Raw genomic sequence first — 99829 nt, 5'->3', positions numbered from 1 at the left:
CAGCTAGGGATCGTCGCCTTGGTGAGCCATTACCTCACCAACTAGCTAATCCCACTTGGGCTAATCTTATGGCGTGAGGCCCGAAGGTCCCCCACTTTGGTCCGTAGACATCATGCGGTATTAGCAGTCGTTTCCAACTGTTGTCCCCCACCATAAGGCATATTCCCAAGCATTACTCACCCGTCCGCCGCTCGTCAGCAGAGTAGCAAGCTACTCTCTGTTACCGCTCGACTTGCATGTGTTAGGCCTGCCGCCAGCGTTCAATCTGAGCCATGATCAAACTCTTCAATTAAAAGTTTTTTGAAACCGAAGTTTCGTGCTCAATGAATTCTGAATTTTGATTCTTTCGAATCGAATTGACTGTGCTGAAACAAGTAAACTTGTTTCCGTTGGTCACTCAGTTCAATTGAGACTCTAAATTTGTTTGCGTCATCTAGCGAATGTACGAGTGCCCACACAGATGATTGCTTTATATTGTTAAAGAACGTTTGAGATACTTTTGCGTCTCAAGGGCTGTGCATTCTACGCAAGCCGTTATTTTTGTCAACACTTAATTTTGATAAAAGTTTATTTTTTCAAAACTCAGTTTTACTTGACACCCTGAGTTGCTCTTGCCTCGCTAAGCGTTGCTGTCTGCCGTCTCAGTGGGGTCGCATTATAGGGATGCAGCGAATTAACGCAAGTACTTTTTTGAGAAAACTTTAAAAAAACTGCCTTTTGTATCCTTTTTAGTCTAAACACCACAAAAGAGAAACTTTATTAACGCTTCAGTAACTTTTTAACCGTATTTAAGGCCATAAAAGTACAATACTCTAAAAACAAAAAAGCCCAGCAATATAGCTGAGCCTTTAAATAGTTCGCGTTTTTAGGTGTTAAGCAATGCCGTATTGATCACGGTATGCTTTTACTGCAGCTAAATGCTCATCCATTGTGCCTTTAGCTTCTAAGTAACTAATTAAGTCAGCTAGTTTTACAATAGAGATAACTTTAGTGCCAAAGTCACGCTCGACTTCTTGAATAGCAGATAACTCAGCTTTACCTTTCTCTTGGCGGTCAAGTGCAATTAAAACACCACTTAAGTCTGCACCATTATCTGCAATGATTTCCATAGACTCACGAATAGCTGTGCCTGCAGTGATCACGTCATCAACTAACATGATCTTACCTTTAAGTTCAGAGCCTACTAATGTGCCACCTTCACCGTGTGCTTTTTTCTCTTTACGGTTAAAACAATAAGGTACATCTTTGTCGTGATGATCAGCTAAAGCAACCGCTGTAGTCGTTGCGATTGGAATACCTTTATAAGCAGGGCCGAATAATACATCGTAATCAATGCCCGCATCTTCAAGTGCTGCAGCGTAAAAGCGACCCAAGCGTGCAAGGTCACGACCGGTATTGAATAAACCAGCGTTGAAGAAATAAGGGCTAGTGCGGCCAGACTTTAAAGTAAACTCACCAAATTTAAGCACCTGCTTTTCAAGTGCGAATTCAATAAACTCTTTTTGATAATCTTTCATAACTAATAAACCTACTTCTTTATTAAGCTAATGCTTGCTTTTGAACGTCGATAATTTCACGAATTGAGTGCTTAGCTAATGTAAGTAGCTCATCAAGTTCGTCGAATGAGAAAGGTTCGCCTTCAGCTGTACCTTGAATTTCGATGATTTTGCCGGTTTCGGTCAAGATCACGTTCATATCTGTTTCGGCTTCAGAATCTTCTAGGTACTCAAGGTCACTAATTGGTTGACCTTTATATACACCAACTGAAATTGCCGCAATCATATGCTTAAGTGGGTTTGAATTAATCATACCTTTACTACGCATGTAAGTAAGCGCATCAACTAATGCAACGCACGCGCCACTGATTGATGCTGTACGTGTACCGCCATCAGCTTGAATAACATCACAATCGATAGTAATGGTGTTTTCACCTAACGCCTTTAAATCAACCGCAGCACGAAGTGCACGTGCGATTAAGCGTTGAATTTCCATAGTACGACCGCCCTGCTTACCGCGCGATGCTTCACGGCCATTACGAGTATGTGTTGAACGAGGTAACATACCGTATTCAGCCGTAACCCAACCTTTACCTTGGCCTTTCATAAAGCGTGGTACACCAGCTTCAACAGTTGCTGTACACAAAACTTTAGTATTTCCAAACTCTACTAATACTGAACCTTCAGCATGCATAGTGTAATTACGTGTGAATGTAACCGGTCTAATTTGGTTAGGTGTTCTTTCGCTTGGACGCATTAACGATCCCCTTAATTCTGAATTTGCCACATTATAAGTCGATGTGGTGCCAGATGCCATGTTCATTTACATAATTAACTGCATCAGAAAAGCACATTTCAGAAAATTTACGCTAGAGGTTAAAAGCTGATTCGGTATAATCAGTCAACTTTGTAAATTTAATAACACTAGGAAATCATCCATGATCCACAGCATGACAGCTTATGCGCGCCGCGAAATTAAAGGCGAATGGGGCACTGGCACTTGGGAAATTCGTTCAGTAAACCAACGTTACCTTGAAACTTTTATCCGCGCACCTGAGCAATTTCGTGGCATGGAACCAGTTATTCGTGAGCGTTTACGTAAACATTTACAACGCGGGAAGGTTGAAGTTTTCTTAAAGTTTGCTGCAAATCCAGCGCATGTTGGTGAGTTAACGATTAATGAATCACTCGCTGAGCAATTAATTAAAAGCGCACAATGGGTGCAAAACCAAAGCAATGGTGACATTAACCCTGTTGATATTTTACGTTGGCCTGGCGTTATGGAAGCCGAAGAGCTCGATATGGATAGTGTAAACACTGCGCTAATTGCAGGGTTTGACCAAGTAATTGAAGATTTTAAACAAGCTCGCGGCGATGAAGGCGCAAACTTACAAGAAATGATTGCAACTCGCCTTGATGCTATTTTAGAGCAAGTAACCATTGTTGAAGGCCACTTGCCAGAAATTGCTAAATGGCAGCGCGAAAAACTAAACCAAAAGCTAGAAGAACTAAAAACAGACATCGATGAGTCTCGCCTTGAGCAAGAACTTATTTATCTTGCGCAAAAACAAGATGTTGCTGAAGAACTTGACCGCTTAAAGTCGCATGTTAAAGAAACCAAAAAAATCTTAACTAAAGGCGGCGCATGTGGCCGACGCCTAGACTTTATGATGCAAGAGTTTAACCGTGAAGCAAACACATTAGCATCAAAGTCTATCAACAGTGATATCACAAACGCTGCTGTAGAACTAAAAGTGTTAATCGAGCAAATGCGCGAACAAATTCAAAACATCGAGTAAACGAGATTTATAGCATTTTTATAAGACCCAGCACCTGCTGGGTCTTTTGTTTTAAAAAGTCTAAAAGCAGGCAAACTTGAGCACTTTTAGCGAAATAAAGTACAATAGTTCAATTAAAGGCTTGGATTAGCGATAGTCCGAGCCTGTTTATTTTTTATTAGAGACAGATCATGGCGCAAACTCGCGGAAATTTATTTATCTTGTCAGCTCCATCAGGGGCTGGTAAATCAAGCTTAATTGGTGCTTTACTAAAGAAACACAGCGATATGAAAGTATCGGTTTCGCACACCACTCGCTCACCTCGTCCGGGTGAAGAAAACGGTGTGCACTATCACTTTGTTTCTGTGGATGAGTTCAAAGCGCTAATTGAGAAAAATGACTTTTTTGAATGGGCGCAAGTGTTCGATAACTACTATGGTACGTCTAAGCAAGCAATCGAAAGCCAACTTGCAGCAGGTATTGACGTATTTTTAGATATCGATTGGCAAGGTGCTCAGCAAATCCGCAAATTAGTTGATGATGTTGAGACTATCTTTATTCTTCCACCATCAAAAGAAGAACTTGAATCACGCTTAAATAACCGTGGTCAAGACTCTGCTGAGGTAATCGCAGGAAGAATGGCAAAAGCACAATCAGAAACATCACACTATAATGAGTATGATTATGTTGTTGTTAACGATGACTTTGATACTGCACTTACAGAAATCGAAACTATCGTTATGGCTAAACGTTTATCGTTAAAAAGCCAAACTGTGCGCCATCAGGCGTTATTAGAGAACTTACTTAAGTAATACTTTTTTAAGAATAAGATAAAAATTAACCACAAGCTATTGGCGAATTTAACTTGGTACAGTAAACTACGCCTTTGCTTAAGAATTTATTTGGAGTGCTAAGATGGCTCGCGTAACTGTTGAAGATGCAGTAGATGCAATTGGTAATCGTTTTGACTTAATTTTAGTTGCGGCTCGTCGTGCCCGCCAAATCGCGGTTGGTGGTAAAGATCCACTCGTTGATGCTGAAAATGACAAACCAACGGTTATTGCTTTACGTGAAATTGAGAAAGGGTTAGTAGATAGCTCTTCTATGGACTTAATTGATCGTGAAGAACAACAACATCAAGAAGCAGCAGAAATGGCTGCTGTGGCTGCTATCGTAGGTGGCAACCAGTAATCAAGCTCCCCGCTTTGATTTAGCTATACGGCTAGTATTTCTACACTAGCCGTTGGCAAGCCCCTCTTTTCATCGTATATTCTATTCATACCGTTACCGATTTACTTCATTTGCGCATTGGAGTGTGACTTTGTATCTATTCGAAGGCCTCAAAAAGAAAATATCCGAATACTTACCACCTGCTGATATTGAGCTGGTACAAAAAGCATACGTGGTCGCTCGCGAAGCCCACGAAGGCCAAACACGCTCAAGTGGCGAGCCTTATATCACCCACCCTGTCGAAGTGACACAAATACTTGCCGGCATGCACTTAGATCACGAAACGCTGATGGCTGCCCTGATGCATGACGTGATTGAAGACACCGACTTTAGCCAACAAGACTTAGCTGAAATTTTTGGCGACACCGTTGCCGAACTTGTTGAAGGGGTGAGTAAGCTAGATAAGCTCAGCTTTAAAGATAAAAAAGAATTCCAAGCCGAAAACTACCGCAAAATGATCATGGCGATGACTCAAGATATTCGCGTGATCTTAATTAAACTGGCTGACCGTACTCACAACATGCGTACCTTGGGCGCACTGCGTCCTGACAAACGCCGTCGTATTGCCCGTGAAACATTAGAGATTTATGCACCAATTGCGAACCGCCTTGGTATTCATGATATTAAAAATGAATTAGAAGATTTAGGCTTTCAAGCGTTATACCCGATGCGTCATCGCGCATTAAGATCAGAAGTAGTCAAAGCACGTGGTAACCGTAAAGAAGTTATCAGCAATATTAAGACTGAAATTGAAGCGCGTTTAGAAGAGTCTGGCATCGAAGCAACTATATCTGGCCGCGAAAAACACCTTTATAGCATTTACAAAAAAATGCTTAATAAAGAGCTGTCGTTTAACGAAGTGATGGATATCTACGCATTCCGTATCAATGTTGATAATATGGATACCTGTTATCGTGTATTAGGTGTTGCTCATAACCTTTACAAACCAATCGAAACACGTTTTAAAGATTATATTGCTGTACCAAAAACCAATGGTTATCAGTCGCTTCATACCTCATTAGTTGGCCCTCATGGTATTCCTGTTGAGATTCAAATTCGTACCCACGACATGGATCATATGGCAGATAAAGGGGTGGCTGCTCACTGGATGTATAAAAAAGCCGGTGATAGCGCAGGCCACACAGCACAGCAGCGTGCTCGCCAATGGATGCAAAGCTTACTGGAGCTTCAGCAAAGTGCGGGCTCATCATTTGAGTTTGTTGAAAACGTTAAAACAGAGCTATTCCCTGAAGAGATCTATGTTTTCACGCCAGATGGTCGTATCGTTGAACTACCTATGGGTGCAACAGCAGTCGACTTTGCTTATGCAGTTCACACTGATGTAGGTAATACCTGTGTAGGTGCACGCGTTAATCGTAAACCTCACCCACTAAGCAAGGCACTTGATACAGGGCAAACGGTCGAAGTCATTACCAGCTCTGGAGCACACCCTAATGCAACTTGGTTAAACTTTGTTGTAACAGGTAAAGCACGTTTAGGCATTCGCAATTACCTGAAGAGCCAACAGCATGAAGAAGCTATGCTGCTCGGTCGACGTTTACTAGACTCAGCACTTGGTGAAACCAAACTCGATGATATTCCAGATGAAAACATTCGCCGTGTACTTCAAGAGCATGAACTAAATACCGTACTTGAGCTATTAGTCGAAATAGGCTCAGGTAATCTAATGAGTGTGCTTATTGCAAAACGCTTGATGCAAGTTGATGCAGACGACCTAGACGACCTAGCACAAAAAGCAAAAGCGACCATCATCGGTACTGAAGGCATGTTAGTTAATTACTCTAAATGCTGCCGACCAGTCCCTGGCGATGCTATTACTGCTTATATTAGCCAAGGTAAAGGCCTTACTGTTCACCGCCAAGAATGTAAAAACATTCGAGGTTGGGAAAAAGAGCGCTCAAAATACTTAGTTGTAAAATGGGACGATAACCCAGAGAAAGAATATATTGCAGCCCTTCGTATTGAGATTATCAATCACCAAGGTGCACTGGCTAAATTAACCAATGTTGTTGCCTCAACCCAAGCCAACATTGTTGAAATAGCGACTGACGAAAAAGAAAGTAATTTATACATGATAGATTTAGGCATCACGGTTAAAAACCGCGTTCATGTTGCTAACATTATGCGCCGCATTCGCGTTATGCCTGATGTGCAAAGAGTCTATCGTAAAAAGTAACAAGGATAATCATGAACAAATCTTTTATTTCTACTGATAATGCGCCTGCAGCAATCGGTACTTACAGCCAAGCAGTTAAAGTAGGCACGGCTGTTTATTTATCAGGTCAAATCCCACTTGTACCAGAGACGATGGAAGTGATCTCTGAAGACTTTACTGAGCAAACTCACCAAGTATTCAAAAACCTAACAGCTGTTTGCCAAGCTGCGGGTGGTCAAATTCAAGACATGGTGAAAGTGAATATCTTTTTAACTGACCTATCTAACTTTGCGATTGTTAACGAAGTGATGAGCCAGTACTTTAAGCAACCATACCCTGCACGTGCCGCAATTGGCGTACGTGCGCTACCAAAAGGCGTGCAAGTTGAAATTGACGGTATCATGGAGCTACCTTCAACAAACTAATCAGCCCTGCCAGCAACGCAAAGTTGCTGGCACTTTTTTAGAAAAAGTTCTTACTTCCCTCACCCGAAATTCTTGACTCATTAGCAAATCTCTAGCACTCTGTTGTTATAACAAGTAAAACCTTTAGCTAATGTAGTAAAAAAGGATCTCCAGGTGTTTAAGCTCGCTCACAACGGCAACGTTTTATTAGATGTTCATGAAAACTCACCTCCTAGTGCTGCGTTTATTATCGAAGCATTAGAAAAGTCACCATTTTGCGAATGCAGAGTGGATCATGAAGCTATCAATAATTTCTTTAAAAGCGATTCAAATGAGCGCATGCTTGTTGTTGCCTCTAAACATGATGCGAGCCTAGTTGTTACCCTGAGTGATGACAAAATGCTGGCTACAGGCGAGCTGACTTTAGCTGAAGGCGGCAAAGTCATGACGCTTGACGATGCTAAAAAAGAGCTTATCAAAGCAGGTGTTGCCCGCGGTTATAAGCAAGCTTTCTTAGAAAAGTTATTACAACAACAGTTTGAGCTACCTGCAGGTGAAGTTGCTAAAGGAGTGCTCGCAAAAGGCCGTTTACCGATTGATGGCCAACCATCTAAGTTTGTACCACAGGTTGAGACCTTAAAAGACCGCTTAAAAACACCTAAGCTACGTGAAGACGGCACAGCCGATATGCGTGACTTTGGCAAGCTCGCCAGTGTCGAACCTGGTGTATTACTTATAAAACAAATTCCTGCTACTCCTGGCAAAGAAGGCTTTACTGTTACTGGTGATGTACTTCCTGCAAAACCGGGGGAAAACACCAAACTAGTCGCAGGTGAAGGCACCGAAATATCAAAAAACAACCCGCTTGAGCTAATTTCTGTGATCGCTGGTGTACCAGTGGATATTGCCAACGGTATGCGTGTCGATGATATTTTTACTATTGCCGATGTAAACGTAAAAAGTGGTCACGTAGATTTTGAAGGTAGCGTTATTGTGACTCATAACGTTGAACCAGGCATGCGTATTAATGCCAAAGGCGATATCACAGTTATGGGTACTGTGGAATCAGGCCATTTATCAGCGGCTGGCGATATCACTATAAAACAAGGTGTAATTGGTCACCAGCTCGAAGATAAAAAGCTGTCTTGTAATATTATCAGCCAAGGTGACATTCACTTATCACATGGTCAATACTGCTACCTTGAAGCCAATAATATTCTTATTGAACGTCAAGCCAGCCATTGTACGATGAAAGCCACTAAGCTATTGCAAATAGGCCAAGAAGATAACCCGCAAGGCAAGCTATTCGGCGGAGAGATCTTAGACGCACAAATGTTAATTGCCGGCGAAATTGGCAATGAATCAGGCGCTAAAATGGTTATTCACTTAGCTGCTTCGGGTGCTGATGTCACCGCGCAAACAGATCAGTGTTTAAAAGATTTAGCACAAACAGATGCGCAACTTGATACATTACAATCAGCTATCGAAAAAGCAGATCAAGTAAAAGACGCCGAAAAGAAAAAACAATTACTCGCAAAGATTGGTGCCACACAAATGCACTATTGTGAACAAGCTGAAATACTTGAGAAAAAGCTATCAAGCTTAGAGCATCACCTTCATGATTTGCTGGAAGATGCGCAATTGGTCGTTAATAAAAAACTGCATTCAGGGGTCGAAATTCATATTTTCGAAAAAGTTCTACTCACTAACCGCCAATACCCACCGTGTAAGGTAAAGCTTGAAGAAAACAAGGTTGAGGTAGAGTTTAAAACCAGTTAATAAAAAAGAGGCTTAAAGCCTCTTTTTACCAGGGTCATTACTCTTTAAAGAATTCCTTCCACTTGCTGTTTTAGCTGTTCAGGCCAAACACCTACTTGTACTTGCCCGATATGCTGTTTTTGTAACAGCAACATAGCGAGTCGTGATTGACCAATTCCGCCACCTATTGTTTGCGGAAACTTTTTCGCGAGTAGCTGTTTATGCCAATCAAACTCTAAACGAGCTTGGTCGCCTGTAATCGCTAATTGTGTAGCTAAAGCATCAGGGCTTACACGAATGCCCATTGAAGAGATTTCAAATGCATCTTCAAGCACAGGGTTCCAAACTAAAATATCACCGTTTAAGCCTGCAAATTTACTACAGGTTTGTGTTGACCAATCGTCATAATCTGGCGCTCGTACGTCATGAATTTTACCATCGGCAAGTGTGCCGCCTATACCAATTAAAAATACCGCACCGTATTCTTGTGCTACCGCTTTTTCACGCTGTTTCGCTGTAAAGTCAGGATACATCTGACGTAGCTGTTCACTGTGTACAAAAGTGATTTGCTCGGGCAAAAACGGCGTTAAATCAAACTCGCTTGCGACAAAGCGTTCGGTTGCTTTAATCGCCTGATAAAGTGATGTCACGGTTTCTTTTAGCTTGTCTAAGGTACGTTCAGTGCTCTCGCAAATCACTTTTTCCCAGTCCCATTGGTCAACATACACCGAGTGAATTGGGCTTAAAGATTCTTCATCAGGACGAAGCGCCTTCATGTGCGTATAGAGTCCTTCACCTACCGAAAAATCGTAATCAGCCAAGGTTTTGCGTTTCCACTTAGCTAATGAGTGGACTACTTCAAATTGGCTGCCCGGAATTGTTTTCACTGCTACCGATACAGCATTTTCAGTACCGCTTAAGTTATCTTGAATACCATCGCCTACTTTAGCCAAGATCGGCGCTTGTACTTCAACTAACCCTAATTGTTGTTCTAATTGGCTTGAAAAAAACTGTTTTACTTTACTAATTTGCTGCTGTTGCTGCAGGTAGTGTGAACTCATAATAATTGGCCTCATTCCCAGTTATTGTTACTTGCTTAATTAGAGAAACCCGCTGCTTGGCCCCTCCTGTTAAAACAATCCTCAACTAAACAAAGGTAACTTTCAATAACCCGCAATAAAAAGAACTTAACATTGAAATTTTCATAAAAATAATGCTATAAAATTTATTGATTCAATAATTAACACTAATAAATACCATGGAAAATTATCAAATCGATAATCTCGATAAAAACATCCTTAATGCTTTAATGGAAAATGCGCGAACAGCGTATGCAGAACTCGCTAAACGCTTTGCAGTAAGTGCCGGGACTATTCATGTACGGGTCGAAAAGATGAAACAAGCGGGAATTATTACAGGCACCCAAGTCAGTATTGATGCCAAACAGCTTGGTTACGATGTTTGCTGTTTTATTGGTATTAACCTCAACAATGCCCGTGATTACCCACAAACTTTACTGCATTTAAAAGAGCTAGAAGAAGTCGTAGAAGCCTATTACACCACAGGTAATTACAGTATATTTATCAAAGTGATGGCACGCTCAATTGATCATCTACAAGATGTGTTAATTAACAAAATACAAGCCATCGAAGCTATTCAATCAACAGAAACGCTGATCTCATTACAAAACCCTATTAGCCGTGCTGTTGTTCCCTAGGGTATAATCAGCGCCAATTAGAATCCGTCAACGAGCACACAACTATGGATACAACTCGCTTTGAGCGTGTTAAGCGCGTGTTAGACCGCCGCCAAACGGACCTAACGGTTTGTTTAGAAGAAGTGCATAAGCATCATAATTTATCAGCCATTGCCCGCACAGCTGACGCGACAGGCTGCCATCATGTTCATGCTGTATGGCCAGAGAATCAAAAATGGTTAACTAACAATACCTCAGGTGGTAGTAAAAACTGGCTAGAAACTCACTTGCATCGCAATATCGATGAAGCCGTTGCTATGATGCGTGCACAAAATCCGGAAGTACAAATTTTAGCAACTCACCTCAGCGACGATGCAGTCGACTTTCGTGAAATAGATTACACCAAACCGACGGCTGTTATTGTTGGCCAAGAACGTGATGGTATTTCACCGCGCGCACTCGCTCACGCTGATAAAAATATCATTATCCCAATGCAAGGAATGGTGCAATCTCTTAATGTATCTGTTGCAGCAGCACTTATTTTATTTGAAGCACAGCGCCAACGTGAAGAAGCCGGACTTTACAACCGCGATATGCTTGATGCGAAAATTAAGCACCGCATCTTGTTTGAAGGCTGCCACCCTATCATTGCTGAACAATGCCGTGAAAAAGAGCTACCGTACCCTGAGCTTGATGAAAATGGTGAAATTGTTGCTGATGAAACGTTCTGGAACATTTTAAAACACACGCAACCGCTTGAAGCCACTAACGAGTGCAAGTAAACTGAAAAACAGTCTACTAATTAATAATTTGAGTCACCTTTGAGTCATCCTAGCTTAGCGTTATACCCAATTACAGAATTAAAAGGCGTCGGCCCGAAAATGGCCGAGCGTCTTGCTAAGCTAAATATTCATACGGTGCAAGACATGCTGTTTCATTTGCCTCACCGCTATGAAGACCGTACCCGCATTCACCCAATTTGCGAACTCCAACCGCATAGCCATGTTAGTGTTGAAGCCACCATTGAAACCAGCCAAATTACCTTTGGAAAAAGACGCATGCTGGTTTGCCAAGTAAATGATGGAACGGGCCGATTGACGCTGAGGTTTTTTAACTTTAGCGCGGCTCAAAAAAATGCCTTAAGTACAGGTAAAATCATTCGTTGCTTTGGTGAGATCCGCCGTGGCAGAGTTGGCTTTGAAATAACACATCCGGAATACAGCTTATCGGATACCCCTTCTGAGCAACCAACTAATACCACGCTTACGCCGGTTTATCCTGTTACCGAAGGGCTAAAACAGTTATCTATTCGTGCACTAAGCGATCAAGCACTTGCACTACTAACTAAATACCCTGTCGAAGAGTTACTGCCAGAACAGTTTCAGCCAACCGGAATGCGTTTAGCCGATGCACTTATGACCTTACATCGCCCACAAAACGATGTTGATTTAACTGCCCTTGAACAAGGTATGCACCCTGCCCAGCAACGGCTAGTTTTTGAAGAGTTGCTTGCGCAAAACTTAAGCCTTTTAAAGCTGCGCCAAAAAGGGCAAACGGTAAAAGCGGTTGCTTTAAAGCCTCATAACCAACTTGAGCAACAGTTTTTAGCTAATTTAGCCTTTAGCCCAACTAACGCGCAAAGTCGTGTGGTGGCAGAAATCAAAGGTGACTTACAACACCCGTTTCCGATGATGCGCCTAGTACAAGGCGATGTTGGCTCAGGTAAAACACTCGTCGCAGCACTCAGTGCGCTCACCGCTATCAGCGAAGGCTACCAAGTCGCTTTAATGGCACCAACAGAGATTTTATCAGAGCAACATGGCATCAACTTTAGCCAATGGTTTAATCAACTCGGTGTTGAAGTCGCTTGGTTAGGTGGCAAAAGTAAAGGTAAAGAGCGCGCTGTTACTCTCGAAAAAATAGCCTCTGGGGAAGCGCAAATGATTGTTGGCACCCATGCGTTATTTCAAGAACAGGTTGAGTTTAACAATCTCGTTTTAATTATTATTGATGAGCAACACCGCTTTGGTGTTCATCAGCGCTTATCACTGCGTGAAAAAGGCCGCTTTGGTGACTGTTACCCGCATCAATTAGTGATGACAGCAACACCTATCCCGCGAACGCTAGCAATGACAGCCTACGCTGACTTAGAAACCTCAGTGATTGATGAGTTACCACCCGGTAGAACGCCTATCACAACGGTGGCGATTCCAGATGCACGCCGAGACGAAATCATTCAACGTGTGAGAACAGCGTGCACAGAGCAAGGTCGTCAAGTGTATTGGGTTTGCACTCTGATTGATGAATCTGAAGTACTGCAATGCCAAGCCGCCGAAGATAGCGCTGAGCAATTGAAAGCAGCATTGCCAGAATTAAACGTTGGCTTAGTGCATGGCCGGATGAAAGCCGCCGAAAAACAAGCTATTATGAGTGAGTTTAAAGCGGGCAATATTCATGTACTTGTTGCCACAACGGTGATTGAAGTAGGTGTTGATGTGCCAAATGCCAGCCTTATCATTATTGAAAACCCTGAGCGGTTAGGGCTTGCACAACTCCACCAGCTGCGCGGCCGTGTTGGTCGTGGGGCTACGGCATCACACTGTGTTTTACTCTATCACGCGCCATTATCAGCTACAGCGCAAAAACGCTTAGGTGTGCTGCGTGAAAGTAATGATGGCTTTGTTATTGCTGAGCGAGATCTCGAAATCCGTGGCCCTGGTGAAGTACTTGGTACCAAACAAACAGGCCTAGCCGAATTTAAAATCGCCGACTTAAACCGCGATAAACAAACACTCGACCATGTAAGACCCATTGCCTTCAAAATTTTGAACGACTATCCAGAGCTTACCGATAAATTGATTCAACGTTGGCTTGCTGGCAAATCAAACTACGCACAAGCTTAATCGCAAGTCTAACTAGGCTACAAATTCTCGGCTAGAACAAAAAAGCCCAGCTAATTAGCTGGGCTGACAAGTTAGGGAGTTATCCAAAGGTTGGATTAGAACTTGTATTCAATACCAACACCTAGGTAGTCTTGGTCAACTTGATTGTCTGTATCAAACGTTGAGTAGAAACCAAATACTTTGGTGTTTTTGCTAAGCTTGTGATCAACACCTGCAGAAATAGCTGTTTTCTTGTCGCCTTCGTCAAAGTCAATTACTTGGTACTGTACTTTGAAAGTGTTGCTATTCATTTGGTAAGCAGCATTTACTAAGTAACCATCAGCTTCTGCACTACCATCCACTTTTTCTTGTGTTTGGTACATAGCACCTAGTTTGAAGTCGCCTAGTTTACCTTGAACTGTTGCACGAACAATGTCGTAACCTTTTACTTCGCTATCAGCTGCAACTGATGCATAAAGTTTGCTTTCTTTAAGTTTAGCATCGCCGTAAGTTAACGCTACTGAGTAACCGTTATCAGCGTCTACATCATCTTCAGCTACATAAGTTGCTAATACTTTGAAGCCACTGAAGTCTTTAGAAGCATAAGAAATTGTGTCGCCTAAACGGTTTTCACCTTTAAATGCGTTCTTGATATCACCTTCAAGGTCATTGAATAAATCAACTTTACCTTGAGACTGCTTCATTGCTGTATCGTTACGACCGATAACAACTTGACCAAAGCTACCTTTAACACCTACGTATTGGTTACGTGCAGTGATGTTATCGTCATTGTCGCCTTTTGAATCAGCGTCTGATACGTCTACACCAAACTCAAATTTATAAACCGCTTCTAAGCCTTCAGAAATTTTTTCTGAACCTTTTAAGCCAAAACGTGAGTTATTGCTTTTAATTTCAGTGAAAGACCCTTCGCCATCATCTGATGATTGAACAGTCACGTTTGCTTTACCATATACATCTACATCAGCTAATGCAGAAAAAGATAAACCACCAAATAAAGCTAGGAATAAGCTAGACTTTGCAAATTTCATGTCGTTTCCTCAATAATCGCAACAAAAAACACATGTTGTGTTTCAATGCGCGCAGTGTGACAGCGAAAAATGACAGAAAGATGACAATTGAAACAAAAGCGTCAATTTAGCTTCATAAAATGTAATTATTTTTGAAATAAAAACGTAACCTGTTGTTACAGCATTAATTTTTTATGAAAGCTAAATTAAATTAATTTTAAGCTTTTATTTGTAGTTCAGTTAATAAGGTCACTAACTTCTCTAATAAAGGGGTTTGCTCATTATCTCTGTGATAAGCAACAAACACATCACGCGAAGTATGCGCAACATCTTCAACATGATAAAGCTCACCAGATTCAAGCTGCTCTTCAACTAATAACTGAGGAATAAACGCGCTACCGCCGCATTTCAAAATTAAATCAAGCGCAATACGACCTGTACTGGTTCTGAAATAAGGAGGAGCGTGACCGTTAAACTCACGAGCATGCCATAAAGAAAAGGTGGTACCCCAGTCGACATAAACATATTGGTTATCGAAAAAGTTTTCACTATTTGCAGTTTCAAAGGCGCTCACTGGAATAATGGGTAGCTCACAAATTCGCTGTACAACCAGTTCATCTACTTTAGGGGGATCGAACAACACAGCTAAATCTAGAGTACGTTCCAATAATAAGCGAGTACTCTCTTGTTGTGCTTTAACTTCAGCAACTAACGACACACCCGGCATAGCAGAAACAATATTAGTAATACCAAACTGTAAAAATGCATCCCAAATATTAGGTGTTCCCGCTAAGCTAATTTGCTTGTGCATATTATCTGCAAGTGCCACATCAACTTTTGCGCGCTGCATACCTGTAATGATCATTTGTGCGTGTGGCAGTAGTCGCTCACCTGGCGCCGTTAACTGTATGTTGTTTCGTTGACGAATAAATAAGTTAACACCTAAACCTTGCTCTAATTGTCGGATCCGAAAACTCACTGCAGACTGTGTAATATATAAATTTTCAGCTGCTTTACCGAAATGGCGCGTACGAACCACTTCAACAAAAGTCTTCAATAAATCGATATCCATTTTTTACCCTTACGATAAAAATAATTTGTTTAATAAAATCGACAACTTGATCCATACTCCAGCAAGAAATTAGGGCATGAGGATAAAGCCATGAGCAATGACATTTCATCACTTCGTCAGGCATTTGCAAGCCAACGTCAATTCTATGATGATCAAAATTTCCCACGCGGTTTTGGTCGTAGTGGTCACTTCACTTTGCTAGAAGCCGACATTCTCGAGCAGCATGGTGTTGTTCTAAAGGGTTTATACAACAAAACCCTAGAACCACAAAATGAATTTCAAACTCAATTTGTACAAGTTGTTACCGGTAACCTTGAAGCGACTAATCCGATTGAGCGCGCTTGGATCAAATACCTTAAGCAAACAACCTGTAAAACCAAGTTTCACACATTATTTGGGCGCTCTCGCATTGCGACCTCAACACCACAAAGTGTTGAATATTATTCTGAGTCAGACAGCCTATAACAATTTGCTTTTTTACCCTTTTAGGGTTAAAACTTGTAATAACTTTTGTTTCGCCAATAAGTTATTACAAGGCAAGCTGTGACTCGAAGAATATTAATAATTGAAGATACGCCAACCATTGCGCGGGTGCAAAAGCACATCGCGCAAAAAGTTGGCTATGAAGCGGACATAGCCGGTAGCTTAGCTGAGGCAAAAGAGCTTATTAGCAAGCACAATTACTTTTGTGCCGTAGTAGATTTTATTCTGCCTGATGCGCCAACCGGTGAAGCAGTTCCTTGCACCATCGAAGCCGACATTCCTACCATTGTAATGACAGGTAATCTTGACGAAACAACACGTAATATCGTTGAAAAACACCCCATCATTGATTACATCACCAAAGAAAATAAACAAGCCTATCAATATCTAGAAAAACAACTGGCTCGCTTGCCTCGTAATGAGCAAATATTAGTACTAGTAGTCGATGATTCAGCAGCAACGCGCCACCATATTTGCAACTTATTAACCCGTCATAAATACCAAACACTCGAAGCTGTTGATGGTGTTGATGCTTTAAAAGTACTGGCTGAAAACCCAAAAATATCGGTGATCATTACCGATAACGAAATGCCGAATATGAATGGGGATGAGCTCTGTGTTGAAATTCGCCGTTTATACTCCAACGATGAAAAGGCCATAATCGGCATTTCTGCACTCGATACTCTGCACCTTTCGACGCGCTTTTTGAAATCTGGCGCAGACGATTACCTTCGCAAGCCATTTAACAATGAAGAGTTTTATTGTCGACTTAGCCAAAACGTCGACATGCTTGAAAACATTAAAACGATTCGTTTACAAGCAAACACTGATTACCTCACAAAACTCCCTAATCGCCGCTATTTCTTTGGTGAAGCAAACAGCCATCTGAAAGCTGCAAAAGTGTCAGATACCTCAGTCTCTTTAGCCATGATTGATATTGACCACTTTAAGTCAATTAACGATAACTACGGTCATGATGCCGGCGATGACGTATTAAAGGGCCTATCGCAATGTATGGCAAAGTATTTTGAAGATAACTTAGTAGGCCGCTTTGGTGGTGAAGAGTTTGCAGTCTATTTTGCTGATCAAGACCCACAAGAATCGTTGCAACGTTTAGAGAAATTCCGCTTGTTTGTTGAAAAGCACAGCCCTGAGTTCAGTAAAGACCGAATCAAGTTTACGCTGTCGATTGGTTTTCATAATGGGCCTGTTTATAGTTTGGATGAACTAATAAAACAGGCCGATTTAAAGCTTTATCAAGCTAAAGACACTGGCCGCAACAAGCTAGTAAGCTAAGCCTACACAGGCTTAGTCACAGCCTCTAATTGCGCTTTGCGTTGCTTACGGCTCTGACGATACGAATCCCAGCTAAATAATGCCAAAGCGCTCCAAATACATGCAAATGTCACCACACGCTCAGCATCAAATACCTCACCGTAAAATGCCACGGCAAGCATAAACATTAAGCTTGGGCCAATGTACTGAAAAAAGCCAAGTGTACTGTATTGCAGACGCTTTGCTGCACCAGTAAAACATAACAGCGGTAAGGTTGTCACCACACCAGCACTAATGAGTAACACGTTAATGTGCCAATCATTCGCAGTTAAATCAGAGCTTGCTGATGGCGCCATCAACCACCAGTAAATAAGTGCAAGTGGCAATAATATAAGTGCTTCGAGCAATAACCCTGGCAATGATTCGATTGGTAACTTTTTACGTAATAGACCATAAATAGCAAACGATCCTGCTAATGAGAAAGCAACCACAGGGAATGAACCAAAACTTACAAGCTGTAGCAACACACCACAAAGCGCTAGACCTACCGCAACGCCTTGCCACTTGCGTAATCGCTCACCTAAAAACAACATACCAAGCAACACGTTTAGTAGTGGGTTGATGTAATAACCTAAACTGGCATCGAGCATGTGATTATTGTTCACTGCCCAAATAAATAACCCCCAGTTAAAGCCAAGTAAACTTGCTGTTATTACCAACATCAAAAGTAATTTAGGTTGTCCAAGCACCACACGAATACGCTGCCATTGATGACGAGCTGCAATAATAAGAAGTAAAAATAACACCGACCAAATAACACGGTGCATTAAGATTTCAAACGCAGAAATTTGCTGTAAAAACTTAAAGTAAATGGGCGCAAGACCCCACATAAAAAAGGCTAAACAAGCGAAAATAACGCCTTTTCGCTGCTCAATGTTGGTAGGCATAAGTTTGGCTTTATAGTTTAAAAACGCTATTTTACGCCCCCTCTGCAGTGACGCAACCAAAACGCGCTAAATAAAGCCATGTATTTACTTCTTAAAAGTGACTGCCAGCCTTGATATTAAGCACCTGTGAAACGCTGAATTCTGCATCTTGAGGTCGTTTGGGTATATTTCTACAGACATCGCCATAAAAAACCACTAAAATGCTCGGCGATGAATACCAATACCGCAACGTCCAACACACCCGTTCGATCACCACAAGCCGTACTCAAACAAGTGTTTGGTTACAAGGACTTTCGTGATGGCCAAGAAGCGATTATAGCCGCAGCGCTAGACGGACAAGACTCGCTTGTACTCCTACCAACGGGTGGAGGCAAATCATTATGCTATCAAGTACCCGCTTTAATCCTTGATGGTGTGACTGTGGTTATCTCGCCGCTTATTTCCTTGATGCAAGACCAAGTTGCCCAACTAAGAGCACTCGGCGTGCAAGCGGCCTACATCAATAACAGCCTGCCTTTTGAAGAGCAACAAGCTGTCTATCAGCAATTGCACTATGGGCAAATTAAGCTGTTATATGTTGCACCAGAAAAAGTACTGCAACACGAATTTTTAGAGCGCTTGAGTCATCTAAAACTCGCACTTTTTGCAATTGATGAAGCTCACTGTGTGTCGCATTGGGGTCATGACTTTAGGCCGCATTACTGTCGGCTCAACGAGTTAAAGCAACGCTTTATGCATGTGCCCATGATGGCGCTTACAGCAACGGCAGATAAAGCAACTCGTTACGATATTATTGAACAGCTTCAGCTTAACCACCCTTACGTGCACACTGGTAGCTTCGATAGACCTAACATTCGTTACACCATAGAAGAAAAATTTAAACCTATGGTACAGCTGCTTCGATATTTAAAAGAGCAGCAAAACCAGAGTGGCATTATTTACTGCACCAGCCGCAAACGGGTTGATGATGTAGCCGAAAAACTTGCTGACGCAGGATTTAATGCCGCGGCCTACCATGCAGGAATGAGTAACGAGCAACGCCAATTTGTGCAATCTGGCTTTGCCCGTGACGATATTCAAATTGTGGTTGCGACTGTTGCCTTTGGCATGGGGATAAATAAACCAAACGTACGTTTTGTGGTGCATTACGATATTCCAAAAAGCATCGAGGCTTACTACCAAGAAACCGGTCGTGCAGGTCGTGATGGCCTGGCTGCAGAAGCGATTATGTATTTTGATCCGGCAGACATAGGCCGCGTACGCCGCTTTTTTGAAGATATTGAAGACGAGCAACGTCGTCGTGTTGAAGAGCAGCGCTTTAATGCCATGGCAAGCTTCGCCGAAGCACAAACATGCCGCAGACAAATCTTGCTCAATTATTTTAGTGAATATAAACGCGAAACCTGTGGTAACTGTGATATTTGCTTAAACCCACCTACTAGCTTTGATGGCACCCTTGTCGCGCAACAAGCCTTATCGTGTGTGTATCGTGCTGAGCAACGTTTTGGTATTGGCTATATCGTTGAGTTACTTCGCGGTGCAAACACTAGCCGCATTCGAGATAACAATCACCACCAATTAAGCACCTATGGCATCGGTAAAGAGCACAGTGTGGAGTTTTGGCTAAGTATTTTAAGGCAGCTTATCCATCAAGGGTTATTAAGCCAAGATATTACCCAAGGTTCGTCATTACGCTTAACCGAAGCCGCCCGTGCAGTTCTTAAAAGTGAATATGCACTGCAACTTGCTGAACCTCGCTTACAAGCTAAGCACGTTTACCAAGATAAACTCGCTCAGTTTAATTACGATAAAAAGCTATTTGCGAAATTACGCGCTTTACGTAAAGAGTTGGCAGATGCCGATGATGTTCCACCTTATGTGGTATTCAATGATAAAACCCTCGCTGAAATGGCGCAGTTAATGCCAACCAACGACAGTGAGTTTTTGAAGGTGTCAGGTGTTGGTTTCACTAAACTCAACAAGTACGGCGCACCGTTTTTAAATACTATTCGCGACTATCTTGCCACCAATTAGGACTGCTATGACTGAACTAACCTATGATGCCGAGCATGAGATTATTCTTGTAACGTCGAGTGAGCTTCCAAACGATGAAGACTTTGAGCTTTGGGCAACCCTTTTCTTACACGCGCCAGCTATAACAACTGCCGACTTTGATGCCGGTGCTGATCGTCACCAATTACGCTTTCACTTTACAGATCATAGTTTTAATCTAAACTTTGAACATTACAGTGAAAGTATTTGGATCAATGCTGAGGGCATAGAAGCCAGTGCTGCATTACCACAACTTCATCAGTATTTAGTAGCGCAATTACAATAATAAGCTAGACATTTTCCCACGCTTAGTATGTAGTAGTTGCACAGGAGATACTCAACTAAGGGTGTAAATGGGATTTAAGCAGTCGCACTTTGTTGCTAGGTTAATAACACTATTACCAATCTGCATAGCAGCCAATGTTCATGCAGAGCAGTTATTTACTGACGATAATAATTATTGTCAAAACCAACGTACGCTTAAATCACAAGATAATAACTTACGCCGCCAGCTCGATGCCGATAATCCACTACCCGATGCCGCTAATAACCGTAAAATAGTCTCTATTGAACTTGAACAGCTGAACGTATTTAACACTGAGCTTGAAGAAGAAAATAACTTTTTATTTCGCTTTGCCAATCGCGCTCACATGACTACAGAGCCAGAGGTAATACACAGCGTTTTATTGTTTCAAGAAGGTGATGTTTACAATCCACGTAAACTGCTAGAGTCAGAGCGATTACTGCGTAAACAAGGCTACTTATACGATGCGCGTATCAACGCAAAGCTCGATTGTGATGGCAACGTACATGTAAAAGTAATTACGCGCGATCTGTGGACCTTATTACCTGAAATAAGCTTTAGCCGCAGTGGTGGTAAGAATGAGTCGAGCATTGGCTTTCGCGAATCTAACTTTTTAGGCTGGGGTAAGCGAGTGTCATTTAGTCGCACCCGTGATGCTGACCGTACTGGTTACCTGTTTGTGTATGATGATCCGCATATATTCTCTAGCCGTTATCAAGGCCGCTTAGAATATTCAGATAACGATGACGGTAAACGTCATTACCTCGATGTAAGCTATCCTTTTTTCTCGATTGATACGCCCTACAGCTACGGTGTTACAAGTTACTCAGATCAGCGCCGAGAATCACTTTATTACCGCGGCGATATAGTTAGCGAATTTGAGCAAAAAACCTTATTAAACCGCGCTTACTTTGGTCATTCATCACAACTTGGTAACAGTTGGACCCAGCGTATTAAGCTTGGCATCGAAAACCGAGAAGAAACCTTTAAAGAAACGCCATTTACGCGCTTTCCTATCGCTGAAGATAGAACGCTGAGTTACCCTTACGTTAGTGGCCAATGGTTTGAAGATCACTACGTTAAGGTTAGAAACTTCGATAGCATCTATCGTACTGAAGATTTAAACCTCGGTTGGAATATCCACGCCTTACTCGGTTATTCGAGTGATGATTTTAGCGACGATGCCAGCCGTACTATTTATTCGTTATCTTTATCAAAAGCACATTACTCTGGGGACAACCAGTTATGGCGCTTTAAAGCAGACCTTGATGGCTACTGGAATGAAGAAACCGATGACGTTGAAAACCTGTTTGCCAGCACGCAGCTACAGTATTATCTCAATACCACACTAAGACAAAGCTGGTACGCCAAAGTACGCTTACAATATGCTGAAAACCTCACTGCTGATAAACAACTTACTATTGGTGGTGAAAATGGCCTACGTGGTTACCCGCTTGACTACCAAGTAGGCGACCGCAGCTTTTTAGTGACTCTAGAAAAACGCTACTACTGGGAATATGACTTACTGCAATTGTTTAAAGTCGGTGGTGCCGCATTTTATGATATTGGTAGAGCCTGGTATAACGACAAAGATAATGGTGCCAATGGTAACGTGCTACAAAATGTGGGTGTGGGCCTGCGTTTAGCGCCAAGCCGTGCCAATGCAGGTACGGTTATCCACCTAGATATTGCCGCCCCCATTAACAAACAAGATGACGATATTGACTCAGTGCAATGGCTAGTAACGGTTAAAAATACCTTTTAAAGTAGTGGTATTGTTAAGCTAAAAAGCTAAAATCAAAACGTAAAATATTAACTTAGGAACCCTTTTGGACTTCGTCGAATTCTTTAACGAGCAATATCATTTAATCGTGACTGTTATCGCGGTTTTGCTCTATCCGCTACTGCGTAAAACCACCAAAAAGCTGCTGTTAAAAGCAATTAAAGGCAAGGCTGATCCGCATCGCGAATACCGTGCTGAGCTGTTGCTCAATATCATTCTTGCCATTGTTATGCTGTGCTTAGTGTTAGTTTTTTGGGGTATAGAGCTACGGGGCTTATTAGTACTTGGCTCATCAATTTTTGCCATGCTAGGTGTCGCGCTTTTTGCCGCCTGGTCTTTACTAAGTAACCTAACAGCTTTCTTGTTGATGTTTATTCAAAACGACTGCCGTGTTGGCTTTTGGGTAAGAGTAATTGACGGTGCAAACTTCTTAGAAGGCCGCATTATCGAAATGGGCTTAATGAATGTTGTACTCGAGCATGTTGATGGTCACAAAGTGATTTACCCAAACAACATCTTTGTCACCCGCCCTGTAATGGTGTTAAAGAACCCGCCAACAGCGACTAAAGCGCCAACCATAAAACGTATTTTAGGCCCAAAAAAGTAACGGCTTAAAGTTAACGAGATGCTTGCTAAAAAGGTGTTCTTTTTCTGCTTCCATAGGCGATTAATATAAAACTAAATAAAATGACTAAAGGGTGAAATAACACGATATGAGCAACACTTAGCTCTGTAAAAAAGCCGTGCGTAAGTGAAATAGCAAGCGTGAATAAGCCTGTATAAAATAGCAATATTTTCATCTTTGATCCTTTAGTCATTCTTACGACAATTAAGTAAGTAAAAAAACTATAAACCTTGCACTGGCTCTAAGGTCAAGTAATAGATGGGGACAGGCAGATACAAAAAAGCCAAACATATAGTTTGGCTTTTTGAATTACAGAATAGGGTATTAGTTATTTAAATCTGCGGTTTTTAACTCGTCTTCAATATCACTTATTTCATCAATAAAGTTTTCGAGCTGTTGTTCAACTAGGCTGTTTGCATGAGCAAAGTAAGCAAGATGAAATACGGCATCCCCCTCGTTTACCAGCGGCATAGTCTGCTGACCAATGACAATACCACTTCGCGGCGCGAGTAGTTCAAGTTCAGCATCACCAAGAGGGCTACTTATATAAGCGAGGACCTGCCCTTTCATTACTCGCTCACCCAGTGATACTTGTGCACGAACAATACCGTCAACTTCAGCACGTATCCAACTCGTCGAGCTTGCAATAATCGGCTCTGGTAGCTTTTTAGCACGTTTGCCGCGCACCATTTTTAAATGGCGCATCACATAGTCAACACCTTGCACACCTGCTGCAATGGCAATTGGGTCAAAGCGCAGCGCTTCGCCGGCTTCGTAGGTAATAACGGGTATTCCTAAATTGGCCGCTTCACTGCGTAATGAGCCATTGCGAAGTGACGCATCAATCACCGCAGGAGTACCAAACGCTTTTGCCATGGCTGCTGTTGCAGGGTCGCTCAAATTAGCGCGAATTTGCGGCAAGTTAGTTCGGTGAATTGCCCCTGTGTGTAAATCAATAATATGCGTACAATGCATCGCCACTTGAGTAAAAAACGCATTCGCCATTCGCCCAGCTAACGAGCCACGCGTTGAGCCTGGAAAACTGCGGTTCATGTCACGACGGTCTGGTAAGTAGCGTGACTTATGAATAAAACCAAACACATTCACAATCGGTACCGCAATAATAGTACCGCGCAATTGCTCAGGATCGATTTTAGCAAGCAACTGCCTAACAACCTCAACACCATTGAGCTCATCACCGTGAATTGCAGCACACACCATTAATACAGGTCCTTGCTGCACACCATTGACAACTTCAATTGGAATATTTAACGGCGAGTGGGTGTAAAGCTTGGCAGCTTCAATTGCAAATGTTTTACGTTCGCCAACACCCACCGTATCGCCTAAAATTGAAAACGGTGTATTTTTCTTAACCTTAGCCACGCACTTTTCCTTTTAATAGAGCGCTTATTTTCCTATGGGTAAAGGTTTAACCTTTACCACGAGTTGCAGTTTTCTTTGATGCCGCTGTTTTTTCAATAAACTCGACAATCATGCCTGCAATGTCTTTACCGGTTGCAACTTCAATACCTTCAAGACCAGGTGATGAGTTAACCTCCATCACCAATGGACCACGTGCAGAGCGAAGTAAATCAACACCCGCAACGTTTAAGCCCATCGCTTTAGCTGCAGCAACAGCTGTTTTTCTTTCTTCTGGAGTAATACGAACCAAAGTCGCACTACCACCACGGTGTAAGTTAGAACGGAATTCACCTTCTTGCGCTTGACGCTTCATCGCGGCAATTACTTTATCGCCTAATACAAAGCAGCGAATATCAGCACCGCCCGCTTCTTTGATATACTCTTGCACCATGATGTTGGCTTTTAAGCCCATAAACGCTTCGATTACACTTTCTGCGGCTTTGCGTGTTTCCGCTAATACCACACCGATACCTTGGGTACCTTCAAGTAGCTTAATAACGACTGGCGTGCCACCCACCATGCTTAATAAGTCTTTTACATCATCTGGTTTACTTGCAAAGCCTGTCACTGGCATACCTACACCTTTACGCGAAAGTAGCTGTAGTGAACGTAACTTGTCGCGCGAGCGAGTGATCGCCACAGATTCATTGACAGGGTATACACCCATCATTTCAAACTGACGCAATACCGCACAGCCATAGAAAGTTACTGACGAACCAATACGCGGCACGATAGCGTCAAAATCCTTTAAATTTTCACCACGGTAATGGATTTCTGGCTGCTCTGAATTGATGTTCATATAACAACGAAGTGCATCAATCACTTTCACTTCGTGGCCACGCTGCTCTGCGGCTTCAATTAAGCGACGTGTTGAATACAAATTTTGGTTGCGAGATAAAATACCAAGTTTCATAAGTTAAAAACCTTAACTGATAAACTCATACACGTAGCAACGTGTGATAAGTCCTTTTCCTATAATAAATGAGATAAAGCCGGATCAACGACTATGCGATTTTCCATTGCTGTACGCCCTAACAACATTCTAAACTTCATTGTTGAACGGTTACTTAAAGTCACCCTTACAGGCCAGCTTTGGGTTCCTGCGACTAATTTTGTTTCAATAAAGTAGCGTAGCTCACGCTGACCGCTTGAACTGGTCACATACTTACGCTCAACTACTTTGGCGCGACACTCTACCGTTGTTTCTACATCGTCTTGTAGAGGATGGGTAGTAAATTTCACCCATGCTTCGCCATTTTCTGAAAATTCCTCAATGTCAAAAGCATGAATACATGAAGTTCTCGCTCCGGTATCAACTTTTGCTTTGATTTTTTCTATTCCCAGTTCAGGCAGGCCAAGCCATTCTCGCCAGCCAACAATAATTTTTGCGCTCATTAATGTGCCCTCTATAAAAAAGTGTCTTATACGCTACAGAGCTAGAAACACCAACGAAATATATTTATCCACTCGATAAGTCGATTTCATTAATGTAGTCTTGACTATATTAATGTATTTACTCAACCATATAGCACTATTTGTAAAACGAGAGTTCAATATGATCAATGGGTTACTTCATGTCTTAATTTTAGACGAACAAGGCGGTGCACGTGCTATTGAAAATAGTACTGAGCTGCAAAATTGGCAACCCGAACACGGAAAACTTTGGGTGCACATGGACTACAGCCAAGCTGAAGCCGTTGACTGGCTTGAGCAAAGTAATTTATTAACTGATTACGAGCTTGAGTCCCTTATTGCCGATGAAACACGTCCGCGTTTAAGCAAAGTCACTAATGGTAATATGCTGTTTTTGCGTGGCGTTAATCTAAACCCTGCGCAAAGCCCAGAAGACATGGTCTCGTTACGCTTATTTATTAACGAAAATATTGTGATCACAACCCGTAAGCGCCGTTTATTATCGGTGCAAGATGTTGTTGAATCGTTCGATGGCAGCAATGGTCCTTGCTCAATCTCTGAGTTAGTTTGCCAATTGGCGCAAAACTTAACATCGCGTATGCAAGCTGTTATCGACAGTTTAGATGACACACTCGATGGCTTTGAAGATGAAATTGATGAACCAAACAAGGGCTTTGATCATCAATCATTAGCACAAATTCGCCGCCAAACAATCGCGTTAAAACGTTATTTAAGGCCACAAAAAGAAGCGCTTATTACTTTGTTAAACAACAAATATAAGTGGTTAGATGAAGACGATAAGGCGCGCTTAAACGAAACAACCAATATGTTGATCCGTTACTTAGAAGAGCTAGATAGCTCAATTGAACGCGCGCAAATTATTCAACAAGCGATTACTAGCCAAGTGTCTGAGCAACTAAACCAACGCATGTATGTGATGTCGGTAGTTGCAGCACTGTTTTTACCACTTGGCTTTTTAACTGGCTTACTAGGTGTAAACGTAGGCGGTATTCCGGGCACTGAAAGCCCTTACGCATTTAGCTTATTTATTATTTTCTTAGTGGTGCTAACCGTTGGGATTGGTATTTACTTTAAAAATAAGAAGTGGTTATAACGCAACAACCTTTTTAATTAAATCAAGGCGGGCGGCATGTTCGCCTTTTTTTGTTGCCAAAATCAGGTGCTCACCATCGGAGTTGAGTATTTTAAGGGTCTCTGCTTTTCCTTCTAACTGCTCACCAGATACTAAGGTAATGCGTAATAAGGATTTATGCATGCACCATAATTCATATTTATCGTAGTCGCCACATGCGATAGGTTGATAAGTCATTAGCTTTTTGAGATTGCTGAAGGAATAAATCGAGCTTAGAAGATATTAAAGTGAAGAGCAAATGGCGCTCTCGGCAGGGATCGAACCTGCAACTTAGCCTCCGGAGGGCCACGTGATATCCATTTCACCACGAGAGCACATTTGTCGTCGTCAATACTGACTCGCGATATCAGCATGACAACCCGGCAATGATAATGGCATCTTGTGCTAAATGCTAGCATCGAGGCCTTTATATGCGCATAAATTCAGCAATTTGCATTAAAACACTTCACTTTCGTGCAGAACCAAGGTATTAACGTATACTTAATAAAATTAATAACAAGGTGGCAGTATTGCCATGTAAGGGGAATTTGATCATGAGTTTAATGTCTACAGAGCAAGTCGCGGAGTTTTTAGGTGTAAAAGTCGAACGCGTAAAACGTCTTGCTCGCGAGCATTTACTGATCTCGAAATCACAAGATGACAAAGGTGAACCTTTGTTTGATCCAGAAGACGTAAAAAAATATAAAGAACTTGCCGAGCGAATTGGCGGTCTTTAATTTTTAGCTTTTTCTATGAAGTGGTTAAGCTGTGTTAGCAGTGGCGCCACTTTATCCATCGCACCACGTTGTTCGTACCAACAAATACATAAAAGCAAAAAAAGCGCATGAAATGCCGCGAGCTTTTCAACTGATAAGTAAAACTCATGATGTTCGCACACTAACGCTTGATATCCTTTAAGTAACGCCAGTTGCTGCTCATCATTTAACGCAAAGCTCACCACCAGCGCAGCTAAGTCAAAGTAAACATCGTTGCTTTTGGCATATTCAAAGTCGATTAAAAACATACCAGTCTCATTCACAATGATATTTTCTTTCACTAAATCATTATGACAAAAGCCCATATCTTTAGGTGCTGTAGCAATATAAGCCAGTGACTGTTTAATTAGCTCAGCATGTTGCTGATAACGCGCTGTTTGCTGGTAGTAGTTAATTTCGTAGGCAATATCCATCGGCTCGGTTAGCACAGGGTAACGATGTAAATTAACTAAGTCGGGCAATAAGCTACTACAAAACTCACCGCTGGCAATGCTGCCTGCCACGTATTCGAAAATAGCCGTATCGGTTGCTTGTTCTAACCAAAGTGGGGATGGACAGCAGCTTTGCTTTGCAAAATGCGCTTGCGCCGCAAGGCCAATCGCCGGCCAGTGGTCGCGATAGTGCTTAACCAAAAAATCTTTGCTTGCTGTTTTAACTAGGTAGTTATCATTGCTTAGCCCCTCAACCAGCGGGCTGATTGAGGTGATAACTAAACGTGAGTTGAAGCGCGTAAAAAGCGCGTGTATTTGTTGCTCAGTTTTCATCTATAGCTGTGCAAGCGGCTTAGCCTGATGCTGCTCGTATTCTTCATACCAGGTTTTAAAGCCCCACGCTGCCATAATGGTGTAAAACACGAAAAGTACTAAGGTTGGGTAATACCCTTTTTCAAAGTATAGGTACATAGATGCCGCATCAATCACAATCCAATACAACCAGTTTTCCAGTACCTTCTTGGCAACAAGGTAGGTTGTCACCACTGCAAAACAGGTGGTAAAGCTGTCTAAATAAGCAAAATCAGCGTGCGTGTAATTGGTCATCACAAAACCAATGGCAACTGAAGCCAGTGAGGTGGCAAGCAAAATCACCGCATGACGCTTTAACGACCATGAAATAATGGGCAGATGATCTTTATTATTCACGCCCCTGCGCCAAACCACCCAACCATATACCGCCATATACATGTAGTAAAAATTAAGTAGCGACTCCATCAACAGTGCGCCATTCCAGTACATTACGGTATAAATAAAGGTGCTCACAAACGCGGCTGGCCAACACCATAAGCTTTCTTTGATCGCTAACAGTAAATACGCCATCGATAAGGCAACGGCAATATATTCCCAATGCGACATGGCAGTAAAGCCTGAGAAGGTTTCGCTCAAAAATTCCATAACACGCGCTACTTTAGGGTTTAGTCTTCGCTAGGCGACAAGTCACCATGTAAGAATTTACAGACGAAAATAGCTTTACCAAACTCTTCATAAGAACGTTTGATTTCAGTATTAAGTACAGACATCACTAAATCATAGTCACCAAAAATCTGAGTAGATAAGGTGTTGGTGATCACTTTAAGCCCTTCATAACTGTTTACACGGTCAATAAAACCTTTGATAAACGGAATGTAGTCTTGATGTAGTGGGTACTTACTGATCTCTACTGAAAGTTTCATTATGATTTACCGAGTCTTTGAAAAGTATTGCATTGTAACCCGCTTATACTAACAAGTCATGGCTATGGTTATTTTTTAGTGTAAAATCAGCCCCGATAAACATTGAGGATTCATTATGGCACGCCGCATCACTTACAAATTTAAAAACCAGCCTCGCGAAATCAATTTTGCAAAAGATAAATACCGCGATATGTATCATGCTATTGCTGCGGCTGAAGGCATTGATTTAACCAATTATTTAAAAATGGAACAGCAAGTCGAAATGACTTCAAAAGGCTCTGCAGCAGTACGTAACTTTCGTGACCAAGAGTTTGCACGAATGGGATTCAGTGACGTGTATTTTATTAAAGAGTAACAAAGTTACTCTTGATACTCGTAGCTTACACGTGGGGTGATATTACACAGTAACTCGTAAGGAATGGTTGTTGCGCATTGGGCAATCTCTTCAACGGGTAGCTCAGGCCCCCACATAATCACCTCATCACCAACTTTGATGTTGTCGCGGTTATCACCAATATCCACCGTGATCATATCCATCGCTACACTGCCAACAATACCATAGCGTTGTGATTTGATAACCACAGGTGTGCCCTGCTCGGCATGGCGTGGATAACCATCCCCATAGCCCATCGCAACCACCGCAAGCTTAGTCGGTTTATCGCTGTGCCAGCGTCCACCATAGCCAACACACTGATCGGCATCGACATCGCGTATCGCGATAACTCGCGTTGTTAAACGCATAACAGGCTCTAGTCCGTGCTGTTGCCCTACGCCATTGAGCATTGGCGATACGCCATAAAGCATCAAGCCAGGGCGCACCCACTCACCATGGCCTTTTGGCCAAGCAATAATGCCAGCAGAATTTGCAAGGCAATGCTGTTCACTTTTGCCATCTGCCAGTGAGTCAAATAAGGCAATTTGCTGAGCAGTCTTTTCATCATTGATGTCGTCGGCGCACGAGAAATGCGTCATTAACTTAATGTCATCACGGGCATTTGGGCTTGCTTTTAAGCGACTGTAGAAAGACTCAAATTGCGATGGCGCAATACCCAGTCGATGCATCCCCGTATTCACCTTTAACCAGCATGCAATTGGTGCATCAAGGCTGGTTTTTTCAAGCGTTGCGAGCTGATTTTCATCGTGAATAATGGTTTGAAAGTTATTGGCAAGCAAGATAGGTAAATCATCTTTATGAAAAAAACCTTCAAGTAATACAATCGGTTTTGTCAGCCCACCTGCTCGTAGCGCTAACGCTTCGTCTATTCGCGCAACCGCAAATGCATCCGCATCATTTAAGTATTGAGCAATTTTAACTAAGCCATGGCCATAAGCATTGGCTTTAAGCACCGCCATTACTTTGCAACCAGGCGCAAAGCGCTTCACTTGCGCTAAATTATGAGCAAGTGCTTGTAGGTTGATTTCGGCAATGGCTAAGCGCATTAGTATTCGTCGTCCATGGCTGGACCCGCGTAGTTATCAAAACGCGAGAATTGACCTTGGAAGGTTAAACGTACTTTACCGATTGGGCCGTTACGTTGTTTACCTATGATGATTTCGGCCACGCCTTTTTCGGTACTGTCTTCGTTATAGACTTCATCACGGTAAATAAACATGATTAAGTCGGCATCCTGCTCGATTGAGCCTGATTCACGTAAGTCGGAGTTGATCGGGCGTTTATCGGCACGTTGCTCTAGGGTACGGTTAAGCTGCGATAGTGCAATAACCGGACATTGCAGCTCTTTTGCTAGTGCTTTTAATGAACGAGAGATTTCAGCGATCTCTAAGGTACGGTTGTCCGACAAGCTTGGCACACGCATTAACTGCAAGTAGTCGACCATGATCATACTAATACCGCCATGGTCACGGGCAATACGACGTGCACGCGAACGCACATCTGTTGGTGTTAGGCCCGATGCATCATCAACATACATCTTACCTTTTTCCATCAACAAGCCCATGGTTGACGACAGACGCGCCCAATCGTCATCATCTAGCTGACCGGTACGAACCTTAGTTTGGTTAATACGACCTAGCGATGCCAGCATCCTCATCATGATTTGCTCTGAAGGCATCTCTAGTGAGTAAATAAGTACAGGCTTATCTTGTGTCATGGCTGCGTGTTCGGCTAAGTTCATCGCAAAGGTTGTTTTACCCATCGATGGACGTGCCGCCACAATGATAAGGTCAGAAGGCTGCATACCCGCCGTCATTTTATCTAGGTCAGCATAGCCGGTACTTACACCTGTCACACCATCTTGTGGCGACTGATAAAGCTCTTCAATCTTATCAACGGTTTTTTCTAAGATACTGTGTAAGTTTTGTGGGCCTTCGGTGCTTTTACTACGCTGCTCAGCAATTTTGAATACTTTACTTTCAGCAAAATCGAGCAGGTCATGACTGGTACGCCCTTCTGGGCTAAAACCAGCTTCTGCAATTTCGTTCGCAACACCGATCATTTCACGAATAACAGCACGCTCTCGCACGATATTCGCGTAGGCATCAATGTTCGCCGCACTTGGCGTGTTCTTAGCAATTTCAGCGAGGTAGGCGAAACCACCAACACTACTTAACTGATTGTTTTTCTCTAAGCTCTCAGAAATAGTGATCAAATCGATTGGATCACCGCCTTCAGCAAGACTAACCATAGCCTCAAAAATCAGCTTATGGGTTCGGGTATAAAAATCCTGCGCAACCACTAACTCAGCAACTCGGTCAAACGCTTGATTATCAAGCATTAAACCACCTAAAACAGATTGCTCAGCTTCTATTGAATGGGGAGGGACTTTTAACGTATCGACTTGCTTATCTGGTTTGGCCATAACATCACAAAACTAAAATTGAATGGCTCTATTCTATCTACTTGCTAAGGCTGTGCAAATAGTTAATACCAATCGACTTAAATATTTGGTCATTCTAGCGTGCTAAATAAAGCGCTAAATGCGTTAGAAATGTCTAAAGTAGAGTAACTACATGTCAAAATTTCTGCCTTGTTATCACTTCATTTATCTGTCGCTATTTAAGACCAACAACTTAACACAATTGGTATAAGCGGGAAGTCCTCCCGCTTTATTGTAATTGAGTGAAATATTGTAATTGAGTGAACTCTAATCGTTATTTCTGTTTACGAAGTTCAATACGTCCGCTAATCGTATCCATTTCTATATCAGCATCCCCACCGTTAATACTAAATTCTAAGTCGCTAGATGGGCCGTATTTCGCCTTCGTTGCTCTGTCATCACTAAGCTCATTAACGATTTTACCGTTAGCGTGAGCTTCAATTTCAAACTTTGCCGATACATCTGCAGGGAAGTAAAACTCTGCATCACCACTGACTGATTCAAAACGAATATTGGCATCTGCTAGTAACTTGTTGATGTGAACTTCTGCTTCACCATTTACGGTATTGATGCGCAGCTTTTTAATTGCATCAAATGCAAAGTCGATATCACCGTTTACGTTTTCAAGACGCACATCTTGTGCTTTGGTTTTTGACTTAATATCGCCATTCACCGCGGTAAAGCGTAAAGCACCTTGCGAGTTTTTATCGTTAATTTCACCATTAACGGTTTCAAAGCGAATATCACCGTTTAAATCATGAGCATTCACATCACCATTAACCGTTTCAAAGCTCATGTTGCCGCGAATATCTTGCACTGTGATATCACCATTGACGGTATCAATCTCTGCGCCTGCTTCAAGCTCTTTAGCACTAACTGTGACATTCACCCCAGCAAATTCAAGCTCACTGCTTTTTGGCATGTAAATGGTTAATCGAGAGCCGTCACCACTATTCCAGCCACCTAAATTTCGCGGCATTTTTACGATAAATTCAACACGGCTGCCTTCAACCTCTAAACGATAACCTTGTGCTTTATCGTCAAGCTCACCTTCGATTTTAAGTTGTGGTTTATCCCACCCTTCAATGCGTACATCACCACGTTGGTTTTCAATAAAAATGCGTTTATTGGCAGGTACATCAATTTGTTCATTAATGGTTTGTCCTGCCATTGCCATCAGTGGCAGTAATCCTAAAGTTAAGGCTAGTAATTTCATAATTGTCACTCCTAAATCGTTTGCCACTTCGGTGCATGCACCTTGTTAATTAAGTCCAGTTGTTGCTGATAAACCTGCGACAGCATTTGTAATAAAGCTGGGTTTTCAGGTTCATTCTCAAGTGCTTGCTTAATGGCACTTTCGGCTTCTTCTAACTCTTTTAATTGTTGCTGCCAGTTATCGGTTAATGCAGGTTGATTTTGATACTGCACCAACAAACCTTGCTTTTGCTTGGTAAAATAATCGCTCATTGCCATCATGCTATTTGGCTCACCTTGGCCAACAAAAAGCTGTACGGTCAATAGTGCGGCAATACAACAAGCGGCAACTGCAGCGAGTTTATTCCAGCCATGGGTTGGCTTATCAGCTTGCTCTGATTGCCCTGTTGCAATTGCTCGCTCAACACCGGGCCAGAGATCTTTGTCTGGGCTAATATCTTGCTTATGGTTAAGCGAGTCATTTAAAAATTGTTCAAATTCTGGCTTACTCATTTTCATACCACTCTTTTAATAACTGCCTTGCACGGTGAAATTGCGATTTACTTGAACCGACCGCCATATCAAGCATGCTTGCTATCTCTTCATGGCGATAACCTTCAATTGCATGGAGTACAAACACCATACGTGCTCGCTCAGGTAGTCTCAGTACTAATTTGTCGAGGCCGTTAAAGCCATCGCAATCTGCTGCGCTTTGCTCATCCATACCGCTTTGTTCAAAACTCACTACTTTTTGAAGCCAGCTTTTATGTTTGCGAATGTAGCTAATCGCAATATTGCTGGTAACACTATGTAACCAAGTCGAAAATTGTGAGCGTCCATCAAAGTTAGCGATTTTATGCCACAACTGTACAAACACTTCTTGTGTTGCATCTTCGGCGTGCTCTTTGTCTGCAAGCAATCTTAAACAAAGGCTATAAACCCGCTTCACATGCAACTCATAAAGTGTTGCATAGGCAGCTTGATCACCGCTTTTTACGCGCTCTATCAAGGCATGCTCACTTTGCTGGGCGAACGCTTGTTCTGCATCTATCAACATCCTGGATGTTGTCCTTTATGATTATTGTTGTGAATTTAGTGTATTAGACGTAAGGAGGGATTCAAAAGGTTTAAATGAAATTAATTTTTTTTGTGTAAGCTACAAATAATTGAGCTTACACAATTTTATTTGGGGCTTTGCGTTATTCGGCAGGGGGTGCTTCGCTTTCTTCTTCAGTTGTTTCTGCGGTTTTGTAGCTCCAACCTAAAAATACGATGCGTGCCGAAGAAGCAGGCGTGCCGCCATTTTGTACTTGTAATAAACCTGCATCATAGTGAGCGCCACTGCCCCCTGATGCAGTAATTGTTGAGCCACGTACACTACCAAATAGCTCGCCACTGCCCGATAGCTTCACTGTTGTCAAAGGGGCATAAATAGCCGCATATAAATTCGCAGCACCACTAAATTGCACGCCATTTACACCATTAAATGATGAATAAAATGATAACGACGGATGGCCACTGGTGGTTAATCCTTCCTGCTCAGTAATGACTTTTGCGCCTGCACCAATATTTACTTTTCCGGTTAATAACACTGTTAAGCTACTGTCTTTTTTGATTGTTAAGCTGGTATCCCCTTCCATCGAAAAGTCGCCATCAATCAGTAAAATAACATCACCACCAGAAACTTCCATTTTGCCGTCACTGGTCATTTTGAGCCTATCAAGTGCAAAGATATACTCTTTACTGTTACTGCCATTAGCTTGGTTTTGCGCTTTAGAGTTAAACAAGAAAACATCGGCAAGGCTTGGCAAAATAACTTGGCTACCACCGCTACTAAAAAAGCCCTTTTCAGTATTAAGTTTAAATTGTTGCGTAGGACCAATCGAAAGAGAACTATAACTGCTCACTTGGTCTGTGATGTCTGTCATTTTCTCTGGCAAAATTAACGGGTCGCAGCTGGTGTCTGGATTAGTTGGGTCATAATCAGGGGCTGTTGGGTCAGCAACAGTTATCGGCTCAACATGCGGGTTTACATTAAACTTGCTATCACTGTAGTGCACACCATCTTGTTGATTATTGTAGGTGTCTTTAAAATCGCCTGAGCCGCCATACATAATATCCAGCGCTTCGTCTTGGCTATTAGTGATGAATGTTGACCACTGCATTTTTGCATCACCATTCGCTCGCACAACCCCCGAAACAGTTCCGCCACGATGGGTATAATAACCTCGGGTATAAACATTACCGTCAACACGTAAACCACTGCCAGGAGAAATATAAACACCGGTATTTGAATGGATATTACCAATAATTGGTGATGAACCATTTAAGTAGATAACCCCGGTCGCTTTTACATCGCCCTTTATCGGTGAATGACCCGATAGCACCACATCTGAATCACCAGCAATCGTTGAAACATCACCATCATTCGACTTGGTTTCTTCGTAGGTGCCTTTGCTCGAATCATAGCTGTCGATACTACCACTACCCGACAAGTTAACCCCTTTACAGCCCACCATCGCATTAGTGAAAATAGAGCTGCCTTTCGCGCCTTGTACTGCAAAACGGGCGACTAAGCTACTTTGTGCGTCACCATCAAATCGTTGCCCTAAGCTTGCAATTTCAAGCTCACCGGCAGCATTTTGACTTAAACTGGCATTAAAAATGGCATCATCAGCGATAACACCAGAGCCCGATGCATTACTGGTTTTACTGATCAAATCTTCAACCGCTAATACACCTTCATCATTCAAGGTTTGTTGCAATAACTTAGCTTGTTCAAACACACCTTTTTCAGCCATTAAACGACTGTTTAATTTCTTTTGAAAGTTACCACTTAAGCGTTCTTGAACAACGTTTTCACGTAGCGAGCTAAGCACCACGATGCTGGCCATACTGGTTAAGATCAACACTGTAATTAAGGTGAAACCATTTTGCTTGTTATACACTGCCAGCTCCGTATGCTTTGACTAATATTGCATTAGTTAACGCAATATCAATGTTAATACCATTACCGAACTGAGCAGGTAAATCATTTGGCTTTACAGTAACGGTTACAAGCTCCCCGGCGATATCAAATGACAAAGCTTCGATTCCTGTCAGTAATCGCTCTGAGTCAGCACCATCGAGCGAACACATTAAGTTACTGCCATTTAAGCTATAGACCTCAACCACCTGCGCTGTTGTCGCAGAGCCATTACAAGCAATGACACCACTTGGCTGAGTAATAGTAATCGTGCTTTTATCTGCACTGATGGTGGGTGTTAGTTGTGTTTGCTTTATGCTGCGATTGAATACTTTACTGGTATAGCGAATTACTTCTTGAGCGTTTTCAAGCTCTTTACTCACCTCAATCGTGCTTTTAATCGCCGAGTAAGACAAGCTCACCCCAGCTAATAAAAAAGCACCTGCTGCCAATGCCACCATCAGTTCTACTAAGGTAAAACCCTGAACGCGTTTATTCATGAGCAAACCGCCGTTAAATCAGGGAAACTGGCATTTAGACTAATTTGATTTTCTGCATTGTCTGTCATGCGCTTATCAACCCAAGCCACATTAACTTGCATATCATCACTGTAAGTAGCTGGGATTGTCAGTTGATAATCACTCACTTGTGGCGCGAGGGAAGCTCTAAATGTCGCGTCTTGAAAAAGTGCGGTATTGGTTTTTTGAATTTCACAAATGCGCGGCCACAAACGCTCTATGGTGTTTTGTCCTTGAATAAGTGACACGGTGTAATTAAAGCTATTGGTTGCATATTGTAGCGATTTTAGCTGCGCTGCCGCCAAGCCTAATAATGCGATGCCAGCGATCACCACTGAAATCATCACTTCTAATAATGAAAAGCCTGCCTGCTTATTCATGCACATCCTCGCTGTGAATTTTCTACTAACCAGTTTTGGCCACTTTTAAGCACACACATCACGTAATCTGTGGTATTTGTGTGCTCATCTTTCACTATAATTTCAGCTTGTTTATCAACTTCGCCACTGGCACTAATGGCCAATGCGACTAAACTGACGGTAACACCGCTTTTTGTGACCGAAAATTCTTTTAAAACCGTGTCTACCCCGCCCTCGTTGAGGGTCACTTGCCAACTATTATTACTGACAACTAGGTTAATAGGTTTGTCGCGTTTGACCGCTTCACTGCGTGCAAATTTATAAGCACTATTTAATTGATTTGCAGTAGTTACCACGCGATCTTGCAAAATTTGTTGGCTAAAAGACGGAAAAGCAAGGGCTGCCATAATGCCAATAACACTCAGCACAACCATTAACTCAATTAAGGTAAACCCTGCAATTCGACGCAATTGTGTTACTCCCAGCAATCACTAAATGAAGCGCTATAACTTCCATCATGTTTAACGGTTAACTCACCACAGCGATCACTTGCTTGCGCCGAACCCGATTTAGGAGCTGCTTTTAAACTGTAGCCACGATTTTTAAAATCGCTTACAGCACCTGATACTTTATCTGTCGCTGTGTAGGTAAAGGTGTAATAGTCGGTATTTTGGGTTACGAATGCATTAGGATAGCCGCCATTTCGTGAATAAATACGTTCGAGACTGGCGCTGTATTGCAGTAACTCTTGTTGAATATCAGCACGGCGACTACGTTGCATGTGCTCAGTGTAAGCAGGCAATGCTACGCTATACAGAATCCCTAAAATAGCGATCACGATAAGAATTTCTACTAATGTAAATCCTGTTTGTTTACCCATTCCATGTGGTACTAATGCACTTTTCAACCTCAACCCCTTAATACTTTTTAACCAGCACAATATAAATGACAGCGTTGTCAGTGTCAATTTTAACCAATTTACTTTTACTCATTCGATTATACTAATAAGAACAAGAAAATTAAGAAAAAAGAACGTATGTTTTTAAAATAGGTAAGATTATAGGGTTGGTATTTGTATATTTAAAATATAGAAACCAATACTATTGGATGGCAAATGAAGAAGCAACAGCGGTACAAAATGCTACAATTCATAAATTTCAGGCACAAAAAAGCCGCACCTAAGTGCGGCTTTTTTTACTTAATATTGCTATTAAGCTTCAGCGATAACGATTACTTTGATAGTAGCCGATACGTCTGAGTGTACTGCGATTGCTACGTCAAATTCGCCAGTCTCACGGATAGTACCTAGAGGTAAACGAACTTCTGATTTAGCAACTTCAACGCCAACAGCTGAAATAGCTTCAGCGATGTCGCGAGTACCGATAGAACCGAATAACTTGCCTTCGTCACCAGCTTTAGAAACTAGTGTAACTTCAGCTAATGCTTCTAACTTGTCAGCGCGAGCTTGAGCAGCAGCTAGATCTTCAGCGATCTTAGCTTCTAAATCAGCACGACGTGCTTCGAAAGTTTCGATGTTAGCTTTAGTTGCAGGAACTGCCTTACCTTGTGGGAAAAGGAAGTTACGTGCGAAGCCAGATTTAACTACAACCTGGTCACCTAGGCCACCTAGGTTTGCGATCTTGTCTAGTAGAATAACTTGCATGTCTCTACACCTTTTAAAAACTGTTAATCCGCTGCTTACTTATGTAAGTCAGTGTATGGAAGAAGGGCTAAGTAGCGAGCACGCTTGATAGCAGTTGCTAGCTGACGCTGATATTTAGCGCTAGTACCTGTGATACGGCTAGGTACGATTTTGCCACTTTCTGTAACATAGTTTCTAAGAGTAGCTAGATCTTTATAATCGATTTGTTGTACGCCTTCCGCTTTGAAGCGGCAGAACTTACGACGTCTGAAATAACGTGCCATGAGTAAAATTCCTCAAAAAATTCTTTCTATATGTTGAGCATGCAAGACCAATTGGCTTAAGCCGTTTCGGCCTTCGTGACGGTTTAAAAACCCCGTCACTTGCACTTGTTGCCCAACGTGCAATTGTTGAGTTTGTTGTTGCATTGGCGTGCCGCTGGCAACAACTTGAAGCCTGACATAACTATTACGGTTAAGGTCTGCTTCAACTTGCATCGATTTATGTTCAAGAACAAAAATACAATGCGGTATACCAGCAGGGCTTTGACTATATTTAGGTGTTTTACAAACAACCCCAGATAGTGTCAGCTGATTCATATAAGGATTAAGCGGTTGGCTCATCTTTTTGTCTCAACTGCAAGCGCCATGCTTGAACTCAAAACGATTAAGCAGCTGGTGCTTCTTTCTTCTCTTCTTTCGCAAGAGGAGATGCTTCAGTTACAGCGTCTTTAGTACGCATAACTAAGTTACGAAGCACTGCATCGTTGTAGCGGAAAGTAGTTTCTAGCTCGCTGATTACTTCAGTAGGTGCTTCAACGTTCATAAGAACATAATGAGCTTTGTGAAGCTTGTCGATTGGGTAAGCCAATTGACGACGGCCCCAGTCTTCAAGACGGTGGATAGTACCACCAGCTTCAGTGATAGAACCAGTATAACGTTCGATCATACCAGGTACTTGCTCACTCTGATCAGGGTGAACCATGAATACGATTTCGTAATGACGCATGGATATTCCTTACGGTTAATAGAGCCTTCTACCGTTTCGGCCAGTCGGTTTAAGGCAAGGAATTAAATTTAATAAGCCGAAATGAGCGCGCATTTTACGCTTAGAATGATAATTAAGCAAGATAAAACAGCAAGCCAAGCTAGATTATTGTGCCCTATTAAGATTTTCTAAACGCTAAAAACAAAAAACCCAGCCGAGGCTGGGTTTTTGATATTCTGAAAACTAAAATTACTTGATTTTAGCTTCTTTGAAAATCACGTGTTTACGAGCTTTAGGATCGTATTTTTTGATTTCCATTTTTTCAGGCATGTTACGCTTGTTCTTGTCGGTAGTGTAGAAAAAACCAGTACCAGCAGTTGAAACTAAACGGATCTTATCGCGCATGATTCAGTTCCTTAAACTTTTTCGCCACGAGCACGGATTTCTGTAAGAACCGCGTCGATGCCTTTTTTATCGATAATACGCATACCTTTAGTAGTAGTGCGTAGTGTTACAAAACGTTTTTCACTTTCAACCCAAAAACGGTGAGTTTGTAGGTTAGGTAGGAAACGACGTTTAGTCGCGTTTCTCGCGTGTGAACGGTGGTTACCAACCGCTGGACGCTTACCTGTAACTTGACATACTTTAGACATGTCTATATATCTCCAATAACTTCGCTCGAGCTTAATTTTCCCTTAGGCCAGTATTTGTGCCCCGGGATAAATCGAAGGGCGCTCTTTATACAGCTTATACAGGCAAAGATCAAGTAACAGATCTTATCCAATCAGCTCATGTGTAAATTTGATAGCGGCTAATTATAAAGATCGAATGCCCTTAGGGAAAGTAAAAACTGCATTTAAATTAAACTAATTTCTAAAATCGCCCTAAACTGCTCATTTTTAACACACTCTCTAATACAGTTGGCTCTATATAAGCCCTCTTTCAGCAAACGAAACACAATTTTCACCACCCACTATGATGTGATCCAGCACATTTATGTCAATTAAGGCTAAGGCTTGCTGTAATTTTGTGGTGATTAATTTATCGGCCTGACTAGGTTCAGCAACCCCACTTGGGTGGTTATGAGCAAGTATTAGAGCCGCCGCATTATTACGCAGTGCAGCTTTAACAACTTCGCGTGGGTACACAGAAGCGGCATTAATAGTGCCGTAAAAAAGTACTTCGTCTTTAATTAGCTGGTTTTGACTATCTAAGTACAGCACCATAAATACTTCTTGCTGTAAGCCACGTAATTGAATAGTTAAATAGTCATACACAGCTTGCGGCGAATTAAATAGTGCCTCGCGCTTACATTGCTCAAGCATATAGCGCCGGCTTAGCTCAAGTACCGCTTGAAGCTGCACATACTTAGCAGCTCCTAAACCCTTTTGGGCACAAAACTCTTGTTCAGATGCATTAAATAAGTCGTGCAAAGTGCTGTTTATATCGAGCAGGTGCTCAGCCAGCTCAATGGCATTCATACCCGGTACACCGGTACGTAAGAAGATTGCTAATAACTCTGCATCTGAGAGTGCTTTGGCGCCTTGGGCAAGTAACTTCTCCCGCGGCCTTGCTGATAAAGGTAAATCGGTTAATGGCATTGCTTCATCCTTAAAACAACTATTCCACTTATTAAACTGTACTATAAAATCCAATTTTTTCCTGTCTGTATAAAAGAAAACTTCATGCTATCGGTAAAGATTTGCTATCGTTAGCCCATATCGACAAAGGTTAAATTTCACGTAATGACAAAATCAGTAAATAAAAAAATCCTGCTAGGTATGAGTGGTGGTATTGCAGCCTATAAATGCGCAGAACTTGTTCGCCGTTTAAAAGATCAAGGCTGTGAAGTAAAAGTCGTCATGACCGACTCAGCCAAACACTTTATTACTCCTTTAACTATGCAAGCGGTAAGCGGTGAGATTGTTTCTGATTCATTACTCGACCCAGCAGCAGAAGCCGCGATGGGTCATATCGAATTTGCCAAATGGGCAGACCTTATTTTAGTCGCCCCTGCAACCAGTAATATTTTAGCCAAAATGGCCATGGGTATTGCAGATGACTTACTAACAACCCTACTACTGGCTACCCCTGCAAAGGTAGCAGTTGCGCCTGCAATGAACCAACAAATGTATGCCCACCCTGCTACACAAGCAAATCTTGCCACACTAAGTGAGCGCGGCGTGGCTATTTGGGGCCCAGGTAAAGGCGAGCAAGCTTGTGGTGATGTAGGCGCAGGCCGTATGTTAGAGCCTCATGAGTTAGTCGCACTTTGTACACAACCTGAAGTAGAGCCATTACTTAAAGGCAAAACCATCACGATTACTGCAGGACCAACCCGAGAAGCCCTCGACCCAGTTCGTTATATCTCTAACCACAGCTCAGGCAAAATGGGTTATGCCCTTGCAGAAGCTGCACTTGCGCTAGGTGCAAAGGTAAATCTGATTTCAGGCCCCGTAACAATTAAAGCACCTGCTAATGCCCTGCTTACTAATATAGAAAGTGCTGAGCAATTACTTACCGCCTCAATGAAGCTTGCCGCGCAATCGGATGCTTTTATCGGCTGTGCAGCAGTGGCTGATTACCGTGCAGCAGCAATTCATGAGCAAAAGATGAAAAAGCAAGGCGATGAACTAACCCTTACTTTAGTTAAGAACCCAGATGTTATCGCTAATGTCGCAGCACTTAGCGAAAACCGCCCTTATACCGTTGGCTTTGCGGCAGAGACTCAAGATGTTGCAAGCTATGCGCAAGGTAAGTTAAAGAACAAAAATCTCGATATGATCTGCGCAAATGACGTATCAAAAGAAGGCCTTGGCTTTAATTCTGATCATAATGCTTTAACACTCTTCTGGCACAATGAGCAGCTAGATTTAGCAATGGGAAGTAAAAAAGATTTAGCCATGAGCGTAATGACTGAGCTTGCCAAGCGTTTGTAAAAATGCTGGAAAGAAACTGAATAAAACATTAACATAAGCCACTCATTTGCACAAAAAATGGCTTGTCTGACTCCCAACAGCGCAAGTAATAAATTATAAGAAAGGAATGGTCATGCCTGCGACAAAAAGAAGTAATCGCAAAGAGCAGATTCTGCAAGCACTCGCACAAATGTTAGAAACCAGCCCAGGTCAACGTATCACCACCGCAAAGCTCGCGGCTGAGGTAGGTGTGTCTGAAGCTGCGTTATATCGTCATTTTCCGAGTAAAGCACGGATGTTTGAGGGCCTAATCGAGTTTATTGAAGATACCCTGTTATCACGCATTAACCTCATTTTAGAAAATGAGAAAGAAAGCCAAACACGTGTATACAATATTTTGCTGTTATTATTAGCCTTCGCCGAGAAAAACCCGGGCATTACCCGCATTTTGACCGGTGATGCCTTACAAGGTGAACAAGAGCGTTTACGTGAACGTGTACAGGGCTTATTTGAAAAGCTAGAAACTCAGTTCAAGCAAGTGCTACGCGAACGCAAACTTCGCGAAGGTAAAGCATTCCAGTCAGACGAAAGCACCCTAGCCAACTTCCTACTCGCCTATGTAGAAGGTAAGATGAATCAATTCGTGCGCAGCGACTTTAAAGCAAAACCAAGTGCACAATTTGAAAAACAATGGCCAGAACTACAGAAAATTTGGTTGTAGTGAGTTGCTAGGGGAAAGAGTAAAGTTCGAGCTGTCAGCCTTCAGCCGTCAGCTATCAGATTGAATTCCGAACAGTTAGCGAGCTTCTAGGGGAAAGAGTAAAGTTAGCAAGCTGCTTTCTAACTTTCCTCATTCTTTTCTCATTCACTTCTCTTTGTGCAATTTTTTCGCGTGAAATAAATTTCACGCCTACAAGCTTTAATCTCGCTAACTTTCCCCTCGTAACTTCCCCTTCCACCTTCCCAAACACGCCACTTATCGTATCTACTCGAATTGTTTATTAAAAACGCTACACTAGGTGCATCAATTAAAAAACAACGAGAAAGATGAATGAAAGCGCAATTATCACTTTTGAGCTTAGCCTTGGTGACAAGCCTTGGTAGTGCACAGGTTAGTGCGAAAGAAGCTCTGCAATTTAAAGACGTGTTTGATTTTAAATACGCAAAAGGCACCCAACTTTCTGAAGATGGCCAAATTCTTAGCTTTAGTGCCGACCCTTATCGCGGTAATGCACAAGGTCAGGTTTATACATTAAACAACAACACCCTGCTAACTAGCGTTGAGCGCGGTACTCGCCCAACTATTAATAAAGCAGCAAACTGGGTAGCTTTTACTCAGGTACCGACCCTACTTGAAAAAGAAACCACCAAGAAAAAAGATGAGCTAAAAAACAACCTTGTTTTAGTGAATACTAAAAATGGTGAGCAACAAACCTTTAACGATGTAAAAGACTATGCACTATCGGATGATGGTGTATGGCTTGCTTATCGACTAGATAAGAAAGCTGATAAAAAAGACAGCGAAGAAAAAGACGAAAACAGCAGCGAAATCAAGCCAGACAAAAAAGATAAAAGCTTTGATTTAGTGCTTGTTAACCTTCAAGACAAAACCACTCACACTCTAAACAACGTATTCAGCTATGCGATTAGCAGCACCGGTGAGCAATTATTAGCAAGCCAAAGCTACAGTGATGGTGCCGACAACCAAGTTGTATTAGTTGCGCTTAATAATGACTTCGCAACGAGTGTACTGATTGATGAGCCGGGCGTTGTGGCAAATAAAATAGCTTGGCAACCAAACAGCAATACCGCAGCGCTATTAATTGGTAATTACGTTAATGATGATACACGCCGTCGTGATCACAGCTTACAGCTTTTACAAAACGGGGCGCTTTCAACCATTCACTCTGCAGATAGTAGCTGGACTATTGGCAAAACAGCATCGCTAAAATGGTCTGAAGATGGTGCTCGTTTATACTTTGAAAACCACCCTAAACTCGCTGCAAAAGTTATCGCAAAAGAATACAAAGATGAAGCCTCTTTATATGATTTCGATACCATTCGCGACCAAAAAGGCCTTAACGTTTGGCATAACAAAGACGCTGAAATTAAGCCTCGCGAAGAGCAGCAATGGAACAAAGCGAATAAGCTTCGCCACTACCAAGCGGTATATCATGTAAATGGTCAGCAAGTTGTGCAGTTAAGCACGCCGAACATGCCTGAGGTCTCGCTTAATACTCATCGCGAAGCGCTATTAGGCTATTCAGACCGACCGTACCTAGAACGTATTATGTATGGCGGCTTTTACGCAGATTACTTTAGTGTTGATGTTAAAACTGGTAAACAAACCGCTATTGTCAGCGACTATCCGTTTAGACCAAGCCTTGCGCCTAATGGTCAATTTGCGGCATTTTTCCAAGACAGCCAAGTACAGCTTAAAGATTTAGGTAACAACAAGGTTTCGACCTTATCTAAAGCAATTAACGCTATTTTTGCTGATGATAAACATGACTACCCATCACCTCAGCCGGGTTATGGTTTTGCAGGCTGGTTAAACGACAGCAGCCAAGTACTGGTTTACAGTAAATTTGATATTTGGGCTTTTGATGTCGCAACTAAAAAAGCAACCCGTTTAACTCAAGGTAAAGAAACCAATACCCAATATCGTGTTATTAAACTTGATAAAGACCAAGTGGGCTTTGCCAAAGACGAAACATTATTGCTAAGTGCAAAGAACCTGCAAGATAAGCAAACTGAAATTGCCAAACTTGACTTATCAAGCAATAAATTAAGCAAAGTACTTTCAGGTAAAAAGCGCTATGATGTAGTGAAAAAGGCAAAAAATGCCGATAAATACCTATTTACTGCACAAACATATCAGCAATTCCCTGATTACTACCAAACTGACTTTAGCTTCAAAAAGCCACAGCGTGTTACCAACCTTAACCCACAAATTAGCAACTTTGCATGGGGTGAAAAACCTGAGCTTATTAGCTACAAAGGGTTTGATGGGGAAGATTTACAAGGCGTATTGATCAAACCTGCGGGCTACAAAAAAGGTGATAAGGTTCCGGTGGTTGTGTACTTCTACCGCTATATGAGCCAACGCATGTATGACTTCCCGAAAATGGAATTAAATCATCGCCCTAACTTCCCGATGTTTACTTCAAATGGCTATGCGATTTTCTTACCTGATATCCGTTTTGAAATTGGCCATCCGGGTAAATCATCAACCCAAACGATGATCAACGCCACTCAAAAGTTGATTGATTTAGGCATTGCTGATCCAGATAAAATTGGTTTACAAGGTCACTCATGGGCAGGCTACCAAAGTGCCTTTATGATCACTCAAACAGATATGTTTAAGGCGGTTGTATCGGGTGCGCCAGTATCTAACATGACCAGTGCATACAGCGGTATTCGCTTAAAATCAGGCCTTGCGCGTCAGTTCCAATACGAAACAGGGCAAAGCCGCATTGGTAAAACGTTATTCGAAGCCCCAGAGCTATACATCGAAAACTCACCGGTGTTCTTCGCCGATAAAGTGAATACCCCAATTCTGATTATGTTTGGCGACAAAGATGATGCTGTGCCGTGGCACGAAGGGGTTCAATACTACCTCGCGCTTCGTCGTGCGGGTAAAGATGCCACCTTCTTACAATACGAAGGTGAACCACATCACCTGAAGAAATTCCCTAACCAAGTGGATTTCTCAGTACGCATGATGGAATATTTTGATCACTACTTAAAAGGCAAACCAGCTGCTGAGTGGATCAAAAACGGTGTACCCTTTATTGAAGAATAAGCAATAAGCTAAATTTAAGCTTACTGCACACCTCCCCCAGAGCCAGCATTTTTGCTGGCTTTGTTCTATAAAATCAATCACACCATCTATTTTTTCGATTTTATCAATCGATTTAAACCCCAGTTTGTAAGTGGAAAGTTAATCAGAACAAATCTATATTTCACCCAACTTCTAACTGGAGACAACACAATGTTTAAGAAATCAACGTCAGCTTTGTCTAAAGTAGCTGTTGCGGTATCACTGTTGGTGGCAACAGGCGTACAAGCTACAAACGACATCAAATCAAACCAATTCTGGTGGCCAGAGCAATTAGATCTTAGCCAACTTCGTGCCCATGGCGCAGAGTCTGATCCTATGGGTCCTTACTTTGATTACAAAAAAGAATTCTTAAAGTTAGACCTAAACGCAGTGAAAGCTGATATTGAGAAAGTATTGACTGATTCTCAAGATTGGTGGCCTGCTGACTACGGTCACTATGGTCCGTTCTTCATCCGTATGGCATGGCACGCATCAGGTACGTACCGTACTTTTGATGGTCGTGGTGGCGCAGGCGGTGGTCAACAACGTTTCGACCCATTAAACAGCTGGCCTGATAACGCGAACCTTGATAAAGCGCGTCGTTTACTTTGGCCTATTAAACAAAAATACGGTCGCAGCATTTCTTGGGCTGACTTAATGGCGTTAACAGGTAACGTTGCGCTTGAATCAATGGGCTTCAAAACCTTCGGTTATGCAGGTGGTCGTGAAGACGATTGGGAACCAGATTACGTATACTGGGGTCCTGAAGGCAAAATGTTAACTGACGAACGTCGTGACAAAAAAGGCAAACTTAAAGGTCCATTAGCGGCAGTTGAGATGGGCTTGATTTATGTAAACCCAGAAGGCCCGCACGGTAACCCTGATCCACTTCTAGCAGCAGAAGACATTCGTTTATCATTCGGCCGCATGGCAATGAACGATGAAGAAATCGTTGCGCTAATCGCCGGTGGTCACAGCTTTGGTAAAGCACACGGTGCGAAAAAAGCAACGTGTTTAGACAAAGAGCCAGCAGCAGCAGGTATCGAAGAGCAAGGCTTAGGTTGGAAAAACAAATGTGGTAAAGGTCACTCAGAAGATACCATCACGTCAGGTCTTGAAGGTGCATGGACAGTGACACCAACACGTTGGTCAATCAACTACCTACAAAACTTATTCAGCTTTGAGTGGGTTAAAACTAAGAGCCCTGCAGGTGCGACTCAGTGGATCCCTGAAAATGGTCAAGCGTCTAACCTAGTGCCAGATGCGCACATTAAAGGTAAGCGCCATGCACCTATCATGTTCACAACTGATATCGCGTTAAAAGCAGATCCTGAGTTCCGTAAGATTTCAGAGCGTTTCTTAAACGACCCGAAAGAGTTCGAACTGGCATTTGCTAAAGCATGGTTCAAACTAAACCACCGCGATATGGGCCCACGTGCTCGTTACCTAGGTGACTTAGTGCCAGAAGAAGTATTAATTTGGCAAGACTACATCCCTGCGGTTGACCACAAACTAGTTGATAGCAAAGATATCGCGACACTTAAAGCTAGCATCTTAGATTCAGGTTTATCTGTATCTGAACTAGTGCGTGTTGCTTGGGCATCAGCAGCAAGCTACCGCGACACAGATATGCGTGGTGGTGCAAACGGTGCGCGTATTCGCTTTGCTCCGCAAAAAGATTGGCCGGTAAACAACCCGAAAGAAGTGGCTAAAGTACTTAGCAAACTTGAGAAAATCCAAACTAAGTTCAACAAAAAAGCATCTGGCGGTAAAGAAATTTCACTAGCAGATATGATTGTTCTTGGTGGTGCGGCTGCAATCGAAAAAGCAGCAAGCGACGCGGGTTTCTCTATCGCAGTACCATTCAAGCCTGGCCGTATGGACGCGTCATTAGAAATGACTGACGTTGAATCATTCGAAGTACTTGAGCCTACGGCAGATGCGTTCCGTAACTACTACAGCTCAGCATGGAAATCACCGGCTGAAATGTTAGTTGAACGCGCTGATTTACTAAGCTTATCAGTACCTGAAATGACAGCACTACTAGGTGGTATGCGTGCCCTTAACGCGAATACTGACCAAACTAAACACGGTGTATTCACGAAAAAACCTGGCACATTAAGCAACGATTTCTTCGTTAACCTATTAGATATGTCAACGAAGTGGTCTAAGTCTTCTGAAGAAGGTGTTTACGAAGGCCGTGACCGTAAGTCAGGCAAACTTAAGTGGACTGCAACACCAGTAGATTTAATCTTCGGTTCAAACTCAGAGCTACGTTCAATTGCTGAAGTGTATGCCTCTGACGATGCTAAACAAAAGTTCGTTGATGACTTCGTAGCAGCATGGACTAAAGTGATGACGCTAGATCGTTTCGACCTACGTTAATTCTTATTTTCGCAACCAACAAAGCCGTTAAATTAGCGGCTTTTTTTATTTTCGTTGATATTTTACTCGACAAGGCAGCGGATTACGTTAAAAATAAAACTTTATCATTATATTTATTTGGACACAGGCATTAGGGATGATTGCGCGCTTTTTACTGCTTCTTGTTTTCTACTCATTATGCCTAAGCATAACTAGCCAAAGCCGTGCCGATAATTCCCCGATTGTTAATATCGAACAACGTAGCGTTGACCTCACTCAATTTGCTATGAGCTATTTTATTGATAGCACAGGCACTATGCCTCTTTCACAAGTTCAGCAGCAAAATTTTATCAACAGTCAAAACGAGCTTACTTTAGGCACCAACGCTAAAACGACGTGGTCAAAAATAGTTATAAAAAATAGCTACAGCGATACCCTACGCTTATTTGTGCATAACCCAGATGCCTATCATTTAGAAGAAGTCAGCTTTTACGAAACACAATCAGGACAACTGATAAACCAATCGGTTATTCAACTTGATAAAACAGGGCCTAAAGCCAACATGTTTGGTGGCAGTGCCGTGTTTTCGTTTTATATTGCTCCTAACCAGCAAAAAACAATTTATATAAAAAGCGTCACCTTTTCACATCAGTGGTTTGCATTAGCTATTTTTGATGAAGAGCATTCAAAGCGGGCCCTTGTCGGGAATGGTAATTACATTGCGCTACTTGTCGGGATGATGTTAGCGCTGATGATTTATAACTTCTTCTTATATTTATCGGCACGTAAAATCGAGAACATTGTTTACGCGCTGTATCTTATCTCTGGCACGGTGTGGGTGGCGCTATCTTATGGCGTTGCTGCTAACTTCTTTGGTATTTTTAGTGCCGAGCTACTACAACTCAATTCTAACTTACTGAGCATGCCAAGCTTTTTAGTGATTTTTGTAATGCTCATTTTCGAAACCAAAAAGCATTACCCTAAAGAGCATATCGCGCTGTCGATTATTTTGTTCTTACTGGTTGCTGATTTTATCTATAGCTTGTTCGATATTGTAGGTGCCTTAAAACCTGCCAGCAGCTTAGCAGCTTTAATGATGACGGTGACATTTGGAGTATCTATTTCGCTGTGGCGCAAAGGTAATACGCTGGCAAAATACTTTTTGCTCGGCCACTCTATGTTCGTTATTTTTAATATGCTGGCGGTGCTTTATTACAAAGGGATCAGCGACGCAAACGTGATTAATAGCCACGGTGTAGGCATAGGTATTTTGCTCGAAGCGTTAATGATGGCGTTTATTCTTTCTTATCGAATTAAGAGCCTCGAAAAAATCAAAGCACAACAAACTGAGCTCAACCGCCTAGTCGATACAGATCCTATGACTGGCCTTTACAACCGCCGTTACTTTGACAGAAAAAGTGAAGAACTCATTGCTGCTATGGCAAGCAATCAGCAAGAGTTAACCCTCCTAATTGCTGATCTCGACCACTTCAAAAACATTAACGACACATATGGTCACGATGTTGGCGATAAAGTCATTATCGCATTTGCCAACATACTCACCTCAGAGCAAGGCCTTGCTGATATAGCCTGCCGTTACGGCGGCGAAGAGTTTGTGTTATTACTCAATTGTAACCTACTTGATGCCAAGCAAGTTGCCGAGCGAATTCGCCAAAAAGCCCTAGAAACTTACATCACAATTAATGAGGTGCAAACCGTGCAGTTTACCGTGAGTATTGGTGTACATAGCGTTGGCCATGCTTCAACAACTGTGAAAGAAACCCTCACCATTGCCGACAAAGCATTGTATAAAGCAAAAAATAACGGCCGTAATTGTGTTGAAGTGGCTGCTTGAGGGGAAAAGTTTCAAGTTTCAAGTTTCAAAGTAACTAAACCTTAGCTAAAGTGAATGATGGTTGTTCCGGGTTGCTTTTTAGCTTGGTACATAGCCGCATCCGCTTCTTCAATTAATTGGTTTGCTGCATACACACCATCGCCGAGAAAATGCGCTGTCACGCCAATACTCGCAGTGACTTCAATTGACTTACCTTTACAACTAAAAGGGGCTGAAAATTGCTCCGCAATTTTATGTGCTAAGCGATTCAAGATCGTCGTATTAGTTACGCCTGAAATAGTCACTAAAAACTCATCTCCCCCCATTCTTATCACATAATCGGTACTTCTGACGGCAGCTTTAAGTTGCTTTGCAACCCATACCAAAACTTCATCGCCTAGTGCGTGACCATTCTGATCGTTGATTTGTTTAAAATCATCTAAGTCGATATAAATAAAGCCCATTCCCTCAGCCACATCACCATTTTCACTAAATACATCATTTAATAATTGCTCTAGATAACGACGGTTCGGTAATTGAGTAAGCGGGTCAAGGTTCGCAAGCTCAATCAAAGCCTGCTCTTTATTTTTCCGAGCTGAAATGTCACGAACAATCGCAAGAAGATAGCTTTTCCCTTGGTGGTCGATATGACAAACACTCACTTCAGTTGGAAAAACCTGGCCATCCTTTTGTTTTAAGCTCGACTCAAAAATAGTGGTTTCTTGAGCTTTTACGCGCGCCACCCTTTCTTGCCATTTAGCCTTGGTATCGTAGTCAGGGTTTATGTCTGGAATGGTTAGTTTTAATAACTCTTCCTTTTCATAACCTAAGCACTTATAAGCAAATTGATTACAGTTAAGGATTTGACCAAACTGAGGGTTTGCAACAAAGATGGCATCATTCGATTTATCAACCAAATGGGTCAGCAAAATATCCGCGGCCGCCTCTTTATTGACTGTTGTTAAGTCAATAATTTGCGAAATATAACGCACAACATTACCGTCATTATCCATCTCAGCAACAATATTCAGCTGACAATAAATAGCATGACCCAACTTATGCATGTAACGCTTTTCAATTTGTAATGGCTGCTCAGGAAACTGATTAAGCTTGGCACGAATAGTTTTATTTAACTCTCTGTCATCAGCATGAGTTATAACAACATCATCTGCGTATACTTCATCGCCTTCGTAACCTAATAGTTGTTTTAGTGCCGGGTTTGCATATTCGAGTTTACCGCTAGGCGAGGAAACAATGACAGGGATCGGTGTAATTTCTATTAACCTATAAATAGGATTAACAAACATCTGTACGTCATTAAGTTTCATGGGCAACTCGAGTCCAATACATTATTACTACTCAGTAAAATGAAATAATAGACTATAAATTAGCTATCAGCTATCAGCTATCAGCTATCAGCTATCAGCTATCAGCTATNNNNAGCTATCAGCTATCAGCTATCAGCTATCAGCTATCAAAATTATGTAGGGCGTCATTTGTGGTGGCAAGAATTGATTCTAGGTTTTAGGTGCTAGGTGCTAGGTGCTAGGTGCTAGGTGCTATTAGCATAGTTTGACTTTTTATGAATGCGATAGATTTTATTCAGCGCACTTATCATCACTGACTCGTATGAAGCTAAGCTCTTCCTTAATCTGCTGCTTTAGAGAATCATTGGAGACTTTTTGCATATTAGTTCTAAGCATTTCTAGCGCGTAATCACCTTCAACAAGCAAAAGAGAGCTTAATGCAGAAGAGCCAACAAAGGTATTTTGATTGTTAATCAATAGCTCAATCAACATATCAACATCTTCACGTTCGCCTAATAACCCGAGCCCACTGATTGCAGAATCCTTTAAAACATTCTCATCCGAGGTAATCATTTCAATGATGTACTTACGAGCACGGTTTTTATTCACGTTAGCATCAAAGCATCTATTCTTAAGGTTTAACCTCCACGTTAAAGAAGATAAGCGAATTAAGTTGTCATTTAGCAAGTGCTTTTGACTAGTATTATTCCAAATATCATTCAAAACCGTATTGTATATTTCTGGATTAAACCCTCTACTAGACCAACCGATTGATATTGAGTTTGCAACTGAAAATACAGCAGCCCTATAACGTGTATCCCAGTAAGAACCAAGCTCTATATTTTGCACTGAGGTATCGGCTTTCAATATCGCTTTTTCCAAATCTGATTGCCACTGCCAACTAACATCATCAGCATACGTATGACATGTAACCACCAGTAGAAAACAAAGTAATAAGTAAGCTTTAAAGCTATTCATAGAATAATAACCGAATAAAAACAATAAATTAAAGTAACTTAAATTTAAGCCCAGTTATTTCAAACTCTTTTATTTTTTTTACTAAATAGCCTGACATTAATGGATAGTGACCTTTCATATTAGTTATTAGAAAAATAGGATTTTCAGACTCATTAAAGTATTTGAAGCTATAACACTTAATATCGAGTTTGAAACCATTCAGCTCTACAAAGTCAGAATCATCTTCATTTAGTACATTGATTTCTTTTGTCACAGAAAACAAATATAGAGCTTCACCATCTAGCATTAATTCCGACCAAAACCCGCAACCACTCAATAAATCGTTTAATTTATTATATGCAACTAGGTCACAAACTAAACATTGAGGATGAAGCCAATAGAAGGAGTTTTGCGAAAAGCCTCTTCTTCCTTGAAGCTTAACCTGTAACACCTTCCCACATGGTAGTGGATTTTGAACTGATAGAGCCGTCGAAAATAATAAACTCGTTTCAGAGGTATCAACCGGAGTAATAAATTCATCTTCATATTCTGGATAAAATTTATATACTTTATTCATCTATTACTCCATTAATAACAGCCTCGCGCTAAGGCACGACCTACAAGCAAGTGCTAACCTAGCACCTAGTTCCTAGAGCCTAGCTCCTATGACCTGACCACTAACATCTTTCCCCTAGCAACTAGCAACCCAAATCAACAATACTGCCCTGCTGCAAAGCCGCAGCTCCAAGCGTATTGGAAGTTGTAGCCGCCTAGCCAACCGGTGACGTCGGTGACTTCGCCGATGAAATAAAGGCCCGGTGACTTTTTCGCTTCGAAGGTTTTTGAACTTAACTCGTCAGTGTCTACACCACCAAGCGTTACTTCGGCGGTTCTGTAACCCTCGGTGCCGTTGGGTTTAATTTGCCAATTGTGAATGTAGTCATGTAACGCGTCGATTTGCGCATGGTTTAGTTGGTTTACATTACAATCAGGGATCGCTTTCGTGTCGTGCAGCATTTCAACAAAGCGTTTTGGTAAAATTGTCGCAAGGGTATTTTTTAGTGACTTTTGCCCTTGGCTTTGACGCCACTGCTCAAGCTGCTGTTTTAAATCGAGCTCGGGTAACAAGTTGATGTACACAGTTTGCCCTGCACGCCAAAAAGAGCTGATTTGCAGAATCGCTGGGCCCGAAAGGCCGCGGTGAGTAAACAAGATGTTTTCTTTAAACTGGGTGCCATCTTCACTGGTAACCAGACAAGGAATACTGATCCCCGATAACCCATCAAAGCGATCTTTATCATGCTGGTGCAACGTAAATGGCACTAATGCCGCCATGGTTGGTAGCACAGTTAACCCAAATTGCTCGGCAATTTTATAACCAATTGGTGATGCACCAAGTTTAGGCATGGTTAATCCGCCCGATGCGACAACTAACGACTCACATTGATAGCTGTCTTGCTCAGTAATAACTTCATAACCTGCATCGGTTTTTGTCACGCTGAGTACTTCGTTACGCAGCGCTATGTTAACCCCCGCCCACTCGCACTCAGTTAAAAGAATATCGACGATATCTTGTGCACTGTTATCACAAAATAACTGGCCCAGCGTTTTATGGTGATAGGCCAAGCCATGACGGTCCACCAGCTCTATAAAGTCATGCTGGGTATAACGACTTAAACACGATTTTACAAAGTGAGGATTACCACACAAGTAGTTGTCTGGGCTTGCGTTTTCATTGGTGAAGTTACAACGCCCACCGCCGCTGATTAATATTTTACGGCCCGGCTTTTTGCCCATATCAAGCACAGTAACATTGCGACCACGGTAGCCTGCTTGTGCAGCACACATCAAACCTGCGGCACCGGCGCCAATCACAATTACATCTACTTGGGTCATTACTCATACTCACTAAAAAAATTTAGCTGATTATAACAAGTTATTGTCGCTGCTGTGTTAACACTGAGGTGTTTTTACAAAAAAGATAAAACCAAAAAACGAAATAAAGTAAAAACTCAAAACCACAAAATTATAACTTTATTATGAGAAAACTACTAAAAAGCACCATAAAAAGACTATTTTAGACGTCTATACATTTAGTTATAACCAAAATAGAGACAACCATAATAAAACGATATTTTAACTAAATTTACATTTATTTTACCTTTGTCCCCCTTCGCGAAAAATATCGTGGAGATTTACATAACAATCTAGGGATCATTATGACAACTAACAACAACTTGAAGAAGTGCGCAATTGCACTGAGCTTGACTGCGTTGTTTGGGACGACGGCAGCAATGGCTACTCCAAACCAACTAATGTCACCATCTATGCAGGAAACTGCAGCGAAATTACAAGGCCAAGAAGGCTTTGGTACACAATTCATCATCAAGTATAAAAACAACAGTGATGAAATGATGACGATGTCGGCAGCAGAACAAACGCCGACTATGATGAACAAAAAAGCAAAAGGCTTTGTTAAAAACTTCACCAGCAAAAAAGGTAAAGTAAAAGCGCAATACGTTCGTGCAATGGCGATGAGTAATCACCACGTTATGCGTGCTGATAAAAAACTTTCAGCTCAAGAAGCACAAGAATTCATGCAAGAGATGGTTGCATCAGGTAACGTTGAATACATCGAAATCGACCAAATGTTAAAGCCATTTGCAACGCCTAACGACCCACGTTATGACGACCAATGGCACTACTACGAGCAAGCGGGTGGTCTTAACCTTCCTACGGCTTGGGATACAGCAACGGGTAGCGGTGTCGTTGTTGCGGTACTTGATACAGGTTACCGTCCGCATGTTGATTTAAATGCCAACATCCTTCAAGGCTATGACATGATCTCTAATGTGTCTGTAGCTAACGATGGGGGTGGTCGTGATAGCGATGCACGCGATCCAGGTGATGCAATCAGCGCTAACGAATGTGGTTACACACATGGTGCGCAAAACTCAAGCTGGCACGGTACGCACGTTGCGGGTACTGTTGCAGCAGTGACTAACAACGGTGAAGGTGTTGCCGGTGTTGCTTACAACTCAAAAGTTGTTCCTGTACGTGTACTTGGTAAATGTGGTGGTTTAACTTCTGATATCGCTGACGGTATTATCTGGGCTTCAGGTGGTTCAGTTTCTGGCGTACCAGCAAATGCTAACCCTGCTGATGTTATTAACATGAGTTTAGGTGGTAGCGGTTCATGTAGCTCTACAACACAAAACGCTATCAACCAAGCGCGTAACAACGGCACTGTGATCGTAATCGCTGCGGGTAACGATAACGATAACTCTGCAAACTACAACCCAGGTAACTGTAATGGCGTTGTAAACGTTGCATCTGTTGGTCGTAACGGTGGTCGTGCTTACTACTCAAACTACGGTAGCAACATTGACGTTGCAGCACCGGGTGGCGCGCAAAGCTTTGCGAATGATTCTGAAGGTGTGTTATCAACACACAACTCAGGTTCTACAGGCCCAAGCAGCGATTCATATCACTACTCGCAAGGTACATCGATGGCAGCACCACATGTTGCGGGTGTAGCAGCGCTAATCAAGCAAGCTAAACCATCTGCAACGCCAGATGAAATCGAAAGCATCTTAAAATCAACAACTCGTTCTTTCCCAGCAACATGTACAAGCTGTGGTACAGGTATTGTTGATGCAGCAGCCGCTGTGGCAGCAGCATCAGGCACAACACCGCCACCACCAACAGGCAATGTGTTAGAAGATGGCCAAGCACTAACAGGTTTAAGTGGCTCTGCTAGCAGCCAAACTTTCTACACAATGGAAGTGCCAACAGGTGCAACTAACGTAACCTTCACAATGAGTGGCGGTACAGGTGATGCTGACCTTTACGTTCGTGCAGGTAGCGCACCAACAACGTCAACCTATGATTGTCGCCCTTATAAAGGCGGTAACAACGAAGTATGTTCTATCGATAACCCAACAGCGGGCACTTACCATGTAATGCTCAATGGTTACTCTGCATACTCAGGTGTTAGCCTAGTGGGTGATTTAACAACTTCTGGCGGCGGTTCAGGCTCAGGTTCACCACAAGCAGGTGGCGGCACAGTGACTGATATCTCTGCAAGTGCAGGTCAGTGGAAACACTACACGCTAGAAGTACCAGCAGGTATGGCAAGCTTCACAGTAACAACGTCTGGTGGTTCAGGTGATGCTGACTTATTTGTTAAGTTTGGTAGCCAACCAACGTCATCTAGCTATGACTGTCGTCCGTATAAAAACGGTAACGCAGAAACATGTACATTCAGTAATCCACAAGCAGGTACGTGGCACTTAAGCTTAAATGCTTACCGTACTTTCTCTGGTGTAACATTGGATGCACAGTATCAACCTTAATAGTTGATCTCCCCAGTATCCCCCCTGGGACTTTTCAGCCGGACTTACGTCCGGCTTTTTTGTACTTATATTGCTATTAAAGCTTTTCAAGAACAGCTTCAGCGCGGCTTACTACAAACTCTTTGTCTTGTTCAACAAACAGCCCTGTTACCGTTTGGTTTTCAACGATCATCGCATAACGCTTTGAACGTACGCCACCAAAGCCAGCTGTGTCTTTATCTAGACCAAGTGCTTTAGTAAAGCTTGCATCACCATCAGCTAACATACGAATATGCTCAGCGTTATGAGCTTCACCCCATGCTTTCATTACAAATGCATCGTTCACCGATACGCAGTAAATTGCATCAACGCCTTTAGCGGTAATTTTATCGGCTAGCGTAATAAACTCAGGTAAGTGAGCGTTTGAACAGGTTGGCGTAAATGCACCAGGCACCGCAAATAGCACCACTTTTTTATCTGCAAATAATGCCTCTGCTGAATGCGTTTGCATTCCTTCGCTCGTTAGTTCTGTTAGGTTTGCTGTTGGTAAAGTTTGGCCTTGTTGTATCATTTTTTATCCTTTTTCATTACGAATATTTGAGCCAAAGAGTAAAGCACACATGCAAAAATACAAGTTAGTGCACCTAATCTTTTAGTGTTTATTCACAACAAAAGTACTCAAATTAAGTCGTTTAAGTTATGCTTCATAACCTAGCAGTAAAGACATATCTGCAGCAGTTGATTTGATATTTTCATGCACGTTGTCTATGTCATGTGAGCAAGAGCCATCTAAAACACCTATATAGGGAACAACAAGTGCTGCAGCGATTTGACCTGAATCATCAAAGACTGGATATCCAATATCTTTAATTCCTTGAGCTTGGGCACTTTCTAAACTTTCATACCCTTGATTTAACACTGTTTCGAATATATTTTTTAATTGTCTTTTACTTGTTTTAGGATGGTTTGAAGGAACACGATTAAGCATTAACTGCCTTTTTTCCTCATCAGAAAATGCCAGTAGTAGATGACCCGAACACGTATTCATCAAAGGGGCCTCAGCCCCTAACCTAACACTAAATATCCGTGCTGAGGGTGAATCTTGTTGAACAACAACATGCCCTCTACCTTCATAGTAAATGACGAGGTGACAAGATTGTTCAATAATATATGACAGACGACGCATTAATGGGTTTGCAATTGAGGTTAACCTTTTAATAGGGGGAAAACGATTTGCTAAACCAAACATTTTTAATGTTACTCGATACCTGTCTTGTGATAACTCGATATATCCTCGCTGTTCAAGTACAGCCAACATTCTAAACAACTCACCTAAAGAGCGATCTAATCGAGATGTTATGTCATTAATAGTTAGTCCATCAGCTTCACTTGATAATAGCTCTAATAAATCTAAGCCCTTTTCAAGTGCCGGTGCAGAATAAACCTTCTTTCGAGACTTTTGCTCCTTGCCTTTAATTCCTTCAGCCATTGAATACACCTCATTTCTTTATAGATAAAAACGACTTAAACTCACCATTATACGTGTAAATTATGTATGTTTTAATTTTTCGTATATGAAAGTTCTTTTTATCACGTTCCTAGTTAATAAAAAATAAATCATTGCGCTTGCAACGAAAATATTCGTTCAACGATGCGCCATTTATCTTGCTCTTCTGTCGCTTTATCAACCCTTTGAAACTGTTCCATTAATTTTTCCCACTGCTGAACCTTATCATTACTTAAATCTTGTTGCGCCTTTTTTTCGAAGCTAAATGAATCATCCACATTCAAAATCATAATCAACAAGGTGCCATGGCGGTAAATAGACATATCTTCGATGCCAGCATGACGAATACTCTCTACAACTTCAGGCCAAACACAACCCGCCTTGTGATATTCCTCATATTGAGCAATTAATTTCGGATCATCTTTTAATTCTAACGTTAAACAATATTGCATTTATTCCCCTGCCCCATGTATAGCTGTATGAACATGAACAACTCTGTAACCAAAAATAGAAATAACTAAAAAGCAGCATAGAGGCACTATAAAAGAACTTTGTACAGTTGAAATAGACTCAAATAATGGAGCCGAATCAATTAAAGATGCGTGCAATGGTGGCATAAGTGCTCCCCCTACTATCGCCATAACAAGTCCCGCAGATGCAAGACTTGCATCGTCCTTCATTCCTTGTAGAGCAATACCATATATTGTAGGAAACATCATCGACATACATGCAGAAACACCGATTAGGCAATAAAGGCCAAAGTATCCACCGACGAATATTACATTGAACATGAGGACTATCCCGCTGCACGCTAACAGCATAAGGAGATATCCCGGCTTAAAATAGCCAAGTAAGAATGTACAAATAAACCGACTCACTAAAAATAAAATCATTGCAATGATATTGTAATTTTGTGCTTCGGATGAGCTAAGACCAACCACATTCATTCCGTAATGGATAATAAAGGTCCAGCACATTATTTGCGCACCTACATAAAAAGCTTGCGTGATCACACCTTCAACATAAACCTTATTTTTAAATAACCTGACTGCTGTTTGCTTTAATTCTTTTTTTGTTAATCGGTTATTGTGATTTACCGTTTTCGGTAACTTAAGCAGTAAATAAATAAAAAATAACACAGTGACAACAATCGCTATCGTGACATAAGGGCCACGCACCGTCATCAAGTCAGCTGCTTGCATAGCTTGGTGTTTTAGTGGTTCATTAACCGAAAATGTCTCTAAAGCTTCCCCTAACTTAGCATCAACAATAGAAGGTAATAGATTTGAGTATTCAGGGTTTTGTGCTTTTTCTGCAGCACGGAACTCTTCAACTTGGAGCTTATTCAAAATTAATGTTGAAGCAACAAACATACCCGTTAACGAGCCTACAGGATTGAATGCTTGCGCTAAGTTCAACCGTTTTGTTGCTGTTTTTTTGTGTCCCATTGAAAGAATATATGGATTGGCAGTTGTTTCTAACATGGCTAAGCCACACGTCAAAATACACAATGCAGCAAGAAAGAAATTGAACTCCATATAGATACTTGCAGGAATGAAAAGGAATGCACCAACAGCATAAAGTGCGAGTCCTAATAAAATTCCTGATTTATATGAATAATTTCTAATAAATAGCGCAGCAGGAATCGCCATTACTCCATAGCCTAAATAAAATGCAAACTGTACTAAACTACTTTGTGCATTTGATATTAAAAAAATATCTTTAAACGCTTTCACTAATGGATTAGTAATATCGTTTGCAAATCCCCAAAGTGGAAAAAGGGCTGCAATCATAATAAAAGGTAGTAGCATACCTTTTGCTATTAATGGCGGTGAATCTTCCACAGCTATGTTATTTTCGTTATTGCTTTTTATTGTCATTGTGTGTTCTCTTTTTCGCGGATTACTATCGCAATGTAATCCGCTAAGTTCGATTAAATCTTTCTTATTTAAATATTTATTATTGTAATCACCATATTAAATGTGGCGCTAAGGAACTACCTTAGCGCCTTTGCATTAACGCGTTACTTTCAACGCATCTAACAGCATGTATTGGCCACTAAGTTTTGTGACTTTAAGAGTGTGGGTCCCCTGACTTAAATTAAATTGACTATAAATCGTTTTTTGGGTTAAACGAGAAGGGTTGTATGTATTTAAAATAACCGCAGGTTGTGAATCAATCTGAACTTCGATCTCACCTTGGTCACTATTCATTTCTGAAATAACTTCAATGCCTGTCCCGTCAAAAATATACTCAAAATAATCACCATTCACAGGAGTGTAGGCAACATCATCTTGGTAATCTTTAACATTTCTGTTTGAAGACGTTCTCCAAGTACCAGCATAAGTAATAGTGTTGTCTGTGTTATTAATATATACAGGGGGGTTAGTATATGTAATGGCATCAAGTTGCATCCAATTTCCATCAAGCTTAACCATTTTCACTGTATGGTTTGCCGCAGATAAGTTAGACGCTTCAAAGTAGGTAGTCATTGCTTGGTAAGAACTGCCAGAAGTATTAATGACTCCTTGACTTATATTATCAATAAATACTTCGATATTACCTTGTGACGGATCCCTTGGACCAATGAGTTTTACTCCAGTACCAAAGAAGCTATATTCAGCATATGCTCCATTAACGCTAGTATAAGACACATCGTCATTATAATCTCCTGCACCTCTATTTCGGCTTTTATTCCACGTACCACCATTATAGGTAATGTTTGCATCATCATTTATTGTTTTTTGACCAACTTCATCGTCATTACCAAATAAAGACTTCATTCCTTTTAGTACATCTAAAGATTTTTGAGAAACACTGCCATCTTCATACATCATTAAATTAAAAGATGTTGGTACTTTTCGTTCAGCTCTTTCTGAAACCATATTGTATGCTGATTTCGCAGTAAAATTAGGGTTGCCAATAGTTTGATTTGCTCCGCGAATACCCCAATCATTTTCCATTCTTGGCATACAATGACCATATACTCCTTTATCGCCAGTGCTAGTATAAAGTCCAGTACCTCCCATTGGTGCTCCTTCGGCCTTACAGTCTTCACCAAATGATAAATCCTCAAAGTCGGTGTAGTGGGCAACAATCCAAGGATTGTAAGAAATTAAGCGTTCTGGATTACCAGCTTTAGCTGCCGCTCCAAGTGCTTCAAATGGCGCAGGATAATAAACTAAGCCATCATCAAAAAACCAGCCATCTAATTTTTTACCATAACGCTCTCCCATTGCTTTAATAACTACCTTCCAATTATTAAAAAAGGTATCTCGGTCACCTGTGCCACTACTTAAAAATGAACTAGGCCAGTTATTCAATACCCACCAATCGGTTGAGTTATACCCTAAATGGCTATCTTGACCAGTATGATAATAAAGATAAAAGCCAATTCCCTCTGCATCCAAGGCATTGGCTATATCGCCAATTAAATCTCGACTAGAAGTACGATTTGAGTGACCCAACAGCGCATCTAATTCACTGATTGGAGCGTTGATTTCATAAGTCCACCAAGTTGCTGACCAAATTACATACTCAGCCCCCGTGCTTTTAACCATATTTACAAAGTTGCTTACATTGAAATCAGCGGCTTGTTTATCAAGCGTTTTTGCTTGGCCTGATTGAGGAAATCCCCAACCGCCATATTGAAACATCAGGCCATATTTATAATTACTAAAACTAGTCGCATCAGATTTAAAATTATTTACTCTTGCTTGGTAAGCTGAGTACTTCGCATCTTCGATCAATTCTAATGATTTTAAGTGAATATCACCATTATTGGTTGTTCGTGTTAACTTTAGCGTATGCTGTCCTGCTGGTACATTAATAACGCCAATGTGCTCTCTTTGCCACCCAGCCTTATTGATTGTAAAGTTAATCGCCGAACCACCTACAACTTCTAGCTTAAAACTTTGAGCTGCTGAAAAAGTTCTTAGTAACATCGTAACGCGATAATTTGCTCGCGCAGCTACTTCAACATTCCACTGTAAATACTCACTGGAGTCAAAGCTCTGTAGCCAAGCATGTTTAGGGTTTCCAAAACTCTGCACACTTGTAGTATCAGGTCGTTGAGCGCTACTGGCCATTAAATAAGTTATGTTATCTTCCGTTGCATTTTGATCAAACACAATCGGAGCAGCACCCGCTTGGGGAATAACAGCTGCATGCGCATAATTTAATGATGTTAAAAAAATCACTATCAATAAACGGTATAATTTCAAATTCATAATTGTTGCCTTTATAATTAATTATTAATTACATCTCTTGTACACCTACTTCTGACTGTCACTAGACTCTTCGCTAATCAAGAAGATTAACGACGAGTACATGTTCGTTTTGATTCCTAACAACAACAACTTCGAGCTCTCCACGCCACTTGCGAGAACGATATGATGTTAGTAAATCCTTAATATTGATTATCTTATCGACCCCACTAAATTCAGTATCAATGACTCTTAAAATCACATCACCTTTAACCAAACCTGCCTCATCTGCCTGGCTGTTATGCTTTACATGAGTGACTAAGGCACCTGCAATTTCAGGTATACCAAGCGCAGACTGTTCACCAAGTGTTGTGACTGATTTAAAAGTGGCACCAAAAAGAGCTAACTCATCATCCTGTTGGGTATCGTTGCTACTAAGGTATAAATTTGGAAATGAAGGGCTCTCAGCTTGAGCTTTAAGACGAGGGCTTGTCACACCAAATTGATCCATGGCGAAATTTTTAAAGCCTAGGCTTAATGCAGGTGATCCAGCTGAAACACGGTAATCACCAGTGCTTGGATCAACAAATTGTGGGTTTCCATATGTTGAGTGCTTATCAAGACCCAAGTTTTGAGCTTTAACTAAAGCACGCTCTGTCGTAAATAAGTTAAAGTCGATTTCCTGACCCCAGTGATTATTTAGAATTGGTTTATGGCTTGCTAGTACAATGTTTTTTCGGAAAATATCTTCGCTGTTTTCAAACCATACATGAGGATGGAACGAGTTATTTAAAATTACATTATTTTCAACTTTTCGACGAAAGCCCTCACGTAATTTTAAACCGCCGCTTAGTAAAACGTTATTATAAATTTCGTAATTTGACGATCCATCATCTAGGTCAATATCCCATCCATAGTCACACTGAAAGCGGTTATTTCTTATAATAATTGGCTTAATTACATCTGCGCGATACAACCCTGGATACTCTTTCGCTAGCTGGTTCATCTTAGCTCTATCTGGGTGCCAAAAACGATCCCTTCCCCATGAATTAAATGCACCATGGTCGCCAGTCTCTAATACCGTTGAAAACACATCATTATGTTCAATAACATGTCCTCCCCATGTTCCTTCACTTACATTTATACCGGCACGAGGAACACGATAAATTGTGTTATGACTTACTGTAACATTAGCACTCATAGAAAGTTGCACGCCTGCCACCTGCTTTTCTACTTGCCCTATATCATGGATTAAGTTGTCAAAAACAACTGAATTACTAGGATAGCGCTCATTTTTAGGACCTTTTGCCAAATCCATCTTATCGATATTGACATACTGGTGATATTCAAAACTCGGAGAACGAACGGCCGTAGCACTACCAACAAAACTCACAGCGCTTGCGCCAATGTTATATATTTCATTACCAGCTATTTTAATATCACGACTATAATCACTCACGAAAATCGCATTACCACCTAACTCTTTAAACACATTGTTTTTAACTTCTACTTTCTGTGCATTTGAAATTAAAACAGCGCCACCACGATAAACAGCCCAATCACTTCTAAGTAAAGGTTCTTTGGTTTGCATAAAGGTTTGATTAGTTTGAGTAAATACAAAATTTTCTACTCGAATATTTTTTACTGGATGCGATTCACTCCCAACCAATTCAATTAAATGATTAGTGGAAGTTATTTCAATTTCACTATTGCTAAGATCAAAATCATCTGGGGGATAAAAATATAACGTATCGGTTTGCTCATCAAAGTACCACTCCGAAGGTGCATCTAACTCCTCAAAAATATTCTCTACGTAACGATATTTAGTATGCATTGGCGATTGCCTGTTATTTTGAAAACCACCAAGCAATTTTAATTCACCTTGCTCTTTACCTTCGATTAGGTAATGCATGCCACCCCAACGCCCTTCATGTAGGGCATGGACAACCCCTCCTTTCGGATTTTTCCATGTTGCCACTCGCGCTGATGATATAGCATCTTCAGCATAGCCATTAAACACTTTAACTTCAGGGTCATAGTTTGGATAACGCGCTCTAATTTGCTTCTGACCATTAATAAATAACTGGTCAAAACCATCACTTTCAATGACCGCTTTTAGTAACTCTCCATCACGTTGCCAAACAACTGACAGTGGCTTAGCACCACTTAAAACTACGCGGCTACCTTGCTCCGCTGCAAAAATAAATGGCTGCTCTTGATTACCAGAATACTCATGATCCAATTGAATTGGTTTTGATAAATAGTAAGTTCCCTGCTTCAATCTAACTTCTACAGGTTTCCCCGTTGCCAACAGTGCTTTTGCATCAAGCAAAGCCTTATTTATTGCCAACTCTGATAATTTTGGATCATCTAAGGAAGAAACAAATAAAACTGTCTTTTTTTGTTCTGTCGCAGTGTGACTTATATGCGCATCGTTAGAACATGCGAGTAATGTAGAACACATAAGAAAAATGAAAGTACGCATTAAAAACTCCAGAAGTAATACAACTAATTTACAAATACGCTCAACAAAGTGATGACATTAAGTTGAGCGTATAAATTGGAACCTAAGAATTAAAAGGCTGCACGTATACCCACAGTGTATCTGCGGCCAACATCCTCTAACCCTCTGTTGATTCCTAGATAATTAGTTTGTATTTGTACTTCATCCGTTAAATTTAACGCTTCAAAGTCGAGACTGACTGCATCGGTTAAGTTATAACTAGCTGAAAAGTCTAACTGTTCATACGCATTAGTTAACGAACCGTCACCAAAGTAGTTTGTTCCGTTGTTAACAAATTTATCGCGATAGTTATATGCTAGGCGGGCACCAAGCAAGTCATTCTCATAGTAAACGACAAAGTTATAACTTGTTTCTGAAAGACCATCTAAAGTTAGTAAAGGGCCATCTTCTGCTGTTTGTACTTTATCTGCACTTACTTGTGTATAATTCGCCATAAAGCCTAAGCCTTCAATAACGACATCAAGTGGTTGCTGCCAGTTCACTTCAAAGCCATACAGATCAGAGCCTTTACCATTGTCAGGTAAGAATCGAGTAAAAGTCTCTGTTTTAGGATTATTACCATTCATATCGGTGTATGTCACTTGCTCAGTGCTTGTAGATGACACAACGAAAGAATCAATAAACTTAGCGAAAGGAGCAAATGAAAGCATCCCCCCGCCTTCATAATACCATTCAAAAGATAAATCTAATTGGTCAGCTAAATAAGGATCAACATTAGGATTACTTGAATTAATGGATTTAATATTGATGCTTATGTCTGTTGCAGGAGATAGCACACTAAGGTCCGGACGAGACATGACTCGTGCAGCACCAAATCTTACTAACACATCATCAGACCACTCATAGTTCATATTTAAACTAGGCAGTACCTCAGTGTAAGTACGACTCATAGAACTTTCTTTCGTATCAACAAAAGTTTGCGCTCCACCTTGGTCAAACCGAACAGACGAAAAATCAGGAATGTTTCCGCGTGACTCTTGATTAGTAGAGACCACTCTTATACCTAGGTTACCTCTTAGTTTGTCGTCTACTCCCGAAAAACCAAGCTTTATATACCCAGAAACTACATCTTCTTTAATATCAATTTGTCTTGGCCCACCCTCTGTAATAACGCCATTTTCAACAAGCGTTGGTAACGATACATAAGAGAGCAAAGTAGAGACATCAGCCGATAACCAGCTTGAGGGATAGTTCGCAGAGCCGCTATAACCATCAAAGAAATCATTAGGATTATAAACTGACATATATTTGCTTGCATTGAAGCTACCGCCTTCAATGTTCGGATCGTAAGTTTCACCTAGAAGACCCGCCAATGTCTGTGCATCGACACTTAACGAACGCACTCCATTAAACTTTTTACGCGAACTATACTTTGCACCAAATTCTAGTGTATGAAATACAAAATCGTTTGATAGCTGCCAATCTAGATTGTTTGTTAAATCTAGTTTTAAGTCGATATTCTCATCTTCTGTCGGCCTTTCAAGGTCGCCATTAAAACCAATTGAGCGGAAGTTATTACCATCCATCGGATCATAATTTGATGCGTAAGCAACACTCGGAATACCAGCATAATCAGCGCTAATATCATAAGAAGCATTCGCTCGACCAATCACCTCATGTGACAACGCCGAACGTTTATTTTCAGATTTTGCATACGAAAGTTCAGCCCCCACTTTCCAATCTTCATTAATGGTATAGTCTGTGCCCAATGAGAGAGAAATTAATGTATCGTTTGAATCTGTTGTTCTTGCATTATTTCGGTTATCAACCCCCGCAATCCCCAGTGATTCAATAAGACCATTTGAACCTAGTGAATCAGCAGTAATCTGACTACTTGTCACTGAACCTATAACATTCGTCCATCGAAAAGAATTCAGAGGTAATGAGCCTGTAATATCAAACTCTGAATAAAGAGATTCTAGCCAAATATCTGTATCATTATTTGGACGCCATTGTGCAGTTGCTAAAAGCGTTACACGCTCTCGCTTTTCATTTAATTGAGAAAAGTTTGAAGCATGATTAAAGCGGTACGATGAATCATCAATAGTACCATCTTGATTATAATCTAACCCTTTTCCAGCCTCTGTAGCTGGCTCAAGACCAAAAGCTTCAAATATATGCGACTCAACAGAGCGCTTATCATAATGAGCACCAACAGTTACGCCAAAAGAGTTATCGTTATTAACATCTGTGTATAAAAGTGATATGTCGGGTGTGGCTTTGCTTGAGTTATCTTCATAAACACTTTTAAGACTGGTAATGATCGATTGCTTGCCAATTGATAACGGACGTGGGGTAATAACGTTAACTGTTGCCGATAAAGCGCCTTCCTCCATATCTGCAGAAGGTGTTTTGTAAACCTCTAATGCACTTACAAAGTCAGAAGGTAAGATAGTGAAATCAAAACTTCGACCACCGGTTGCTGAAGGTAGTGTGCGACCATTAAATTGAATGCGAGTAAATGCAGGACTTAAACCCCGTACACTCACGTCATCACCTTCACCTCGGTTTCTTGAGATTTGTACTCCGCTAATACGCTGTAATGATTCAGCCAAGTTTTGATCTGGAAATTTACCAATATCTTCTGCTGAAATAACATCGGCAACAACATCAAGGTTTCTTTTAACCTCTGTCGCTTTCTCTATACTGCTGCGAATACCGCTTACTTCAATAACTTCTATGTCATTGACTTTACTTTTGTCAACGTCTTGAGCCATAGCAGAAAGCGCAATTGGCATACTAACGGCCGATAGTGCAGCCCCTTTAATAGCAATACTAACGAGCATTGCCACCTTTGTGTGCATAAATCTATTAATGTGTGTTGAATAACTCATGGTTTCCCCTCATTTTTGCCTAGCTAACCTTCTCTTAGCGGAAGCTTCACCTGTTCATTTAACAATCTAAATGTTCACTTTGCATACGTATTCATATAAAGACTTGCACATACATTTCATATCTGCAACAACTTTTTACATTTAAAAATTCAAAAAATGTTAAAAAGCTTTTAAAACAAGGCAGTAGAATTAAATGTCATTTAAAAAACTCAAAAACCACTGTTTTAAAGTTAGAAACTTTTAATAAATAGCACACTTTTAATTCAAAAAAGGTTGACTTATTTAAATCACAAACATATTTTTTATATATAAATTATATTTTCAAGTATAAAAATAGGTCGGCAAATTTAACTCTTTATCAAGGTAAAAGCATTAAATTTGGTGAAATAAGCTTTACGAGGGCAAGATGAATAATAGGAAATTTGTACTACTTCATGAAATGGATAATGTGTTTGTTTGCTGCCAAGCCACACAGCAAGGTGAGCAATTCACAATATCTAACGACACGTTTCAGCTAGACAGTGACATAACAATTGGCCATAAAGTAGCACGTCAAAACATCAAAAAAGATGAAGCAATAATAAAATATGGAGTGCCTATTGGTTCAGCAATTATAGATATTCCAAAAGGTAACCATGTACACATGCACAATATGAAAAGCAACTACATCAGCAGCCATACCAGACAATCAGTGAGTGGAGAGTAATATGCAAGGATATTTAAGAAGCGACGGTAGAAAAGGCATACGCAATACAATCGTAATCGCGTATTTGGTTGAGTGTGCACATCATGTTGCCAGAAGCATTGTGACAAAAATAGACAATAAAGACGTACACCTTATAGGTTTTCCTGGCTGCTACCCAAACGACTACGCACTCAAGGTGATGACACAACTTTGCACACATCCCAATGTAGGTGGTGTGCTTTTAGTATCTCTGGGATGCGAAGGGTTTAATCGTGAATATTTAAGTGAAGCAATCTCAAAAACCGATCGCCCAGTTGAGACATTAGTCATTCAAAATACCGGCGGAACCAAAAGTACAATTGATGCAGGATTAAAAATAGCAACATCACTTCTTGGAAAAATAGCTGCAACACCAAAAGTTAAAATGAACAGTGATGAGTTAGTCATTGGCACAATTTGTGGTGGCTCTGATGGTACCAGTGGAATTAGTGCAAACCCTGCTGTTGGTGAATGTTTTGACTTATTAATCGCCGAAAATGCAACCTGCATTTTTGAAGAAACGGGAGAGTTAGTCGGCTGTGAACACATAATGGCTCAAAGAGCTGACTCACCAGAACTTGCCGCTGAGCTTATCGCTTGTGTAAAAAAAGCAGAATATTACTACACCAAAATGGGGTATGGTAGTTTTGCTCCCGGCAATGCTGAAGGTGGGCTCACAACACAAGAAGAAAAATCAATGGGAGCGTACGCTAAATCAGGTGCGTCTCAAATAAATGGCATAATCAAACCAGGAGAACATCCTTCTAGTAAAGGTTTATTTTTACTCGATGTAGTTCCTGACGGCGATCCTATATTTGGATTCCCGAATATTTCTGACAATCAAGAAATAGTTGAAATGATAGCTTCTGGTGCTCACTTAATTCTATTTACTACAGGGCGTGGTTCTGTTGTCGGTTCCGCTATATCTCCTGTAATTAAAGTATGTGCAAACCCCCAAACCTATGAAAATTTAAGTGATGATATGGATATCAATGCGGGTGAGGTTATTAAAGGATTGAAAACAGTCAAAGAAGTTGGGCAAGAAATTTATGAGAATGTCATTAATGTTGCCTCTGGAGCTGAAAGTAAATCTGAAGAAATGGGTCATAGAGAGTTTCTTTTAACCTATAAAAATTTCCATAATTCAGGCCAACTAGGCCCTGTTTGCTTGAAGTAAATAGCTAAAAAGGAACACATAATGAGTGACTATTTTAATCACAACTACCCCACCATATCAGATCTAAAGCAGCGGGCTAAAAAACGGATCCCTAAATTTGCTTTTGATTACTTAGAAGGTGGCTGCATGGATGAAATTGGTATTCAACGCAATCGGAATGATATTAATGCCGTTAAACTTCGTAGTGAACTATTAAAACCTTTTAATGGCAGTGACCTAAATGTCACATTATTTGGTCATACTTACTCAGCTCCCTTTGGTGTGGCACCAATTGGTTTACAAGGACTCATGTGGCCCAAAGCCCCTGAGATTTTAGCTAAGTCAGCGGCTGAAAAGAATATTCCATATATATTAAGCACAGTTTCTTCAAGTAGCCTTGAGCGAATCGCTGAAGTATCTCAAGGTAAAGCATGGTTTCAATTATATAACCCTACGGATCCAAGCATTCGAAGTGACTTACTAAAACGTATCAAAGCTGCTCAATATCCTGTACTTGTTGTCACCGTTGACGTACCCACATTTGGCTATCGCCCACGTGATATTCGCAATGGCCTTGCAATGCCACCAAAAATGACGTTAAGCAATATAGTGCAAATGTTAACTTGCCCACGATGGTTAATGGAAACAGCAATAGCTGGAAAACCACAAATGGAAACGCTTGTAAAATACATGCCAAAAGATATGCCAACAGATGAACTTGCTGCTTTTATGAATAAAACAGTGATGGGTCGTGTAGATATCGAGGGTCTCAAACCATTAAGAGATATGTGGCAAGGGCCTTTAGTCATCAAGGGATTGATTAATGAAGATGACGTTGCTCATGCTATTTCACTCGGTGCCGATGGTGTCATTATTTCAAATCATGGAGCCCGTCAGCTAGATGCTAGTGAATCTGCTATTTCACCACTTCACTCTATTTATAAAAAATATGGCGATAAAATTAAAATCTTTATGGACAGCGGCCTTCGCAGTGGTACCAATATTGTGAGTGCTTTAGCGAGTGGGGCCGAATTTACATTTCTTGGACGTCCTTTTGTTTATGGCGTTGGCGCATTAGGGCAACAAGGTGGTGTACATACAATCAATGCGCTAACGTTACAAATCACGCAAATAATGAACCAGTTAGGGTGTGAAAAAATTGCTGATTTACCTAACTTTCTTGTTAAGTAGTAACTAGATAAAGAATTATAACTATGAAAAATAACTTAACTACGCGTCCTTTAGGTAGTACTGAATTAAACGTTTCAACATTAGGTTTTGGTGCTGCTTCAATGGGTAACCTCTATCATGAAGTATCTGATAACGATGCCCGAAAAACATTAGCGTCTGCCATTGATGCAAAGATTAACTTATTTGATACCGCGCCAAGGTATGGAGCAGGGTTAAGTGAGAGGCGCGTAGGTGATGCTTTGCGTCCATTAGACAAAGACAAATACGTTATATCTACCAAAGTTGGCCGAATTTTAAAGCCCGACCTTAACGCTAAAGTAAATGAGTTACGCCATGGTTTTTTGACTCCAATGTCATTCGAAGCCGAATACGACTATACCTATGATGGCATTATTCGTTCATTTGAAGATAGTCAGCAACGTCTTGGCCTTGCACACATAGATATTTTACTCGTTCATGATTTAGGGGCTGATACACATGGCAGCATGGATGATTACTATTTTAAACAGTTTGCATCGAGTGGTTATAAAGCACTTGAAGAGCTAAAAAAAGACGGAAGAATAAAAGCCGTAGGCCTTGGAGTAAATGAAGTCGATGTTTGTGAAAGAGTGATGAACATCTCGCAATTTGACTGCTTTCTGCTTGCTGGCCGCTATTCATTGTTGGAGCAAGCTCCTTTGCATGGTTTTTTACCTAACTGCATTAAACACGGCGCTTCAATCATTTTAGGTGGACCTTATAACTCAGGAATACTCGCAACAGGCGTTAAAACTAATAAAGTCCCTTATTACAACTATGCCCCAGCACCAAAGGATACCATCAACAGGGTCGACAAAATTGAAAATGTTTGCCAACAACACAATGTAACTTTAGCAGCTGCTGCTTTACAGTTTCCTTTAGCACACCCTGCTGTTGCCTCTGTTATCCCTGGATTAAGTAGTTCAGCCCGAGTTGAGAAAACATTACATTTGTTTAATGAAAAAATACCTGCAGCTTTTTGGCAACAGCTTCAACACGAAAAGCTACTAGATAACCTAGCTCCTCTCCCTATTTAAGGAAATAACCATGAGCTATATGCCAAACTCTACTGCTTTGACTCGAATCGATTGCCATCAGCATTTTTGGGATCTCTCCAGAGGCGACTACCACTGGCTAACACCAAAGCTTGAGCCTATTTATCGTAACTTTTTACCACATGACTTGGAAAAAGTACTGAGCGATCAGCATGTAGAAAAAACCATTTTAGTACAAGCAGCCGATACAGAAGCTGAAACCCTTTTTTTACTCAGTCTTGCTGAAAGTACTGAGTTTGTTGGGGGAGTGGTTGGTTGGGTTGATCTAGAAGGTGATGATGTCATATCTCGTTTAAAAGAAATGAAGAAAAATGAATACTTCAAAGGTATTCGTCCTATGCTGCAAGATATCAAAGACAAAGAGTGGATATTAAATGAAAAATTTCATGGCACCTTTGACTTTATGGCAGCAAATAACATTTCATTTGATGCGCTTGTAAAAGAGCAACATCTGGCAAGTATTAACACTCTCGCAAGGCAGCATCCCAGATTAAAGATTGTCATTAATCACGCTGCTAAACCTAATTTAACTAAAACATTATCAGAAAACTGGCAAGCACAGCTAAGTCAATTAGCCGAGTGTGACAATGTGTATGTCAAATTATCTGGATTAATGACTGAAACAACCCCTTTTAATACCCAAGCAGCTGATTATCAAGCTTGTTTTGACGTTTTATTATCTCTGTTTGGTGTTCAAAGAATCATGTGGGGAAGTGACTGGCCTGTTGTCCAATACCAAGGTGACTATCAAGCCTGGTGCATGATCTGCACTCATCTACTCGCTCCTCTTAACGACGATGATAAACAGAAAATTTGGGCTGATAATGCTCGCCATTTTTATTGCTTATCTCGTTAATTAATTGTTTAAGGTTTTTAATAATGATACACAATAAAACACAAAAAACCGCTCTTGTAACTGGCGGTGGTAGCGGGATCGGAAAGAGTATTTGTTTACGTTTAGCAAATAAAGGAATCACAATACTTGTGGTAGATTTGGATATTAATGCTGCCAATAAAGTAATGGATGAAATTTTAACTCTGGGTGGAAACGCATTTTCTTACGCAGTCGATGTCGCAAACCACCAACAAGTTTCAGCATTATTCAAATCTATAAATGAAAAGCACCCGATTGATATTCTTATCAATAATGCTGGCATAGCACATATTGGCAATATTGAGCAAACCACCGAACAAGATCTCGATCGTTTGTACAATATCAATGTTAAAGGCGTCTATAACTGCATACATGCCACTATAAATGAAATGAAAAAAAAACAATCAGGGGTAATCATCAATCTTGCTTCTGTGGCATCTTCAGTTGGAATAGCTGACCGTTTCGCCTACTCAATGACGAAAGGGGCCGTACTGACCATGACCTACTCTGTCGCTAAAGACTACATAAACGATGGCATCCGATGTAACTGCATCTCTCCAGGGCGAGTACATACTCCATTCGTAGATAATTTCTTAGAGAAAAATTATCCCAACAACAAAGCAGAAATGTTCGAAAAACTATCTGCTAGCCAGCCCATTGGACGAATGGGACAACCAGAAGAGATTGCATCACTCATTGATTACTTATGCTCTGATGATGCTGCATTTATCACCGGCAGTAATTTTCCAATTGATGGCGGCTTTGTCACATTAAACAACTAGGATTAAAAGAGGTAAATATGAAACTATTAAGATATGGTCCATTAGGACAAGAAAAACCCGGCATCATTGATGGTGAAGGAAGAATTCGCTGCCTAAGTGGCATTATTGACGATATAAAAGGGGCAACTCTGGAAGCTTCAACCTTAAAGAAACTACACGAACTAGACCTACACAGCTTACCTCTTGTTAGTGATCCTGTTCGCCTTGGTGCTTGCGTGGGTAATGTGGGCAAGTTTATATGTATCGGCTTAAACTATGCCGACCATGCTGCTGAATCTAACATGCCAATACCCAGCGAACCTGAAGTATTCAGCAAAGCAACTAGCGCCATTTGTGGCCCTAATGACAATATAATAAAGCCAAAACATAGCCAAAAATTAGATTGGGAAGTCGAGCTCGCTATCGTTATTGGTAAGCATGCCTCTTATGTAGATGAAGAACATGCTGAAGACTATATTGCTGGTTATTGTGTATGTAATGATGTATCGGAAAGAAACTTTCAACTAGAACGCGGTAGCCAATGGGATAAAGGTAAAGGGTGTGATACCTTTGGACCTATTGGTCCTTGGCTCGTGACTAAAGATGAAATTGACGATCCACAAAATTTACCAATGTGGCTTGAGGTAAATGGCACACTATTTCAAAATGGAAATACTAAAACCATGATCTTTAAACCTGCATTTATTGTGAGTTATCTTAGCCAATTTATGAGTTTGCAACCTGGCGATGTTATTTCAACAGGTACTCCTCCTGGAGTTGGTCTTGGCCAAACGCCACCTTTATACTTAGAGCATGGCGATAAGATTAAACTTGGAATCGAAGGTTTAGGTGTACAACAACAAACGGTTGTGTCTTTCGAGTAAATAAGCGCAATTACCCCAGTCGCTTATAATTAGGCTCTTAAGGACATAGAGCCTAATTAACTATCATCAGGTTGATTAAGAAAAATATACACTTTATCTGGTCTTTATAACTCCGCCAGTCTGAGACCCAAACTTTCTTTAATGGTATTCATTTGTTGATGTAACCGTTGTTGAATATCGCTCACAAGAACATTTGATTCGCTTACTTGACCTTTCATGCTGAGCATTGACTGACTAAAGTTTTCGAGTAAAGCATTTTGCTGCTTTGCAAGCTCCATGGCATCAAACGCGACTTTATTGGCGTCTTGTGCATTTTCGGCAACCCCTTCTGAGTTGCGCTTTAACTCTTGGGCATTTTGCGTTTGTAACTCGGCATCACTCGCAAGCGCACTAATTTGTGTTGATACCATAGTTGAGTTTTCACTTAAGCGGCTAAGCTGGCTGTTAATATCATCCAGTGAGCCTTGAGTTTGTCTTGCTAATTTACGCACTTCGTCAGCGACAACGGCAAAGCCGCGACCATGCTCTCCTGCCCGCGCTGATTCAATGGCGGCATTCAATGCCAGTAGATTTGTTTGCTCAGCAATGTTTTTGATCACCTCAATAACTTGGCCAACATCATCAACGCCTTTTAATAGCTCTTTTAAGCTAGCTAGACCTTGCTCAACGCGCTCTTCAGTGCGAGAGCTTGCGGTTAACATGCTGTCGGCAAAGCCTAAGCTTTGCTCCATCGCACCAAAGGTTTGTTTGGCGTTATCAGCAACTTGACCATTAATGTTATTGACCTGCTCACCTATGTGTTGAATATCAGTAAGTAAACCTTGGTTTTGTTCAACCTGAGAGTGGCTGGCATCCGTTTGCTGAGCAATGGTATGTAAGTGCTCGCTCATCTCTAGCATAAAGTCATTAATAACCTTAAGCATTTGTGCTCGCTCTTCTGCCTCACCACGCTGGCGCTCAATCAATTGATTAAAGTAATGAGCAATTTCACCAACCTCGGTTTTCGGGTTTTTACTCTCAATGTTTTTAAGCTCATTACTTTCAATCAAGAAGGCAAAGCCATCACGCAATTGGCGCAAAGGGTTAAGCACTTGGTTACGCTGTACGAAATACACACCCGCGGCTAAAACCACAAGCATGCCAATGGCTACACAAAACACGATAAACACTTGTTGCTTAAGCTCGCTTTGTTCATCTTTTAGTTTTTGCTCTGCACCAAGCACCGTTGCTGAAAGCGCGCCGATTTGTTTACGCAGTGCTTGCATGCCAGTTTGTCGTTGCTCAGCTTGCTCAAGTGTTGATGCTAAATCACGAGGGAAACGTTTAGGCCAGCTTGTTAACTCAGCTTTAATATCACCGGCTAAATCTTCTGCTTCTTCGCCAAAAAATAAAGCGTCTTCATCCACTTCACTCATTACACCTAGGTTTTCGAGTCTGTCGATTTTAGTAGCAAGGGCATTTAAGTTTTCAACACTTTGATTAAGGCTGTTTTTAGTGTCTTGATCAAAGTTGATCACTAACTTGTAAGTATATAAAGCAAGTGATGTCACTTCGCTGTAGTAGTCAGCAGCAAGTTGATAATATTCAAGCGCAAGCGCTGTTTGCGGCTCTGCTTTACTTGCATAGCCAATTAATGATGAGGCAGAGCCTGCCATTTGTCTTAACGAGTTATCGAGCAGTGCCATTTCGTTACCCGATAGCTTACCTAAAGCGCGATACTTACCGTTAATGTCTTTATCGAGGGCCGTCAGTTGGCTATTTAGTTGACCCGCGAGATCTTTAGGTAGCTCAGCTAAATGCCGCTTTTTAACATCGCTTATCAGCGTTGAGGCTTTATTTAAGTGTTGGCTGTCACCTTGCTCTAAATAATCATCAAGGTAACTTTTTAAATCAATAATGATGGTGTTTTTCAGCTTATTATAAGCGTTATCTTGCTGCTCTAAGCCGAGTAAGGTTTGACTAGCCCAGAGCAGAGTGGCTGCCAGTAAGATACTGGCGAGTGTGAGTAAAACGGCCAATAGCCGAGTAAATGATGACACGCGCATAAACGATATTCCCAAGTAACGTTACGCGCGTAGAATATTAACCTTTTATGACAATTTGATGTAAACCGTAAAAAATAACAGGTAAAAGCGAGAGCAACCAACCCAAAAGGGTTAAATAAATACCAATTCGCTTAATATTGCGGATGGTATCAGACCATTGCAGCTTTTACGTATACATCAAAGCGGTTCTTCTTGGTTTTGATTTGCATACTCGGGGTTTTATCATTTAGAAATGGGGCGTAGTCAGGGCGCTTTACAACGACTCGCTTACTAGCAAGCGGATAAGCAAAATCTAATAGATCATCGGCATCGCTATCTCCGCCGACAAGCTCTTGGAATACTCGCATTTCTTTTTTAACGAGGGCTGATTTTTCACGATGAGGAAACATAGGATCTAAGTACACAACATCAGGAGTATCACTACACTGCGCCAGTAACGTATGACTAGAACCAAACACTAGGCTCATGTTTTCTTTCATCCAAGGGCCAATTTCAGCATCGTTATAGGCGCGTTCTAGGCCGTCAAATAATAGCGCAGCAACTACAGGGTGGCGTTCATGCAAAATCACTTTACAGCCTAGTGATGCCAGTACAAAGCCATCGCGACCAAGGCCTGCAGTGGCATCAAGCACCACTGGCGTGGCACCTTTGTTTAAGCCAACCGCTTTTGCGATAGCCTGCCCTTTACCACCACCGAACTTGCGTCGATGGGCTGCGGCACCAGTTACAAAATCAACATGGATAGCACCAAGCTTTGGCTCGTCCTTTTTTTTCAAGCTCAAGCCTTGATCGTCATAATGAAGCGAAAAGCCAGCATTTTGTTCAGCCCATTTGGCCAAACCAAAACGCTGTTCAATCGCATCTAAATAAGGACGCATTTCTTTAAAAGGACAATGAATTACCACGCAAAACTCCGAGCTATATTATTCGCCGCCAGTATAGCATGGCTTAAAATAGCTCGATATCCGTTTGTGAGGTCACATCTTCGGTCTCACTCGGCTCAGCCATTTTTTGTAAGCTAGCTAAAAGCTCACTACGCGATTCGATAATGTGCTTTAGCTGAAACTTTATAAACGATAAGTCTTCATTGAGTGAGGTAAAAATCAGCTGAGTTTGCTTTAATTGCTGCAAGTGAAATGCGACTTCGTCGCTTCCCGATAAACCACTTTGCTCAATAGACTTATTTAGCTCATCAAGTTGGGCGGCAAATTTCTCTACAGCATGTTCGCGCGAATCACTGTTTTGGTACATTTGATCAGATAGCTCATTAAACGAGTTACCAATTTGCTGCGCCTGAGTCAGTGCCCGCTCATTGTTTTCCATATCTTGTACTTTGGCGTTAGTCACTTCAAGAATATGCGGGAATAGATCTTTATAACGGCCATAAAGCTGGGCATCATCTAGTGGCATGTTTTTAACCAGCATCGACACTTTAGGGTAATTAATAATAGTGCGATGGCTAAAATCAACAAAGCGATTTGCATCACGGTGTTTTTCGAGTAGCTCTTGCTCAAGTGGACACACCCCACCCTCAGCACTACAAAATACGCCAACATCTTGATACCAAAACGCCAGTACGACATCGAGCTCCATCGGATTAAAAAACTCAAACATATGCTCAGATAACGCTTTGATATCGTGTGCATGATAGCTTTGCCCAACGTAACGCATAATGCGACCCATATCACCTGAGTCTGTCATCGCGATTTCGGCAGTGATTTGCGCTCGCTCTACATCACTTTTAAGCTTTTTAGAGTGCTGACGATATTGATATAACACGCGAATACGTGCCATGAGTTCTTCAGCATTAAATGGTTTTACAATGTAGTCAGCAGCACCTGCGTTATAACCTTTTACACGGTCTGGTAGGTCAGCTTTACCCGATAAAAACATCACAGGCGTGTCTTTTGTTTGCGGGTTAGCTTTTAATTCGTTACATACCTCAAAGCCCGTTTTACCCGGCATTTCGATATCAAGTAAGATGATATCAGGGTTGTACTTTAACGCCTGTCTTAATCCTTCGTCGCCATTTTTAGCATGGATCAGTGTGCAAAAGCCCGATAGCGATTCCTCAATCACATGATGGATATATTTATCATCATCAATGGCTAATACAAGTTTTGACATGCTTAATTCCTATAAACTCTTTTTTAAGAAGGATAGTACGAGAGCGTGATTTTGCGAAGAAATATTAATAAAAAAAGCGCCTTACGGCGCTTTAGATCAACAAACTTTATTATGCAGCAATGCCGCTGTGTCTAAGTAGTGCATCAACTTGTGGTTCGCGTCCACGGAACTTTTTAAATAGCTCCATTGGCTCTTCACTGCCACCTTTTTCTAAAATGTTCTTTAAGAAAGCTTCGCCCGTGGCTGGGTTAAAGATGCCTTCTTCTTCAAATTTAGAAAACGCATCTGCCGAAAGTACTTCAGCCCACTTGTAAGAGTAATAACCTGCGCTGTAACCGCCTGCAAAAATATGGCTAAAGCCATGCTGAAAGCGGTTAAATGCAGGCGCTTTAACAACGGCCGTTTTACTGCGCACATCATCAAGAGTTGCTTGAATGTTACATGGCTCACCCGCTTTGTAAGTATGGTGAATAGTAAAGTCAAACAGCGAGAACTCAAGCTGACGCAGCATTTGCATACCTGATTGAAAGTTCTTCGCAGCTAGGAGTTTATCTAATAACTCTTTTGGTAATGGCTCATCTGTTTCGTAATGGCCCGAAATAAAGCTCAGCGCTTCTTCTTCGTAGCACCAGTTTTCAAGGAACTGACTTGGTAACTCAACCGCATCCCATGCAACACCGTTAATACCTGCAACTGGCGCAGCATCAACTTGTGTCAACATATGGTGAATACCATGACCAAACTCATGGAATAAAGTAGTCACTTCGTTATGCGTAAACAAAGCAGGCTTATCACCCACAGCTTTATTAAAGTTACACACTAAGTACGCAACGGGGGTTTGTAATTCGCCGTTAGCACGTACTTTACGACCCATACAGTCATCCATCCACGCACCACCACGCTTGCGATCGCGAGCGTATAAATCTAAATAAAAACGACCACGTAAGGTATTGCTGCTATCGTAAATTTCGAAAAAACGTACATCAGGGTGATAAGTATCAAACTCTGTCACTTCTTTAACGCTAATACCAAATAAGCGATTTACTGTGGTGAATAAGCCACTTAAAACTTTATTAGCTGGGAAATATGGGCGCAGTACTTCATCAGAAATCGCGTACTTTTCTTGCTTAAGTTTTTCGCCGTAGTAAGCGTAGTCCCATGCAGCAAGTTCCGCCACACCGTGCTTGTCTTTTGCATAAGCTGTTAGCTCAGCAAGCTCTTGCTCAGCTTGCGGTTTAGACTTAGCCGCTAAATCTTCTAAAAATGAGAAAACTTGCTCAGGCGTTTCTGCCATTTTAGTTGCCAGTGACATGTCAGCGTAGCTGCTAAAGCCAAGTAACTCGGCAAGCTCATGACGCAGTGCAAGCTCTTCGCTCATAATGGCAGAGTTATCAAATTCACCGGCATTAGGGCCTTGATCAGAGGCACGGGTCACAAACGCAGTGTAAAACTCTTCACGTAACTCGCGGTTATCAGCATAAGTCATGATTGGTAAGTAAGATGGAAAATCTAACGTGAATACCCAGCCATCTAGCTCTTTGCTTTTAGCTGTATCTGCACCAAGGGCTAACGCAGACTCTGGTAAGCCAGCCAGTTCGCTTTCATCAGTAATATGCTTTTGCCAAGCGAGTGTGGCATCCATTACATTATTACCAAACTTAGAGGCCAGCTCAGATAAACGCGCACTGATTTCGCCATAACGCTTTTGTTGCTCAGGCTTTAAAGCAATACCAGATAGCTCAAAATCACGCAGTGCATTAGTAATGGTTTTTTGCTGGGCAATCGTTAGTGTTTTAAATTCGTCACTGTTGTGAAGCGCGTTGTAAGCATCATATAAACCTTGATGCTGACCAACAAACGTTGAATACTCAGATAACAACGGCAAACATTGCTCATAGGCTTCACGTAGCTCGTCGTTATTAACGACAGAATTCATATGTGATACCGGTGAAAATAAGCGTGATAACTTGTCATCAGCTTCTTCAAGCGGAAGCACCAAATCATTCCATGTGTATGATTTAGTTGCCAGTACCTCGTCAATTTTGGTACGACACTCAGCAATCGCCGCTTTTAATGCTGGCACTACGTGTGCTGGTTTAATTTTAGAAAACGGCGGAAGCCCTTCTAAACCAATGAGTGGGTTATTTTCTGCAATTGTCATTTTCGTTCTCAAATTTTATGCGAAGATGATTTTGAAGTTGGGGCGAATTGATGAAATACAAGGGGCTTAACCTTGGTCTTTATTATGCTATTATCAACTTATTACTAAATCGATTAATTAATAAAGAATTATCTATTTTTGAGGACAAACTATGGCTCAGCATTTTGATTACATTGCAATTGGTGGTGGTAGTGGCGGTATTGCCTCTGCAAACCGTGCAGCAATGCGTGGCGCAAAAGTCGCTCTTATTGAAGCAAAACACATGGGTGGCACCTGTGTAAACGTGGGTTGTGTTCCAAAGAAAGTAATGTGGCACGGCGCACAAATCGCTGAAGCAATTAACGCATATGCACCTGACTACGGCTTTGATGTTGAATTAAAAAGCTTCAGCTGGGCTAAATTAGTTGAAAGCCGCGAAGCGTATATTGGCCGTATTCACCAAGGTTACAACAAGTACTTATCTAGCAATGGTGTAACTGTAATCAATGGCTTTGCTAAGTTTGTTGATAACAAAACAGTTGAAGTAAACGGTGAGCTATACACGGCAGACCATATCCTTGTTGCTGTTGGTGGTCGCCCTACTATTCCTAACATCCCAGGCGCTGAGCTTGGTATTGATTCAAATGGCTTCTTTGAGCTAGACGCACAGCCTAAGCGTGTTGCTGTGGTTGGTGCAGGCTACATTGCCGTTGAAATCGCCGGTGTACTTCATAGCCTTGGTACAGAAACACACCTGTTTGTTCGTAAAAACAAACCACTACGTACTTTTGACCCATACATTGTTGATACGCTTGTCGATATTATGGCAAAAGAAGGCCCAACTCTTCACACTGAGTGCACACCAAAAGAAGTGGTTAAAGAAAGCGATGGTAGCTTAACAATTCACTTTGAAAATGGTCACAGCCAAAACGTTGATGAAGTTATTTGGGCAATTGGCCGTACACCTACAACTGACAAGATCAACCTTGCAGCGGCAGGTGTTGAAGTAACTGAAGGTGGTTACGTTAAAGTAGACGAATTCCAAAACACCACAGCTGAAAACGTATACGCAGTTGGCGATATCATCGAAAACGGTATTGAACTTACGCCAGTAGCCGTTAAAGCGGGTCGTACTCTATCAGAGCGTTTATTCAATAAAGAATTGCCTGATGATTTAAAAATGGATTACGAGCTAGTACCTACAGTGGTATTCAGCCATCCACCAATCGGCACAATTGGTTTAACAGAGCAGCAAGCGATTGATCAATACGGCAGCGATAACGTTAAAGTATATAAATCAAGCTTTGCAGCAATGTACACAGCAGTTACTCAGCACCGTCAAGCATGTAACATGATGCTAGTGTGTGCTGGCGAAGACGAAAAAGTTGTTGGCTTACACGGTATTGGCTTTACCGTTGATGAAATGATCCAAGGCTTTGCTGTTGCAATGAAGATGGGCGCAACCAAAGCAGACTTTGATGCTGTTGTGGCAATTCACCCAACTGGCTCTGAAGAGTTTGTAACAATGAGATAAACTAGCTTTGCGAGTTGCGAGTTGCGAGTTGCGAGTTGCGAGTTGCGAGTCAATTTTAAAACCTTGTGGTGCTGCCACAAGGTTTTTTTATGCTTAAAGCTGGCACAAACCTTGTAACTGTTAATAAAGTAACCAGTTATAGCAAGAATTTGTCCTTGTTTACTGTGTAATTAAGCAACTTTTACGCAGTACTCAAGGCATTTTTACAAGGAGGCACTGTGTCTAAGTCTGCAATTTTATATCGCATGGTGACCGATGAGCATATTTGCCCATTCGGTTTAAAATCAAAAGATTTATTAGAGCGTCATGGCTACGATGTTGATGATCGTCATTTAACCAGCCGTGAGCAAACTGACGAATTCAAACAGCAGCATGATGTAAAAACTACACCACAAACCTTTATCAATGATAAACGCATTGGTGGTTACGATGATTTGCGCGACTTTTTTAATCTGCCTGAGGCTGGCCAACAAGGCACCAGTTACACGCCTGTTTTAGCGATTTTTGCAATGGCCATGCTACTAAGCTGTGGTTTTACTTATGCCAGCGGTGAGACTTTATTTTCTATGCAGAACCTAATGCTGTTCGTTGCATTATCAATGGCGGTATTAGCGATACAAAAGCTGCAAGATTTATTCAGCTTTTCTAACTCATTTATTACCTATGACCTATTGGCCATGCGTGTCGTGCCCTACGCCTATGTTTATCCATTTATCGAGGCGTATGTAGCGATAGGTATGGTGGCTAAATTACCCGCCTTAGCTGTTGCACCCTTTTCATTATTTATTGGTGGTATAGGTGCGGTATCGGTTATTAAGGCTGTGTATATCGATAAACGAGAGCTGAAATGCGCCTGTGTTGGTGGCGACAGTAATGTGCCGCTCGGCTTTATCTCTCTGAGTGAAAACTTATTTATGATTGCCGCAGGTATATGGATGCTATTTAGCTAATACAAAAACGCGAGGGATTACCCTCGCGTTCATTTTCACTATTAGTGAGGGTTATTAAGCCGTACCACCCACAGTTAAGTTATCAATTTTAAGGCTAGGTTGGCCCACTCCAACAGGAACGCTTTGGCCATCTTTACCACACACGCCAACACCTTTATCAAGCGCTAAGTCATTACCTACCATCGAAATTTGCTGCATCACTTCTGGGCCATTGCCAATCAGTGTTGCACCTTTGATAGGTTGTGTGATTTTACCGTTTTCAATTAAGTAGGCTTCAGAGGCACTAAATACAAACTTACCTGACGTAATATCCACTTGGCCGCCACCAAAATTAGGCGCGAAGATACCTTTTTTTACCGAGCTGATAATATCGGCTTGGCTGTGCTCGCCACCTAGCATATAGGTGTTGGTCATACGTGGCATAGGTAAATGAGCGTAGGATTCGCGGCGCGCATTACCAGTAGGGTTAACACCCATCAAACGGGCATTTAGCTTATCTTGCATGTAGCCTTTTAGAATACCGTTTTCAATAAGCACGTTATACGCAGCTGGTGTCCCTTCGTCATCCACGTTCAATGAACCACGGCGATCAGCAATGGTGCCATCATCCACGACTGTACACAGCTCAGATGCCACCTTTTGACCTACTTTACCGCTAAACGCCGATGCGCCTTTACGGTTAAAGTCACCTTCTAGGCCATGGCCTACCGCTTCGTGTAGTAACACACCCGGCCAACCTGCACCTAGTACGACTTCCATGCTACCCGCAGGTGCATCGACTGCTTCTAGGTTTACTTTTGCTTGGCGAACAGCTTCTTCGGCGTATTCCATCCAACGCGGTTTGCCATCGACTAATTCTTTAAAATAGCCATAATCTAAACGCGCACCGCCCCCTGCACCACCGCGCTCACGGCGACCGTTTTTCTCAAGTAAGACAGAACAGTTTAAGCGAATAAGCGGGCGAATATCGGTGGCAAAGGTGCCATCACTTGCAGCAATTAATACTTCTTCATAAACCGCCGACATTGAACTGATCACTTGCTCAGCATCCGGTGCTAATTGACGAATATAGTTTTCAAGTTCGCGTAGCAGGCTTACTTTGTCATCGTTGCTCATGCTTTGAATTGGTTGATGCGGTGCATACTGCTCTTTAGCAGCAACATCACTGAATACTTGAATCGTTTTGTTTTCGCCTGCATTAGCAATGCTGCGCGCTGCCGTTGCTGCTTTGTTTAACGCTTCAAGGTTAATCGCATCTGAGTATGAAAAACCGGTTTTTTCACCGCTAACAGCACGCACACCCACACCACGCTCAACGTTGTATGAGCCTTCTTTCACTAAGCCATCTTCAAGCACCCAAGATTCGTGGTGGCTCGATTGAAAATACAGGTCGGCATAATCAACTTGATGTTGATGAATAAAAGCGAGCGTTTTTTCTAATTCTTCTCTCGTAAGTTGGCTGTCATGTAATAAATGCTGTTCAACCGTGTTCATAATAAATGCTCTCTAAATCGTTGCTGAGACTGCACAGGCATGTCTTGGCGAATTGTATTCAAGCGGTTTAAATCAAGCTCATGGCTGATAAACCCGGTACCAGAGGCAAGCTCACTGAGCGTTTCTCCCCATGGTGAAATAATAATGCTGTGACCATAAGTGTGGCGGCCATTTTCATGCTCGCCCCACTGTGCTGCGGCAACCACATAGCATTGAGTTTCGATTGCCCGCGCAGCTAATAAAATATGCCAATGAGCAGCACCGGTGAATGTGGTAAAGGCACTGGGCACTAAAATAAGCTCAGCCCCTTGGCGCTGCATGGCGGTGAATAAGCCACTAAAACGTAGATCATAACATACTGCTAAGCCAATTTTACCAAATGGCGAGTCGACCACCACAATATCATTGCCTGCTTGCGTCGCATCAGACTCTCGGTAACTGCGCGTAGTGTCGGCAACATCCACATCAAATAAGTGAATTTTATTGTACTGCGCAACCACATCGCCTTGGTTGTTAAATAAAAACGAGGCGGCTAAATACTTACCATTTTGCTGTGAAACAGGCAGGGTGCCAGCAGCTAACCAAATATCATGTTGCTTACATAAATCAGCAAGCTTCGCTTTATATGACTCACTTTGCAGACCTAATTCATAACTTGCTTGGCTTTGCTTACTAAAGATCAAAAAGCTTTCGGGTAAACACACTAGCAATGGCCGAGTTGCAGGAAGCGTTGATAATGTCTGTGCTAAAAAAGCGAGGTTTTGCTCAGCATTCATGCTTGAGCACATTTGCACAGCAACAACCTGTGGTGGAGGATTAGCCTTCATTGTTATCTAAACTCGCTGAAGATGCGGCATCTTTTAATTTTAGTTGCGTCGACGACTGCGGCTGACTTTGCGCGGCTTGCGGTAACGTCACTTCACGGCTCTTACGATCTACTTCTTCAACGACAGGATCGTTCATACTACCTGTTACTTTAAAGTTGATCTCTGAGATCACCCGCGCCGAATGAATCACTTTATCGATTGCCAGCGCTGCAAGACCACTTACCGGGTTTACCATCCATGCCACAATCACTGGAATACTCGACGTCACCTGCGGCGCAACCGCTAGGTCGTAATCAATTTCAAAGGTGTTTAAGTTTGTATGGCCTTTAATCGTTAGATCGGCAGGTACACCATCAAGCTTGGTATCTTGAGTGTAAGCTATGCCCTTTTCTAGCTGCATGGTGCCTTGCATACTGTTATAGAAAAAGCCTTTCGAGAATACATCTCTAAAATCGAGTTTCAGCTTACGCACTAACGAATCTAAACTCAGTAAAGAGAATACTCGCGCACCACCATCACTGATTTCAGCAAGGTGCCCTTCACCTAAACGCCAATCTAATTCACCAGCTAAACTTGGTACATCAAAGCTATAAGGTGCGCCTTGCCATGCAAGATCAAACTTAATATTGGCATCTGAATCTTTTACTGTGGTGGTGATATCAAACTCATCAAATAACTCGCCAATATCGTCACTTTGTAAGTTACCACTAAAGCGTGTTTGCCCATCAGCAAATTGTCCTTTACCACGTAATACGTGGTCACCTTTGTCGATGACCAGCTCAGTAAACAAGAGTTTATCGTTCTCCCCAACTAAGCTGCTTTTAATTTTATCAAGCTGATACTCAGCCACTTTACAATCTTCACAGTTAAACTCGATGGCTGGGACTCGGGTTAACCAGCTTAAATCTTCTGGTTCAGCGTCTTGCTCTGTTTGCTCTGTGGCTTCGTTAAAATTAATACGCAGGTAGTCTGTAAAAATTTGAATTGGTCTGCGCGTTTCACCGGTTGGAATAAGCGCGTCGGCACGTAATTCTTTGGCATTTAGCTTTAGCTCTAAATCTGATTGCTTTGGTGCTAAGCGAAATTCAAAATCATTAAAGTCGATATTGTGTAGTGCTAGTTTGTTAAATTTACCCGTTACGTTATTGAACGCAGGCATCACACTTGGCGCATCAGACTTAACTTTGGTAAGCGCAATAATTTGATCAATTAAGCCAAACCAAGGCACTATTTCGGTTTTTGGTAAATCGATAGATACCGCAAAACCTTCACGATTAAGCCCTAAATCTTGCGCACCTAAAATTAAATGGGCATTACTAAATTTCTTTTCACCGTTATCTAAGATCGCATTAAAGAATAACTGCTCATCAACATTAGCGGTGATCAAGTTAGAAATACGGTCGCCCTGTACCACTGCGGTTAATGGCCATTTCTGCTCTGCGCTTTTGTTATAAGGTGCAGGCAGCTTGCTGGTCACACCGATTAAATTACCACTCACATCAGCGCGGTAATTAAAGTCATTTGGTAAAAAGTTAAGCGACACATTAATATCAACATCACTTTGACCGCTTAAGTAACCGGCCAGTAAACCATGAGCTTGTTCAATTAAAGGCTCAGCTTCAAGGCCCAGCTTTACCTCAATTTCGGCGCGATAGGTGTCAGCCACATTTTCACTGTTGTAGTTTGCTGTGAGTGGCATGCCCATCCAATCTGCTTTGGCATTTTTTAAGTCGATTTTATCGTTATTAAACTTAACAATACCGGTCATATGGTTAAGCGTGATCCCTGGCTGTGCAAGGTAAACCGGAATATTAGCTAATTCAACTTCACCAATCGCATCAACATGACCCGAACGTAAATTAACCAACAACTCAATATCGGCCGTCGCTTCGCCTTGTGGTTGCACAACTTCAAAAACACTCGCCAAAGGTTTAGCAAGCGGAGTCGCCGTAAAGAACGGGTTAAGCTTGTCGCCATGAGCACGTTTATTAATGGCAACTTTTAGGATATCTGCATTCATTAAATCAGCAATACTGACATGAACACTCTCCCCTAGAGAGAGGTTAACCAGTTTGCCCGACTTGCTATAGATATCCATGCGTTCATTTTCGAAATGTAAAATGACGTTGGCATCTTCAACTTCTGGCCAGCTTGGTGAAAACTTATATTTAGCGTTTTCAACATTCGCTAACACTTCAAATTGACCTTGCTGCTCTTTAAACGGGAAACCTTTAAATGGCCCTGAAAACAGCACTTGAGCTTTATTGACTTCACCGCCCTTAATTGCGTCATTAAGGTAATTAACCAGCTTTTCGCTCATTACAGGTAACGGGAAATAATGCCCAGCGACTTTGGCATCAGGGGCATAGGCTTCAGCATATAAATCTAACCGCGGTTCATCGGTCAGGCTGAGCATCATCTCAGCAGCCACAGTCACTTCGTCGTTATCAAGCCAGATATTATCGCTACTAATGCGCCAGCCATCATCGTAATGGTGAAGGTCGAGCTCTACATTTAATTGATTGTAGGCAATATCTTGGCTAAAGCTGCCGTTCGTTAGCAGTTGATTGTTCTCGCCATATAGCTGAATTCGCCCAGCTGATTGATTAATTAAGCCATCAACACGAATCGCCTGACCGCCAGGAATGCCCTGCAGGGACAGCCAATTGATTTGTTCGCCCTGAAACCAAAGTTGCCAGTTATCCTGCTGACCCAACTCAAGATAGGCATCACTTAACTGACCATTGGGTTGACGGGCTAAAAACGGGGCAAGTACTTCAAAATTACTTAACTGCGATAACTTTGCCAGTAATGCAAAATCAAATTGCTTTAACCAAATTTGGCTTTTATCGCCAAGTTGAGCTTCAAACTGTAAGGTTGGCCATTGTTTTAAATCACTTTCAAAGGTGAGCCCGGTGCTTTTTAAGCGCCAGCCATTTTGCTTAGGAAATAAATGAAAACCACCTTCGCTTAAACTGATTTGGTGTGCTTCTTGGTTTTGTTGCCAATTGATAAAGCTCGGTAGCCACTGCACTTTTACATCGCTGATCAGGCCTTTTTCAAGACTAAACCAGGTTTGTAAATTGATGTCTGAAGTAAGCTGCTGCTTGTCGGTATTAATATATTGCGCCAGCCACTTAGATACATCAACGTTCGCTGCTTGCACATAGATATCGCCAGCCATGGTTTCAAGAGTCGAACCATTCAGCGCCATGCGGGCGTCAAAGCTACCAACAGAAATTCCCGGTAAGGCTAACGTGCCTGAGCCTTGATGTTGCTCAGGAGTATTTTGCCAGACAATGTTTTCGAGTATCAGCTTGCGCTCTTTACCATCATTGAGGGTAAAATTAAGGCTACTGTCTTGCACCGCAAAGTGACCAGTTTCACCAAGGAATAAGCCTTCGATTAGTTCTTTTTGCTCAAAGTTGCTGGTTTGCTGGTTATTCCCCAAATCAAGCATAGTGGGTAAATCAACATCAGCATGAAAACCATTGATCACAAAATAGTTCGATTTAAGCTGACGGGTTTTTACTGACTCCCATAAATTAACTTCAAGGCTCGCTTTATCAATGGTGAGTGCAATCGGTGAGGTTTGGTTATCTTCAAAAGAAATATCTTCGATGACTAAGGCTGGACCTTGGCCATGCCAACTGGCTGAGATTGAGCCAATCGCTAAATTTACATCAAAGCGTTCATACAAAAACGCTTCAATGTCATCTTTATAATCATTTGCGTATGGCAGTGAATACTTTACCACAGAGACAATAACGGCCAGCAGTACGAGAGTAATGGCAAATACTTGCCATAACTTACGTAAACAATAAAAGCAGACCGTTTTTGCCTTCATTACATCATTACCACATCAAACTGTTCTTGGTTATATAAACTCTCTGTTTGAATACTGACTTGCTTACCGATAAATAGTTCCAGCTCAGCAAGGTTGTGATACTCATCGTTGATCAATGCTTCGCTTACCGAAGGAGCTGCGTAAACCATAAACTTATCAGCTGCATAAGCACGGTTTACCCTAACGATTTCACGCAAGATTTCGTAGCAAACCGTTTCTACCGTTTTTTGCGAGCCGCGCCCTGAACACGCAGGACACACATCACAAAGAATGTGCTCTAAGCTTTCGCGGGTACGCTTGCGGGTCATCTCTACTAAGCCTAGTGCAGATAAGCCGTTTATGTTGGCTTTTGCACGATCTTTTGCAAGTGCAGACTCAAGTGAGTGCAAGACCCGGCGTTTGTGCTCATCACTAACCATATCGATAAAGTCGATGATAATGATGCCGCCTAAATTACGTAAACGTAGCTGACGAGCAATTGCTGAGGTCGCTTCGATATTAGTATTAAAAATGGTTTCTTCTAGGTTACGATGGCCAACAAACGCACCGGTATTTACATCAACGGTTGTCATCGCTTCGGTTTGGTCGATAATTAAATAACCACCCGATTTAAGCTCAACTTTACGATGCAGTGCTTTTTGGATCTCGGTTTCAACATCGAATAAATCGAAAATAGGTCGCTCACCTGGGTAGTATTCTAATGCTCCCGATAACAGCGGCACAAATTCTTCAGTAAACTCTTTAAGCTCTTGATAGGTTAGTTTTGAGTCAACACGAATACGCTCCATGTCTTCACCTACGTAGTCACGTAGAGTTCGAAACGCCAGTGTTAAGTCTTCATGCAAGATGCTTTCTTTACTGGTTTTTTTGCGCTTAGTGACGATTTTTTGCCACAGTTTTTTTAAGAATTCCGCATCGTGACGTAGCTCAGCTTCCGACGCCCCTTCTGCTGCGGTACGAACAATAAAGCTGCCGTCATCATCACCATATTCGGCAACAATTTTCTTTAAACGCGAACGTTCTTCTTCGGTTTCAATGCGCTGGCTTACACCTACGTGTGTTGCATCTGGCATAAACACTAAATAACGAGAAGGAATAGTGATATCGGTTGTTAAGCGCGCGCCCTTGGTTCCTAGCGGGTCTTTAACCACTTGCACCATGATATGTTGGCCTTGGCGCACAAGCTCACGAATATCTTGTACTTTTTTGATTGGCTGCTCATCAACGCCTTCTACAATTGAGGCACTGTTTACAATGTCTGATGCATGTAAAAAGGCGGCTTTCTCTAAGCCAATATCGACAAACGCAGCCTGCATACCCGGTAATACACGGCTGATTTTACCTAAGTAAATATTGCCCACAATCCCAAGGTTGCCAATACGCTCTAGTTGGATTTCTTGCAGTACGCCATTTTCGATAAGCGCAACGCGACTTTCGCTCGGTGTAACGTTGATCAGTAATTCGGTGCTCATGTTACCCTCTTAAAAATTCGTTTAATAACTGCTCTGTCTCATATAAAGGTAAGCCGACAACCGCAAAATAGCTACCCGAAAGGTGACTAACAAAGCGGCCACCTAAGCCTTGAATGCCATAACCACCGGCTTTATCTTGCGGCTCACCACTATGCCAATAAGCATCAATTTCAGCATCGCTGAGCGGTTTAAATGTAACATCGGTGACAACAAGGCAGCTTTTTACTTGCTCACTATCAGCAATTGCCACAGCCGTCATCACTTGATGGGTACGGCCAGATAAGCGCTTCATGGTAGCGGTAAAATCAGCTTGGTCTAGCGGCTTACCAAGTGCGGTATCATCAATGACAACCACGGTATCGCTGCCAAGTACTGGGCGGTCAGTGTAACCCATAGCAACGCCCGATTGCGCCTTGAGTCTGGCAAGACGCTCTACATAGTCGCGCGGGGCTTCGTTTGGGAATTGGCTTTCATCTGCATCAACGCTAAATTGAGAAAACTCAACGCCAAGTTGGCTGAGCAACTCTTTTCGGCGCGGTGATGCAGACGCCAAATAAATTGCGGTTTGCATTATCTAATCCTGAAATGACGGCGATATTTACGCAAAATTAAGAATATCCACCACCAACAAAGCATGCCGGTTAGTACTGGCCACATATAATGCGGGCTAAAATAAACGCCCATTAAAAAGTGGTTAAGCCAAAATTGCATGAGGTGGTAAAGCGTTAAAAACAAAGCAATTAAAATGCTTTGCTGCCATAAAGAAAAGTTTCTAATTTTTTGGAAATTACTAGCTGTGATAAATATACACACCGAGTAAGTCAGTGAGTTCACACCAAGTGGCGAGCCTGATGCAAGGTCTATTAATAAACCAACCACCCAAGCTGTGCCAATATTTAAACGGTGTGGCACCGCTAACGACCAATACATTAATACCATTAACACCCAGTCTGGGCGGTATGGTTCAAACGAAATTGGTAACGGCATTAATGCCATTACCAATGCAAAGAAGATACTGATAGCAATCAGCAAAAAGTGACGACTATTCATTGCTGATGCTCTCCTGCTGATTACGCCACAGCACAACCAATAAGCGAATACGGTCAAGTTGCGCAATTGGCTCAGCATAAACCTGCGCAAAAGGACGCCCTTCATCACGGTTAATTTCGGTCACCACTGCAACCGGATATCCCTCTGGGAAAGTGCCACCAAGGCCTGAAGTAACTAAGATATCGCCAATGCGAACATCAAGGCTATGCGGTACATGCGAAAGTTTTACCACGTTGATTTTGCCAATCCCCTCAACCACGGTACGCACATCGTTACGTAAAATACGCACAGGTGTGGCATGGGTTGTATCGGTCATCAGTAGTACGCGCGAGGTAGTTGAACCCACTTGAGTGATTTGCCCCACTACCCCCATTTCGTCAATCACAGCTTGGCCTTCGCTTAAGCCATCCGTTGTACCACGGTTAATAACCACTTGGTGGCTATACGGGTTTGAATGAACAGAGAGAACTTGTGCAATAATCTTACGGTTTGATTGCTTAGCCGATGAACCGAGTAAAGCGCGTAACTTATCGTTTTCACGAGATAAAAATGACAGTTGTTGTAGTTGTTCGCTTTGTAGTAACTGCTTCTTTTTAAGTGCTTCGTTTTCGGTTAAAAGCTGTTCGCGGGTATGAAGGTTCTTTGCGCCAATACTAAATAACTCATAGGGCAAGTTGGCAAGGTAAATGAGTGGGCTAACTAAAGTGTTTAGGCTGGTGCGGATTGTTGTACCACCTTGAGTGTAGCGATCGCCTACTATCAGCACGACACTCAAAAGCACTGCGACAAAAAGTCGCAGTTGCAAAGAGATGGTACGACCAAAAAGTAACTTCATTAGTCGTAGCTAAATACGTCACCACCGTGCATATCAATCATTTCTAGTGCCTTACCGCCGCCACGTGCAACACAGGTTAATGGATCATCAGCAACCACAACTGGAATACCGGTTTCTTCCATTAATAAACGGTCTAGGTCTTTTAATAATGCACCACCACCGGTTAATACCATACCGTGAGCAGAGATATCAGACGCAAGCTCTGGTGGAGATTGCTCTAATGCAACCATTACCGCGCTCACAATACCCATTAATGGTTCTTGCAGTGCTTCTAAGATTTCGTGTGAGTTAAGCGTGAATGAACGCGGTACACCTTCAGCAAGGTTACGACCACGTACTTCAATTTCAATTGGCTCGTCTGTTTTGAAAGCAGAACCAATTTGGTGCTTAATGTTTTCAGCTGTCGCTTCACCAATTAAGCTACCGAAGTTACGACGTACATAGTTGATGATAGCCTCATCAAATTTGTCACCACCAATGCGTACAGATGAAGAGTAAACCACACCATTTAATGAAATAATGGCAACTTCAGTTGTACCACCACCGATATCAACAACCATTGAACCGGTTGCTTCAGATACTGGTAGGCCTGCACCGATTGCCGCAGCCATTGGCTCTTCGATTAAATATACTTCACGAGCACCAGCACCCATAGCAGACTCACGAATAGCACGTTTTTCTACTTGCGTTGCACCACAAGGCACACAAATAAGAACACGTGGGCTTGGGCGCATAAAGTTGTTGTTATGCACTTGCTTGATGAAGTGTTGCAGCATTTTTTCAGTAACGTAGAAATCAGCAATAACGCCGTCTTTCATTGGACGAATTGCTTTAATGTTACCCGGAGTACGACCTAACATTTGCTTAGCTTCGGTACCTACAGATGCTACGCTCTTAGGGCCACCAGCACGCTCTTGACGAATAGCAACAACTGAAGGTTCGTTTAATACGATACCTTCTTCTTTTACATAAATTAGGGTATTGGCTGTACCCAAGTCGATCGATAGATCGTTTGAAAAAATACCACGGAGTTTTTTAAACATGAGGCTGGATGACCTTTGAAAATTCGTTCTTATACTAGCTGCTCTCACTCTATCATGCTAATCATGAAAAAGCGCAACTGCTTTAATTAAAATGCTAAAAAAGGAAGCATCCATTGCTTCCTTTTTAAATTCTTATCGTTCGCGTACTAAACGGAAACCGATATAGTTTGCACGAAAATCTGGCGCTAGGATTAAGCGCGTTGATACGCGTGCTAGGCTAGGAGCAAAATTCCATGCACCGCCTCGAACAGCCACATCAGACTGTCCTGACTTTTTGTTTGTCCATTCCCACACATTACCTACTGTATCGTATAGGCCAAATGCGTTAGGAGAAAACGACCCTGTTGGTGCAGCGCTCTTGTTTGACCATTCGCTACCACACCAGCCACAGTTCGCTAAATTTTTACCAATTTCGTTACCCCAAGGGTATTCAGTTTCTTTACCTGCACGTGCAGCGTATTCCCACTCAACCTCATTTGGTAAACGAAACAGCTGGCCTGTTTGACCCGATAACCAATCAGCATACGCTTTGGCATCGTTGTAAGTTAAACAAACCGCCGGAAAATCACTTTCTTGATCAAAGCCTGGGTTGCGCCAGTTTAAGGTTGCTTCCCACACTGGTTCGCCATTTAAGTAATACGCACAGCCGCGATCTTTTTCTGCTTCTGTTTTATAGCCGGTATTCGCAACGAATTGCTCATACTCACCAACGCTTACTTCTTTGCTTTGCATTGCAAATGAGTTAGCAATGGTTTTTTCTACCACTGGGCGCTCATTCGCTAACCCATTGCCGTTAATGTCACCCATCTTAAATTTACCAGCGGGAATAACTACAATGCTGGCAGAACTGGTTTTATTAACAATACTTGCAACAGGTGTTGTTACAGGTTGTTCTGGTGCCGCAGTCACTTCAGCAACAACAGGCTCTGGCACTTTAACTAGGTTTGCATTAATGGTTTGTGCTTTACGCAGATCAATTCGCGCTTTATAGCTTTTGTAGCCACGTTTGCGAATTTCAATATCATGAAAACCTTTTGGTAATGATGTCGTTAACCTAGTTGCACCATAGCTAACACCATCAATAAACACTTCGTCGTCATAAACATTTGAACGCAGTGTTAATTCAACCATTTTAGATTTTTTTAGATCAGGTAATGGTTCAACCTTTATTGGCTTTTTTACAGAATAATCACTTACTGGTTGCTCACTCATACGTGAAACCGATACCACCTGCCCATTATCCTGAGAGTCACTGAATGTTAACTGACTATCTGAATAGGTAGTGCCGTAGCTTGGCTGAAAGTTACCAGCCAGTGGCGTGCCATAGTCAGCACAAAAACGATTATCTAAGTTAAGTAAGCTACATAAACGGCTGCTGTTTACATCACCGCGCATCGTCACACTTAGGTTAACGTTGTAGTTACCTTGACCACTGAACGCGCTGTTCACGACATGGCTACTTAAAATCTTAACTTGTGCACCAGCAAGGTTACGTTTTGGCTCAACTAAACGTTCTTCAGTTAAGTTAGCAAAAATCTGGTCTACAAAACGTTTAGTGGCTTTTTGTAAGCCCATTTGTTGGCCACGTTGTTCACAGGCAGCAAGTGTTTCGGTGCGCTTACAGTTAATCGTGTGATTAACCTCTAATGTGCCTTCACGCGTGAATTCATTACGTAAACGCTCAACACGTGCCGTTGCTAACTGCTCTTTTAAACTTTCTAAGGTGTTTAACTGGGTGTGCTTTGATACACGAATTTGCTCAATGTCTTTTCTATGTGAAGCAATTGCCGCCAATTGCATCGAAATATCATCTTTGTTTTGTTTGTGATCAACCACAGCTTTTTGATAGCGCGACTGCGCATTGCTGATATCAAGAGTTGGGTCATCAATAAGTCGGCGGTACATCTCGTTCATTGCATCTAGCGCTTGGTTTTTTTCTTTATCTAGCTCAGTTGAGCGGGCGCGCAATAATTCGAGTTGTTTTTGTAACTGACTTTCTTCTTTTAGGTGTTTTTCGAGGATTAAGGTCGAGTTATCGTATTCGGCTTGTTTTTTACTGATCTCTGATTCAATGCCAGTTACCGTAGCAGTATCTTGTGCAAATGCACTAGTTGCTAGCAAACTAACTGAAATTAACAGAGATAAAGGAGCAATTCGCATATATTCCATTCCCAAAAAGCGGCAATTATTTGGTCATTATTATTTTTTATAATTAAACTCTTATGCTATGTACTTGCAAGGCAAAACACAAGCTTTGTTCAATTATTATCTGAGTTTACATCTATTACCTTAGTTGATGCCAGTAAATAACAAAATCATTTGAGTTTAATTGACTAATTTCTATCTGTAAGACGATTTTGCTACAATAAGACGTGTTTTTTTACGAAAATTAATGCCGTGAATAGTTCTTTTGAATCACCAGTACAAACAATTCATCACCCCTTATTAACTGCACGTAAAATTCAGTTGAGCATCAAGCGAGATGATCTTATTCATCCGCAAATTAGTGGCAACAAATGGCGTAAGCTAAAGTTTAACTTAGATGTTATGCAGCAACAGGGTAAATCTGAGCTACTCACTTTTGGTGGCGCGTTTTCAAATCATATTCATGCCACGGCAACTGCAGGTAAACTATTTGGCTTTAAAACCCACGGTATTATTCGCGGCCCTGAGCTAGACGAAGCAAATCCAACACTCAACTACGCAAAGCAATGCGGTATGAGCTTACACCCAGTAAATCGAATTACTTACCGCTTAAGGCACGACCAAACGTATTTAGCACAGTTACAAGCGCAGTTTCCGAATGCCTACATATTGCCAGAAGGCGGCACTAACACAGCCGCACTTTTAGGCTGTAAAGAATTAGCGCAAAGCCTACCAAGCTCTGATGTGATTGTTTGCCCAACTGGTAGTGGCGGCACACTGGCAGGTTTAATCGAAGGTGCACCACAACACACAAAGCTGTTAGGTGTCGCAGTACTGAAGCAAGCGCACTACTTAATTGATGAGATAAAGCAGCTAAGTAATAAAGCAAATCAGCAACAAAACTGGCAGCTGCTTTGCGACTTTCATGATGGTGGTTACGGAAAGTTTAGCGATGACTTGTGGCAATTTTGCCAAACCTTTAGTGAGCAACACGCAATCCCGCTTGAACCAATCTACAGCGGCAAAATGCTCTATGCCGTTTGGCAATTAATAGAGCAAGGTTACTTTAGTGAAGGAACGCATATCATTGCAGTTCATACTGGTGGGCTACAAGGGTTAGATGGCCTCAAGTACCGTGGCCTCATTAACTAACTATAGGGCGTAATATCCGCCAGCTTTTGTAATGGCTCGGCAAAGTAAAAACCTTGAGCAGCAATGACACCTAGGTTTTTTAAGGTCGCAAGTTCGTTCTGTGTTTCTACTCCAACCGCATAAACAGGAAAGTTTAACTCAGTACCTTTAGTAATTATTTGCTTAACCATTTTTTGCTGTTGGGTGTTGGTGTCAATATTGTGGATCAGCTCAAAAGCCAACTTAATACAGCATACGTTTTTGATGCCTTTATACGTTGCCAAGTGCTCTGCAGTACGCACATTATCAATAACAATGCCTGCAGAAAGTTTTTCTAAACATTCAAACTGTGCACTGAGCTTTTTATGCTGTTTTAAATAATCATCTTCGCTTAGTTCAAATTGCAGTTTATCTGCGCTATTAAACCCTTCCATTTGCTGTTTAAACCACAGCCAAAACTCGTCATTAAACCAGTTCATTGCGTGTAAGTTTATACTCACCGTTAATGAGCCCGTTTCGTTCAGCAGCATTTTCTTCACTTGAGAAATCACAGTTTGGTCCAATAACAAGACATCTTTTTTACTGCTCATGTGAGGAATAAAATGCCGAGCTGCAAGCAAGCCTAAACTCTTGTGGCGAATACGGATCAACGCCTCATGCTGTAAAATATCACCTGTTTGTAAGTCGAACAAAGGCTGAAAAAACAACATGAAATGTTTTTTCTTTATGTACTCAAATAGGTGTTCTTTACTATCAGCGAGCATGCTTGACTGCGTATGACCAAAGGGTAAGCGATGAATATGCTGCCAAGCGCTTTGTTTCGCCAGTGCTAATGCTGATTTAGTAAGCTGATAAACCACTGCCTGATCAGCCCCTGCGCGGTAATTACACACACCAATTTTTATATCAGCGCGAGATAAGTCACTACGATAATTTAAACAAGCTTGATAAATAACCTGATGTAATCGCTTAGTGTATTTATCAACTTCGGTGGCAGGCACACTGTTTAGGGTCACAGCAATACCACCCGATGGCAATAATTTAACAGAGCGATTTACAAGTTCACCAAACCCTTTTGCTATAACTAACTTAAAGTAATTATCAACGTCGAGGTTAGCAGGGAAAGGGTTCTTCCAAAAGAATAGCGCAAACAAATGGTTATAGTTTGTTGGTACACCATACAAAATATTTAAATCCTGATGACCTAAAGGTTTAGGTGGTGCAACTTTCTTGGCTGTAACCTGGGTGTTTAATTGTTCAAATGGTTTGCTCAGCGGTTTTTCTGCTATTGCTAATTGCTTGAACATTTTTTTCCACCAGCGGAAACCCCAGTACCCAGTGCCAAGCAATATTAAATTTAGGAAAATAAATAAGTGACTTTCGACCAACCAAGAAGGCCAATGAAATAAACGTAAGTTAACCGTTTTATAGCTAAACACCTCTTGCTCTAAGTCGATAAAGTTTGCAAAGTTATGTGGTACATCACTGGCACTCATTGCAAAACCTTGGCTTTTAACTAAGGTAGCAATAATATCTTGCGAGGCAATCGGGTCGAGGTTTAACTCATACACTTGCTTGGCAAGCTCAGTACCGGTGCGATGAACTTTGTCGTGCAACACATCACTTAAGAAAATATTAAAAACAACTAATAGCAAAAAAGCGGCCGCCACATAGATGGCCACCGGTTGCTTTATTTGTGAAGCTAAGTCTCGTTTCATTTCACAGGTTAGTTGCTTAAACATATACAAAGTGTTGTTCAAGAACCCTATAAATACAAGGCTGCAGGGCGATTTAAAGCAATATCAGAAATATCCTAGAACCAGCGCTGTCAAAAGTTTTGTAATTTTAAACACCTAGCAAAAACAGTTAATGAGAATTATTTTGTAACTGGCAAACTGCTACTTAAAGAGTAGTAAGAAAGTTTGCAGTGCTGAAGCTTCCTCAAAATCAACGCAGTTACTAATCAACTTTAAACACATTTAGGGCATCGGATGTTTTTTGCTGTGCATTTTCTAAATC

General features: G+C 41.6%; 90 protein-coding genes, 1 tRNA gene and 1 rRNA gene (2 of these 92 cut by a window edge). 34 read left to right on the top strand and 58 right to left on the bottom strand.

The annotated features are described in order from the left end of the window. The 3 genes from AN213_RS04405 to rph all read right to left on the bottom strand — a co-directional run. Window positions 1–292 (bottom strand): 16S ribosomal RNA (locus AN213_RS04405); it reaches 1249 nt to the left of the window's first position. 580 nt (window positions 293–872) lie between these two features. After that, the gene (pyrE, locus tag AN213_RS04400) at window positions 873–1517 is read right to left on the bottom strand and encodes an orotate phosphoribosyltransferase (RefSeq protein ID WP_054554229.1); all 645 of its coding nucleotides are present in this window, start codon (window positions 1515–1517) and stop codon (window positions 873–875) included. A gap of 22 nt (window positions 1518–1539) precedes the next feature. Continuing rightward, a complete protein-coding gene (rph, locus tag AN213_RS04395) occupies window positions 1540–2253 on the bottom strand; it encodes a ribonuclease PH (protein ID WP_054554228.1) in 714 nt (237 codons plus the stop codon). 181 nt (window positions 2254–2434) lie between these two features. Here rph and AN213_RS04390 point away from each other — a divergent pair, with 181 nt between their 5' ends. The 6 genes from AN213_RS04390 to AN213_RS04365 all read left to right on the top strand — a co-directional run bounded on the left by AN213_RS04390 (window position 2435) and on the right by AN213_RS04365 (window position 8863). Beyond that, window positions 2435–3295 (top strand): YicC/YloC family endoribonuclease, encoded by an 861-nt coding sequence (locus tag AN213_RS04390; protein WP_054563424.1) that lies wholly within the window; start codon window positions 2435–2437, stop codon window positions 3293–3295. 170 nt (window positions 3296–3465) lie between these two features. Beyond that, entirely contained in the window at window positions 3466–4086 is a 621-nt protein-coding gene (gene gmk / locus AN213_RS04385) for a guanylate kinase (protein ID WP_054563423.1), read from the top strand. A gap of 103 nt (window positions 4087–4189) precedes the next feature. Then, window positions 4190–4465 (top strand): DNA-directed RNA polymerase subunit omega, encoded by a 276-nt coding sequence (rpoZ, locus tag AN213_RS04380; RefSeq protein WP_054554225.1) that lies wholly within the window; start codon window positions 4190–4192, stop codon window positions 4463–4465. Between the two features lie 130 nt (window positions 4466–4595). Beyond that, window positions 4596–6701 (top strand): bifunctional GTP diphosphokinase/guanosine-3',5'-bis pyrophosphate 3'-pyrophosphohydrolase, encoded by a 2106-nt coding sequence (gene spoT / locus AN213_RS04375; RefSeq protein ID WP_054563422.1) that lies wholly within the window; start codon window positions 4596–4598, stop codon window positions 6699–6701. Between the two features lie 11 nt (window positions 6702–6712). After that, complete coding sequence (locus tag AN213_RS04370; protein WP_054554223.1) at window positions 6713–7105, top strand: RidA family protein; 393 nt, start codon at window positions 6713–6715, stop codon at window positions 7103–7105. Window positions 7106–7258: 153 nt separating this feature from the next. Then, on the top strand, window positions 7259–8863 hold the full coding sequence (locus tag AN213_RS04365) for a DUF342 domain-containing protein (RefSeq protein WP_054563420.1): 1605 nt from the start codon (window positions 7259–7261) through the stop codon (window positions 8861–8863). A gap of 44 nt (window positions 8864–8907) precedes the next feature. Here AN213_RS04365 and asnA read toward each other — a convergent pair whose 3' ends face one another. Then, entirely contained in the window at window positions 8908–9903 is a 996-nt protein-coding gene (gene asnA / locus AN213_RS04360; protein WP_054563419.1) for an aspartate--ammonia ligase, read from the bottom strand. Window positions 9904–10100: 197 nt separating this feature from the next. Between asnA and asnC the strand changes: the two genes are divergently transcribed. Genes asnC through recG form a run of 3 tightly spaced genes read left to right on the top strand, consistent with a single transcriptional unit; the run spans window position 10101 to window position 13441 of the window. Continuing rightward, a complete protein-coding gene (asnC, locus tag AN213_RS04355; protein WP_054554220.1) occupies window positions 10101–10559 on the top strand; it encodes a transcriptional regulator AsnC in 459 nt (152 codons plus the stop codon). A gap of 44 nt (window positions 10560–10603) precedes the next feature. Further along, on the top strand, window positions 10604–11320 hold the full coding sequence (gene trmH, locus AN213_RS04350; RefSeq protein WP_055197629.1) for a tRNA (guanosine(18)-2'-O)-methyltransferase TrmH: 717 nt from the start codon (window positions 10604–10606) through the stop codon (window positions 11318–11320). A gap of 39 nt (window positions 11321–11359) precedes the next feature. Beyond that, on the top strand, window positions 11360–13441 hold the full coding sequence (gene recG / locus AN213_RS04345; RefSeq protein ID WP_055197628.1) for an ATP-dependent DNA helicase RecG: 2082 nt from the start codon (window positions 11360–11362) through the stop codon (window positions 13439–13441). 95 nt (window positions 13442–13536) lie between these two features. On the opposite strand, the gene AN213_RS04340 is transcribed toward recG, so the two are convergent. After that, a complete protein-coding gene (locus AN213_RS04340) occupies window positions 13537–14469 on the bottom strand; it encodes a porin (RefSeq protein WP_054563416.1) in 933 nt (310 codons plus the stop codon). Between the two features lie 196 nt (window positions 14470–14665). After that, window positions 14666–15520 (bottom strand): LysR family transcriptional regulator, encoded by an 855-nt coding sequence (locus tag AN213_RS04335; protein ID WP_054563415.1) that lies wholly within the window; start codon window positions 15518–15520, stop codon window positions 14666–14668. 90 nt (window positions 15521–15610) lie between these two features. Here AN213_RS04335 and AN213_RS04330 point away from each other — a divergent pair, with 90 nt between their 5' ends. Further along, complete coding sequence (locus AN213_RS04330; protein WP_054563414.1) at window positions 15611–15985, top strand: DUF413 domain-containing protein; 375 nt, start codon at window positions 15611–15613, stop codon at window positions 15983–15985. Window positions 15986–16063: 78 nt separating this feature from the next. After that, window positions 16064–17299 carry a diguanylate cyclase gene (locus AN213_RS04325; protein ID WP_055197625.1) on the top strand — a complete coding sequence of 412 codons (1236 nt, stop codon included), beginning with the start codon at window positions 16064–16066 and terminating at the stop codon, window positions 17297–17299. A 2-nt stretch (window positions 17300–17301) separates the two neighbouring features. Here AN213_RS04325 and rarD read toward each other — a convergent pair whose 3' ends face one another. Further along, on the bottom strand, window positions 17302–18225 hold the full coding sequence (rarD, locus tag AN213_RS04320) for an EamA family transporter RarD (protein WP_055197623.1): 924 nt from the start codon (window positions 18223–18225) through the stop codon (window positions 17302–17304). Between the two features lie 210 nt (window positions 18226–18435). Between rarD and recQ the strand changes: the two genes are divergently transcribed. The 4 genes from recQ to AN213_RS04300 all read left to right on the top strand — a co-directional run bounded on the left by recQ (window position 18436) and on the right by AN213_RS04300 (window position 22971). After that, complete coding sequence (gene recQ, locus AN213_RS04315; protein WP_054563411.1) at window positions 18436–20259, top strand: DNA helicase RecQ; 1824 nt, start codon at window positions 18436–18438, stop codon at window positions 20257–20259. Window positions 20260–20266: 7 nt separating this feature from the next. Beyond that, the gene (locus AN213_RS04310) at window positions 20267–20563 is read left to right on the top strand and encodes a DUF3630 family protein (protein WP_054563410.1); all 297 of its coding nucleotides are present in this window, start codon (window positions 20267–20269) and stop codon (window positions 20561–20563) included. Window positions 20564–20630: 67 nt separating this feature from the next. Continuing rightward, a complete protein-coding gene (locus AN213_RS04305) occupies window positions 20631–22346 on the top strand; it encodes a BamA/TamA family outer membrane protein (protein ID WP_095209704.1) in 1716 nt (571 codons plus the stop codon). Window positions 22347–22410: 64 nt separating this feature from the next. Further along, window positions 22411–22971 carry a mechanosensitive ion channel domain-containing protein gene (locus AN213_RS04300; protein WP_095209703.1) on the top strand — a complete coding sequence of 187 codons (561 nt, stop codon included), beginning with the start codon at window positions 22411–22413 and terminating at the stop codon, window positions 22969–22971. A gap of 342 nt (window positions 22972–23313) precedes the next feature. Here AN213_RS04300 and AN213_RS04295 read toward each other — a convergent pair whose 3' ends face one another. Genes AN213_RS04295 through AN213_RS04285 form a run of 3 tightly spaced genes read right to left on the bottom strand, consistent with a single transcriptional unit; the run spans window position 23314 to window position 25806 of the window. Continuing rightward, on the bottom strand, window positions 23314–24372 hold the full coding sequence (locus AN213_RS04295; RefSeq protein ID WP_054563408.1) for a succinylglutamate desuccinylase/aspartoacylase family protein: 1059 nt from the start codon (window positions 24370–24372) through the stop codon (window positions 23314–23316). Window positions 24373–24418: 46 nt separating this feature from the next. Beyond that, the gene (gene rimK / locus AN213_RS04290) at window positions 24419–25324 is read right to left on the bottom strand and encodes a 30S ribosomal protein S6--L-glutamate ligase (RefSeq protein WP_054563407.1); all 906 of its coding nucleotides are present in this window, start codon (window positions 25322–25324) and stop codon (window positions 24419–24421) included. A gap of 59 nt (window positions 25325–25383) precedes the next feature. Next, window positions 25384–25806: an ATP-dependent zinc protease gene (locus AN213_RS04285; RefSeq protein WP_054554208.1), complete on the bottom strand. Its 423-nt coding sequence runs from the start codon at window positions 25804–25806 to the stop codon at window positions 25384–25386. 160 nt (window positions 25807–25966) lie between these two features. On the opposite strand from AN213_RS04285, the gene zntB reads away from it, so the two are divergent. After that, window positions 25967–26938 (top strand): zinc transporter ZntB, encoded by a 972-nt coding sequence (gene zntB / locus AN213_RS04280; protein WP_054563406.1) that lies wholly within the window; start codon window positions 25967–25969, stop codon window positions 26936–26938. Here zntB and AN213_RS04275 read toward each other — a convergent pair. After that, window positions 26933–27154 (bottom strand): Rho-binding antiterminator, encoded by a 222-nt coding sequence (locus AN213_RS04275; protein ID WP_054563405.1) that lies wholly within the window; start codon window positions 27152–27154, stop codon window positions 26933–26935. The two genes, zntB and AN213_RS04275, sit on opposite strands and share 6 nt — an antisense overlap. A gap of 62 nt (window positions 27155–27216) precedes the next feature. Continuing rightward, window positions 27217–27291: transfer RNA gene (locus AN213_RS04270), tRNA-Arg, on the bottom strand. A 219-nt stretch (window positions 27292–27510) separates the two neighbouring features. Here AN213_RS04270 and AN213_RS04265 point away from each other — a divergent pair. Beyond that, window positions 27511–27693: a helix-turn-helix domain-containing protein gene (locus AN213_RS04265; RefSeq protein WP_054563404.1), complete on the top strand. Its 183-nt coding sequence runs from the start codon at window positions 27511–27513 to the stop codon at window positions 27691–27693. Here AN213_RS04265 and AN213_RS04260 read toward each other — a convergent pair. The 3 genes from AN213_RS04260 to AN213_RS04250 are packed head-to-tail and all read right to left on the bottom strand — an operon-like array spanning window position 27690 to window position 29398. Then, window positions 27690–28496, bottom strand: a complete 807-nt coding sequence (locus tag AN213_RS04260) for a phosphotransferase family protein (RefSeq protein WP_055021897.1) — start codon at window positions 28494–28496, stop codon at window positions 27690–27692. The two genes, AN213_RS04265 and AN213_RS04260, sit on opposite strands and share 4 nt — an antisense overlap. Further along, the gene (gene pnuC / locus AN213_RS04255) at window positions 28497–29120 is read right to left on the bottom strand and encodes a nicotinamide riboside transporter PnuC (protein WP_054563402.1); all 624 of its coding nucleotides are present in this window, start codon (window positions 29118–29120) and stop codon (window positions 28497–28499) included. A gap of 20 nt (window positions 29121–29140) precedes the next feature. Beyond that, a complete protein-coding gene (locus AN213_RS04250; RefSeq protein WP_054563401.1) occupies window positions 29141–29398 on the bottom strand; it encodes a YkoF family thiamine/hydroxymethylpyrimidine-binding protein in 258 nt (85 codons plus the stop codon). A gap of 115 nt (window positions 29399–29513) precedes the next feature. Between AN213_RS04250 and AN213_RS04245 the strand changes: the two genes are divergently transcribed. Beyond that, entirely contained in the window at window positions 29514–29753 is a 240-nt protein-coding gene (locus AN213_RS04245; protein WP_054554201.1) for a DUF2960 domain-containing protein, read from the top strand. 5 nt (window positions 29754–29758) lie between these two features. Here the strand turns inward: AN213_RS04245 and alr are convergent, their stop codons facing one another. The 17 genes from alr to radC all read right to left on the bottom strand — a co-directional run bounded on the left by alr (window position 29759) and on the right by radC (window position 41501). After that, a complete protein-coding gene (gene alr, locus AN213_RS04240) occupies window positions 29759–30838 on the bottom strand; it encodes an alanine racemase (protein ID WP_055197620.1) in 1080 nt (359 codons plus the stop codon). Next, window positions 30838–32217: a replicative DNA helicase gene (gene dnaB, locus AN213_RS04235; RefSeq protein WP_054563398.1), complete on the bottom strand. Its 1380-nt coding sequence runs from the start codon at window positions 32215–32217 to the stop codon at window positions 30838–30840. Before dnaB ends, alr begins: the two co-directional genes overlap by 1 nt. A 292-nt stretch (window positions 32218–32509) precedes the next feature. Then, window positions 32510–33451, bottom strand: a complete 942-nt coding sequence (locus tag AN213_RS04230; RefSeq protein ID WP_054563397.1) for a DUF4097 family beta strand repeat-containing protein — start codon at window positions 33449–33451, stop codon at window positions 32510–32512. 11 nt (window positions 33452–33462) lie between these two features. Continuing rightward, the gene (locus AN213_RS04225) at window positions 33463–33948 is read right to left on the bottom strand and encodes a hypothetical protein (RefSeq protein ID WP_082423003.1); all 486 of its coding nucleotides are present in this window, start codon (window positions 33946–33948) and stop codon (window positions 33463–33465) included. Beyond that, window positions 33935–34486 (bottom strand): RNA polymerase sigma factor, encoded by a 552-nt coding sequence (locus tag AN213_RS04220; RefSeq protein ID WP_055197617.1) that lies wholly within the window; start codon window positions 34484–34486, stop codon window positions 33935–33937. Before AN213_RS04220 ends, AN213_RS04225 begins: the two co-directional genes overlap by 14 nt. Window positions 34487–34628: 142 nt before the next feature. Further along, window positions 34629–36377, bottom strand: a complete 1749-nt coding sequence (locus AN213_RS04215) for a PilX N-terminal domain-containing pilus assembly protein (protein WP_236702885.1) — start codon at window positions 36375–36377, stop codon at window positions 34629–34631. Further along, window positions 36370–36894, bottom strand: a complete 525-nt coding sequence (locus AN213_RS04210; RefSeq protein WP_055021895.1) for a prepilin-type N-terminal cleavage/methylation domain-containing protein — start codon at window positions 36892–36894, stop codon at window positions 36370–36372. Before AN213_RS04210 ends, AN213_RS04215 begins: the two co-directional genes overlap by 8 nt. Continuing rightward, window positions 36891–37292: a prepilin-type N-terminal cleavage/methylation domain-containing protein gene (locus tag AN213_RS04205; protein ID WP_054563395.1), complete on the bottom strand. Its 402-nt coding sequence runs from the start codon at window positions 37290–37292 to the stop codon at window positions 36891–36893. The genes AN213_RS04210 and AN213_RS04205 overlap by 4 nt, the downstream gene beginning before the upstream one ends. Next, window positions 37289–37741: a GspH/FimT family pseudopilin gene (locus tag AN213_RS04200; RefSeq protein WP_055197615.1), complete on the bottom strand. Its 453-nt coding sequence runs from the start codon at window positions 37739–37741 to the stop codon at window positions 37289–37291. The genes AN213_RS04205 and AN213_RS04200 overlap by 4 nt, the downstream gene beginning before the upstream one ends. Window positions 37742–37746: 5 nt before the next feature. Continuing rightward, window positions 37747–38178 (bottom strand): type IV pilin protein, encoded by a 432-nt coding sequence (locus AN213_RS04195; RefSeq protein ID WP_327077777.1) that lies wholly within the window; start codon window positions 38176–38178, stop codon window positions 37747–37749. A gap of 303 nt (window positions 38179–38481) precedes the next feature. Beyond that, entirely contained in the window at window positions 38482–38934 is a 453-nt protein-coding gene (gene rplI / locus AN213_RS04190; protein ID WP_054554192.1) for a 50S ribosomal protein L9, read from the bottom strand. Between the two features lie 35 nt (window positions 38935–38969). Beyond that, window positions 38970–39197: a 30S ribosomal protein S18 gene (rpsR, locus tag AN213_RS04185; RefSeq protein WP_002962753.1), complete on the bottom strand. Its 228-nt coding sequence runs from the start codon at window positions 39195–39197 to the stop codon at window positions 38970–38972. 12 nt (window positions 39198–39209) lie between these two features. Continuing rightward, a complete protein-coding gene (gene priB / locus AN213_RS04180) occupies window positions 39210–39512 on the bottom strand; it encodes a primosomal replication protein N (RefSeq protein WP_036973732.1) in 303 nt (100 codons plus the stop codon). Window positions 39513–39579: 67 nt separating this feature from the next. Further along, window positions 39580–39921 (bottom strand): 30S ribosomal protein S6, encoded by a 342-nt coding sequence (rpsF, locus tag AN213_RS04175; protein WP_036973113.1) that lies wholly within the window; start codon window positions 39919–39921, stop codon window positions 39580–39582. Window positions 39922–40149: 228 nt separating this feature from the next. Beyond that, window positions 40150–40305: a 50S ribosomal protein L33 gene (gene rpmG, locus AN213_RS04170; RefSeq protein ID WP_022946036.1), complete on the bottom strand. Its 156-nt coding sequence runs from the start codon at window positions 40303–40305 to the stop codon at window positions 40150–40152. Window positions 40306–40316: 11 nt separating this feature from the next. Further along, on the bottom strand, window positions 40317–40553 hold the full coding sequence (rpmB, locus tag AN213_RS04165; RefSeq protein ID WP_036973115.1) for a 50S ribosomal protein L28: 237 nt from the start codon (window positions 40551–40553) through the stop codon (window positions 40317–40319). Between the two features lie 273 nt (window positions 40554–40826). Continuing rightward, window positions 40827–41501: a DNA repair protein RadC gene (gene radC / locus AN213_RS04160; RefSeq protein ID WP_054563392.1), complete on the bottom strand. Its 675-nt coding sequence runs from the start codon at window positions 41499–41501 to the stop codon at window positions 40827–40829. Between the two features lie 144 nt (window positions 41502–41645). Between radC and coaBC the strand changes: the two genes are divergently transcribed. The 5 genes from coaBC (at window position 41646) to AN213_RS04135 (ending at window position 50860) form a co-directional block, all read left to right on the top strand. Next, window positions 41646–42839 carry a bifunctional phosphopantothenoylcysteine decarboxylase/phosphopantothenate--cysteine ligase CoaBC gene (coaBC, locus tag AN213_RS04155; protein ID WP_055197613.1) on the top strand — a complete coding sequence of 398 codons (1194 nt, stop codon included), beginning with the start codon at window positions 41646–41648 and terminating at the stop codon, window positions 42837–42839. A 112-nt stretch (window positions 42840–42951) separates the two neighbouring features. Beyond that, window positions 42952–43539 carry a nucleoid occlusion factor SlmA gene (gene slmA / locus AN213_RS04150; protein WP_054554189.1) on the top strand — a complete coding sequence of 196 codons (588 nt, stop codon included), beginning with the start codon at window positions 42952–42954 and terminating at the stop codon, window positions 43537–43539. A gap of 330 nt (window positions 43540–43869) precedes the next feature. Further along, complete coding sequence (locus tag AN213_RS04145; protein WP_055197611.1) at window positions 43870–46623, top strand: prolyl oligopeptidase family serine peptidase; 2754 nt, start codon at window positions 43870–43872, stop codon at window positions 46621–46623. 189 nt (window positions 46624–46812) lie between these two features. Next, window positions 46813–49026: a catalase/peroxidase HPI gene (gene katG, locus AN213_RS04140; protein ID WP_055197609.1), complete on the top strand. Its 2214-nt coding sequence runs from the start codon at window positions 46813–46815 to the stop codon at window positions 49024–49026. A gap of 136 nt (window positions 49027–49162) precedes the next feature. Next, window positions 49163–50860: a diguanylate cyclase gene (locus AN213_RS04135; RefSeq protein WP_055197607.1), complete on the top strand. Its 1698-nt coding sequence runs from the start codon at window positions 49163–49165 to the stop codon at window positions 50858–50860. Between the two features lie 41 nt (window positions 50861–50901). Here AN213_RS04135 and AN213_RS04130 read toward each other — a convergent pair whose 3' ends face one another. From AN213_RS04130 to AN213_RS04115, 4 genes are all read right to left on the bottom strand, one after another. After that, window positions 50902–52167, bottom strand: a complete 1266-nt coding sequence (locus AN213_RS04130; RefSeq protein WP_055021891.1) for a bifunctional diguanylate cyclase/phosphodiesterase — start codon at window positions 52165–52167, stop codon at window positions 50902–50904. A gap of 270 nt (window positions 52168–52437) precedes the next feature. Beyond that, window positions 52438–53124 carry a hypothetical protein gene (locus AN213_RS04125; protein ID WP_055197605.1) on the bottom strand — a complete coding sequence of 229 codons (687 nt, stop codon included), beginning with the start codon at window positions 53122–53124 and terminating at the stop codon, window positions 52438–52440. A gap of 28 nt (window positions 53125–53152) precedes the next feature. Continuing rightward, on the bottom strand, window positions 53153–53680 hold the full coding sequence (locus AN213_RS04120) for a hypothetical protein (protein WP_055197603.1): 528 nt from the start codon (window positions 53678–53680) through the stop codon (window positions 53153–53155). Window positions 53681–53814: 134 nt separating this feature from the next. Then, on the bottom strand, window positions 53815–54999 hold the full coding sequence (locus AN213_RS04115; protein ID WP_055197601.1) for an NAD(P)/FAD-dependent oxidoreductase: 1185 nt from the start codon (window positions 54997–54999) through the stop codon (window positions 53815–53817). A gap of 323 nt (window positions 55000–55322) precedes the next feature. On the opposite strand from AN213_RS04115, the gene AN213_RS04110 reads away from it, so the two are divergent. Further along, window positions 55323–57458, top strand: a complete 2136-nt coding sequence (locus AN213_RS04110) for a S8 family peptidase (RefSeq protein WP_055197598.1) — start codon at window positions 55323–55325, stop codon at window positions 57456–57458. A 76-nt stretch (window positions 57459–57534) separates the two neighbouring features. On the opposite strand, the gene AN213_RS04105 is transcribed toward AN213_RS04110, so the two are convergent. From AN213_RS04105 to AN213_RS04075, 7 genes are all read right to left on the bottom strand, one after another. Further along, window positions 57535–58008, bottom strand: a complete 474-nt coding sequence (locus tag AN213_RS04105; RefSeq protein ID WP_055197596.1) for a peroxiredoxin — start codon at window positions 58006–58008, stop codon at window positions 57535–57537. A gap of 126 nt (window positions 58009–58134) precedes the next feature. Next, window positions 58135–58926 (bottom strand): IclR family transcriptional regulator, encoded by a 792-nt coding sequence (locus AN213_RS04100; protein WP_082401715.1) that lies wholly within the window; start codon window positions 58924–58926, stop codon window positions 58135–58137. Between the two features lie 128 nt (window positions 58927–59054). Continuing rightward, window positions 59055–59396 (bottom strand): L-rhamnose mutarotase, encoded by a 342-nt coding sequence (locus tag AN213_RS04095; RefSeq protein WP_054563378.1) that lies wholly within the window; start codon window positions 59394–59396, stop codon window positions 59055–59057. Then, entirely contained in the window at window positions 59397–60824 is a 1428-nt protein-coding gene (fucP, locus tag AN213_RS04090) for an L-fucose:H+ symporter permease (RefSeq protein ID WP_055197594.1), read from the bottom strand. Between the two features lie 135 nt (window positions 60825–60959). After that, a complete protein-coding gene (locus AN213_RS04085; RefSeq protein ID WP_055197592.1) occupies window positions 60960–63173 on the bottom strand; it encodes a hypothetical protein in 2214 nt (737 codons plus the stop codon). Between the two features lie 73 nt (window positions 63174–63246). Next, window positions 63247–65634, bottom strand: a complete 2388-nt coding sequence (locus AN213_RS04080) for a PDZ domain-containing protein (RefSeq protein WP_055197590.1) — start codon at window positions 65632–65634, stop codon at window positions 63247–63249. A gap of 89 nt (window positions 65635–65723) precedes the next feature. Further along, complete coding sequence (locus AN213_RS04075) at window positions 65724–68507, bottom strand: TonB-dependent receptor (protein ID WP_055197588.1); 2784 nt, start codon at window positions 68505–68507, stop codon at window positions 65724–65726. A 406-nt stretch (window positions 68508–68913) separates the two neighbouring features. On the opposite strand from AN213_RS04075, the gene AN213_RS04070 reads away from it, so the two are divergent. Genes AN213_RS04070 through AN213_RS04040 form a run of 7 tightly spaced genes read left to right on the top strand, consistent with a single transcriptional unit; the run spans window position 68914 to window position 75170 of the window. After that, window positions 68914–69213 (top strand): UxaA family hydrolase, encoded by a 300-nt coding sequence (locus tag AN213_RS04070; protein ID WP_054563373.1) that lies wholly within the window; start codon window positions 68914–68916, stop codon window positions 69211–69213. A gap of 1 nt (window position 69214) precedes the next feature. Then, the gene (locus tag AN213_RS04065) at window positions 69215–70408 is read left to right on the top strand and encodes a UxaA family hydrolase (protein WP_055197586.1); all 1194 of its coding nucleotides are present in this window, start codon (window positions 69215–69217) and stop codon (window positions 70406–70408) included. A 21-nt stretch (window positions 70409–70429) separates the two neighbouring features. Then, window positions 70430–71578, top strand: a complete 1149-nt coding sequence (locus AN213_RS04060) for an alpha-hydroxy acid oxidase (protein ID WP_055197584.1) — start codon at window positions 70430–70432, stop codon at window positions 71576–71578. A 23-nt stretch (window positions 71579–71601) separates the two neighbouring features. Then, window positions 71602–72633 carry an aldo/keto reductase gene (locus AN213_RS04055; protein WP_054563370.1) on the top strand — a complete coding sequence of 344 codons (1032 nt, stop codon included), beginning with the start codon at window positions 71602–71604 and terminating at the stop codon, window positions 72631–72633. Window positions 72634–72643: 10 nt separating this feature from the next. Then, on the top strand, window positions 72644–73507 hold the full coding sequence (locus tag AN213_RS04050; RefSeq protein ID WP_055197582.1) for an amidohydrolase: 864 nt from the start codon (window positions 72644–72646) through the stop codon (window positions 73505–73507). A gap of 23 nt (window positions 73508–73530) precedes the next feature. Beyond that, window positions 73531–74307: an SDR family NAD(P)-dependent oxidoreductase gene (locus tag AN213_RS04045; RefSeq protein ID WP_054563368.1), complete on the top strand. Its 777-nt coding sequence runs from the start codon at window positions 73531–73533 to the stop codon at window positions 74305–74307. Window positions 74308–74324: 17 nt separating this feature from the next. Continuing rightward, complete coding sequence (locus AN213_RS04040) at window positions 74325–75170, top strand: fumarylacetoacetate hydrolase family protein (protein ID WP_055197580.1); 846 nt, start codon at window positions 74325–74327, stop codon at window positions 75168–75170. A 104-nt stretch (window positions 75171–75274) separates the two neighbouring features. Here AN213_RS04040 and AN213_RS04035 read toward each other — a convergent pair whose 3' ends face one another. The 4 genes from AN213_RS04035 to prlC form a co-directional block, all read right to left on the bottom strand. After that, on the bottom strand, window positions 75275–77215 hold the full coding sequence (locus tag AN213_RS04035) for a methyl-accepting chemotaxis protein (RefSeq protein WP_055197578.1): 1941 nt from the start codon (window positions 77213–77215) through the stop codon (window positions 75275–75277). Window positions 77216–77364: 149 nt separating this feature from the next. Beyond that, entirely contained in the window at window positions 77365–78120 is a 756-nt protein-coding gene (locus AN213_RS04030; RefSeq protein WP_054563365.1) for a class I SAM-dependent methyltransferase, read from the bottom strand. A 43-nt stretch (window positions 78121–78163) separates the two neighbouring features. Further along, window positions 78164–79342, bottom strand: a complete 1179-nt coding sequence (locus AN213_RS04025) for a two-component system response regulator (protein ID WP_055197575.1) — start codon at window positions 79340–79342, stop codon at window positions 78164–78166. 109 nt (window positions 79343–79451) lie between these two features. Then, window positions 79452–81503, bottom strand: coding sequence for an oligopeptidase A (gene prlC / locus AN213_RS04020; RefSeq protein WP_055197573.1), 2052 nt, complete (start codon window positions 81501–81503; stop codon window positions 79452–79454). 151 nt (window positions 81504–81654) lie between these two features. Between prlC and gorA the strand changes: the two genes are divergently transcribed. Beyond that, the gene (gene gorA / locus AN213_RS04015; RefSeq protein WP_054563362.1) at window positions 81655–83016 is read left to right on the top strand and encodes a glutathione-disulfide reductase; all 1362 of its coding nucleotides are present in this window, start codon (window positions 81655–81657) and stop codon (window positions 83014–83016) included. Between the two features lie 218 nt (window positions 83017–83234). Beyond that, on the top strand, window positions 83235–83966 hold the full coding sequence (locus AN213_RS04010) for a glutaredoxin family protein (RefSeq protein WP_054563361.1): 732 nt from the start codon (window positions 83235–83237) through the stop codon (window positions 83964–83966). Window positions 83967–84020: 54 nt separating this feature from the next. Here AN213_RS04010 and tldD read toward each other — a convergent pair whose 3' ends face one another. From tldD to AN213_RS03965, 9 genes are all read right to left on the bottom strand, one after another. Continuing rightward, window positions 84021–85460: a metalloprotease TldD gene (gene tldD / locus AN213_RS04005; protein ID WP_055197571.1), complete on the bottom strand. Its 1440-nt coding sequence runs from the start codon at window positions 85458–85460 to the stop codon at window positions 84021–84023. Further along, the gene (locus tag AN213_RS04000) at window positions 85457–86287 is read right to left on the bottom strand and encodes a carbon-nitrogen hydrolase family protein (protein WP_055197569.1); all 831 of its coding nucleotides are present in this window, start codon (window positions 86285–86287) and stop codon (window positions 85457–85459) included. The genes tldD and AN213_RS04000 overlap by 4 nt, the downstream gene beginning before the upstream one ends. Then, window positions 86277–90134 (bottom strand): YhdP family protein, encoded by a 3858-nt coding sequence (locus AN213_RS03995; RefSeq protein WP_055197566.1) that lies wholly within the window; start codon window positions 90132–90134, stop codon window positions 86277–86279. The genes AN213_RS04000 and AN213_RS03995 overlap by 11 nt, the downstream gene beginning before the upstream one ends. Continuing rightward, window positions 90134–91606 carry a ribonuclease G gene (rng, locus tag AN213_RS03990; protein ID WP_054563357.1) on the bottom strand — a complete coding sequence of 491 codons (1473 nt, stop codon included), beginning with the start codon at window positions 91604–91606 and terminating at the stop codon, window positions 90134–90136. Before rng ends, AN213_RS03995 begins: the two co-directional genes overlap by 1 nt. A 1-nt stretch (window position 91607) precedes the next feature. Beyond that, a complete protein-coding gene (locus AN213_RS03985) occupies window positions 91608–92177 on the bottom strand; it encodes a nucleoside triphosphate pyrophosphatase (RefSeq protein WP_054563356.1) in 570 nt (189 codons plus the stop codon). Further along, entirely contained in the window at window positions 92177–92656 is a 480-nt protein-coding gene (gene mreD / locus AN213_RS03980) for a rod shape-determining protein MreD (RefSeq protein ID WP_054563355.1), read from the bottom strand. Before mreD ends, AN213_RS03985 begins: the two co-directional genes overlap by 1 nt. After that, a complete protein-coding gene (gene mreC, locus AN213_RS03975; RefSeq protein ID WP_054563354.1) occupies window positions 92649–93491 on the bottom strand; it encodes a rod shape-determining protein MreC in 843 nt (280 codons plus the stop codon). Before mreC ends, mreD begins: the two co-directional genes overlap by 8 nt. Further along, window positions 93491–94534 carry a rod shape-determining protein gene (locus AN213_RS03970; protein WP_054552787.1) on the bottom strand — a complete coding sequence of 348 codons (1044 nt, stop codon included), beginning with the start codon at window positions 94532–94534 and terminating at the stop codon, window positions 93491–93493. Before AN213_RS03970 ends, mreC begins: the two co-directional genes overlap by 1 nt. Before the next feature lie 132 nt (window positions 94535–94666). Further along, a complete protein-coding gene (locus tag AN213_RS03965) occupies window positions 94667–96694 on the bottom strand; it encodes a formylglycine-generating enzyme family protein (protein WP_055197564.1) in 2028 nt (675 codons plus the stop codon). Between the two features lie 237 nt (window positions 96695–96931). Between AN213_RS03965 and AN213_RS03960 the strand changes: the two genes are divergently transcribed. Next, window positions 96932–97831 (top strand): 1-aminocyclopropane-1-carboxylate deaminase/D-cysteine desulfhydrase, encoded by a 900-nt coding sequence (locus tag AN213_RS03960; RefSeq protein WP_055197561.1) that lies wholly within the window; start codon window positions 96932–96934, stop codon window positions 97829–97831. Here the strand turns inward: AN213_RS03960 and AN213_RS03955 are convergent. Both AN213_RS03955 and AN213_RS03950 read right to left on the bottom strand, forming a co-directional pair. After that, window positions 97828–99528 carry an EAL domain-containing protein gene (locus AN213_RS03955; RefSeq protein ID WP_236702884.1) on the bottom strand — a complete coding sequence of 567 codons (1701 nt, stop codon included), beginning with the start codon at window positions 99526–99528 and terminating at the stop codon, window positions 97828–97830. The two genes, AN213_RS03960 and AN213_RS03955, sit on opposite strands and share 4 nt — an antisense overlap. 241 nt (window positions 99529–99769) lie before the next feature. Beyond that, on the bottom strand, window positions 99770–99829 hold the end of the coding sequence (locus AN213_RS03950) for a methyl-accepting chemotaxis protein (protein ID WP_055197557.1). Its footprint extends 1920 nt past the window's final position; the window shows 60 of its 1980 coding nt (coding positions 1921–1980); its start codon lies beyond the right edge, outside the window; the stop codon is at window positions 99770–99772.

This window comes from Pseudoalteromonas sp. P1-8 (assembly GCF_001399985.1).
Taxonomy (GTDB): Bacteria; Pseudomonadota; Gammaproteobacteria; order Enterobacterales; family Alteromonadaceae; genus Pseudoalteromonas.
The sequence above is the reverse complement of the archived record's forward strand: the minus strand, read 5'-3'. Positions and strand labels throughout refer to the sequence as shown.

Coding starts and splice junctions, on each gene's coding strand:
- AN213_RS04110 (WP_055197598.1), top strand. CDS start 55,323: ATGACAACTAACAACAACTTGAAGAAGTGCGCAATTGCACTGAGCTTG.
- tldD (WP_055197571.1), bottom strand. CDS start 85,460: ATGAACACGGTTGAACAGCATTTATTACATGACAGCCAACTTACGAGA.
- AN213_RS04095 (WP_054563378.1), bottom strand. CDS start 59,396: ATGCAATATTGTTTAACGTTAGAATTAAAAGATGATCCGAAATTAATT.
- AN213_RS04250 (WP_054563401.1), bottom strand. CDS start 29,398: ATGAAACTTTCAGTAGAGATCAGTAAGTACCCACTACATCAAGACTAC.
- alr (WP_055197620.1), bottom strand. CDS start 30,838: ATGCGCTTAGCCATTGCCGAAATCAACCTACAAGCACTTGCTCATAAT.
- rpmG (WP_022946036.1), bottom strand. CDS start 40,305: ATGCGCGATAAGATCCGTTTAGTTTCAACTGCTGGTACTGGTTTTTTC.
- zntB (WP_054563406.1), top strand. CDS start 25,967: ATGATCAATGGGTTACTTCATGTCTTAATTTTAGACGAACAAGGCGGT.
- mreD (WP_054563355.1), bottom strand. CDS start 92,656: ATGAATAGTCGTCACTTTTTGCTGATTGCTATCAGTATCTTCTTTGCA.
- AN213_RS03985 (WP_054563356.1), bottom strand. CDS start 92,177: ATGCAAACCGCAATTTATTTGGCGTCTGCATCACCGCGCCGAAAAGAG.
- coaBC (WP_055197613.1), top strand. CDS start 41,646: ATGACAAAATCAGTAAATAAAAAAATCCTGCTAGGTATGAGTGGTGGT.
- rph (WP_054554228.1), bottom strand. CDS start 2,253: ATGCGTCCAAGCGAAAGAACACCTAACCAAATTAGACCGGTTACATTC.
- AN213_RS03995 (WP_055197566.1), bottom strand. CDS start 90,134: ATGAAGGCAAAAACGGTCTGCTTTTATTGTTTACGTAAGTTATGGCAA.
- AN213_RS04285 (WP_054554208.1), bottom strand. CDS start 25,806: ATGAGCGCAAAAATTATTGTTGGCTGGCGAGAATGGCTTGGCCTGCCT.
- AN213_RS04065 (WP_055197586.1), top strand. CDS start 69,215: ATGCAAGGATATTTAAGAAGCGACGGTAGAAAAGGCATACGCAATACA.
- asnC (WP_054554220.1), top strand. CDS start 10,101: ATGGAAAATTATCAAATCGATAATCTCGATAAAAACATCCTTAATGCT.
- AN213_RS04305 (WP_095209704.1), top strand. CDS start 20,631: ATGGGATTTAAGCAGTCGCACTTTGTTGCTAGGTTAATAACACTATTA.
- AN213_RS04100 (WP_082401715.1), bottom strand. CDS start 58,926: ATGGCTGAAGGAATTAAAGGCAAGGAGCAAAAGTCTCGAAAGAAGGTT.
- AN213_RS04025 (WP_055197575.1), bottom strand. CDS start 79,342: ATGTCAAAACTTGTATTAGCCATTGATGATGATAAATATATCCATCAT.
- recQ (WP_054563411.1), top strand. CDS start 18,436: ATGAATACCAATACCGCAACGTCCAACACACCCGTTCGATCACCACAA.
- fucP (WP_055197594.1), bottom strand. CDS start 60,824: ATGACAATAAAAAGCAATAACGAAAATAACATAGCTGTGGAAGATTCA.
- trmH (WP_055197629.1), top strand. CDS start 10,604: ATGGATACAACTCGCTTTGAGCGTGTTAAGCGCGTGTTAGACCGCCGC.
- AN213_RS04230 (WP_054563397.1), bottom strand. CDS start 33,451: ATGAAATTACTAGCCTTAACTTTAGGATTACTGCCACTGATGGCAATG.
- AN213_RS04220 (WP_055197617.1), bottom strand. CDS start 34,486: ATGTTGATAGATGCAGAACAAGCGTTCGCCCAGCAAAGTGAGCATGCC.
- asnA (WP_054563419.1), bottom strand. CDS start 9,903: ATGAGTTCACACTACCTGCAGCAACAGCAGCAAATTAGTAAAGTAAAA.
- AN213_RS04275 (WP_054563405.1), bottom strand. CDS start 27,154: ATGACTTATCAACCTATCGCATGTGGCGACTACGATAAATATGAATTA.
- AN213_RS04085 (WP_055197592.1), bottom strand. CDS start 63,173: ATGAATTTGAAATTATACCGTTTATTGATAGTGATTTTTTTAACATCA.
- AN213_RS04055 (WP_054563370.1), top strand. CDS start 71,602: ATGAAAAATAACTTAACTACGCGTCCTTTAGGTAGTACTGAATTAAAC.
- AN213_RS03955 (WP_236702884.1), bottom strand. CDS start 99,528: ATGAAACGAGACTTAGCTTCACAAATAAAGCAACCGGTGGCCATCTAT.
- radC (WP_054563392.1), bottom strand. CDS start 41,501: ATGCCATTAACCGATTTACCTTTATCAGCAAGGCCGCGGGAGAAGTTA.
- prlC (WP_055197573.1), bottom strand. CDS start 81,503: ATGACAATTGCAGAAAATAACCCACTCATTGGTTTAGAAGGGCTTCCG.
- AN213_RS04115 (WP_055197601.1), bottom strand. CDS start 54,999: ATGACCCAAGTAGATGTAATTGTGATTGGCGCCGGTGCCGCAGGTTTG.
- rpsF (WP_036973113.1), bottom strand. CDS start 39,921: ATGCGTCATTACGAAATCGTATTCATGGTTCACCCTGATCAGAGTGAG.
- rpsR (WP_002962753.1), bottom strand. CDS start 39,197: ATGGCACGTTATTTCAGACGTCGTAAGTTCTGCCGCTTCAAAGCGGAA.
- AN213_RS04340 (WP_054563416.1), bottom strand. CDS start 14,469: ATGAAATTTGCAAAGTCTAGCTTATTCCTAGCTTTATTTGGTGGTTTA.
- AN213_RS04370 (WP_054554223.1), top strand. CDS start 6,713: ATGAACAAATCTTTTATTTCTACTGATAATGCGCCTGCAGCAATCGGT.
- AN213_RS04075 (WP_055197588.1), bottom strand. CDS start 68,507: ATGAGTTATTCAACACACATTAATAGATTTATGCACACAAAGGTGGCA.
- AN213_RS04135 (WP_055197607.1), top strand. CDS start 49,163: ATGATTGCGCGCTTTTTACTGCTTCTTGTTTTCTACTCATTATGCCTA.
- AN213_RS04310 (WP_054563410.1), top strand. CDS start 20,267: ATGACTGAACTAACCTATGATGCCGAGCATGAGATTATTCTTGTAACG.
- AN213_RS04125 (WP_055197605.1), bottom strand. CDS start 53,124: ATGAATAGCTTTAAAGCTTACTTATTACTTTGTTTTCTACTGGTGGTT.
- priB (WP_036973732.1), bottom strand. CDS start 39,512: ATGAATCAGCTGACACTATCTGGGGTTGTTTGTAAAACACCTAAATAT.
- AN213_RS04260 (WP_055021897.1), bottom strand. CDS start 28,496: ATGAAAACTGAGCAACAAATACACGCGCTTTTTACGCGCTTCAACTCA.
- AN213_RS04335 (WP_054563415.1), bottom strand. CDS start 15,520: ATGGATATCGATTTATTGAAGACTTTTGTTGAAGTGGTTCGTACGCGC.
- AN213_RS04105 (WP_055197596.1), bottom strand. CDS start 58,008: ATGATACAACAAGGCCAAACTTTACCAACAGCAAACCTAACAGAACTA.
- rng (WP_054563357.1), bottom strand. CDS start 91,606: ATGAGCACCGAATTACTGATCAACGTTACACCGAGCGAAAGTCGCGTT.
- rpoZ (WP_054554225.1), top strand. CDS start 4,190: ATGGCTCGCGTAACTGTTGAAGATGCAGTAGATGCAATTGGTAATCGT.
- mreC (WP_054563354.1), bottom strand. CDS start 93,491: ATGAAGTTACTTTTTGGTCGTACCATCTCTTTGCAACTGCGACTTTTT.
- dnaB (WP_054563398.1), bottom strand. CDS start 32,217: ATGGCCAAACCAGATAAGCAAGTCGATACGTTAAAAGTCCCTCCCCAT.
- AN213_RS04120 (WP_055197603.1), bottom strand. CDS start 53,680: ATGAATAAAGTATATAAATTTTATCCAGAATATGAAGATGAATTTATT.
- AN213_RS04245 (WP_054554201.1), top strand. CDS start 29,514: ATGGCACGCCGCATCACTTACAAATTTAAAAACCAGCCTCGCGAAATC.
- AN213_RS04060 (WP_055197584.1), top strand. CDS start 70,430: ATGAGTGACTATTTTAATCACAACTACCCCACCATATCAGATCTAAAG.
- rimK (WP_054563407.1), bottom strand. CDS start 25,324: ATGAAACTTGGTATTTTATCTCGCAACCAAAATTTGTATTCAACACGT.
- rpmB (WP_036973115.1), bottom strand. CDS start 40,553: ATGTCTAAAGTATGTCAAGTTACAGGTAAGCGTCCAGCGGTTGGTAAC.
- AN213_RS04070 (WP_054563373.1), top strand. CDS start 68,914: ATGAATAATAGGAAATTTGTACTACTTCATGAAATGGATAATGTGTTT.
- AN213_RS03965 (WP_055197564.1), bottom strand. CDS start 96,694: ATGCGAATTGCTCCTTTATCTCTGTTAATTTCAGTTAGTTTGCTAGCA.
- AN213_RS04080 (WP_055197590.1), bottom strand. CDS start 65,634: ATGCGTACTTTCATTTTTCTTATGTGTTCTACATTACTCGCATGTTCT.
- slmA (WP_054554189.1), top strand. CDS start 42,952: ATGCCTGCGACAAAAAGAAGTAATCGCAAAGAGCAGATTCTGCAAGCA.
- AN213_RS04035 (WP_055197578.1), bottom strand. CDS start 77,215: ATGCGCGTGTCATCATTTACTCGGCTATTGGCCGTTTTACTCACACTC.
- AN213_RS04130 (WP_055021891.1), bottom strand. CDS start 52,167: ATGAAACTTAATGACGTACAGATGTTTGTTAATCCTATTTATAGGTTA.
- rarD (WP_055197623.1), bottom strand. CDS start 18,225: ATGCCTACCAACATTGAGCAGCGAAAAGGCGTTATTTTCGCTTGTTTA.
- AN213_RS04205 (WP_054563395.1), bottom strand. CDS start 37,292: ATGAATAAGCAGGCAGGCTTTTCATTATTAGAAGTGATGATTTCAGTG.
- AN213_RS03970 (WP_054552787.1), bottom strand. CDS start 94,534: ATGTTTAAAAAACTCCGTGGTATTTTTTCAAACGATCTATCGATCGAC.
- AN213_RS04330 (WP_054563414.1), top strand. CDS start 15,611: ATGAGCAATGACATTTCATCACTTCGTCAGGCATTTGCAAGCCAACGT.
- pyrE (WP_054554229.1), bottom strand. CDS start 1,517: ATGAAAGATTATCAAAAAGAGTTTATTGAATTCGCACTTGAAAAGCAG.
- AN213_RS04000 (WP_055197569.1), bottom strand. CDS start 86,287: ATGAAGGCTAATCCTCCACCACAGGTTGTTGCTGTGCAAATGTGCTCA.
- AN213_RS04040 (WP_055197580.1), top strand. CDS start 74,325: ATGAAACTATTAAGATATGGTCCATTAGGACAAGAAAAACCCGGCATC.
- AN213_RS04045 (WP_054563368.1), top strand. CDS start 73,531: ATGATACACAATAAAACACAAAAAACCGCTCTTGTAACTGGCGGTGGT.
- rplI (WP_054554192.1), bottom strand. CDS start 38,934: ATGCAAGTTATTCTACTAGACAAGATCGCAAACCTAGGTGGCCTAGGT.
- AN213_RS04050 (WP_055197582.1), top strand. CDS start 72,644: ATGAGCTATATGCCAAACTCTACTGCTTTGACTCGAATCGATTGCCAT.
- gmk (WP_054563423.1), top strand. CDS start 3,466: ATGGCGCAAACTCGCGGAAATTTATTTATCTTGTCAGCTCCATCAGGG.
- gorA (WP_054563362.1), top strand. CDS start 81,655: ATGGCTCAGCATTTTGATTACATTGCAATTGGTGGTGGTAGTGGCGGT.
- AN213_RS04210 (WP_055021895.1), bottom strand. CDS start 36,894: ATGAATAAACGCGTTCAGGGTTTTACCTTAGTAGAACTGATGGTGGCA.
- AN213_RS04390 (WP_054563424.1), top strand. CDS start 2,435: ATGATCCACAGCATGACAGCTTATGCGCGCCGCGAAATTAAAGGCGAA.
- AN213_RS04145 (WP_055197611.1), top strand. CDS start 43,870: ATGAAAGCGCAATTATCACTTTTGAGCTTAGCCTTGGTGACAAGCCTT.
- AN213_RS04225 (WP_082423003.1), bottom strand. CDS start 33,948: ATGAAAATGAGTAAGCCAGAATTTGAACAATTTTTAAATGACTCGCTT.
- pnuC (WP_054563402.1), bottom strand. CDS start 29,120: ATGGAATTTTTGAGCGAAACCTTCTCAGGCTTTACTGCCATGTCGCAT.
- katG (WP_055197609.1), top strand. CDS start 46,813: ATGTTTAAGAAATCAACGTCAGCTTTGTCTAAAGTAGCTGTTGCGGTA.
- AN213_RS04265 (WP_054563404.1), top strand. CDS start 27,511: ATGAGTTTAATGTCTACAGAGCAAGTCGCGGAGTTTTTAGGTGTAAAA.